The organism is Flavobacterium sp. HJJ, assembly GCF_015351475.1.
Lineage (GTDB): Bacteria > Bacteroidota > Bacteroidia > Flavobacteriales > Flavobacteriaceae > Flavobacterium > Flavobacterium marginilacus.
The window spans coordinates 1-114,198 of sequence record NZ_JADKPR010000018.1 but is presented as its reverse complement, the minus strand read 5'-3'; the positions used below and the strand labels follow the sequence as shown (position 1 = coordinate 114,198).

Annotated in this window: 102 protein-coding genes, 1 tRNA gene and 1 pseudogene; 49 read left to right on the top strand and 55 right to left on the bottom strand. The window is 33.3% G+C overall.

Annotated features, from left to right (window positions below; translation table 11 throughout):
• Positions 1 to 86 precede the first annotated feature (86 nt).
• The 3 genes from IRZ80_RS14755 to IRZ80_RS14745 all read right to left on the bottom strand — a co-directional run bounded on the left by IRZ80_RS14755 (position 87) and on the right by IRZ80_RS14745 (position 4,756).
• Positions 87 to 1,238 (bottom strand): endo-1,4-beta-xylanase, encoded by a 1,152-nt coding sequence (locus tag IRZ80_RS14755; RefSeq protein WP_194642342.1) that lies wholly within the window; start codon positions 1,236 to 1,238, stop codon positions 87 to 89.
• A gap of 71 nt (positions 1,239 to 1,309) precedes the next feature.
• On the bottom strand, positions 1,310 to 3,475 hold the full coding sequence (locus tag IRZ80_RS14750) for an alpha-glucuronidase family glycosyl hydrolase (protein WP_194642341.1): 2,166 nt from the start codon (positions 3,473 to 3,475) through the stop codon (positions 1,310 to 1,312).
• 246 nt (positions 3,476 to 3,721) lie between these two features.
• Positions 3,722 to 4,756, bottom strand: coding sequence for a LacI family DNA-binding transcriptional regulator (locus tag IRZ80_RS14745; RefSeq protein ID WP_194642340.1), 1,035 nt, complete (start codon positions 4,754 to 4,756; stop codon positions 3,722 to 3,724).
• 613 nt (positions 4,757 to 5,369) lie between these two features.
• Here IRZ80_RS14745 and IRZ80_RS14740 point away from each other — a divergent pair.
• On the top strand, positions 5,370 to 8,621 hold the full coding sequence (locus IRZ80_RS14740) for a glycoside hydrolase family 2 TIM barrel-domain containing protein (protein ID WP_194642339.1): 3,252 nt from the start codon (positions 5,370 to 5,372) through the stop codon (positions 8,619 to 8,621).
• Between the two features lie 384 nt (positions 8,622 to 9,005).
• Here the strand turns inward: IRZ80_RS14740 and IRZ80_RS14735 are convergent, their stop codons facing one another.
• The 9 genes from IRZ80_RS14735 to IRZ80_RS21150 form a co-directional block, all read right to left on the bottom strand.
• Positions 9,006 to 10,124: an ABC transporter permease gene (locus IRZ80_RS14735; protein WP_194642338.1), complete on the bottom strand. Its 1,119-nt coding sequence runs from the start codon at positions 10,122 to 10,124 to the stop codon at positions 9,006 to 9,008.
• A gap of 2 nt (positions 10,125 to 10,126) precedes the next feature.
• Positions 10,127 to 11,233, bottom strand: coding sequence for an ABC transporter permease (locus IRZ80_RS14730; protein ID WP_194642337.1), 1,107 nt, complete (start codon positions 11,231 to 11,233; stop codon positions 10,127 to 10,129).
• 65 nt (positions 11,234 to 11,298) lie between these two features.
• A complete protein-coding gene (locus IRZ80_RS14725) occupies positions 11,299 to 12,036 on the bottom strand; it encodes an ABC transporter ATP-binding protein (protein ID WP_194642336.1) in 738 nt (245 codons plus the stop codon).
• Positions 12,033 to 12,962, bottom strand: coding sequence for an ABC transporter ATP-binding protein (locus IRZ80_RS14720; protein WP_194642335.1), 930 nt, complete (start codon positions 12,960 to 12,962; stop codon positions 12,033 to 12,035). Before IRZ80_RS14720 ends, IRZ80_RS14725 begins: the two co-directional genes overlap by 4 nt.
• 54 nt (positions 12,963 to 13,016) lie before the next feature.
• Positions 13,017 to 13,913 (bottom strand): HlyD family secretion protein, encoded by an 897-nt coding sequence (locus IRZ80_RS14715; protein WP_194642334.1) that lies wholly within the window; start codon positions 13,911 to 13,913, stop codon positions 13,017 to 13,019.
• Between the two features lie 116 nt (positions 13,914 to 14,029).
• Complete coding sequence (locus tag IRZ80_RS14710; RefSeq protein ID WP_194642333.1) at positions 14,030 to 15,268, bottom strand: TolC family protein; 1,239 nt, start codon at positions 15,266 to 15,268, stop codon at positions 14,030 to 14,032.
• Between the two features lie 57 nt (positions 15,269 to 15,325).
• Complete coding sequence (locus IRZ80_RS14705; protein WP_194642332.1) at positions 15,326 to 15,937, bottom strand: TetR family transcriptional regulator; 612 nt, start codon at positions 15,935 to 15,937, stop codon at positions 15,326 to 15,328.
• Between the two features lie 163 nt (positions 15,938 to 16,100).
• Positions 16,101 to 16,454, bottom strand: coding sequence for a dihydrofolate reductase (locus IRZ80_RS14700; RefSeq protein WP_317174771.1), 354 nt, complete (start codon positions 16,452 to 16,454; stop codon positions 16,101 to 16,103).
• Between the two features lie 26 nt (positions 16,455 to 16,480).
• The gene (locus tag IRZ80_RS21150; protein ID WP_255549689.1) at positions 16,481 to 16,612 is read right to left on the bottom strand and encodes a hypothetical protein; all 132 of its coding nucleotides are present in this window, start codon (positions 16,610 to 16,612) and stop codon (positions 16,481 to 16,483) included.
• Between the two features lie 97 nt (positions 16,613 to 16,709).
• On the opposite strand from IRZ80_RS21150, the gene IRZ80_RS14695 reads away from it, so the two are divergent.
• Both IRZ80_RS14695 and IRZ80_RS14690 read left to right on the top strand, forming a co-directional pair.
• Complete coding sequence (locus IRZ80_RS14695; RefSeq protein WP_194642331.1) at positions 16,710 to 17,063, top strand: winged helix-turn-helix transcriptional regulator; 354 nt, start codon at positions 16,710 to 16,712, stop codon at positions 17,061 to 17,063.
• Positions 17,064 to 17,258: 195 nt separating this feature from the next.
• Positions 17,259 to 18,113 (top strand): DUF3943 domain-containing protein, encoded by an 855-nt coding sequence (locus IRZ80_RS14690; RefSeq protein ID WP_194642330.1) that lies wholly within the window; start codon positions 17,259 to 17,261, stop codon positions 18,111 to 18,113.
• Between the two features lie 703 nt (positions 18,114 to 18,816).
• On the opposite strand, the gene IRZ80_RS14685 is transcribed toward IRZ80_RS14690, so the two are convergent.
• The 5 genes from IRZ80_RS14685 to menD all read right to left on the bottom strand — a co-directional run bounded on the left by IRZ80_RS14685 (position 18,817) and on the right by menD (position 24,418).
• Positions 18,817 to 19,671, bottom strand: coding sequence for a S1 RNA-binding domain-containing protein (locus IRZ80_RS14685; protein WP_194642329.1), 855 nt, complete (start codon positions 19,669 to 19,671; stop codon positions 18,817 to 18,819).
• A gap of 115 nt (positions 19,672 to 19,786) precedes the next feature.
• Positions 19,787 to 21,394: a family 43 glycosylhydrolase gene (locus IRZ80_RS14680; RefSeq protein ID WP_194642328.1), complete on the bottom strand. Its 1,608-nt coding sequence runs from the start codon at positions 21,392 to 21,394 to the stop codon at positions 19,787 to 19,789.
• A 248-nt stretch (positions 21,395 to 21,642) separates the two neighbouring features.
• Positions 21,643 to 21,984, bottom strand: coding sequence for a DUF2853 family protein (locus IRZ80_RS14675; RefSeq protein WP_194642327.1), 342 nt, complete (start codon positions 21,982 to 21,984; stop codon positions 21,643 to 21,645).
• Positions 21,985 to 22,275: 291 nt separating this feature from the next.
• Complete coding sequence (locus IRZ80_RS14670; RefSeq protein ID WP_194642326.1) at positions 22,276 to 22,749, bottom strand: hypothetical protein; 474 nt, start codon at positions 22,747 to 22,749, stop codon at positions 22,276 to 22,278.
• Between the two features lie 7 nt (positions 22,750 to 22,756).
• Positions 22,757 to 24,418 carry a 2-succinyl-5-enolpyruvyl-6-hydroxy-3-cyclohexene-1-carboxylic-acid synthase gene (menD, locus tag IRZ80_RS14665; RefSeq protein ID WP_194642325.1) on the bottom strand — a complete coding sequence of 554 codons (1,662 nt, stop codon included), beginning with the start codon at positions 24,416 to 24,418 and terminating at the stop codon, positions 22,757 to 22,759.
• Between the two features lie 148 nt (positions 24,419 to 24,566).
• On the opposite strand from menD, the gene IRZ80_RS14660 reads away from it, so the two are divergent.
• The 9 genes and pseudogenes from IRZ80_RS14660 (at position 24,567) to IRZ80_RS14620 (ending at position 33,549) form a co-directional block, all read left to right on the top strand.
• Positions 24,567 to 25,073: a GNAT family N-acetyltransferase gene (locus tag IRZ80_RS14660; RefSeq protein WP_194642324.1), complete on the top strand. Its 507-nt coding sequence runs from the start codon at positions 24,567 to 24,569 to the stop codon at positions 25,071 to 25,073.
• A 161-nt stretch (positions 25,074 to 25,234) separates the two neighbouring features.
• Positions 25,235 to 25,552, top strand: a pseudogene (locus IRZ80_RS14655) (tRNA-dihydrouridine synthase); the annotation flags it as partial.
• Between the two features lie 45 nt (positions 25,553 to 25,597).
• A complete protein-coding gene (locus IRZ80_RS14650) occupies positions 25,598 to 27,517 on the top strand; it encodes a recombinase family protein (protein ID WP_194642323.1) in 1,920 nt (639 codons plus the stop codon).
• 82 nt (positions 27,518 to 27,599) lie between these two features.
• Positions 27,600 to 28,355, top strand: a complete 756-nt coding sequence (locus IRZ80_RS14645) for a LytR/AlgR family response regulator transcription factor (RefSeq protein ID WP_194642322.1) — start codon at positions 27,600 to 27,602, stop codon at positions 28,353 to 28,355.
• The gene (locus tag IRZ80_RS14640; protein WP_194642321.1) at positions 28,333 to 31,359 is read left to right on the top strand and encodes a histidine kinase; all 3,027 of its coding nucleotides are present in this window, start codon (positions 28,333 to 28,335) and stop codon (positions 31,357 to 31,359) included. The genes IRZ80_RS14645 and IRZ80_RS14640 overlap by 23 nt, the downstream gene beginning before the upstream one ends.
• A 102-nt stretch (positions 31,360 to 31,461) precedes the next feature.
• A complete protein-coding gene (locus tag IRZ80_RS14635) occupies positions 31,462 to 32,109 on the top strand; it encodes a hypothetical protein (RefSeq protein WP_194642320.1) in 648 nt (215 codons plus the stop codon).
• Between the two features lie 283 nt (positions 32,110 to 32,392).
• Complete coding sequence (locus tag IRZ80_RS14630; RefSeq protein WP_194642319.1) at positions 32,393 to 32,842, top strand: hypothetical protein; 450 nt, start codon at positions 32,393 to 32,395, stop codon at positions 32,840 to 32,842.
• A 52-nt stretch (positions 32,843 to 32,894) separates the two neighbouring features.
• Entirely contained in the window at positions 32,895 to 33,158 is a 264-nt protein-coding gene (locus IRZ80_RS14625) for a hypothetical protein (RefSeq protein ID WP_194642318.1), read from the top strand.
• A 49-nt stretch (positions 33,159 to 33,207) separates the two neighbouring features.
• On the top strand, positions 33,208 to 33,549 hold the full coding sequence (locus IRZ80_RS14620) for a hypothetical protein (protein WP_194642317.1): 342 nt from the start codon (positions 33,208 to 33,210) through the stop codon (positions 33,547 to 33,549).
• Positions 33,550 to 33,673: 124 nt separating this feature from the next.
• On the opposite strand, the gene IRZ80_RS14615 is transcribed toward IRZ80_RS14620, so the two are convergent.
• Both IRZ80_RS14615 and IRZ80_RS14610 read right to left on the bottom strand, forming a co-directional pair.
• The gene (locus tag IRZ80_RS14615; protein WP_194642316.1) at positions 33,674 to 33,829 is read right to left on the bottom strand and encodes a hypothetical protein; all 156 of its coding nucleotides are present in this window, start codon (positions 33,827 to 33,829) and stop codon (positions 33,674 to 33,676) included.
• Positions 33,830 to 34,011: 182 nt separating this feature from the next.
• Entirely contained in the window at positions 34,012 to 34,383 is a 372-nt protein-coding gene (locus tag IRZ80_RS14610) for a hypothetical protein (protein ID WP_194642315.1), read from the bottom strand.
• 105 nt (positions 34,384 to 34,488) lie between these two features.
• Here IRZ80_RS14610 and IRZ80_RS14605 point away from each other — a divergent pair, with 105 nt between their 5' ends.
• Entirely contained in the window at positions 34,489 to 34,710 is a 222-nt protein-coding gene (locus IRZ80_RS14605; RefSeq protein WP_194642314.1) for a helix-turn-helix domain-containing protein, read from the top strand.
• A gap of 11 nt (positions 34,711 to 34,721) precedes the next feature.
• Here IRZ80_RS14605 and IRZ80_RS14600 read toward each other — a convergent pair whose 3' ends face one another.
• The 8 genes from IRZ80_RS14600 to IRZ80_RS14565 all read right to left on the bottom strand — a co-directional run bounded on the left by IRZ80_RS14600 (position 34,722) and on the right by IRZ80_RS14565 (position 41,641).
• Positions 34,722 to 35,195 (bottom strand): hypothetical protein, encoded by a 474-nt coding sequence (locus IRZ80_RS14600; RefSeq protein WP_194642313.1) that lies wholly within the window; start codon positions 35,193 to 35,195, stop codon positions 34,722 to 34,724.
• Between the two features lie 411 nt (positions 35,196 to 35,606).
• Positions 35,607 to 36,344, bottom strand: coding sequence for a hypothetical protein (locus tag IRZ80_RS14595; protein WP_194642312.1), 738 nt, complete (start codon positions 36,342 to 36,344; stop codon positions 35,607 to 35,609).
• An 11-nt stretch (positions 36,345 to 36,355) separates the two neighbouring features.
• Positions 36,356 to 38,419 (bottom strand): AAA family ATPase, encoded by a 2,064-nt coding sequence (locus tag IRZ80_RS14590; RefSeq protein ID WP_194642311.1) that lies wholly within the window; start codon positions 38,417 to 38,419, stop codon positions 36,356 to 36,358.
• The gene (locus tag IRZ80_RS14585; RefSeq protein ID WP_194642310.1) at positions 38,403 to 38,915 is read right to left on the bottom strand and encodes an ABC-three component system middle component 4; all 513 of its coding nucleotides are present in this window, start codon (positions 38,913 to 38,915) and stop codon (positions 38,403 to 38,405) included. Before IRZ80_RS14585 ends, IRZ80_RS14590 begins: the two co-directional genes overlap by 17 nt.
• Positions 38,916 to 40,136: an ABC-three component system protein gene (locus IRZ80_RS14580; protein WP_194642309.1), complete on the bottom strand. Its 1,221-nt coding sequence runs from the start codon at positions 40,134 to 40,136 to the stop codon at positions 38,916 to 38,918.
• A 113-nt stretch (positions 40,137 to 40,249) separates the two neighbouring features.
• Positions 40,250 to 40,858, bottom strand: a complete 609-nt coding sequence (locus tag IRZ80_RS14575; protein WP_194642308.1) for a recombinase family protein — start codon at positions 40,856 to 40,858, stop codon at positions 40,250 to 40,252.
• A 131-nt stretch (positions 40,859 to 40,989) separates the two neighbouring features.
• A complete protein-coding gene (locus IRZ80_RS14570) occupies positions 40,990 to 41,301 on the bottom strand; it encodes a hypothetical protein (protein ID WP_194642307.1) in 312 nt (103 codons plus the stop codon).
• A gap of 16 nt (positions 41,302 to 41,317) precedes the next feature.
• Complete coding sequence (locus tag IRZ80_RS14565; RefSeq protein ID WP_194642306.1) at positions 41,318 to 41,641, bottom strand: hypothetical protein; 324 nt, start codon at positions 41,639 to 41,641, stop codon at positions 41,318 to 41,320.
• Positions 41,642 to 41,771: 130 nt separating this feature from the next.
• Between IRZ80_RS14565 and IRZ80_RS14560 the strand changes: the two genes are divergently transcribed.
• Positions 41,772 to 42,053 carry a helix-turn-helix domain-containing protein gene (locus IRZ80_RS14560; protein WP_194642305.1) on the top strand — a complete coding sequence of 94 codons (282 nt, stop codon included), beginning with the start codon at positions 41,772 to 41,774 and terminating at the stop codon, positions 42,051 to 42,053.
• Between the two features lie 250 nt (positions 42,054 to 42,303).
• On the opposite strand, the gene IRZ80_RS14555 is transcribed toward IRZ80_RS14560, so the two are convergent.
• From IRZ80_RS14555 to IRZ80_RS14525, 7 genes are read right to left on the bottom strand one after another with little or no spacing between them, the layout of a single operon-like run.
• Positions 42,304 to 43,563 (bottom strand): DUF6161 domain-containing protein, encoded by a 1,260-nt coding sequence (locus tag IRZ80_RS14555; protein ID WP_194642304.1) that lies wholly within the window; start codon positions 43,561 to 43,563, stop codon positions 42,304 to 42,306.
• An 11-nt stretch (positions 43,564 to 43,574) separates the two neighbouring features.
• Positions 43,575 to 46,607 (bottom strand): type I restriction endonuclease subunit R, encoded by a 3,033-nt coding sequence (locus IRZ80_RS14550; protein WP_194642303.1) that lies wholly within the window; start codon positions 46,605 to 46,607, stop codon positions 43,575 to 43,577.
• Positions 46,607 to 47,242 (bottom strand): hypothetical protein, encoded by a 636-nt coding sequence (locus tag IRZ80_RS14545; protein WP_194642302.1) that lies wholly within the window; start codon positions 47,240 to 47,242, stop codon positions 46,607 to 46,609. The genes IRZ80_RS14550 and IRZ80_RS14545 overlap by 1 nt, the downstream gene beginning before the upstream one ends.
• Positions 47,242 to 47,964 (bottom strand): hypothetical protein, encoded by a 723-nt coding sequence (locus IRZ80_RS14540; protein ID WP_194642301.1) that lies wholly within the window; start codon positions 47,962 to 47,964, stop codon positions 47,242 to 47,244. Before IRZ80_RS14540 ends, IRZ80_RS14545 begins: the two co-directional genes overlap by 1 nt.
• A 6-nt stretch (positions 47,965 to 47,970) precedes the next feature.
• Positions 47,971 to 49,308, bottom strand: a complete 1,338-nt coding sequence (locus tag IRZ80_RS14535; protein ID WP_194642300.1) for a restriction endonuclease subunit S — start codon at positions 49,306 to 49,308, stop codon at positions 47,971 to 47,973.
• An 8-nt stretch (positions 49,309 to 49,316) separates the two neighbouring features.
• Positions 49,317 to 50,498: a PD-(D/E)XK nuclease family protein gene (locus IRZ80_RS14530; protein ID WP_194642299.1), complete on the bottom strand. Its 1,182-nt coding sequence runs from the start codon at positions 50,496 to 50,498 to the stop codon at positions 49,317 to 49,319.
• The gene (locus tag IRZ80_RS14525; protein ID WP_194642298.1) at positions 50,498 to 52,225 is read right to left on the bottom strand and encodes a class I SAM-dependent DNA methyltransferase; all 1,728 of its coding nucleotides are present in this window, start codon (positions 52,223 to 52,225) and stop codon (positions 50,498 to 50,500) included. Before IRZ80_RS14525 ends, IRZ80_RS14530 begins: the two co-directional genes overlap by 1 nt.
• Positions 52,226 to 52,789: 564 nt before the next feature.
• Between IRZ80_RS14525 and IRZ80_RS14520 the strand changes: the two genes are divergently transcribed.
• From IRZ80_RS14520 to IRZ80_RS14505, 4 genes are all read left to right on the top strand, one after another.
• Entirely contained in the window at positions 52,790 to 54,361 is a 1,572-nt protein-coding gene (locus IRZ80_RS14520) for a hypothetical protein (protein WP_194642297.1), read from the top strand.
• Between the two features lie 20 nt (positions 54,362 to 54,381).
• A complete protein-coding gene (locus IRZ80_RS14515; protein WP_194642296.1) occupies positions 54,382 to 54,651 on the top strand; it encodes a hypothetical protein in 270 nt (89 codons plus the stop codon).
• Between the two features lie 251 nt (positions 54,652 to 54,902).
• Complete coding sequence (locus IRZ80_RS14510; RefSeq protein ID WP_194642295.1) at positions 54,903 to 55,676, top strand: hypothetical protein; 774 nt, start codon at positions 54,903 to 54,905, stop codon at positions 55,674 to 55,676.
• 847 nt (positions 55,677 to 56,523) lie between these two features.
• On the top strand, positions 56,524 to 57,534 hold the full coding sequence (locus tag IRZ80_RS14505; RefSeq protein WP_194642294.1) for a tRNA dihydrouridine synthase: 1,011 nt from the start codon (positions 56,524 to 56,526) through the stop codon (positions 57,532 to 57,534).
• A gap of 61 nt (positions 57,535 to 57,595) precedes the next feature.
• Here IRZ80_RS14505 and IRZ80_RS14500 read toward each other — a convergent pair whose 3' ends face one another.
• The 4 genes from IRZ80_RS14500 to IRZ80_RS21140 all read right to left on the bottom strand — a co-directional run bounded on the left by IRZ80_RS14500 (position 57,596) and on the right by IRZ80_RS21140 (position 62,424).
• Positions 57,596 to 59,812, bottom strand: a complete 2,217-nt coding sequence (locus IRZ80_RS14500) for a TonB-dependent receptor (protein WP_194642293.1) — start codon at positions 59,810 to 59,812, stop codon at positions 57,596 to 57,598.
• Positions 59,813 to 59,821: 9 nt separating this feature from the next.
• A complete protein-coding gene (locus IRZ80_RS14495) occupies positions 59,822 to 61,117 on the bottom strand; it encodes a tetratricopeptide repeat protein (RefSeq protein ID WP_194642292.1) in 1,296 nt (431 codons plus the stop codon).
• A 73-nt stretch (positions 61,118 to 61,190) separates the two neighbouring features.
• Positions 61,191 to 61,742, bottom strand: a complete 552-nt coding sequence (locus tag IRZ80_RS21145) for a DUF4331 family protein (RefSeq protein ID WP_194642291.1) — start codon at positions 61,740 to 61,742, stop codon at positions 61,191 to 61,193.
• 31 nt (positions 61,743 to 61,773) lie between these two features.
• Positions 61,774 to 62,424, bottom strand: a complete 651-nt coding sequence (locus IRZ80_RS21140; RefSeq protein ID WP_194642290.1) for a DUF4331 family protein — start codon at positions 62,422 to 62,424, stop codon at positions 61,774 to 61,776.
• Positions 62,425 to 62,652: 228 nt separating this feature from the next.
• On the opposite strand from IRZ80_RS21140, the gene IRZ80_RS14480 reads away from it, so the two are divergent.
• Together IRZ80_RS14480 and IRZ80_RS14475 are read left to right on the top strand one after the other, a co-directional pair.
• The gene (locus IRZ80_RS14480; protein ID WP_194642289.1) at positions 62,653 to 63,183 is read left to right on the top strand and encodes an RNA polymerase sigma factor; all 531 of its coding nucleotides are present in this window, start codon (positions 62,653 to 62,655) and stop codon (positions 63,181 to 63,183) included.
• Entirely contained in the window at positions 63,183 to 63,971 is a 789-nt protein-coding gene (locus tag IRZ80_RS14475) for an anti-sigma factor domain-containing protein (protein WP_194642288.1), read from the top strand. Before IRZ80_RS14480 ends, IRZ80_RS14475 begins: the two co-directional genes overlap by 1 nt.
• Positions 63,972 to 64,232: 261 nt before the next feature.
• Here the strand turns inward: IRZ80_RS14475 and IRZ80_RS14470 are convergent, their stop codons facing one another.
• The 6 genes from IRZ80_RS14470 to IRZ80_RS14445 all read right to left on the bottom strand — a co-directional run bounded on the left by IRZ80_RS14470 (position 64,233) and on the right by IRZ80_RS14445 (position 72,258).
• On the bottom strand, positions 64,233 to 64,778 hold the full coding sequence (locus IRZ80_RS14470; RefSeq protein ID WP_194642287.1) for a glutathione peroxidase: 546 nt from the start codon (positions 64,776 to 64,778) through the stop codon (positions 64,233 to 64,235).
• Positions 64,779 to 66,124: 1,346 nt separating this feature from the next.
• Entirely contained in the window at positions 66,125 to 69,337 is a 3,213-nt protein-coding gene (ccsA, locus tag IRZ80_RS14465; RefSeq protein WP_194642286.1) for a cytochrome c biogenesis protein CcsA, read from the bottom strand.
• Between the two features lie 212 nt (positions 69,338 to 69,549).
• A complete protein-coding gene (arsB, locus tag IRZ80_RS14460; protein WP_194642285.1) occupies positions 69,550 to 70,620 on the bottom strand; it encodes an ACR3 family arsenite efflux transporter in 1,071 nt (356 codons plus the stop codon).
• A gap of 2 nt (positions 70,621 to 70,622) precedes the next feature.
• Positions 70,623 to 71,255, bottom strand: a complete 633-nt coding sequence (locus IRZ80_RS14455; protein ID WP_194642284.1) for a low molecular weight phosphatase family protein — start codon at positions 71,253 to 71,255, stop codon at positions 70,623 to 70,625.
• 90 nt (positions 71,256 to 71,345) lie between these two features.
• Positions 71,346 to 71,813, bottom strand: coding sequence for a DUF6428 family protein (locus IRZ80_RS14450; RefSeq protein WP_194642283.1), 468 nt, complete (start codon positions 71,811 to 71,813; stop codon positions 71,346 to 71,348).
• Positions 71,814 to 71,925: 112 nt separating this feature from the next.
• Positions 71,926 to 72,258 carry an ArsR/SmtB family transcription factor gene (locus IRZ80_RS14445; protein ID WP_194642282.1) on the bottom strand — a complete coding sequence of 111 codons (333 nt, stop codon included), beginning with the start codon at positions 72,256 to 72,258 and terminating at the stop codon, positions 71,926 to 71,928.
• Between the two features lie 179 nt (positions 72,259 to 72,437).
• Here IRZ80_RS14445 and IRZ80_RS14440 point away from each other — a divergent pair, with 179 nt between their 5' ends.
• The 6 genes from IRZ80_RS14440 to IRZ80_RS14415 are packed head-to-tail and all read left to right on the top strand — an operon-like array spanning position 72,438 to position 76,374.
• Positions 72,438 to 73,199 carry a Rossmann-like and DUF2520 domain-containing protein gene (locus tag IRZ80_RS14440; RefSeq protein ID WP_194642281.1) on the top strand — a complete coding sequence of 254 codons (762 nt, stop codon included), beginning with the start codon at positions 72,438 to 72,440 and terminating at the stop codon, positions 73,197 to 73,199.
• Positions 73,183 to 73,710 carry a KdsC family phosphatase gene (locus tag IRZ80_RS14435; protein WP_194642280.1) on the top strand — a complete coding sequence of 176 codons (528 nt, stop codon included), beginning with the start codon at positions 73,183 to 73,185 and terminating at the stop codon, positions 73,708 to 73,710. Before IRZ80_RS14440 ends, IRZ80_RS14435 begins: the two co-directional genes overlap by 17 nt.
• Positions 73,711 to 73,769: 59 nt before the next feature.
• The gene (locus IRZ80_RS14430; RefSeq protein WP_194642279.1) at positions 73,770 to 74,702 is read left to right on the top strand and encodes a geranylgeranylglycerol-phosphate geranylgeranyltransferase; all 933 of its coding nucleotides are present in this window, start codon (positions 73,770 to 73,772) and stop codon (positions 74,700 to 74,702) included.
• Complete coding sequence (locus tag IRZ80_RS14425) at positions 74,695 to 75,276, top strand: Maf-like protein (protein WP_194642278.1); 582 nt, start codon at positions 74,695 to 74,697, stop codon at positions 75,274 to 75,276. The genes IRZ80_RS14430 and IRZ80_RS14425 overlap by 8 nt, the downstream gene beginning before the upstream one ends.
• A gap of 17 nt (positions 75,277 to 75,293) precedes the next feature.
• A complete protein-coding gene (locus tag IRZ80_RS14420) occupies positions 75,294 to 75,827 on the top strand; it encodes a mechanosensitive ion channel family protein (RefSeq protein WP_194642277.1) in 534 nt (177 codons plus the stop codon).
• 37 nt (positions 75,828 to 75,864) lie between these two features.
• Positions 75,865 to 76,374 carry a hypothetical protein gene (locus tag IRZ80_RS14415; RefSeq protein WP_194642276.1) on the top strand — a complete coding sequence of 170 codons (510 nt, stop codon included), beginning with the start codon at positions 75,865 to 75,867 and terminating at the stop codon, positions 76,372 to 76,374.
• A gap of 78 nt (positions 76,375 to 76,452) precedes the next feature.
• Here IRZ80_RS14415 and IRZ80_RS14410 read toward each other — a convergent pair whose 3' ends face one another.
• A complete protein-coding gene (locus IRZ80_RS14410; protein WP_194642275.1) occupies positions 76,453 to 77,454 on the bottom strand; it encodes an alpha/beta hydrolase in 1,002 nt (333 codons plus the stop codon).
• A gap of 286 nt (positions 77,455 to 77,740) precedes the next feature.
• Here IRZ80_RS14410 and IRZ80_RS14405 point away from each other — a divergent pair, with 286 nt between their 5' ends.
• Both IRZ80_RS14405 and IRZ80_RS14400 read left to right on the top strand, forming a co-directional pair.
• Positions 77,741 to 80,272: a PIG-L family deacetylase gene (locus tag IRZ80_RS14405; protein WP_194642274.1), complete on the top strand. Its 2,532-nt coding sequence runs from the start codon at positions 77,741 to 77,743 to the stop codon at positions 80,270 to 80,272.
• 112 nt (positions 80,273 to 80,384) lie between these two features.
• On the top strand, positions 80,385 to 82,127 hold the full coding sequence (locus IRZ80_RS14400; protein ID WP_194642273.1) for a sodium:solute symporter: 1,743 nt from the start codon (positions 80,385 to 80,387) through the stop codon (positions 82,125 to 82,127).
• Positions 82,128 to 82,230: 103 nt separating this feature from the next.
• Here IRZ80_RS14400 and IRZ80_RS14395 read toward each other — a convergent pair whose 3' ends face one another.
• Positions 82,231 to 83,076: a DUF2911 domain-containing protein gene (locus IRZ80_RS14395; RefSeq protein ID WP_194642272.1), complete on the bottom strand. Its 846-nt coding sequence runs from the start codon at positions 83,074 to 83,076 to the stop codon at positions 82,231 to 82,233.
• Positions 83,077 to 83,242: 166 nt separating this feature from the next.
• Between IRZ80_RS14395 and IRZ80_RS14390 the strand changes: the two genes are divergently transcribed.
• Complete coding sequence (locus tag IRZ80_RS14390; protein WP_228520917.1) at positions 83,243 to 83,569, top strand: low affinity iron permease family protein; 327 nt, start codon at positions 83,243 to 83,245, stop codon at positions 83,567 to 83,569.
• Here IRZ80_RS14390 and IRZ80_RS14385 read toward each other — a convergent pair.
• The 4 genes from IRZ80_RS14385 to IRZ80_RS14370 form a co-directional block, all read right to left on the bottom strand.
• The gene (locus IRZ80_RS14385; RefSeq protein ID WP_194642271.1) at positions 83,487 to 84,140 is read right to left on the bottom strand and encodes an HAD family hydrolase; all 654 of its coding nucleotides are present in this window, start codon (positions 84,138 to 84,140) and stop codon (positions 83,487 to 83,489) included. The genes IRZ80_RS14390 and IRZ80_RS14385 overlap by 83 nt on opposite strands.
• Before the next feature lie 10 nt (positions 84,141 to 84,150).
• A complete protein-coding gene (locus tag IRZ80_RS14380; RefSeq protein WP_194642270.1) occupies positions 84,151 to 84,870 on the bottom strand; it encodes a ThiF family adenylyltransferase in 720 nt (239 codons plus the stop codon).
• A 114-nt stretch (positions 84,871 to 84,984) separates the two neighbouring features.
• Positions 84,985 to 85,626 (bottom strand): TatD family hydrolase, encoded by a 642-nt coding sequence (locus IRZ80_RS14375; RefSeq protein ID WP_194642269.1) that lies wholly within the window; start codon positions 85,624 to 85,626, stop codon positions 84,985 to 84,987.
• Entirely contained in the window at positions 85,626 to 86,228 is a 603-nt protein-coding gene (locus IRZ80_RS14370; protein WP_194642268.1) for a DUF1684 domain-containing protein, read from the bottom strand. The genes IRZ80_RS14375 and IRZ80_RS14370 overlap by 1 nt, the downstream gene beginning before the upstream one ends.
• Positions 86,229 to 86,555: 327 nt before the next feature.
• Here IRZ80_RS14370 and IRZ80_RS14365 point away from each other — a divergent pair, with 327 nt between their 5' ends.
• The 4 genes from IRZ80_RS14365 to IRZ80_RS21035 all read left to right on the top strand — a co-directional run bounded on the left by IRZ80_RS14365 (position 86,556) and on the right by IRZ80_RS21035 (position 90,621).
• The gene (locus IRZ80_RS14365; protein WP_194642267.1) at positions 86,556 to 87,773 is read left to right on the top strand and encodes an MDR family MFS transporter; all 1,218 of its coding nucleotides are present in this window, start codon (positions 86,556 to 86,558) and stop codon (positions 87,771 to 87,773) included.
• 378 nt (positions 87,774 to 88,151) lie between these two features.
• Complete coding sequence (locus tag IRZ80_RS14360) at positions 88,152 to 88,511, top strand: BlaI/MecI/CopY family transcriptional regulator (RefSeq protein WP_194642266.1); 360 nt, start codon at positions 88,152 to 88,154, stop codon at positions 88,509 to 88,511.
• A gap of 4 nt (positions 88,512 to 88,515) precedes the next feature.
• Positions 88,516 to 90,399, top strand: coding sequence for a M56 family metallopeptidase (locus IRZ80_RS14355; RefSeq protein WP_194642265.1), 1,884 nt, complete (start codon positions 88,516 to 88,518; stop codon positions 90,397 to 90,399).
• A gap of 81 nt (positions 90,400 to 90,480) precedes the next feature.
• Positions 90,481 to 90,621, top strand: coding sequence for an SsrA-binding protein (locus IRZ80_RS21035; protein ID WP_228520916.1), 141 nt, complete (start codon positions 90,481 to 90,483; stop codon positions 90,619 to 90,621).
• A gap of 101 nt (positions 90,622 to 90,722) precedes the next feature.
• On the opposite strand, the gene IRZ80_RS14350 is transcribed toward IRZ80_RS21035, so the two are convergent.
• The gene (locus IRZ80_RS14350) at positions 90,723 to 91,235 is read right to left on the bottom strand and encodes an adenine phosphoribosyltransferase (RefSeq protein WP_194642264.1); all 513 of its coding nucleotides are present in this window, start codon (positions 91,233 to 91,235) and stop codon (positions 90,723 to 90,725) included.
• A gap of 94 nt (positions 91,236 to 91,329) precedes the next feature.
• Here IRZ80_RS14350 and IRZ80_RS14345 point away from each other — a divergent pair.
• Together IRZ80_RS14345 and IRZ80_RS14340 are read left to right on the top strand one after the other, a co-directional pair.
• Positions 91,330 to 91,403 (top strand) — tRNA-Arg (locus IRZ80_RS14345).
• 402 nt (positions 91,404 to 91,805) lie between these two features.
• Complete coding sequence (locus tag IRZ80_RS14340; RefSeq protein WP_194642263.1) at positions 91,806 to 92,555, top strand: DeoR/GlpR family DNA-binding transcription regulator; 750 nt, start codon at positions 91,806 to 91,808, stop codon at positions 92,553 to 92,555.
• Positions 92,556 to 92,662: 107 nt separating this feature from the next.
• Here the strand turns inward: IRZ80_RS14340 and IRZ80_RS14335 are convergent, their stop codons facing one another.
• From IRZ80_RS14335 to IRZ80_RS14325, 3 genes are all read right to left on the bottom strand, one after another.
• A complete protein-coding gene (locus IRZ80_RS14335; protein ID WP_194642262.1) occupies positions 92,663 to 93,055 on the bottom strand; it encodes a VOC family protein in 393 nt (130 codons plus the stop codon).
• 62 nt (positions 93,056 to 93,117) lie between these two features.
• Positions 93,118 to 94,314: an MFS transporter gene (locus IRZ80_RS14330; RefSeq protein ID WP_194642261.1), complete on the bottom strand. Its 1,197-nt coding sequence runs from the start codon at positions 94,312 to 94,314 to the stop codon at positions 93,118 to 93,120.
• Between the two features lie 133 nt (positions 94,315 to 94,447).
• On the bottom strand, positions 94,448 to 95,575 hold the full coding sequence (locus tag IRZ80_RS14325) for an acyltransferase family protein (RefSeq protein ID WP_194642260.1): 1,128 nt from the start codon (positions 95,573 to 95,575) through the stop codon (positions 94,448 to 94,450).
• Between the two features lie 1,036 nt (positions 95,576 to 96,611).
• Here IRZ80_RS14325 and IRZ80_RS14320 point away from each other — a divergent pair.
• The 8 genes from IRZ80_RS14320 (at position 96,612) to IRZ80_RS14285 (ending at position 105,826) form a co-directional block, all read left to right on the top strand.
• Positions 96,612 to 97,436, top strand: coding sequence for an MBL fold metallo-hydrolase (locus tag IRZ80_RS14320; RefSeq protein ID WP_194642259.1), 825 nt, complete (start codon positions 96,612 to 96,614; stop codon positions 97,434 to 97,436).
• 48 nt (positions 97,437 to 97,484) lie between these two features.
• Entirely contained in the window at positions 97,485 to 98,369 is an 885-nt protein-coding gene (locus tag IRZ80_RS14315; RefSeq protein ID WP_194642258.1) for a hypothetical protein, read from the top strand.
• A 251-nt stretch (positions 98,370 to 98,620) separates the two neighbouring features.
• Positions 98,621 to 98,845 carry a hypothetical protein gene (locus IRZ80_RS14310; RefSeq protein ID WP_194642257.1) on the top strand — a complete coding sequence of 75 codons (225 nt, stop codon included), beginning with the start codon at positions 98,621 to 98,623 and terminating at the stop codon, positions 98,843 to 98,845.
• A 661-nt stretch (positions 98,846 to 99,506) separates the two neighbouring features.
• A complete protein-coding gene (locus tag IRZ80_RS14305; RefSeq protein WP_194642256.1) occupies positions 99,507 to 100,370 on the top strand; it encodes a helix-turn-helix domain-containing protein in 864 nt (287 codons plus the stop codon).
• 1,026 nt (positions 100,371 to 101,396) lie between these two features.
• Entirely contained in the window at positions 101,397 to 101,765 is a 369-nt protein-coding gene (locus tag IRZ80_RS14300) for a hypothetical protein (RefSeq protein ID WP_194642255.1), read from the top strand.
• 39 nt (positions 101,766 to 101,804) lie between these two features.
• On the top strand, positions 101,805 to 102,521 hold the full coding sequence (locus IRZ80_RS14295; RefSeq protein ID WP_194642254.1) for a hypothetical protein: 717 nt from the start codon (positions 101,805 to 101,807) through the stop codon (positions 102,519 to 102,521).
• Between the two features lie 83 nt (positions 102,522 to 102,604).
• On the top strand, positions 102,605 to 102,949 hold the full coding sequence (locus IRZ80_RS14290) for a chitin binding peritrophin-A domain-containing protein (protein WP_194642253.1): 345 nt from the start codon (positions 102,605 to 102,607) through the stop codon (positions 102,947 to 102,949).
• Positions 102,950 to 103,030: 81 nt separating this feature from the next.
• Positions 103,031 to 105,826, top strand: coding sequence for a TonB-dependent receptor (locus IRZ80_RS14285; protein ID WP_194642252.1), 2,796 nt, complete (start codon positions 103,031 to 103,033; stop codon positions 105,824 to 105,826).
• A 92-nt stretch (positions 105,827 to 105,918) separates the two neighbouring features.
• Here IRZ80_RS14285 and IRZ80_RS14280 read toward each other — a convergent pair whose 3' ends face one another.
• Entirely contained in the window at positions 105,919 to 106,563 is a 645-nt protein-coding gene (locus tag IRZ80_RS14280; protein WP_194642251.1) for a response regulator transcription factor, read from the bottom strand.
• A 134-nt stretch (positions 106,564 to 106,697) separates the two neighbouring features.
• Between IRZ80_RS14280 and IRZ80_RS14275 the strand changes: the two genes are divergently transcribed.
• The 6 genes from IRZ80_RS14275 (at position 106,698) to IRZ80_RS14250 (ending at position 114,009) form a co-directional block, all read left to right on the top strand.
• The gene (locus tag IRZ80_RS14275; RefSeq protein ID WP_194642250.1) at positions 106,698 to 107,339 is read left to right on the top strand and encodes a Crp/Fnr family transcriptional regulator; all 642 of its coding nucleotides are present in this window, start codon (positions 106,698 to 106,700) and stop codon (positions 107,337 to 107,339) included.
• A gap of 151 nt (positions 107,340 to 107,490) precedes the next feature.
• Positions 107,491 to 108,804 (top strand): TolC family protein, encoded by a 1,314-nt coding sequence (locus tag IRZ80_RS14270; RefSeq protein ID WP_194642249.1) that lies wholly within the window; start codon positions 107,491 to 107,493, stop codon positions 108,802 to 108,804.
• Positions 108,805 to 108,859: 55 nt separating this feature from the next.
• A complete protein-coding gene (locus IRZ80_RS14265) occupies positions 108,860 to 109,951 on the top strand; it encodes an efflux RND transporter periplasmic adaptor subunit (protein ID WP_194642248.1) in 1,092 nt (363 codons plus the stop codon).
• Between the two features lie 79 nt (positions 109,952 to 110,030).
• A complete protein-coding gene (locus IRZ80_RS14260) occupies positions 110,031 to 113,309 on the top strand; it encodes an efflux RND transporter permease subunit (protein WP_194642247.1) in 3,279 nt (1,092 codons plus the stop codon).
• A 73-nt stretch (positions 113,310 to 113,382) separates the two neighbouring features.
• Positions 113,383 to 113,691, top strand: a complete 309-nt coding sequence (locus IRZ80_RS14255; protein ID WP_194642246.1) for a hypothetical protein — start codon at positions 113,383 to 113,385, stop codon at positions 113,689 to 113,691.
• 132 nt (positions 113,692 to 113,823) lie between these two features.
• A complete protein-coding gene (locus tag IRZ80_RS14250) occupies positions 113,824 to 114,009 on the top strand; it encodes a DUF2892 domain-containing protein (RefSeq protein WP_194642245.1) in 186 nt (61 codons plus the stop codon).
• Positions 114,010 to 114,198: the final 189 nt, after the last annotated feature.

Below are 114,198 nucleotides of genomic sequence, written 5' to 3'. Positions count from 1 at the left end.
CAAAAAAAACAATCGGTTGTGTAAAAGTATTAAAAAAATAATGCCAGCAAAAAATTTAAACGGTTTTTTCTGTAACTGATTTAGTCTTAATTTTTAAAAACCTTTTTCTTGCCAATTTTGTTATTTTCCAATTCTTTTAACTGCATAACACTATTGTAGGCCTTTTTGGGTTTTAAATTAGTATCAAACAATAATGGATAATTTGTTCTTCCTTTTATCGGCCAGTCATTTAACCAAGACTGCCCATCATGTACTCCCCAGAATGTCACGCGGCTGATTTTATCTTTATGCTTAAGAAATAATTTAAAAATTGAAGCATAACGTTCTGCCAATTTATTCTGGATAGAATCAGGCAGTGTTTTCGGATAAGGATTCATTTTTGCACTTCCCTCAAAACTCTGATTTACATCTGCTCCTTGTAAATCCCAAGGATTAGGCAGTACCGTAATATCCAGTTCAGTAAAGGCAACTTTAACACCCAATTCAGAATAAGCCAAAATACTTTTTTCAATTTCTTCTAAGGACGGGCTATCTAATCTCCAGTGTCCTTGAATACCAACACCATCAATTTTTCCGCCATTCGCTTTTATATATTTAACCAATTTGATTGCGCCTTCTCTCTTTTTTGGTTCACAGATATTATAATCATTATAATACAAATCAACTTTAGGGTCTGCTTGTGCCGCAAGTTTAAAAGCATCTGCTAAATAACTTTCACCAAGAGTATTAAGAAAAACTGATTTTCTATAAGTACCGTCTTCATTCAATGCTTCATTAACAACATCCCAAGAATTAATACGCCCTTTAAACTTGGAAACAATAGTTGTAATATGATCTTTCATAAATGCTTTCATTTCGGTACTGTCTTTAATTTCAGACATCCATCGGGCTAATTGGCTGTGCCAGATCAAAGTATGTCCATGAATAAACATTTTATTCTTTTCTCCGTAAGCTACAAACTTCTCGGTCATTGCAAAATCATACTTATCTTTTGAAGGATGAACAAACATCGACTTCATTATATTCTCGGCAGTAATTGCATTAAATTCTTTTCGGATTAAAGCGTCAGCCTTAGCATCTTTTTCTTCAATCTGGCTGACATTCAAAGCAGTTCCAATGTAAAAGTCACCTTTAAAACTGTTTTTTAAAGAAGCCTGAGCCGTTTTTGTGTTTTGAGAATTACAGATGCCTGATATGAAAAGAACCCCAAGCAGTATACTGTTATTTATTAATTTCATTATGTATATGTTTATTAGATAATATTAAAACTATATTTTTTTTAAACCTTCTCAGCACTTAAGCTGTTTCATTAATTTCCGGGTGCAAAAGGAAATTTCAATGATTGAAAATATTCTAAAGTCTGCACTGATTTTTCAACTCCTTTCGGCAGTTCTTTGCCAGAATACTGCTGAAAATATAACAGACAGGCATCACGCCACCATTTTGCTTCTTTATATTGAATATTCAATAACATCTGCACTTCCTTAAACCGTTCGCCGTCTACATATTTTTCGGCTGTATTCCAAGTCTCCTGCATTTCTTTCACTTGGTTTACACCCTGCTGATATTTTAAAGCCATTCCATCCCATAGACTGTTGCCGTCTTTTAGCTTATAATCCCAGGAAACGTGATGAAACCAAAGCAAATACTCTTCAGGACATGTCTTTACATTATCAAAAATTCCTGCTGCTTCTGGTGCATACTGTGAAACAGCATTGGTACCGTTTTGGGATCTGTCGAAACCTATACCGTTTTTATCTGCTTTGTGATAATAAACAGGATTCCATTCCGGTCTTGACAAATTACCAACCCACGGTCCTGGTCCATAGTGATGACCGGTATCCATAATATGATGAAGACCCAATGGTGTCATATAATTAACTACTGCTTCGCGGGATGTTATCATCATATTTTTTACTGGGCGAATAAATTTGTCTTCATTTGAAAAAGTACATCTCAGCCATTCATCAGCAATTGTTTCTGAATCTAAATAGGGATTCCAAGCCAATCTTCCGAAACCGTACCAATTTGCCTGCGCAAAAGGGTGTCCAGTCCAATTCAAATCATTTCCTATATTAGCAACGCCAGCAATACCTGTAATTTTATTTTGATACAAAGAACCATCAATTATTTTTGCAACTGTAGACCCTTTGCCTTTTTGATACGTATCCGATTCTAAAACTTCTTGAAATAGTTTAGGCAGAAAAACCAAATGCGTACTAAATCCTAAATATTCCTGTGTTATCTGGAATTCCATCATTAAAGGTGTTTTTGGCATAGCGCCAAATAATGGATGAAAAGGTTCTCTCGGCTGAAAATCGATTGCTCCATTTTTTACCTGAACAATAACATTTTCTCTAAATTTTCCGTCGTAAGGCTGAAATTCTGCATAAGCCTGCTTCGCTCGGTCATTCACATCATGCTCAGAATACACAAATGCTCTCCACATCACAACTCCTCCAAAAGGAGCTACAGCATCTGCAAGCATATTGGCTCCGTCAACGTGATCTCTGCCATAATTCTGCGGTCCAGGCTGACCTTCTGAATTTGCTTTTACAAGAAATCCTCCAAAATCTGGAATTCCAGCATATATTTCTTTGGCTTTTGCTTTCCACCAATTTATTACTTCAGCATCTTTTGGATCTGCAGTTTTTAAACCTCCAATTTCTATTGGTGCTGAAAAGCGGGCTGTTAAATATACTTTTATTCCATAAGGTCTGAAAACTTTGGCAAGAGCTTCAACCTTTTCTAAATATTGAGGTGTCAGAATTAAAGCATTTGCATTTACATTCGTCAGAACTGTTCCATTAATTCCTATCGAAGCATTGGCACGGGCATAATCAATATAGCGCTGATCTATAAAATCCGGTAATTTGTGCCAATTCCACAAAGAGAATCCTGCATAACCGCGTTCTACTGTCCGGTCTAAATTATCCCAGTGGTTTAATATACGGATATTCGTTGCAGGTGAATCTGCAATATTCAGTTTTTCAATGCTTTTATTAGTCTGAATCAATCTCAAAAAATTAAAAACACCATACAAAACACCTACGTCTTTTTTTGCGCTAATAACAATATGCTTTGCGTTATTAATATTGATGGATTTTACAATATAACCTTCGTCATTTATTCGGTTAAAATCAGATTCTATTATTTTCAGGATTTCAGGTTTTAAAGAAGCTTTTGAACCTATTATAATATTGTTATTCCCTTCTGATTTTTCACCAGCATTGATTTTTTTTCCAAGCATAGCATTCAATGCCGACTGCAGTTCCTTTGCAGCAATACTCATTGTTTCGGATTTTCCTAAGACAGTAATTCCCTGAACATTTGATAAATATTCCGTTTTTAAATTCAGATCAGTTACTGTATTATATTGAAGCCATAATTTGTAATCCTTTTGAGCAGATGCGCACCATGATATTCCAAATATTAGAACAATCATTCTCAAAAAGTTTCTTTTTTTATGTTTCATTATTTGTTGTTTTCTATATTTCTAATTTATGCATAAGTATTTTTCGATGCAGTCATTATTATTTTAATATTTTTTTATCAAAAAAAATACATTTTACAAAATAACCAGTCTTATGCAATCGGTTGTGTAAAAATATAAGTTTGTGTTATAAGAAAAAAATTTTTGTCTGTTTTTTTTCAAAAAAAAATCTGCTTGAAACCAATTTTGGTCAAGCAGATTAAATTCGCACTATTTTTATTAAATAATTTATAGATTTCTATTGGACGATTCGCGCACAAGAACCTCGGTATTAAGGAATGTAATCTCTTTGGCATCGTCCTTTTTTACAGAATTAAGACTGGTAATTATAATTTCGGCCGCACTTTTTCCCATCTTTTCAGCAGGATGCGTAATTGTAGATATATTTGGGTCGATTATCTGAGAAATAGGGTCATTATTAAACCCAATAACAGCAATGTCTTCAGGAACTTTTAAACCTCTTTTTTTGGCTGTCTGCACAGCACTTACAGCAATTATATCTCCAGGTGCAAAAAGGCCATCAGGAATTGGGTCTAAATCAAATAATTTATTGCTTGCCTTTACCCCTTCTTTATAAGTAACCGATTTTAAATTAATGATCAGATCTTCATCTACTGGAAGATTATGATCTCTTAAGGCTTCAACATAGCCTCTTTTTCTTTCACTGTATAGGTTACCTAATTCAGAACCGGCTGTTAAATGCGCAATACGCACACAGCCTTGCTCAATAAGATGCTTGGTGGCTTTATATCCCGCCGAATAATTATCGATGACTACTCTAAAAGTATTGTAATCCTTAGGAACCCTGTCAACAAAAACAAGTGGAATTTTATTATTAGTAAACTGCTGAAAGTGTGAAGTATCTTTAGTCTCCATTGCCAATGAACAAATTACACCGCTTACTCTATTGCTGTATAAAGACTTAGCCATATTTACCTCTTCATGATAAGAGTCATGTGACTGCATAATAATAACCGTATAATCCGATTTCTGAGCTGTAATTTCGATACCGCTGATTAAAGAGGATAAGAAGGGCTGTGTAACAGTAGGTATTAACACTCCTATTGTCTTAGTATTATTACCGCGAAGACCAGCAGCAAGGGTATTAGGTACAAATCCCATTTCCTCAGCGGTTTTTTTAACCTTTTTGATGGTTTTATCACTAATAGTATGATGATCTTTTAATGCTCTGGAAATAGTAGACGTAGCTAAATTTAGTCTTTCAGCTATATCATAGATTGTTACATGTTTATTTTCTTCCATTAACTCAATACAATTTAAATGTAAATATAAGTAATTTAGAAACATTCCTCAGAATCGTTAAATAAATTTTATTTGCTTTATAACTAAATCTTCGAATAATTTTATTCATTACTTACATTATAAACACTGCAATCAACAAATTTTATTTTAAAATAATTAACTAAAAAAAGGCTCATCTTGGAAAATAAATTATAATCATCCAAAATTTAATTTGAGATATTTTTCATTATTTTTTTTCTTCATTCTGCTCTATATTGTCTTTTAGCCCTTTAATCTATTATATATCAATATAATAAACCACACTATCTAATAATACCTTATTTCATCATTATTTTTAATAAATAATAATTTTATTTTTTAATGCTAAAACGTTTTAGTCTGTTTGCATCGGCACTTATATCATGGATTTATTCTCTTGTTGTTGATACTAGGTAAACAAAAATTATTTTATAACTATTCGAATAGGCAATAATAATTTTATCTATTGTTACAATAAACTATTAGTTTTAATAAAGCCCTTAAATTTAATCTGGTTCATACAATATGTACATAAATACCATAATAAATAAAGACAAACAATACCATTACCTATTAATAAGTTAACCAATTACAAATGAAAAAAAACAGATTACTTAATCCAATTTTAATATGCTTATTATTATTGCTTAATGCAGCAATAGCGCAGCAAAAAAATGATAAGAAAGCTACAGAATTTGATATCAGCTGGATATCTGATGAAAAAGTGTTCGCTGTAAATAAAGAAGAAGGACACGCTACGTTTTTTCCTTATGCCAATAAGGCAGCCATGAAGGCAGATAAAAATTACAATACTACATGGCTAACACCTACTCAGGCTATGACAATGAACCTTAACGGATCATGGAAGTTTAAGTGGGTAAAAGGTACAAAACAAGGTCCTGATTCCAGCGAATTTCAAGCTTCTGGCTATGATGACAGCGGCTGGGACGAAATCAGAGTACCGATGAGTTGGGAGATGGACGGCCGTTATAACAAACCTACCTATAACAATACAGGTTATCCTTTTAAAAACGAGCCTCCATTTGCAAGAGAGGGACATGAAGATCATGGTGTAGTCGATCATAATGCTACTGGCTTCTATCGCCGTAATTTTAAACTCCCAGTTGATTGGAACAACAAAAATGTATTTATTCATTTCGATGGTGTATATAGTGGCGCTGCGGTTTGGGTAAACGGCAAATTTGCAGGTTACTCACAGGGATCAAACAATGATGCAGAGTTTGACATTAGCAATTACGTAAAACAAGGTGAAAACCAAGTTTCTGTACGTGTTTATCGTTGGACCGACGGTTCTTATCTGGAAGGTCAGGATCAATGGCGTTTAAGTGGTATTCACCGTGATGTTTATCTTGTTGCTACACCGAAAACATTCGTTCGTGACCATTACATTACTGTATTGAATCAGAATGAGAACGCAACAAGCGGTAAATTAAACGTAGCGCTAGACATTGATAATCGCAATGGAGAGAAAAGCACTAAAAATTTCAAAGTTGAATTGGTTGATGCCAAAGGCAAAACTGTCGCTTCTAAGGAACAGGCTGTTACTGTTTCAGATGCCGCCCCACAGGTTAATCTTACAACAGAATTATTGAATGGACTTACGGCTTGGAATGCCGAAAACCCTTATCTCTATACTATAATTATCAGCCAAATGGCGAATGGTAAAGAAGAAATGGTATTCTCTACCAAATATGGCTTCCGCAACATTCAAGAGGTAAATAATGGCGATAATCATTATATTACCATTAACGGCAAACGCATCTTCTTCAAGGGTACAAACATACATGACACTCATCCACTATACGGTCGCTATGTAGATGTTGAAACTATGCTGAAAGACATCACTCTAATGAAGCAAGCCAACCTTAATATGGTCCGCACAAGTCATTATCCGCGTCAGGCAAAAATGAATGCGATGTTTGATGCTTTCGGTCTTTATATAATGGATGAAGCGGACCTTGAATGTCATGGTAACCAGAGCTTAACAAAAAATCCAAGCTGGCGAGATGCTTTTGTAGACCGAAACATACGAATGGTACGCAGAGACCGTAATCATTCAAGTATAATTTTCTGGTCTCTTGGAAATGAAAATGGAGATGGTAACAACCTGAACGAAGCCTATAAAGAGGTTAGAAAAATAGACAATCGTTACATACACTGTCACGGCAACGATAGCAGTTCGGATATGTATTCGGAAATGTATACGAGTGTAGATGCAGCAAAAAGATTAGTAAACGGTAAAAACGGAAAACCGTTTTTTATATGTGAATATGCGCATTCCATGGGACAAGCTGTGGGTAACCTTACTGACTACTGGAAAGTGATTGAAGGCAGTAATGGTATCCTTGGTGCTTGTATATGGGATTGGGTTGATCAGGCACTTTACGATCCTCTTAAAATTAAGCAAGGAGATCTGGTAAACAAAGATGGATTCCACGCATGGGCTACCGGTTATGATTTTGATAATTACGTTATCAATAACCCTGGACGCTTCAACGACCGTTCATTTCAAGGTAATTACCTTAACAACGGTATTATTACTCCAGACCGTTCCTGGACAGCTAAACTTACTGAAATTAAAAAAGTATATCAGTATGTAGAATTTTCTGGTTTAACATCCGATAACAAACAAGTAAACATTAAGAATAAGTATCCGTTTAATAATCTTGCAGATATGTTCTATCTGAGTTACGCTGTACGCAAAGATGGTGTTGTAATTGAAGAAGGTAAGGTTGCTGATATAAATATTCCATCCGGAGAATCACGATCGATTAACGTACCTTTTAAACTGGCAATTAATGACGATTCTGAATACACGATCACAGTTAGCCTCTGTTTAAAAAACGCCACTATTTGGGCTAAGCTTGGCTATCAGCTGGCTGATGAACAATTTATTCTAAAAAAACGTGGAAATTTACCATCCATTACCGCTAATGGTACACTAAATATAAATGGTAATAAGGTAACTGGCGAAAACTTTTCGGTAGAGTTTGACAGTAACGGTGCAATAGAAAGCTATATATTCAATGGTCAGCAACTTATTGCCAAAGCTCCAGAATACAATGATTACCGTCGTATAGACAATGATACCGAAAATAAACAATATGAAAAAGACAACGGTGATTCTGGGGATCGTAAGTACGACTATGCTGCAACAGGTATTAGCAATCATAATATTAACACTAATCTTACCCAGCAAGGAAATAATGTAATCCTTTCATCAGGAGCAACTGGATGGAAGACAAACTACTCTGTAAATTATACTATCTATCCTAACGGTATGGTAGATATGGAAGTGAAGTTCGACCCGCAACGCAGAGGCCTTCGCCGTCTTGGTTTGGGTATGCAGTTTGCACAAGGATTTGAAAATGTGGAATACTACGCAAAAGGACCATTCTCTAATTACAAAGACCGCCAAACAGGTTCATACTTAGGACGCTATACTACTACTGTAGATAAAATGGTAGAAGAATATATTCATCCGCAAACTTATGGTGATCACCAGGAATTGCGCGAACTTATTCTTACCAACAAAGCTAGCAAGGTGAATCTGAGAATTAAAACTCAAGGAATGGTATCTTTCTCACTTAGTCACTATGACGAACTAATGTGGAACCACAGTACTCATTACGAGCGTTTGCACTGGGCAGATTTAAAACGATACGATCAAGTATTCGCTCATTTTGACTACTGGCATCGTGGTATTGGTAACAACAGCTGTTTCTCTGACTCTTGCCTGCCACAGTATGAAGTTCCTTACCCAGGCAATGATCAAGGTGGTGACCTCTCTTATACTTTGCGTTTTATGCCAGAAAAAATAAAATAATTTAAATTGATAAAAAAATAAGGAATTGTTTTTGAGGAATTGCTTCTCTATACATAAAAAAACATTACCTAAATTTTATTGCATTATTAAAAAAAGAATCGAAGTCTCAAAACTTCGATTCTTTTTTTTTGTACCTATTTCAGTTTTTTACTATAGCCAACATCCAATATTTTATCAAGACGTGGCAGGGGTTTCCTGCAAACGCACGCCATATTCTCTAAAAGACACTTTTATCAATCGGATCAACAGTGTTTTTTGCATGAGGGATCGAAACGGCATCCTTTTCTTTTCCTTCTTTAGGAAAAGAAAAGATACAGTGGAGAGCCCGACCTCGTTGTCAAAAATGTTATTATGAAATCAAAAATTAATTAACGAGATCATGCCCTAATTACTCTTCTTATAACTCAAAATGGCCAGGGTATTAAAAATAATTGCAAAAATAATCAGAGCTGTCAGTTGTGAACCCAATTCGAAAATACCGCTTCCTTTCAGGTAAACCAGACGCATTACCTGCATAAAATATTTCAGCGGGTTTAATGAAGTGATGTGCTGCGCCCACTGAGGCATGCTTTCGACTGGGGTAAATAATCCGCTGAGCAATATCAGGATCAGCATAAAGAAAAACACCACAAACATAGCCTGCTGCATGGTATTGGAATAATTGGATATGACTAAACCAAAACCTGAAACACCAAAAATATAGATGGCTGCGAATAGGTAAATAGTAGTCAGATTTCCAGCAGGAATTAGTCCATAAGCCAGATAGGCAACACCAAAACAAATGGTCAGAATCACAAATCCGATAATCCAGTACGGTATCAGTTTGGAAATGATAAACATGGTTTTGGTTACGGGTGTTACATTAATTTGTTCCATAGTACCGCTTTCTTTTTCTCCTACGATGTTCAGTGCGGGCAGAAAACCGCATAACATGGTGAGCAGCATAACCATTAAGGCAGGAACCATATAGATGCTATATAAAAGATGCGGGTTGAATTTATTGTGTGGCACAATATCAATGATTTGAACAGCTGAAGCCGACATTTGCGAAGGGCTTATCCACTGGCTTCTGATCTGGTTCGAAAAATCGGCAATAACGCTTGATAAATAGGCACTTCCCAGACCTCCTTTGGTTCCGTTAACGGTATTGGCAGCAATCAATACTTTGGCATTTTGATTTCGTACAAGGTCTCTTTCGAAATTTGCCGGTATCTCCAAAACAATATCGGATTGATCGGTTTCGATACTTTTTAATGCCTGATTATAATTTGCGGACACATCGGTTAATTTAAAATAACCGCCCGATACCACCTTTTGGATCAGCTGTCTTGAATAACTGCTGTGGTCATTATCGACCACACAAAGGTTGATATTCTTGATTTCAAAATTGGCAGCCAAAGGCAGTACCAAAAGCATTATGAATGGATACCCTATTATTAATCTCGGCAGGAATGAGTTTCTGAGAATCTGTTTGAATTCCTTTTCTAATAAAAATTTCAGCATAATTACTCCAGTCTTATTTTAAATTTTTTCAAACTAACGATAACTAAAACCAATGCCATTGCGCAAAGCACCAATACTTCTTTCCAAACCGACTCAATCCCTACACCTTTTATCATAATATCTTTTACAATAACGATAAACCATTTGGCAGGAATAATATTCGAAATCCACTGCAATACAATAGGCATGTTTTCAGTAGGGAACATCATTCCAGAGAGCAACATTACAGGCATCATAAAAACCATTCCCGAAACCAGCATTGCTGCCAATTGTGTATCGGTAATCGTTGAAACCAACAGCCCCAAAGAAAGGGAAACAATAATAAAAATCAAGCAGACAATGATTAACCAAAACAAGCTTCCTGCAATAGGAACACCCAAAACATACACTGACAGCAACAGTACTGTTACCAGATTTACACAGGAAATAAAAAAGTAAGGTACGGCTTTCGCCAAAATGATAAAAATCGGTTTCATTGGCGAAACAAGTAATATTTCCATAGTTCCCAATTCTTTCTCCCGTACAATAGCGATAGAAGTCATCATTGCACAGATAAGCATTAATATCATCCCCAGCACGCCAGGCACAAAGTTATAAGCTCCTTTCATCTGTGGGTTGTAGAGTAATTTTGTTTCCGGCTGAATCTGGTAAGGCATATTGCTCTGCCCCATCAAATCACGCTGATAACTGCCAATAATAGCCGATGCATAATTGGTTAAAGTAGTGGCGTTATTTGGGTCGGTAGCATCGGCAAGCAGTTGTATCTGTGCTTTGCCTGTATGTATTAATGTTTCATTGAAACGCTCACCAAATACAATAACAAGCCCAATTTTCCCATCCTTAAAAGCGTCATTCAATTCAGATGCACTGTGTAAATATCGGGACACTTCAAAGTAATCACTGGCTTTTATACGCTCGATAATCCGTTGTGAAGAAATGTCTTTGGATGGGTCGTAGATTGCTATTTTGGCATTTTTAACTTCTGTGGTAATAGCAAATCCAAAAAGAACAATCTGAACAATCGGCATCAATATCAGAATCAGCATCGTTCGTACATCTCGAAAAATGTGATAAAATTCCTTTCTTACAAATGTGAAAAATTGTTTCATATCTATTTTTTTCTTTATTGAATGTAGAGACGTTGCAGTGCAACGTCTCTACATTTCAACATCTGTTAATCTCCTTTTCGTGTTGCCTTACGTGCCAATTTCTGAAAAACTTCATCCATGCTTACTGCTTCAAACTGTTTTTTGAGGTTTTTGGGTGTATCCAAAGCTTCAATTTTTCCATCTACCATAATAGAAACCCTGTCACAATATTCGGCCTCGTCCATATAATGAGTCGTAACAAAAACGGTAATACCATCGGCAGCAGCCTTATAAATAAGTTCCCAGAAATGTCGTCTTGTAAAAGGATCAACGCCTCCTGTTGGTTCATCCAGAAATACGATTTTAGGATTATGAAAAATTGATACCGAAAAGGCTAATTTCTGTTTCCAGCCCAATGGCAGATCTTTTACTAATGTATTGCGTTCGCTTTCAAAGTTTAAAGTTTGAAGTAATGTATCCGTTTTGTGTGCGATACTTTTTCCATCCATACCATAAATACCAGCAAACAGGCGGATGTTTTCCCAAACTTTCAGGTCATTGTACAAAGAAAACTTCTGGCTCATATAACCAATGTTTTTCTTAATCATTTCAGGCTGTTTTTTGACATCAAAACCTGCTACTACTCCACTGCCTTCAGTTGGTATGCTTAATCCACACAGCATTCGCATAGCGGTAGTTTTGCCTGCGCCATTGGCTCCGAGGAAACCGAATATTTCGCCCTGTTCAACTTCTAAGGAAATTTTATTGACAGCAGTAAATGCACCAAATCGTTTCACCAGATTATTTACTTCAATTACTTTCATACTTCAGCAGTTTTCATAATATCGTTTCCTAAGTCCATAAAGAAATCTTCTATGGTGGCTGTAATAGATTCGATATGAATTTCTTTATGCCCCTTTTCAGTTAAGAACTGTGCCAATTCATCCATAGTATAGTTTTCATTTGCAATGGTAACGTGAAGATTTTCTCCAAAGGCAAAACAGCTCAGGACATTTTTATTAGACCTTACATCATTCAAAAGGCTGTGCATATCAGTACTTTGAACCGCCCACAAAATGTTATCAAATTGCTTGATAATATTGGCAGGAGAATCAATTTTTAAAATTTTTCCATCCGTCATAAGTGCAATTCTGTCGCACAATGTGGCTTCATCCATATACGGTGTGGAAACCAAAATTGCGATGCCTTGCTTTTGCAGTCTTTTGAGCATGTCCCAAAATTCTTTTCGGGAAACGGGATCGACACCTGTCGTAGGTTCGTCCAGAAATAAAACCGATGGTTTGTGAATCAAAGCACAGCTCAATGCCAGTTTTTGCTTCATTCCACCTGACAAAGCACCGGCGCGTCTGTCTTTAAAAGGTTCTATCTGTTCGTAAATCTCTTTTATCAGATGGTAATTTTCTTCAATTGTGGTATTAAAAACCGTTGCAAAAAAAGTAAGATTCTCTTCAACGGTTAAATCCTGGTATAGAGAAAATCTTCCAGGCATATAACCAACGTGGTTACGGATTTCCCTGAAATCCTTTATAATATCTAAATCAACAACTGAAACTTCACCGCTATCGGGTAATAAAAGTGTGGTCAGAATACGGAACAAGGTTGTTTTTCCAGCTCCATCTGGTCCTATTATGCCAAATATTTCGCCCTCACCTACCTCAAATGAAATATCATCCAAGGCTTTGTGTTTGGCATAGCTTTTAGTAATATGTTTTACAGAAACAACGTTCATTTTTTAAAGGTTCTAAGGTTCTGAGCTACTAAGTTTTTAAGTTTAAAATTCGACTTACTTAATTTTAATTTCACCGTACATTCCAATTTTTAGATAACCATCATTAGGAACAGCAATTTTTACTGCATAAACCGAGTTAGCTCTTTCATCTTTTGTCTGAATGGTTTTGGGAGTGAATTCGGATTTGTCAGATATCCAGCTGATTGTTCCGGCATATTCCTTGCTTTCTTCTTTACCAAAATCAACGAATACTTTTACCTTTTGACCTATTTTAATTTGCGAAAGCTGACTAGAAGTGATATATGCTCGCAATATCATATTTTTTACATCGGCAATTTTATAAAGAGGTTTTCCTATCATTGTCATCTCAAAAGCGTTGGAATATTTAACCAATACCGTTCCGTTTATCGGATTAATGATGCTACATTTTTTTAATTGGTCATTAATCTGCGCCATTTGAGCATTAACCGTACTTCCTTGTTCATTAAGTGATGAAGTTGTGGTGTTCAGACTGCTTTTTTGTGCGTCAATTTTTGATTGTATAACAGCAATTCGGGTGTTGGCATCATCCAGTTGTTTTTTGGAAGCTACATCACCGGCTACTAAATTGGCAATACGTTTTTTATCGCTGACTGCGTTTTTGAGTTCTTCCTGCAAAGAAGCAATCTGGGCAGTAACATCGGGTCTTCCTGACAGAATTGCTTTTTTATTTTGTGACAGCTGTACTTTGTTCAAATGCAATTGAGTGCTGTCTATGGTTCCCACTTGCTGGTTTTCTTTTAATAAATCGCCCTCGTTTATATTGAGAGCCAGAATCTGACCGTTGGCTTCCGCAGAAACAATTACTTCTGTGGCTTCAAAAGTTCCTGAAGCATCATTTTCATTTTTTGTATCCTTGCACGAAAACAAGAAGAAAGTCAGGACTGCGAATGGTAGTGTTTTATAGTTCATCTCTATATATGTTTAATCGTTTAAAGGTTGAATTGTTTAAAAGTTTAATCGTTTAAAGGCAGAATTGATTAATCGTTTTAAATTCACAATTTATAATTTACAATTCACAATTATTATCAATTCCCTTTTATGGTTTTATAATTGTACAAGCTCATAAGCAATTGAACGTTATGTAAAGCTTTATTGCTTCGTGCCTCGCTTTCCTTGTTCATGGCGGTAATCAAATCATTCATTGGGGACATATCGTTATCCTTTTTCAGCTGATAGGCTTTTGTGATTTTTTCTTTCAGCAGCACTATTTCGTCATCTTTGGCAAGGATGGCTTTCTGTTTTTCAATTTCGGTTGAGGCCTGTTGTAATTGAAGATTGTTGGTAAACAAAAAGGTATTCTGCTGATTATTGATTCGATCCTTTTTGATTTTCTCCAATTCCCTGTTGTTCGATGATTTGTAAAGCCCGTGCGTGTCCCACGACATACTCAATCCGGCAACAGCCAGCGATGAAACATTAGAAGTCCCCAGATTCATTCCTGGAGTTATCAGGATGCCTGCGCCGAGCAAACCTACTTTAGGCATAAGCGAAACTTTGTCCATAGCAGATGAAGCTTCAGTCAGTTTTATTTGATTGGCATATAAACTCAGTTCAGATCTGTTATTGGTTAATGAAGCGTAATTCTCAACAGTTAAAGGTTTTTCGAGTTGAACATCTTCTTTGAGCGGTTCTCCAATCATATACGAAAGCATTTCGACATATCCTTTTCGGGTAAATGTGAATTCAATTTTCTTTTGCTCCAGCGATAAAATTTCAGCTTTGACTTCGTCCACATCCGACTGATATCCTAGTCCGTTGTCTTTGGAAAGTTTTGCATTTTTCAGTCCGCGATTTAGATTATCATTTAGGATATTCAGTTGATTTAATTGTTCGTCAACAACTAAAATTCCAAAGTACAATTGATTTACCCGTTCCCTGATGCTGTTAAAAGCTACTTCTGTAGTTGCTTTGTCCACTTCCGCACTTGCTTTGGCTATATTTTTTTGAGCTTTTGTAGCGCCACCGTCATAAATATTCTGAGTGATTTGGGCAATTCCTGCAACAATATAATCTTCTCTATTAGTTCCTGGTGCCTCAGGCAACCCTTTGATAAGATAACCTCCAATAGCTGTTACGCTAAATTGAGGAAGCCAGGCTTTATTAGCATTTGAAAGAGTATAATCAAGTGATTTTGAAATAAGGTCGTATTCCTTGATAAGTGGATAATTTGCCTTCGCTTTTTCCTGACACGATTCTATTTTTAATTGGGAATACAGGCACGAAATTGGAAAAAAAAGCAAAAGTGTGAGAACCGTTTTTTTCATTTTACATCCTTTGTTTGGTTTATTAATGTAACGGTACAAAATATCATTTTGCACCATTTATTTAGATTCTAAAATTGCTTTTACCCATATCGGAATTAATTCTTTCCGTTCTTTCATTAGCAAAGCAAATGATTCTTCATTCGTCAAACCCGAAAATAACATCATCGGCTTGGCAACAAATGGGAAAATTGTCATTCCTAAAATAGTTATCAGAAAATGAACGGGATTAATGTCGCTTCTTCTTTCCTTTAGCTGATTCATAAATGAAGATTTCGAAATGACATTATCAAACGGGATATCCTTAACCATACCTGTATTTTGCTTTCTGATTTCGTTCAGCACAAAAATGGGTAAATCAGGACTTTCGGAAAGTACTTCAATATAACCGCAAACAACCAATTCGATTTTTGTTTCAAGCGAAGTGGCAGTATTATTTAAAATTGGTACCACAACACCAAACAGTTTTTGAAATTTTTCCTTCATTATTTCGTCAAAAAGTTTCTGTTTGCTTCGAAAATAGTAATTCAGCAATGCCAGATTAATACCCGCTTCTTCGGCAATATCCCTAGTACGGGTTCCTGAAAATCCTTTCTGCATAAAGACCTTTCGAGCCGCTTCTTTTATTTTTTCTTCAGCAGATTGTGAATCTGTTTTAATTTTATGAGACATGAATTTCATCTTAAATTTCATTCTAAAATTAAGAAAAAAAATAATTTAAACAAAAATTTTAATCAAATGATTAAAAATAAAAAAACCTTGCTCAAATTTCTTTAAACAAGGTTAATATTTGTGCTGAGACATTACAGCATTACCAATAATAACTTAAAAAATCTTATGGTTTAGCTAAATGCAATTGAGCAATGGAATCCGTCAGCAATTTGTGTGCAACAATTTTAAATTTTGTGTTCAAATCAGCACCAACACCTATTATACCACCATCTCCAACAATTACAGGGATGTAATTGAAATAGATATCAGTCACTAAATCATTTTCTAAAAATTCATTATAGATATTGGTCCCGCCACCAACAATGATTTCTTCATATCCTTTATCTGAAAGAAATTTAACAGCCTTTTCAGAACTGCTTATCACAGTAACCCCTTCTATTGAAAGATCGGATTGAGATAAAATTACTACTTCCACATTAGGAAAGAAAGCCTTTAAACCTCCTGGAAATTGCTGTATAACATCGAATGTTTTTCTGCCAATAATTAGGTTTCTTTTGTATTTGCTTCCTGAACAAAAAAGCCCAATGCATCTTGTGGTGCCTCGTGAGCAGGGTTTCCTGCTAACAAAACTTGTCCATTAGCCGAAATATTTGCAATCAATATTACTTTCATCATTTTTGTTTTTTTTATTATTAAGTTACAAAATTATTAGATATTTACTTTACTTTTGATATCCGTTACCTTTAGGAAAGTATTAATTAAAATGCAAGGCATGGGCACAGAGAAAGATGATATGGAACAACACAAACAAAAATCTTTAGCGTTAAGAGATGCAATAGAGTTATTGAGTGGCAAATGGAAATTTTGCATTATACAAAATCTACTTTCCAACAAAACAATGAGATTTAAAGATTTGCAGGAAACTGTTGTGGGAATCACTCCAAAAGTATTATCAAAAGAATTGCAGCAACTGGAACAAAATAAGCTCGTGATCCGAACAGTAAATGATACCAAGCCAGTTACAGTTTCATACGCTGTAACTAAACATGCTCATGAAACGCAGCCAGTTATCAATGCCTTATTGGAATTCGGTACTAAACACAGAAAAAAAATCAAAGGAGAATAAGCTTTTTCTTGCAACACTATTTACAATTTGCGAATTGAGATTAAACTGTTAAAATTTCAATTAATTAATTATATTTGCGCCGTGTTAAAATTATCCTAATTTCAATCTGGAATAGTTCTGATTCAACATTTATAAAATATTTATTTTGAATCCCATCAAAATTGGTTTTCTTTCAATCAGCATTTAATTCAGAAAATGAATCCATTCAAAACCGCTTTATCCACCATTTTACTTTTACTTTCACAAAATATTATTTTTGCCCAGGGAGCTAAAGAACTACAGATAACTCAAAATCAGCTGCCTAAATTCATTACTCCAAATTCCATCGCCTATTCAGATGCTCAAATAGGAAAAACATACAATTATGATATGCTTACGCTGGGAGACAGTACTGCAATGCTAAAAAACGGAAGTACTTATCCGCCAGACCACAAAGATTATAAACGATTAGGGATAACAACTGGAATGTATGCAGGAACTGCTGTCATTGCTTTTGGAATACTATGGGCTATGCCGGAAAGCGCCAGTAATTGGGACAAAGAAGAAATTAAAGAAAAAGGGATTTTATGGAAATGGAAAGAAAATGTAAAAGCAGGACCAGTTTGGGATGAAGATGACTGGGTTCTTAACTACATAACTCATCCCTATTCCGGAGCTGTATACTATATGACTGCAAGAAGCAGCGGTTTTACTATTTGTGAATCCTTTCTGTATTCAGCATTTATGTCTACCTGCTTCTGGGAATACGGAATCGAAGCTTTTGCCGAAATCCCTTCCAAACAAGACCTTATCATAACTCCAGTACTAGGATCTATAGTAGGTGAAGGTTTCTTTTATGCAAAAAAAAGTATTCTGAAAAACGATCACCGAGTTTTAAAATCAAAATTTTTAGGATACACTTCTCTGGTTTTGATGGATCCGTTTAATACCATACTGGATGGTTTAGGTTATCAGGAAAAACTAAAAACACAGCTGAATGTAGCTCCGATAGGTTTTGATAGAGGAGGTAATAAAGCTATTTGGGGACTAAACTTCAGCATGCAGTTTTAATTAATTAAGAACTTTTAATACACTGAAAATATTTTTATTAAATCGTTTCTGTCATTAAAATCTAAAACAAAATTTAACCAGCAAACAGCAAAAAAAAAATCAGATTTTAACATTGGTGATAAAAAATAATTATTACTTTTATTCAGTGCTAATCAATACTTTAAACAAAACTACCGTTAGTTATTAATTCAGATTAGCATCGATTGTTCACTAATTTATTAACCATTAAAAATAATTTTTTTGAGTGAATTTAAAATTATTGCCGCTTTTATTTTTATGGTTTTAAATTATATAATTTTTCAAAAAACCATTTTAAAATATAAGCTGGTAAATAAAGCCTCTGTTAAAAAATTATAACTGATAAAAAAGTAACACCTAGGGGTTCAGTAAAAGATTTACAATTCTACTAATTTTCGGTATAGAAAAAAACACAGAATGTAACTTTAAATGTATAAATAAACCAATGGTTTTAATGTGAAATTTGGTCTTTGATGATTAAAACAGCACCCTTTAATTTACAGGCAATCCATTTAATAAAGTGATTTACGAACAGTAAATACTGGTACGCATATACCCATAGTATTAAACGCGGTTAAACATACTTTTGAAAATGTACAAAAGAGTTTTACTTTTAATTAAACCTATAAGGTATAAATAAAAGTAAAAAGAGAAAGACTAGCTAAAATAACTAGTCTTTCTTTTTTTATTCCTTTACCAGATAAATTCCGTCTTCCTTTATTTCGATAAGTTTTTCTTTGTATAAAGCCCCAATTGCCTTTTTAAAGGTCTTTTTACTCATTTTTAGCACCGTTTTAATATCTTCGGGATGCGAATTGTCAGTTAAGCGCAAAAAACCTCTGCTGGCTCTCAATTCATCCAGAATTTTTTCTGCATTAGGTTCTATGCTTTGATAGCCTTGAATCTGTAAAGCTACATCAATCTTATTATCAGGTCTGATATTTTTTATATACCCGCGCATACGGTCACCTGTAAGTATCGAATCATCATAAACCTCATCTTTATACAGCAGACCTTTGTGTTTTTCGTTGATAATAACATTGATTCCCAATTCTGTAATATGCGAAACAATTAGATCAACCTCTTCACCTTTTTCAACAGTCAGATGATCGTTCTTTAAAAACTGGTTTAACTTGCTTGAGGCTACCAAACGGTTTGTTTTTTCATCCAAAAACAAATACACCAGATAACGTTTTCCTTTTTCCATAGGACGGGCCTGCTCTTTGAACGGAACCAAAATATCTTTCTCCATTCCCCAATCCATAAAAGCCCCAATCTGGTTGATATAATTCACTCTTAAAAGAGCAAACTCATTCAGAAAAATATAAGGTTCCAAAGTGGTAGCGACTGGACGCTGTTCATGATCCAGATAGGCAAAAACAATAAGTTCTTCTCCTATTTCAAATTCATTGGGTACATATTTATTTGGCAAAAGTATATCGTGTTTTCCTTCCGGGTCTTTTTCTGGGTTCCCTAAAAACAGACCAACCTTGGTATCACGTAATATGGTAAGTGTATTGTATTTTCCTATTTCAATCATTATCTTGAGATTCTACGCCGTTTTTGACGGACTGTTTTATAAAATGCAAAGATACAAAGTTTAAACGAAGAAATGTAAGGAGATTTCCTGATGCAAAATCTCCTTTAGAAAAATTTTATTTGTTTTTAACCAATGTAATATCATCAATCATACAAAAGGAATCTGCTTTGGCAGAAGCCAAAAACCCGATTTCGATACTTCCATTTTTTATGGCAACATTTGAAATAGAGAAGGTTTCCCAAACGTTATTTTCTTTGGTAATTTTGACATTAAATGTTTTTTTATTACTTACTGCATACATCATCAATTCATCAAAACCATTTGAGTTTTTTACTCTAGCAGTCAAAGTATACAAACCATCTTTTAAAGCAACATAAGGAGACGAAGAAATAATCTGCTTAATTTTTCTGCTAAAATCTATATTATCACTTATCTGCAGACTTTTTTCACCTGTTACTTCTTTTCTGTCCTGTTCAGTATTAAAATAATTTAAAGTTGGTGAACTTGCCTCGGTTGTACTTATTTTGTTTCCTTTAATGATTTCTGTATTCCATCCTAAAAGCTGTTCTTGAACTGGTTTAAAATTACTTGGTATTTTATTCCGATCGGCTTCAAAACTGCCATTCATTACAAAATTATTATCTTTTGCTACTGTCCATTCACCCGTTTTTTCGTCAAGATTCCATGAGCTCAATGAATTGAAATACGGCACAGCACCATCAAACGATAATGGAAACCATTGATTATATCCAAGGCCATTTCCAGCAAAATCGGCCCAGCGGTCACCACAATACAAAACCGTTTCTTCTTTTTTCCCTTTTATAGTGTAAAAAAAGCCAGTTTGTGTAACATGAGCATAATCTGCTGCAGATCCTTTCATGATCTGCATATCATTTGCCGGTGTATAAGGCCCACGAATGTTATCTGAAACCAAATAATAAGCAAACGAAGAATCCCAGCCATAAATATTAGAAGCAGCCATATAATACTTATTTTTGTATTTGAACATACAATTTCCTTCTCGGCTTTCTCCTTCAAAAACTTTGCTGCAGTCTAAAAGATTAATTTTTCCGTCGACAACTCCAATTTCAGAAACATAAATTTTATTGCGTCCCTTTCCATACGAATAAATAAGATATGATTTACCGTCATCATCAGTAAATACGGTTTGGTCACCTGTATTTGTGGTTCCAATTAAAGGCTGCATATTGATTTTTTGATGCCAAGTAAAATTGCCCGTTGGAGAATCAGCCAAAGCAATAAGTACTTCTGAACCATGCTGTACAAACATAGCGTACTTATTCATTTCCTTAATAAATGTAACTCCAAGACGTCCTACCCAAGTTCCCTTTCCTTCAGGATTTGTTACTGCCTTTGTCAAAACATCTCCCTCAGCATTCCAATTCACAAGATCAGTAGAACTATAACAGGTAACCGACTCAAATGTGGCATTTTTTAATGTAACCGAAGGATTTTTTCGGTAAATATCGGCTTCTTGGTATTGAACTCCGTACCAATAATATTTTTTTTCGCCTGTTTTTGGGTCGGGAAAACGAAAGATTCCTCCTCCTTGACTGTAGATTGGCGTTCCTTTTTGAGTATCCCAAAACACATCATTTTTTATGTTTTTTAATTGTGCATCTGCCATTAAGGGTAAACCCAGAAAAAATATTATTAAAAATATATTCTTCATTTCCTGTTTCAATGTATCCGATTGATTCATAATGATTATTTTGATTTTCTTTTCAATGCTAAAATAAATCCAATGTTTTTACAAAATCATCCTGTACTGTCCCGAATAACTTTTTTAATCAATTTTAATCGGTTCAGCCGCTTAACAATTGACTAAATTTTATAAACTGAAATGACACTATCAGCTATTTGACATTTCGGTTTAGCCACAATTTCCCTTAATTTACTGCAAAAAAAAAAACGCCTCAATGAGACGCTTTTCAAATAATAATCAAAACTCTAACTGTAAGCACTTTCCCTTCCAAAATGAAGAGTTAACAAATAGTAAACAACTGCACGATATTTATTTTTATTAGACTCTCCATATTGCTTTAATACAGCATCAATTCCTGCTTTAAGGGCTGGAGTATCAGGTAAGCCTAGTTTTTTAATCAAAAAATTTTTCTTTACAGTGACTATTTCTGATTGCTGTGTTCCAGCAATAACAGATGAATCAGGATTATATATAGACGGACCGCAGCCTATTGTAACTTTAGTTAATAAATCCATATCTGGATTAATCCCGCATTTTTCTTTTAAGTCTGCTGCGTACTTAATAATTAATACATCTTTTGCGCTCATAACAATAAAATTAAGTTGGTTAACCTTTTTTATAACTAACTCAAATTTAGTGATTTATTATTTATGTGTGCGATTTTTATTCATTATTTTTTCATAAAATTATTATTTATTGAATTTGAAAACAATTTTATCCATAAGATTGTTCCTGCGTAATATTTAAATCTAATTACTACAAATTGTATTAACTCTAAAAAAAGGATATCAAAAAAATATCATTCTTAAATATTGAAACTAAAAATTTCTAAACTCACAAAAAATCATAAAAAATTACAGAAAATACTTTTAAAAAAATTATTTCTTAATTGTATAATAAATCTTTTTTACAACTGGAATTCCAGTACCTGTAATTCCCTCTAAAGCGACTTTTACTTTCGTTTCGACACCGCTGTTAAAATAATTTAAAACAGCATTGCCTGTTTTATCAGGATGCACATACGGATTCCAATAAATTGTGTTTCTTACAGCCGCTTTATCATCCAGTTCTAAATTCGGTTTTTCCGGATTGGGTACATAAAAAATACGTGCTGTATAAAATCCTTCCAATTCTTTCTTAATAGAATGAAAAGTTTCTTTTTTAGGCTTATTACCAGCATTCCCATTTGTAGTAATTGCGATAACACCATTTGCCGCCGCATTTCCATAATACGCTGTCGCCTGGGTGCTTCTGACTGCGTCTATCTTTACAATATCATTATTTTGAAATAATAATGGATAAAATTTGTCTTTTGATAAATATACGCCAACTAGAATAAAGAAAAACACCATTTTTTTTTTATGTTAACTCCTTAAAATACTGCAACAATACAGCATCATTTTCCAATGTTGGTGTAAAAACTTCCAAAATTATGGGATTATTATTTTGCAGATACAATGATTCCAATCCGTTTTTCAAACTAGTTTCATCTACAGCTGTCATATAATCCAGACCATACATCTTTGCCAAATGCTCTGCAGTCAGATTATGGAATGTTTCAAAAAAAGTATTAAAAACAGGAGTTTCCGAATGACCCGGCAAAATCCTAAAAATCCCTCCTCCACCATTATTAATCAGAATAATTTTGAAGTCTTTCGGAATATAATTGTTCCAAAGTGCATTGCTGTCATATAAAAAACCAATATCGCCAGTTATAAAAACAGTTAGTTTACCATTTCCAACCGCAGCTCCAATCGCTGTTGAAGTACTGCCGTCGATACCGCTAGTTCCTCTATTGCAGAATACTTCAATCGATGAATCTATCGGAATCAACTGTGCATAGCGGATAGCGGAGCTGTTACTTATCTGCAGCTGGCTGTTTTTAGGAAGACTCTCAATTACTTTCTCAAAAACCTTGAAATCTGTAAAAGGGATTTTGGACAAATAATTATCATGTTTTTCTTTACGGAATTTTCTAAGCGTATCCAATCGGGAAAAATAATCACTCTCCACTTTTGATGTCAATGGCAAAAAGGCATTAAAAAAAGTATTGGGATCCAATTTGAAATGTTTTGTCAGACAGCCAAAAGTATCGTACGCTCTTAATGTATCAATGTGCCAATGGTGTTTTGGCTGGTATTTTCGCAGGAAAGCCTTAATACGTTTGGAGACAACCATCCCGCCAAAAGTGATTAAAATTTCTGGACGAAATGCCTCAAAATCTTCAGCTGTAAAAGGTGTAATGATTGTATCTATGCTAGTAATAAAACTTTCGTGGTGCACATTCGAAGTATTCTCGGTCATCACCGCCACCGATTCCTTTTGAGCCAAAGCTTCAATCGTTGTTTCAGAAATTGAATTAGGTTCGTTAACACCTATCAAAACCAATTTGCGGGAAGTTTTGTTCCAAATGTCAGCGTATTGTTTTAAATCTTGCAAATCAACAGTCTGCGGTTCATTTGCGGAAGCGAAAACTTTACTATTAACACTTAACTCGGAAACAGTTTCGTACAAAGGTTCTTCGAATGGAGCGTTAATATGAACCGGTCCTTTTTTGTCAATTGCAGTATTAATCGCTTCATTTATTTTTATGTCGTTTTCTTCTGAAGCGTCTTCCAGTAAATTAGCATTGTACAGCGAATGGTTTGCAAATACGTTTTCCTGACGAATGGTTTGCCCGTCGCCAATATCGATCTTGCTCTGCGGTCTGTCTGCCGAAATCACAATAAGCGGAATTTCGCTGTAGAACGCTTCCGCAAAAGCTGGATAATAGTTCAGCAATGCCGAACCCGATGTACAAACCACAACTGTAGGCTTGCGCGTCTGCTGGGCAATTCCCAGAGCAAAAAAGGCGGCAGCACGCTCATCGGCGATGCTGTAACACTGAAACGCGGGATTACTGGCAAAACCTATCGTGAGAGGTGCGTTTCTGGAACCTGGAGATATGATAATGTTGGTGATTTCTTTGGATAAAAAAATTTGAAGTAGGCTTTGTGCTAATTGTATTTTGGGATAAATCATTTAAAAGGTTTAAATAGTTTTGAAAAGATTTGGCGAATTTTGTGCCAAACGAACTCCTAAAAGCTGTTTTGCAAAGTTACAAAGTTGCCAAAGCATTTCTGCTGATTTTAGTTATATTTTCATAATTTTGGACTACAAATAATTAAAAATGGAAATCAGATTAAGACCTTACCAAATCCAAGACACAGAAGCAATATTAGATATAATCAATTATAATATTCTAAATTCAACTGCCTTATACGATTATAGCATTCGGACTTACGAACAGCAAAAGTCTATATTGGAAGATAAAATCAATAAACATTTTCCCGTAATTGTAGCAGAAATAGACGGTAAAGTGGCTGGTTTCGGAATGTATGGCGAATTTAGATTTCGGGAAGCCTATAAATTTACGGTAGAGCATTCCGTGTATGTTGACAATGATTATCAAGGAAAAGGAATTGGAAAAATTTTATTGGCTGAGTTAATCCAGCTGGCCAAAAATCAAAAACTCCATACAATGATTGCCGTAATTGATGCCGAAAACCAAAGCAGTGTTGATTTCCACGGAAAATTTGGCTTCAAAACGGTTGGAATTATCAAAGAATCAGGTTATAAATTCGATCGTTGGCTTGATTCTGTATTTATGCAGCTGATATTGGAAAATAAGTCATAAAGTTTAATGTCATAAAGTCAAAAGTCTCGTAACTACTAAAAAAATGAAATCATTTTGATTTACGACACATAGATTAATTATAGACAATCTTTTTAAAACTTTATGACTTTATGACTTTCGTCTTTATGACTTTAAAGTACCTTTGCACTTTTATAAATACTATGAGTTTTACACTGCTTTCTTCACCTTTACAAGGATTTACCGATTTTCGTTTTAGAAATGCTCAAAATAAATATTTCGGAGGAATAGACACTTTCTATTCTCCTTACATCCGATTGAACGGAAAACTAGTTATAAAATCATCTTACGAACGTGATTTACTGATCGAAAACAACAATACTCTAGAAGTGATTCCACAGGTTATTACCAATGATGCTGAGGAATTTGTATTTGTAGCAAAATATGTTCGAGAATTAGGGTACAAAGAGTTAAATTGGAATTTAGGCTGTCCTTATCCAATGGTTACTAAATTTGGAATTGCAATAAATACGGACTAATTTTACTCTATCGAATTATCAAATAATATGGAAAGAGTTTGTATATATGCACGTGTTTCAAGCAATCAAGGTGAAAACCAAGATTATCAATCACAAATTACCGAGCTTACAAAAATAATCAAACAACACGGCTATGATGAAGACAATATTGATACATACGCTGAAAAGATTAGCGGGTACAAAGAAACAAATGACCGCCCCGAACTAGACCGCCTGCTAAAACAACTAGAAAAAGACCCAACTTACTATAGATGTTGTTACATTTCTGAAATCTCTAGGCTTTCACGCAAACCTGCAATTGCAAAAGAACTACTACTCAAGTTTAGTAGAATCAAACTAAACTTATACATAAACTCACAACAAATGTTTACATTCCATCCCGATGGAACTGAAAACAATCTTGTATCAATTATGTTATCAATAGCAATTGAGTTTGCTGATATTGAAGCAAAGCAGATGAAACTACGTATGACACGTGGTAAAATGCAAAAAGTAACACAAGAAGGTAAAGTATCTGGAAACAATCAAGCCTACGGTTACACAAGTGATATAAATAAAAAGTTTGTAATTGATTCAACTGAATCACTCATTGTCAAACAAATCTTTGAACTATACAAGAATAATCAAGGTACACAAGTTATTGCAAAGATGCTGAATCAACAAGGCACACCAACCCGAAGCAATACAGCAGAACTAAACAACCTAATTAAAAAAGCAAAGAAGGAACATTCAAAATTGAATGATAATACCTTATTTGATGAAGTTAATGCAAGCGAACAAATCATTCAACGTGGTTACAAAAATCAAAACACACAATGGGATGAACAAGTTGTTAGACAAATACTAATGAACGAAACCTACAAAGGTAAGCGTACATTTAAAGGTATCACATTTACTTGTCCAGCAATAATCGATGAAGATTTATTTGATGAATGTACAGATATAAGACTCAATAAAAACACAAAGAACATCATCACAACTTATGAATTTTTGCTTAAAGATTTAATGTATTGCGGTTGTTGTGGTCGCAAGTATGTTGCAACATACGGGACGAAAATTAAGGACATGAAAGCGTATAAATGTTATAGTACAAAAGCAAATTTAACTAGTTGTGGAAATAAGAGTCTGAACATTTCATTAGTTGAAAGTATTATCTATAATCAATTAATTAACAGCACTGAAATGCTTAAGTATCTTGATTCACCAAATAACATACTAAATCAAGCAAATCAGGATTTAGAATTATTAGAGCAACAATTAATTCTTGAAAAAGCATCACTATCAAACAATGAAAATGAAATCAAAAACCTTATAAACATAACTACGGCATCAACAAATAATTTTATACTTCAACAATTCCAAATAAAAGAACAAACGCTATCATCAGCACGTGAATTGATTGAAGCAAGAATTGAAACACTAAAGAAAAACATACTGGATAAAAAGAAACTGATTAATAATTTTAATGTAGTTGAATTTAGTTCTAATATGATTGAACAAGCAAAAACAAACAGACACGAACTAACAGCCATATTTAAACAGTATATTGATAAGATAATAGTTAACACAATCAATAAGAAACAAACTCTTATAACCATTTATTATAGATTAAATGGCAGTATATTAATACGAACTATTAAAACAATTATCAATGTATCGGCATACCGTGACCCAAAAATACTATCAAATCGTAAAATGGAATATGGCTTAATTGTTAATATGAGCAACGACCCAGTTTATAAAGATAATATTCTATTAATACCAACGGAAGATATATTAAACGAGTACAACAGTATTGTCGAAAAGTATGATGAACAAATTGAAATGTATCATGGCACACTCGAAAATGGTATATCAATGTTTGACAAACCTAAACAGATAATTCATCAAGTACCAGCAAAGAATCAAGTACTAATTGAAGATACTTATCCAGTGACCGACAAATAAGCACATCTACGATTACCTATGATTTTAATACCTTTACTAATTCAATCTTTTGAGTTAACTAAAATATTTCTACATTTATCAAATGATTAAAACTATTATTGTTGATGATGAATACAATGCTAGAGAGTTTTTAGAAAAACTTTTGACTCGTTATTTTCCTGATAAATTTCTAATTCTTGACAAATGCGAAAGTGTCGATGAAGCAATTGTGTCTATAGAAAAATTCAATCCAGAATTAGTTTTTCTTGATGTTCAGATGCCTAACAAAAATGGCTTTCAACTTTTTAAAGAGTTGAATAAAGTTCAGTTTGAAGTGATTTTCACTACAGCACATTCAGAGTTTGCTATTGATGCAATAAAATGTAGTGCATTGGATTATTTGCTAAAACCAATCAATTATATTGATTTGTTGGAGACGATAAAAAAATATGATAAAAAACAAAATAGAGCATCCCAAGAAGAAAAATTAAGATTGCTTTTAGAGAATATTGATACTGGTGGCTCGGAGTTTAATAGGATAGCATTACCAACGGAAAACGGATTTGAGTTGCTTAAAACGAATGCAATCTTGTATTGTGAAGCTGATAGTAACTACTGTAAAATTGTTTGCTTAGACGGCAGAAATATTATCTTGTCTAAAACTTTAAAATATATTGAAGAACTACTGCCGAGTTCCATTTTTCAAAGAATTCATAAATCGTATTTAGTAAATCTAAACTATGTTAATCGTTTCAGTAAAGCCAATGAATTACAGGTAGAATTGGCAAATGGAGAAACACTTCCCGTTTCCGTTAGACAAAAAGAAAACTTTATCAATGCTATCATCCAGAAGAAATAAGCTTTTATTTACACTACTTTTTTTTATAGAGATAGTATTTTCACAACAATTTCCGTCAACCAATTTTTCTACAATTGATGGACTGCCAAATAATAGCGTATATTCAATATTCAAAGACAGTCGAGGTATTCTTTGGGTCGGAACAGCAAATGGATTATCGGCTATCCAAAACGGAGAAGTAAAGAATTATTATACTTCAGACGGACTAGCTCATAATAATTGTTGGGCGATTGTAGAAGATAGTAATCATAATATGTGGTTTGGTAGTCATGGAGGAGGTATTACCTTTTATAATGGTAAAAAGTTTGAAGTCATAAATCAAAAGAGCGGACTGATTCATGATAAAATAAGACGGTTATTTATTTATAAAAATCTTCTTTACATAGGAACTGAATTTGGGATTTCTGTTCTGGATATTAAAACCCATAAAATCATTCTGAGCAAGAAAATTATAGGTTGCAGAAAGCTGTTTCAAGTCATGGATTTTGTTGAGATAAATTCTAAAATTTATTTTGGGACTTTTAATGATGGTTTTTGGCGAGTAGATTTAGCAACAAAAAGCATAACGTTGATAAATCATAAACAACCCGACATATTTTCAATTCATAAGACCAATGACAGCCTATTTATTTGTCATAGTGATAATATTAATCAAGCTATAAGTAGAATTAGTACAAAAGATTATTTAGCGAATATAGATACTAATATCCATTTCGGGAGTAGTGTTTTCTGGAACTTTGCTACTGATAAGCGAGGTGTAACTTATGTTGCAGGTAATGGAATTAATTTTGCTACAGGTGGAATCTGTAAAATAAACAACAATAAAATTATCAATCTCAATGATGTTTTTGGAGTTGACAGCACGGAAGTTTGGAGTTTGTACTACGATTACCAGACAGATATTCTTTACGTAGGTACTATGAATAAAGGGTTGTTTAAAATCGATTTAAAACAGCAAATTAAATATTATCCTGCATCGTTTTATAATAAGGACAAATTAGATATTGTATCTATCACAAACTTTCAAAATCAAAATTTAATTTTGCATAAAGCAGGACTGCTTTTCCTGAAAGAAAATAAAATCAAGAGTGAAGTATCAAATGAAAAATTCTATGATTTTGCTCGTTACAGTTTTAGAACAAATCCAAAATTGGAACAGTATGGATACTTTGATGTCTTTTCTAAAACGAAATTAGATGCTTTTGAATTAAGAGGTTTTAAGGTTGTTAATTCGATTGCTTGGGTAAACTCAACTATTGGTTTATTTGGAGTGAATAGTGACGGGATAATTAAAGAATATTATCCATATTCTGTTAGTGCTTTCGGCTTCCCAAATCCAAATAAAATAATTTTTCAAGTTGCCTACGGTAAGTTTTCTACAGTAGATAATTTTAGAAATAATATCAAAGCCAAAGAATATAATTTAATTAACGAAAATATACCAAGAGATGCATTTGATATTTTGCCCATATACAGTAGAAATTATATTGTATCCTCTTCAAACGGACTCTATACTTACCAGAATGGTAAATTTTACTCTTATAGTTTAAGTAAAATTTGGAATGAGAAAGAACTGGCACGGGTTACAGTTAATGATAAAAAAGAATTAGTTATTGCAAATTCTTTTGGTGACATTTTTATTATTGATGTTTCAAAAGGATTTAAAATAATTAAGAAAATTGACCGAAAATTATTAAATGGAAATTCAATTTCATTCTTGGAATGTTACAAAGACTATCTGTTTATCGGAACAGAAATGGGATTGAACATTTATAAAAATGATAAAGTTCGTTTGATTGATGATGAACAAGGATTAACTACGAAGGCTTTTACTTCTTCTTATATCAAAGGAACTATTTTAACAATGGGAACGCAAAACGGTTATTTTGAGTTTGATTTTAAAAACTATATTTCTACACGAAGCACAGTCCGAAACATTAAAATTACTGGAATGGAAGTCGATTTTGAAGCCATTAACGAGAATCGTTTTAAATGGTTGGGTTATGATTCAGACGATATAGTACTTCCATATAATAAAAATACAATATCAATAGGTTTCGAACCTCAAAATGCTCAATATCCCAACAAATTGGAATATCGCTACAGAGTAATAGGATTGTCAAATTCAAATTGGAGTAAATGGACAAAAGACAAAAGCATTAACCTTACCTACTTGCCCAATGGAAGGTATGAAATAAGATTGGAGACGAAAGATTTGTTTTCTGGAGTAGTATCATCAAATGACATTTTAAACATTATAATAACTCCTCCTTTCTGGAAAACTTGGTGGTTTTTGTTAGGTAATTTTATTTTTATGTTAATTTGTGCTTATCTCATTTATGTTAATCGAATTCGTTTTGTTAAAAAACAAGAAAGAGCAAAATATGAGGTTCAAAAACGTTTAGCTGAAACCAAAATGGAAGCATTGCAAAGCCAAATGAACCCTCATTTTATCTTTAATGCAATGAATTCCATCCAGAACTATATTATTGATAATAACATCGATGATGCACTAATGTACATGGGAGAATTTTCTAAACTTATTAGACAAACATTGGACAATTCCTCAAAACTACGAATTAATTTGGCTGATGAAATTCAATATTTGCAAACGTATGTTAGACTTGAAAATATGCGTTTTCAAAACCAAATTGCTTTTGAGCTAATCATTGATGAAGAACTGGATTTATTTGAAACCGAAATTCCTCCAATGCTGATTCAACCATTTATTGAAAATGTATTTGTTCATGCTTTTGATTCACATTCCACAAATCCAAAATTAGTACTATCTTTTAGACAGCGTGATAATTATCTTTTTTGTGAGATTATCGATAACGGAAAAGGTATGGTTTCGGTAAATATAAATAAGCTACATACTTCAAAAGGAATAGCTTTAGCTAAAGAACGTATTGCCTTGTTTCAAGTGGATAATGAGAATCCAATAACTATTTTCTCAAATCCAAATAAAGGGACTACAGTAGTTTTGAAACTTCAAATTGGCTAATTTTTAGCGGTTAATTATTAAATCTTTACGGAAACTAATTCACTGTTTTTAAAGAATTCATTTACTATATTTTTGATTGGTATTAATTAAAAACAGTAATAAATGAAAAATTTTAGATTTTTGAGAGGCTTTTGTCTTGTAGTCTTAGTAGTCGCATCCTTTACTAATTGTAGTAATGATAATCCAGATGATTCAATTCCAGACGATTCAAATCCAGATTTAAAAGTAAAATTTACTTTAGATGGATTTAATGATTATCAAGGTGAATATGACATACTAAATTATTGGGAAAGTAGTTTGCAAAAGAATGGAACAACAGAATACTCTATGACAGCAGTTGTAGATAGAAAAGGGGTTGATTCTGATGAAAAAGCTCATGTTTCAGCTCGATTTTATTTGTCATTTATTGCAACTGAGTCATTGAAAGTAGGTCAAGTTTATAATCTTTCTCAAATTAATACTTCAGGAGTTTTTTCTTTAAAAAATGATGTGCCAAATACCTTTACAGGCATTTGTGGTTATCTAAGTATTGAGAAAGATAACAGTACAACTGGTCAAATTAAGATTACATCTGTTTCTGAAAAAAGAATAAGCGGAGAGTTTTATCTCACTAATTTACACAACGCTTACTATAATTTAGTAGCAAATTCAAGCAAAAATACTTATGAGTATTTTGGTTGTTTTGATTCATCAATTCCTAAATATGTAAATATTTCCAAAGGAGAATTTGTTAATGTTGAAATACAATAAGTAATTTATTTTAGACATGAATCGGTTTGTATGGCTTTTTTATTTCTTATATAATTGCGATAAATTGCCAAATTTACACGGGTAGATATAATAAAAGAGTGTTACTTAAATAAGTAATGCTCTTTTTTGTTTTGCTATTTTTTATAAAAATTTAAAAACAACAAATTTGCGAGCCTTTAGAGATTTGAACGTTAAATCAAGGAAACAGTACGATAACTAATTCTTATTTTTTTCATAATTACATTGCTTTATTTTTGATTTAAATAACATTAAAATTATTAATATGACAATGAATTATTACCATTATACGCCTGAATTTAGACTTTCTGAAATTATTGATAGTGGTTTAATTAAACTTGCAACTGAAAGTGTTTATGCTCCTAAAGAAAAGGCTTGTGTTTGGGTTTCAACACATCCACAATGGGAAGCTACAGCTACAAAAATGGTGTCTGACCAATTTGGAAATCTAAGATTAATGACATTCAAAGAACAATTAGAAAGATTTGGCTGTGCTAGAATTCAAGTAAAACCAGTCGGTTTTATACATTGGGGAAAAATTAAGCATTTAGCCAAAATGAATTTGGAGCAAGCAAAACGAATGGAACTGACTGGAATTGAGATTGGTGGTAATCCAAAAGAATGGTTTGGAAGTTTTGACCCCATTAAAAAGGAAAATTGGATTAGAGCCGAGGTTTTTAAGAATGGAGAATGGATTGAATATCAATCATTTTAACGTTACAGTAAAAAAAAAGATTAAGTGAATATTATAAAAGCTATTAAATATTATGACCGAAAAAGAACAAAAAATTGCAATTGAAAAAGGGATAGAAAGCTTAACTTATTTTGTAAAAAATGCAGACCATTCAAATGAATCTTCTATTGATTTAATTTTTGGAAGTGATTTAAGTGAAGAAGAATTAGATTATATTTTAGATAAAACACAGAGTTTTGAGAGTTTTTCCCCAGTTCAAGGTACCAATACACCTAAATTATCAATTGAGCAATTACACGAAATGTTATCTGATTTAAAAAGTTTACTAGCAAATTAATTTTTAACACGATTACAAACTAAACTATAACAATTAAACAAAATAACAAATGTCCAAATTATCAAATCAGGAATTTATCGAAGCAACAATAAAATTGCAAACAGAGAATACACAATATCTAGTTAATATATACAACAATTCAAAAAAAGAAAATACTGGTGCAATTGCAACAATATATAAAACAAAGGCACAATCAACACAATCAACCGATTTTGATGTTGAAGTGTATTATACAAGTGAAACAGTTAATACACCAATTTATGAACTATTACCTAATGATTTAAAGGAACGTATCAAAAATAATTTACCAAACTTATACGTTGCACACTTATACCCAGAAAATGAATTTGTAACAGGTCACGTTATAAAAGGTGAATTTAAACGCAATTGATATTACAAAGCAATTCTAAAATTTAGGGTTCAAATTCATATAAAAAGCTACTTAGAAATAAGTAGCTTTTTTTTGCAACCTCTAATTTTTCCCTTCAAATTCAAAGAATAAAATATGATATATACTAGTATTCCCAACCTCTGTCGGGTTTACCTGAATGGAAATCACCTTGTACAGCAGTAATGTTATTAAAAATTAGCGCATTCCCGAACTTTTCATTATGCTCAAACATATATGTTCCGTAACTGCAATTTCCTAATGTTCTGTTTTTTTTTATCATAAGAACTTGAACTTCCTACTTGCATTTGAATACTTCCAATTGATAAAGGAACTGTTAGCTGTTCAGTCGAATCTCTAGTTATGTTATCTGATGAACGTCCATTATCAGACAGAAGAAGATTTGATTTCCTTTTAAAAAATAAAGGAGCCTATAGTCAGACTCCTTTATTTGCAATGATTAGATTATTGGCATTTGTCTATTTCATTGTCAACGTAGTGAAATAATTCGTCAGCGTAACTGTCAGGTAAATCGTTATCCTCAATGACATTTCGAACCAATTGCGGTACATATAAATATCTGCTGTTATTGACACGACTTAGTTCTCGTTGTTGGCTTGTTTCATTATTAATGGTTTTTACATAAGAATATCTTTCGCAATAGTCTTGAACGATTGCTGTCTGCGCCCATGCTTTCAGTTCCTCTAGGCTTTTTGTTTTTGGATGGTCTTTCCTGTATTCATTGTCAATATGAAGACTATACATGTAACCCCCAAAGCAAAGAAGTGCAAATACAAGAACGGAACCTCTTACGATAATTTTTAATGGATTATTCATTTTTTGTGTTTTTAGTATGGTTGAAATTTAGACAAATTTAATATTAAATATTTAATTCGGCAAATATGCCGATGATTTAAAAAGGCATTATTCGACTTTTGGATAATGTCAGAAGAATTTTTAATAAAGCTAGGTCAGAAGATAAACGTAAGAGCCAAAGCAAAGTTCAAAACTAATTTGGAGTTTGCCGATGCATGTGATATCGATGAAACAAGTATTAGACGGATTTTAAAAGGAAAACAGAATTTTTCAATTAAAATCTTTTTAAAAATCTGTAATGCACTAGATATTAAAATGTCGGAATTACTTTCAGAGTTGAATCTGTAATATTCAATATTTTAATTTATTTTTTTCATAATATCAATAATTCGATAACATTCACTTATCAGAGCAGAATCATTAATCTGTGCTGTTGTATATGGCTTTACTGATGAAAGACTTGGAGAAAGCCTGTCAACTTCTCTTCCAGATTGTTTTTTCGTGGATGCTCCAGATGGATGGTCTGTATTTGCTCTTATTTTATTAGAAAACTCCTTTTTTGTATTTTCATGTTTTGTCCAATTCTTTGCAAACACTATCATTTTATCCAATATCTCAATTTTCTCTTTGTCTTCATCATTAGATAAAGAATGATTATTTGAAAATGAATTAAGCTTTGCTAATTGTGATTTTGTGGCTTTTTCAAGGGCTATATACCTCAACGCTTCTTCAAAGCCTTCTGGCTTTTTGTCTTTTAAAATATACTTGTTTACGTTTTTTTTAAGTTGGTCTATTACACTTGGGGGTATCGTAATTAAATCATTTTGTTCCATATTTCTTTTTAATTATAAATATCTTAAGAGAACATAATAAGTCGATTTTTTTTGCTCAAAAAAATCCAAAAAAAAATTTTGGCGATTTTGGATTCTATGCCGTGATTTTGGAAAATTCGGAAAAACAATAATATTTAAAAATAGGGATTTAAAAAGTAATGTATGTTTAAACACCTCATCGTATGTGTACATTTTTGAAATTCAAATTCAAAAGTGGAGTCATGGATTCTCTGGAGAAAAAAGGGATTCTTCTCTAAATCGTTTCAAGCCAATTAAACCCATGGATTGGTGACTAACTGTATTTTGAAGATTTCTTTGTAGAGAATTTAAAGTTTTTTTTCATAGATTAAATTCTTTTTCTTTTCCGAGTTTATAATCCATTGTAATTTTGTTATGAAAATTGTTAATTATCTATAATTGCAATTTCTTTCTTATCTTATGAATAGTTTTTATAAAATAAACTCCTGTATTCTTTTCAAAATAAAATATGAATTTTAGATTGTAATTATCATTAAGATTTGATAACACAGTGTATATAGTTCCTCCAGCATCAAAATTCCCTGCATCTTGAAAAAAAGCTTTAATAATTAAATAAATTACGTGTTCAATATTTGGAACATCATTTAAATCGGTGCCTGTAGAAAGTGCTTCACCGTCAATGCTAAAATGCTTTAATGCATGAAAAAGACCACCTGTAAAATCCCACTTTCTTTTTTTATGAGGTATTTTATCTAATTTTCTAAATAAATCAAGTCTTAAAATCTTATTTTCTTCGTCATTATTGATATTATCGTATATCCAAATGAAATTCTCATTGCCGTATATTCGAATGGCATCTTTTAATCTTGTATGTAAAAATCTATTTTTATTAAGAGCATGTAAAACACTGACTGCATTTCCATTTCCGAAATTCTTTGGGAACATTTTCCTTGTATCCAACAAAACTTCTTCAACAATCCCAAGAAATATATTTGTTCCAGCATAATAAAAATCGTGATTATTAATTCCTATCTTTCTATAATTAGTTATTGGAAATGTAACCTTTACAAGGTTTTTACTTTCATGTCTGCCTAAGGCAGTTGAAATTATCTTTGCTCTTTCTTGGAGCATTCTATATTCATTGTATTCAAGAGGTTTACGCTGTATCACTAACAAAAATATTAAAAAAGAGGCGTTTCCTCATCATCCCAATTTACATCTTTCCATCGGTCATCTTCATTTTCAAATAAATCAAATTGCTGTCCCATGTTTTCTGAAATAGAAGCTCGTGCATCATCAATAAAACCGATTTCGGTACCTGGTATATTAGTACTAAAATGTTTTCTTATATATCCTTTTAAATCATCAAAAAGCGCATCAGGAATATCATTATCTACAATAATAAGTTGAAAACTGTCTTTGTATTTGTCTAAGGTCAGAAGATATTTATAAATGTTTTCATTTTTTTCAGAATCCGTCATTCCTTCGCTTTCATCCTCAGCTCTATTCGTTGATTCTAAATCTCGTTCTTTAACCTTTCCAAGATATTTAGTTATTGTGTCAATCATTAGAAATGAAGGATAGTTTACAGGATTTTCCATGGCATAAATCATAAGACTGATGAAATACGCAACTGAACTAACGGTTCGAACACCTCCAGAGGTTATTTTTTCATAATCACGCCCTCTAATAATTGGTAAATATGTTTTTGGAGAAATTGATATATTTGTTGGGTTTTTAACACCTACGAAAATTAAAATTTCTTTTACTTTGTCTCCCAATTCCTTTAAAATCTTTTCTGGAGATGGAGCATCTTTTTTTAGAGATGATAACGTTGCTTTTAATTCATCAACATTTCTATCTAATTCAACAATTTCAGCATCATTAATAGATTGTTGGAATCTAATTTTATAAAAGTGTTGAATATTCTTAATATTACTCTGAACACTTCCTGCTTGGTACGAAAGCGTATCTCTTTGATTAAGATATGGAGAAACAATATCAATAGACTGTTTATCAAGTAAAATACGCATTTCCTCTAATTGAGAAGTACTATCTTTTATTTCATCGGATTTTTGTTTTTCACTTTCTTTAAGGCTCTTGTAAATGGAGTCCAAATCTCGCATTCTACGTTTTAAAGAATTCAGTTCTCCCTTTATCCCTTTAGTATCTGTATTATTAAAATGTTCTTTTAATTTACTGACATTTACTACAGTATCACAAAGTGGACAATCTAATTCTTTATCTGCTATTTTTGGAAACTTCTCAAGAGCTTCAATTGTTGCGTCCATTTTTCTGATATCGTTACGATATTCATTACGAAGGGCAATATTTTGCTTAATTTCCAATTCAAGCGAATTTTGGTCTTGATAAGCCTGACGAATTTCAAGTTCAAGGTCATTTACTTCTTTTCGGAGATGGTTTAATTCTTCACTACCACTAATGATTTTTGTATCAATCTCTTTTATAGCATGTCGTAGTGAATCCAATTGATTTTCTAATTGCTCTTTTTGTAGAGTCAGTTCGGCTAAGGAATCAACTTGCGTTTCTTTAAGAAAAGATGCAACTGAATTGTTTTTAGTTACAAGAGTCTTTTTGTCTGTTTGAAGAACACTTATACGCCCTTCTAGCTCTGTAATCTGTCCATCGAGAACATTATACATGAGTTTGAAAGTTTCTTTAAGTTTAGTAATTAAAACAAAATTATCGCCAAAAATTTTTTTGCTTCCAATTTTATCTTGGTCAAGATAATTGTACTTAAAAATGTCTCTGAAACTCAGTTTTACCATTTTAGTAACTTCTTTAGAAGGAGCTTCTTTAATTTTTATCAATGGAATACGCATTGCTTGCAATAAGAATTCCGAAAAATTACCATCTTCCGCATTTTGATTGTAATTTGGAGCATAGAATTTAGGAAAACTATTATCAATCATGTCGTAACCACCATGATAAACTTCAATATCAGCCTTCACATTAAAGATATCTCTCTTTATAGTGTATCTATTTCCTAGTAAATCTAAGTCAAGAAGGCAATATTGACCTTTTGATTCTATTTCTTCATAAGTATCGAGTCGAGAAGCCCCAAGACAATAATTAATTAGATTTAAAATACTTGACTTTCCTGTATCAGAGTCACCATAAATAATGTTAAGCCCACTATTAAAAGGTACCACATAATTTTTATTAGTTCCGACTAAGATTAAATAATTTATCTTAAGCTTTAATGTTTTAATTCTTTTTGCCATGTACTAAGTGTGATTCTATTAATTTACCAATTGTACTACTCGGAAGACTTACTAGTGGCTTTAACTCGTGATTTAAATCTCTTGTTCTTTGGAAATATTGGGACTGCAAAGTTTCTGCTTGTTTAACTCCTTCGTCTGTTATGCTATAATATATTTGATTGTCGCTAAGTACTTTGGCTTCAATGTATTTGTTTGAAAGCAATATTTTTAATAATGCTTTTATCTTTTTCAAATCAAAAATTTCCGCACGATTCAAAAATAAAGCTTCAATAGAATACATTTCAGAACTGTGCAGTGCTATGACTTTCTTTTCTTTATCATTCAAAATTTTATTAAGAACGATAGGATGCTTAGTTAAAAATTCAAATTGCCCAATTTTTGGTAAATCAAGATTTATAGTTTTTTTCGCACCTATTGATAATATTTGAAACAGACAAAGTAATTTGCCAATTCTTAGAGTAAGCTCACTGTCGGGAATATAAAAAGGTAGCTTCATCTATTTTTGAGCTTTTAGCTTTTCAGTAAATTCTTCAAGCGTTGTTATGTTGTCTTCTTTATTCCACCATACATCATCGTCAACTGAAGCTAATTGATGAAGCATCCCGAATTTTTGTAACGCCTGTAAAGGTTGATAAAGAGTGTGCAAATAAGTTTTGTCTTCTGCTAAAATTTTTTCATGAACTGCGTTTAAAAGTTCATCTGAGGACTTATATTTACCTGTTATGTAATGTCCAAACTCAATAATATATAACTGTTTAATTTGTTCATAGAGAGGGTTTAACTCTTCAATATTTACCCCCTGTGCATTTAATTTCCTTATTGCAAATTCTGCATTAAAAAATGCTTGCTTAGAACCATTCATAAGTGTCTTATGTATGTCTGCCATTAACATTTTCAAAACAAATGTTTCTTCATCATATTGACCTGTATCAACAAAGCGTTGGTCATTTTTAATAGATTGAATTGCCTGCTCTTTTAAAAGTTTGTGTAGTTCTGAAACAACTGCGTCAACAATTACACTTTTTTCTTTGGGAGTAATTATACTAAAATGGTCATCATCAGAATAAATGACTTCTTGTACATCTCGGTCAAATGAAACAGAGCTAACTTGTGGAACAACCTCATCATAAAGTCCTTGCCCATATAATCTTCTAGGAAGCTGTTTAGATTTAACCCATTCATCATTCATAGCTGATATACTTTCACTTAAAGGTTGCAAATCTTTTATTTGGAAATTGTTTATAATTTTATTTCCAAATGTAGCAAGTGTAGAACCTGAATGCGGAGTTGCCAACGACACATATAATTTAACTCGGGTACTTGAATTTTTACATAAGTCATTTAAAATAAACCTCTTACCTACCAATCCTCCCATACTATGTCCAATAATAATGATATTTTCATAATTTGGATGTGAATATCGTAATTGTGATTCTAATAAGAGACTTATCTTTTCAATGGGTAAATTTGTTGGATTCTTTTTACCACTAATAATCTTAAAAATAGCTTTAACTTTAGGAAAAAGCGAGAGTAGTTCCGTATGATATTCAAAAATTCCAATATCAAAATTACTTTTAATTTCAATATCATTAATGAATAAGTCAATAAATGGTTTTGTTCCGTCCTCTTTTATCCATGTTTTTTCGCCTCCAATGAAACCATGTATAAAAACTATTAAATTTTTATTATTAGCTGTTCCATGAGTTAATATTCTCATATATATAAAAATTTCCTTTGTTCATTAATAATTTATTAATTTCAAATATAAATTATTTAAAAGGAAAAATCTCAAAAAAATTGATATAATTTAGAAAATAATAGTTTCCACAATCACATCTGTTTTTGAAGAATTTTAAGTACTTTTTTTACTGTATTTGGAGAAACATTAGTAAGGGTTCCAATTTTCCTTAATGATAGACTTGGATTTGCTTTCAGCTCTTTTACAACTTTTTTATACTTTCCTAAAATTATCTCGTCAGACTCAAAGGTATCTTTTTGTCGTCCTTTATATGCACCTCGAATTTTAGCTTGAAGAATCCCCTCAGTTTGTCTTTCAAGGAGGGAAATTTTCTCTAAAGAGCTTAATTCACTTAAGGTCGTTGTGATTAGATTGAATACAGGGTTAGCTTTACCATTAATCATAGATTCTAAACCCAGATTTTCTATTTTGACTATTACGCCTTTACTATAGAAGTATTGAAGGGTCTGAAGAACATTAATTGTATTTCTTCCAGCTCTATCTATTGCGTGAAATGAAATGTAATTTATTTCTCCAGCTTCGACAGCTTCAATAAGTTTTTTCCCAGCTGGTCTTTCATTAAATGGTATCGAACCGCTAACAATATCAATAAATAATAATTCGTCTGGGTGTGCGATTGCCAATTGGCGATAATTTTTTTGCCCATTTGTACTTTGTCTGATATATCTACCTTTTTTCATAATTTGTTATTTTTATGTGCAATATTAGGATGGTGTATTTTGCACTGTTTTTTTTTATGTATTTATTGACCTTAAGTTTTACATTGCCATTCAAGGATAAAGTATAACCTAACTTTGCACAAGATTGAAGATTACCTACCTTCAATCCAATCTATAACTTCTACCAACATGTCACAATATGCACCTTCAAAAGTTTTAACCACCTCACGATTTTTGTTGATGAATATTATTGTATAATCATCCACCCAACGCAAACAAACTTTAACCCAGCCTTTATGATGTAGCCCGTTAACTTGAAAAGCTAACCCTCCTTCAAATTCTTTACATTCACTGATTGCTGAAAAGTTTTTAGCTCCCCAAGCCATCAAGGCACTCCTGTCAGCATATTTAATTTGTTCTAAAATTGTTTGAGCTATTTCCATTGTTCTTGTTGTAGTTTCCATGTTGATTTTTTTAAGTTTAGTCTAAGGCTCCAAAGCTTCTTATGAAATCTTCTGTGGTTTCACAATTAAAAAAGCTTTCAAATTGTATGGCGGTTACTGATTCTGTTTTGATTAATTCAGCAAGTGCTTTAATTGATTTCGCTCCAACAATACCAGCTCTAGTCCACACTTGATTTATACGGAAATCATTTCCTTTTTTTTCTTCTTCTAAGATTGCATTACCAAAATCTTTTAAATTGAAGTATGGTCGGTAACCTTTTGCATTAACCAGCTGAAGTGTTAAACCTCTCAAGTTTTCTTTGATTCCTTTAATTTCAGTTTTAAATTCAGTTGCTTTCATAAATTAAGTATTACTTCATTATTACCCTACAAAGTAAAGCATTGTTTTATTAAAAAACAAACATTACTTAATTTATTTTGTAAAAAATTAAGTATTACTTTATTTTTATTATATTTGTAAAAAAATAAATATGGAAATTCTACGATTGAAAGCGATAATGAATCAAAAAGGTGTTAGCAGAGAAGAGCTTGCTAATAAGGTTGGGGTTAGCATGACCACAATAAGTAATATAAATTCAGAAAAAAATTTACCAACAATAAATCTACTATTACAAATTGCTGAAGCTTTGGATGTTGATATTAGAGAGATGTTTGTACCAACTAAAGGAAGCTCAGTCACTCAAAATGAAGTTGACCAAGCTAAAAGTTTGTTTGAAAAAGGATTAAAAGTTCTTAATGGTGTGGCTAATTAAAAAAGTACATCTAATATTACTTCTTTTCTTGATAAATAAAAATATGCCGTTGCGCCTTTCATATTTAACGATTTGCAACATGGAGGTATTCCAACTTTGTCGAGAAGCATTCGCATCTGGGACTGTTTAAGTAAAATCTTTTGTTCATAATCGCTTTTTATAATAAATATCAGCTTCAGTAAATATTATCAAGAAAAATGAAGAATTTTAAAGACAATTTGAAGTCTAAAGATAAAATACTATTCAGTAATTAATTTTTAGTAAATATTTTACTTATTGTTTCACTTGGCATGGTAGGGGATGAATCATCTTTTAGCAACCCTGTTTCTACTCTACTAAATAAAGATTGCAATATTAGATTTCGGTCTTCATCCTTTACTTCAGTATCTTTTAATAATGATAAATAGAAGAAGGTTAAAGTATGTCTTTCTTCAGCATCCCTAGCCAAATGATACGAACTAAACATATACTTAGTTAATGCCTTTACTGAAAAAGCTATTAATGAAATTAAAGTGATAAAAACAATAGACCATCTAACAATAGTGATTGAATTTCCTTTGAAAACGCTTTCAAATATCCAACTTGGTGAAACAACTAGAATAATTCCCAAAAAAATTACTGAGGCTCCAATTACCCAAAATAATATTGTTTTTGCAGTATTTCCTTGTTCATAATATTTTGTGGACTTAATTTGCCAATACTTTGCTGGCTTTTCTAATTTTAGATTTGCCTCATAAGTATCTTCTAACCGCTTTAATGCTTGAATTTTTTCGTTATACCACTTTTCCCATTCCTCCGTTTTTGTATTTGTAAACCATTCTGAAAATTCTGTTTCTTTTTCAACTTTTAGGTCATCGATTTTTTTGACATACTCATTATATGAATTATGTGTCTTTTCAATATAATTAACTACTTCATTTTCTGATTTTTCAATATATTTTTTAAAATCATTTTTTAATCTTGAAATTGATAACTGTTCTTGTTTTTTTCTACCAGTTATTTCTGTTTTATCTTTTAATGTAAATTCATAGGCTAATACTGCTCCAAAAAATAAATCCTTGCTATTAACATCATATCTGATTCCAAAAATAAAATTGTAAGCTCCTTGAAAATAATCTCTATTGCTTGTATATAAATCAAGTAAATAACTTGTAATTGGAGAATCGTAAGTAATTGGGTAGGTATGTACTTGAGTTATAGCATTTTTCACTGTTGACCATTGTGCATTAAGCTGGTTAACATCCAGTTCTGAATAATTTTGGACAACTTGTACAATGCTTGACTGAATACTTTTAAAATATTGTTTAGATTGAATAAATTCATTAGGCAAATCCTGCTCGATTCCTTCCCAACCATTAACCTGCTGATTGACAAATTCATAAATAGCAGATACTCCTGTATAAGTCAGAGTGTTGTTCACATAATGAAAATTAAAAATTTCTTGTGGAGTTTTAAACCATTCAAAATTAATTGATTCAGCAATTTTACTATTTAATTCAGCTTTTGTCATTTATAAATGTTTTATTTATTCAACGTGTTATATACCTTCTTCAACATATAATCTCTCACAATATTTCCAAACTCTTTATCATTCATCATTTTGGCAAAAATATCCTGATTCTGTTCCATACGACTTATGGTTGTATCCATGAATTTATCTTCAAAACCGTATTTGAAATTTTCTATTGTATTCGATTTAGCTTGAAGTCCTAAACTATCATCTGCAATCAATTCTTCATAAATCTGGTCAAAATACAGTTTATCAGCAGTACTGAATTCAGTGCCAAATTTTTTATTTAAAACGTTTATGATTTCTGACAAAGCCGTTTCTTCCTCCATACTCATTCGGATTCCTGCTGAACCACCTCCTTCTAATTCATAGACACTTTGGGGTTCAAGAAGAATATCTTGCTCAGCAATTTTCTGAAGACGATAGTATTCTAGTGATACTTCATCACCCAACTTGAATTTGTCATCTTGACTGGTTCTTGGTAATTTCTTGATTAAGTATCTTGTGTAGGTAAACAACTTTTCCAAATCAATATCTGAAAAAGGCATGATTTGAGTCAAAAATGAATAGGTTCTGTTGAAAACTTGTAAAGTATTTTTTAAGTCCTCTTGTGTTATTTCTGTACCAATTGTATTCTCTTTTGACTGTTCTTTTGGTAGTTTTTTAAATCGGTCAACGGCTGGGTCAACAAAAGAATATAATTTCTTTTGGTCTGAAACAGTAAGGCTTTTCGCAGACTTAAAATAGACATTACAAAAATTGTCAACTTCAGAATGCCAAATGATTTGCGAAGCATCTATTTGTGCTTTCAGGTCATATAAATGGTTTGGGTCTGAATTTTCAATGATTGAAGTTGATTCATAATACGGTTGAAACGAATTTAAAATATCTTCAGTTTCATTCGCAAAATCCAATACAAAAGTATCTTCTTTACCAGCACACATTCTGTTTAATCTCGATAAGGTTTGCACCGCTTTTACTCCAGATAATTTTTTATCTACGTACATAGTATGTAGCAAAGGTTGGTCAAAACCTGTTTGGTATTTGTCTGCTACCAATAATAATTGGTATTCATCGGATGCAAATTTTTTGGGTAGCATTTTTTCAGAAAAACCATTTAATTCTACTTCTGTTACTCCTTCAGGTGAAGCATCATAGATTACTTTTCCTGAAAAAGCGACAATAGTTTTTACATCTGTATATCCTTTTTCTGCAATGTATTTATCAAATTCTACTTTGTAGCGTACAGCGTGCAGTCTGGAACTACTCACTACCATCGCTTTTGCCTTTCCTCCAATCTTTTTTGAAACTACCTGTCTAAAGTGTTCTATCATCACTTCTGTTTTTTGGGCTAGATTGTGTGGATGCAATGACATAAAACGTCCAATAGCTCTGGATGCTTTTTTCTTGTTTACTTTAGGGTCATCTTCTATTTCTTTGGATAGCTTGAAATAGGTTTTGTATGTGGTATAGTTTTTAAGAACATCCAGAATAAACCCTTCTTCAATGGCTTGCTTCATCGAATATAAGTGGAATGGTTCTGGTTTTCCGTTGCTTCCTTTTGTTCCAAATACTTCAATCGTTTTTGGTTTTGGGGTAGCAGTAAATCCAAAGAAGCTCAAATTATCTTGTTTGCCACGTGCCAACATTGATTTTCTTATTTCATCTTCGGCATCTTCTTCTAATCCTGTGTAGGCTTCGTCTTTTTCAGCTTGTTCTAGCGATTTTGATGATAATACTTCTTTCATCTTTTTGGTGGCTTCACCTCCTTGAGAAGAGTGGGCTTCATCAATAATCACGGCATATTTTCTAGCTGGAATTTCTCCAATTTTTTCTAATATAAAAGGGAATTTCTGTAAAGTGGTAATGATGATATTGGAACCAGCAGTCAAAGAATCTGCCAATTGTTGAGAGTCTTTGTCTATCTTTTGAACCACACCCTCTTTATGCTCAAATTGATAAATGGTATTTTGTAACTGTGAGTCCAAAACTTTTCTATCGGTGATTACAATTACAGAATCAAATATGCGGTTGTTGTCATTATCATGCAAACTAGACAAACGATAACTTAACCAAGCAATAGAATTTGATTTTCCTGAACCAGCCGAATGTTGAATCAAGTAATTTTTACCCGCTCCTTGCGTCCGTGCATCTTCAGTGGCTTTACGAACCACTTGCATCTGGTGAAATCTTGGAAAAATGATGCTTTCCTTTTTCTTAAAAATACCATTAAGTTCAAATTCTTCAACACTTAGGTGAAGGAATTTACCAATGATATCCATGAAGCTGTCTTTTGTCCAAACGCCACCGTTTCCATCAGGGAGTTTATCCCATAAGTAAGAGGTACGATATCCTTGTTTGTTCAAAGGGTTTCCAGCACCATTATTGTTCCCTAAGTTGAAAGGCAGATAACGAGTGCGCTTCCCATCTAGTTTGGTGGTCATGTAACACTCATCAGCATCTACAGCAAAATGAACTAAAGCTCTTTTCTTGAATAGAAAAATTGGTTCGGTCGGTTCACGGTCATAGACATATTGCTTTTTGGCATTTTCTACAGATTGTCCAGAAAACTGATTTTTAAGCTCTACAGTGGCTATTGGCAAACCGTTTAATGCAAATACCATATCCAACGAATTTTTGCCCACACGCTCATAATACACCTGCCTTATGACTGATAAGTTATTCTTGTTGTACAGTAATTCTGCATCAGGGTTTAAGGTGCTTTCAGGTTTGAAAAATGCCATCTGAAACTTTACTCCATAATCGGTAAAGCCTTTTCTAATAACATCCAGAACACCACGCAAATCTATTTCTTTGATTAAGCGTTGAATGACTTTTTTATCTACTTCGTCTTTGTGGATGTTAGCAATTTTTGCCCACAAAATTGGTTGCGATTCTTTTAAGAAATTTATAATGTACTTAGGGAACAATCCTGTTTGTGCATCAAAATCTTCTGAAAAACCTTTGGTGTAACCTCCATTTTCCAATAAAGATTCCTCTATTGCTCTTTCAAAGGTGAGTTCTGTATGTATTCCTTTTGCCATTATAGATTAGTTTCTAATTTTAAAAAATAAAAATTATTGTATTCCTTCCAGTTGAAACTGTAATTACCATCGATTTTAATGTTTACCGCATAACCACCAATTGCTGTATTCTTTATAGCTGTTCCAATTATCTCACTTCCATGTGAGATATCATAGTCCCAAAATTTACCATTCTTTTTTTCTGGAAATATAGCTCTTCTAAAATCTGTCATTACCAACATTATTCCCGTTAAGAAATTTTCTTTTTTTGAATAGGATTCTAGTAGCTCAATATCAGCATGAACATCTTTAAAAAATATATCTAAAGCTCCACGCTTTCCACCACTTGAAGCAAATTGCTTATAACATTTCATTTCGATTGGTAGATAACAAATAGTATCTGCTTTTTCAATTTTAATTACAATATCACATTCTTTAGTTCTGCCATTAATTGGTATGGTTGTTTCTAGTTCGATTGTGATTTTTTCATCTTCATGATGGATGACTAAATCAATAGTGTTTTTAAGAAGATAAGCAAAATTCAATTGCATTGATGCTTCCTTGTTGATATCGATTAAACCGCAACCAATTTTTGCAGAAAAACTTTCCCAGCAAACTTCAATAATGGCATTTACCCTTTTTACTAAATTATCCATTATTTTATTTCTAATGATGAATGAATAAATAAAAAATCCGATTCCTTTTTATTAATAAAATTTCTAGGCACAACACCATCAATGTATTTATTAAATTCTTCTTCCCAATGAGAATCACCTTCAAAATAATCAGTGAAATATGAATCACCAGTAAATCCAAGATATAACAAAACTACTGGAACATTAAGTTGTTTTAATTGCCAAGCAAATGCAACTCTATTACTCAATTGGTAATGTTTTTCTATTGAAATATCAAAACCAGCGTAAGTGCAATTTAAATTACCACAGGCTTTTTTGATTCTAGCTTCAATATTATTGTGATTTGTAATTGCCCCATCAGAAGGTTTATCTTTAAATCGTTTTCCTTTAACGTCAAATTCTTTGACATGAGCTTTGGCTTCAACTAATAAAATGGCATCTTTTCCATCCAATTGACATAATGAAATCAAATCCCAAGTAGGTGCTTTTCCTCCACAGGGTTTCCACCATTTATTAAAGTTACAATTGACATCTTTTAACGAAGGAAATTGTTCAGCTAGACTATGCTTATTAAGGTAAGATTGTAAACCACACTCGGATGCATCATTTTTCCCCTTTGGCTGAACTGTTTTTTTGTCAGTGACACTAGAGTTATATGGTAGTAGAATTGCATTCAATGTATCGATAAAATCGTTACTATCAATTAAATCTAAAACGTGTTTCTTACTACCCTTAAGTCTCATGTTTTCCTAATTTAAAATCACATCTCTAACATCCGCCTTGCCCGTAACCACTTCACTTATCAAAGCCGTTTTGTATTCTTTTAATAGCTCGATTTCTTGTTTGGATTTTGAAATTAAACTATCTATTCGAATTGTTTCTAGGTCTAGGAAATCAGCTATTTGAATTTGTTCTTCAATTGAAGGAATGGCAATAAAAATTTGTTTTAAGTCAGTAGTATTGAATCTAAAAACTTTTAAGCCCTTAGCATACTTTTTTAATTCGAAACGAAATTGTCGTGCGTATTGATACAGATACTTTTCATATAAAACCTTTCGATTAGGTTTTAATAAAATTTGCTCTCCCCCCAACAATCCTATATTCCCATTATTATAGAAACATGTATGCCCCAAATCTTCAACTGTCTCAGATGTTGAAATTAGAATAGTATCACCTTTTGAAACAACCTGACTTTCTTTAAAAAACTCACTGTTTACAAAGAAGTTAAAACTATCATCAACAATATCAACTTTATATGTTTTTCCATATTGTAGAGCTACATATTCTCCATTTTTAAGTAATTCATCTTTTTTAAAACCTGTATTACCTCTGACAATATTTGTCACCCAATCAATTCTATAGCTTGTCCAATGCTCAGGAATTTCTCCTAGCCATTCAATACCAGAATCTTTCATCTTTACTTTTGGGTCTAAACCTTTGGTGACCGCTTGGTTGATGACTGCTATTCTTTCTTCTTGTAATAAGGTAATGAACTGCTGTTTTTTGGAAATTAAAGTGTCTATTTGAGCGGTTTTGTGGTCTAGGTATTTAGATATAATATTTTGCTCTTCTATTGAAGGCAAAGTGAGTCTTAACTCTTTTATTTTTTCAAGATGTAAATTTGAAACTGATGTTTTCTGACTACTTTCAAATAATTGTCGGTCAACAATATTGCTTTCAAAAAAATAATAAAAAAATTTATTCAATAATGAATTTTCGAACTTCAATAAGCATAAACTAACAAAAACACTAAATTCCCAATCCCAATCAATAATCTTCATTAAACCAATTGTTCCGTTTTTTGACAGTAATAAATCCCCAATTTCTGGATTACAACGTTTAATCAATTCCTGATGTTCAGATAATGGTATATACTTTACTTCATCAAGTAAAATTTCTTTTGAATGTAAATCCGTTACTCTTAAAAAAGGGATAGAGTCATTTGATTTCTCAATGTAAGTTGGTGTAAAATGTGCACCGTCAATTATTTTTTTTGTATGAAATTTTAATTTAGTACATGACCAACCAGATGGAATATTCCCAATCCAATCAATACCAGAATCTTTATAATTATCGTATTTCTTCATAATTTTCTTTATAAAAGATTGTGAGATTGTATAAAATTTTCAGTTTCTTTTACCAAACCTTTTTCCCCCATGAAACAATTACCTAATATTTCTATTAAAACAGTTTTGAAATCGTTATTTTCTTTGATTGCATTTTCAATAGTTGCTATGGTTATATGTGTATGGTTTTTTCCACTTTGATTTCCTACACACACATTTTTATACGTAGCAGTTATAGGCTGAAAATAGGGTTCTATTGCTTTTTGGCTATTGTTTTCTCTTAGCTTTTTATTTATTTCATTACGAACTTCTAAAGTAAACCAAAGTTTGTTTTGCATTAAAATTTCTGTTGCATTGGTTACATAAAAATATACTGGATATATTGCATCTATATTTGTGTACCAATTACCTTTTTTTTCATAACCAAATATTGCAAAAGCTTCATTTATTTGTTGGTCGATAAACTTAGTGGTTTGTGCAATTTTATTTTGAATATCTTCAATTTCTTTTCGATGCTTGGTTATGGAAAATGCAAGTGCATTGTAGGTTGATTCTTCCATTTTTGAATTGTAATGCGATTGAATTGTTTTGATGTATTCTTTTAAATAAAGAAGCCCTTCTAAGTTTTGAACTTCTCCTATATTAAGTTGTTTTTGTATTTCTTCTACCCATTCTTTGTGCGTAATGTTTAGATAGGTAACTTTTCTACCTTTAACGTCTATTTCCAGTTTGTCGTCTTGTAAATCAAGATTAAAAAGGGTTAAAAGCACACCAATAATGCTATCACCACACGTTTTTTGAGTATGTTCCCAATAAGCTTTTAATGGATTTACAACATCATGGTAAAGTTTATTTTCGATAATAATTCCCCATTTATCATTCCCCATTAATGAAATATCAATTCGTTTTTTTGTTTCATTTTCGGCAAAATTGGTAGTTTCCTCATTGATAACTTTAAATTCACCATTAAAACATTCAAGAAATTCGGTACTTGAATACGATTTTTCCTCAATGATTGTCTTTAAACTATCAAAAAACAAGGATTGTAGTCCATGAGTTTCATTCACATCTAAGAAATAGCCTAATATCTTTGAATTGATAGTTTCTTTATTGCGAACACCTAAAATATCAAACAGATTTTTAGGTTTTTGTTCAGGCAAAGTACCTAATCTCAAAGCAACGTCTTCAATAGCTTTTTCAAAATCAATCATTATCCAATAACTTTTTTAAGTAAACCATCCGTTTCTTTCTCAATTGCCATAATGTCCTTTCGAATTTCATCCAAAGAACGTAATGGCTTGTATTGATAAAAATATTTAGTGAAGTTAACCTCGTAACCAATATTTGTTTTACTGTCGTCTATCCAAGCATCGGGAACATGTGGTAAAACTTCTTTTTGCATATACTCTTGAAAATCCATTGTCAACGGAATATTCTCAGTATCACGTAAAGAGGAATCTGCTTTTGGATTTCCTTTTTTATCGGTTATGACCTCGCCTTTTGAATTGCGTTCTGGTCGTTCTACGGTTACTTTAGCATACCCAAATGCTTTATTGTCGAATATTTTAGAGTATTCGTTGGCTTTGAACTCACCATAGATTTCGGTAATTTCAGTAATTTGTTTTTTGGTTATTTCATTTCGTTTATTACCTAAGGATTTACTCATTTTTTTAGAGAAATCAACCGCATTAATCAGTTGAACTTTTCCTTTTCGTTCCTTAGGCTTGTGATTGGATATCACCCAAACGTAAGTTGAAATTCCAGTATTATAGAACAATTGGTTAGGCAATGCAATTACAGCTTCCAATAGGTCATTTTCTATAATCCATTGACGAATACTGCTTTCATTTTTAGTTTTACTAGGAGAACCAGAAAAGAGAGGTGAACCGTTGAATACTAATGCCAAACGAGAACCACCATCTTCAGGACGTTTCATTTTGCTCATTAGGTGCATTAAGAATAAAAAAGAACCATCACCTACAGAAGGTAATCCAGCACCAAAACGTCCGCCATGTCCTAATTGTTCGTGTTCTGTTTTTACAGGTTTTGCAAATTTTTCCCATTTTACCCCAAATGGAGGGTTGGTAATTAAATAATCAAACTTTTCGTTGGATAATTTATCTTCAGAGATGCTATTCCCTTTTTTAATGTTGGACGCATTTTGGCCTTTAATCAATAAATCTGATTTACAGATTGCGTATGATTCTGGATTAAGTTCTTGTCCAAATACTTCTAATCGAGCATCTGGATTCAGTTCGTTCAAATACTCCTCGGCAACAGATAACATTCCACCTGTTCCAGCACAGCAATCGTAAATGGTTTTGGTTATTCCTTTTTTGGTCAAAATATCTCTATCGTTCAAGAACAAGATATTAACCATCAGTTTGATAACCTCACGAGGTGTAAAATGTTCTCCAGCGGTTTCATTAGAAATCTCCGCAAATTTCCTGATTAATTCTTCAAACATGTACCCCATTTCCATACTAGAGATACGGTCTGGATGTAGGTCTATTTCTTGAAATCGTTTGATGACCATGAATAACAAGTTGTTGTCATCCATTTTATTTATTTGGTTTTCAAACTCAAATTGTTCAATAATTTCTCTAGCATCTTCAGAAAAACCGTTGATGTAGTTTCTTAGATTTAAAGCAATATTATTTGGGTCAGCAACTAATTTATCAAAAGTAAAATTGCTTCGGTTGTGAAATTTATATCCAGAAGCTTTGTTGAGTAGTAAATCAAAGTCTTCAATTCCTGTGCTTTTTAGTTGTTCGTGTTTTTTTAAAACTACTTCTTTTGAGGATTCTAAAACACAATCCAATCTTCTTAATACGGTTAATGGTAATATTACTTTTCCGTAGTCACTCTGTTTATAATCACCTCTTAATAGGTCAGCAATAGACCAAATAAAATTGGCTGATTCTTTAACGTTTTTCATTTATTAATTTGGGTTAATAATAATATTTAATGTTCAATTTATACATTGATTCATGTATTTCATTGACAAAAAGTACATTGATTAATGTGACTTTTGGCTAAAAGTAAGTAAAATAATGAATTGAAAATAGGATTTTTTTCTGAAAAATGGAGTGAGTCTGAACGCAGTATTGAATGTAATTGGATAAAACGGCTTAAAACTGCTCAAAATCAGCTTTATTTTCATTCTATGGCAGAACAAATACAGGTATGTCTGAATCCTTTATAGTACCATAAAACCGCATAAAAATTCTGTTTTATTACAAAAAAGTAATAATTTTTATTTTTTAAGTATTGACAATGTCAGAATGATTGTTTATAATTGAGTGTATTTGATATTCATCTAATTCTGTACTCAATTGAATTTAATAATTGGCAAAATGGATTTTTAGATAAACATTCAGATATTTATAAATGTAATCAGAAATGATTGCCTTGGGTGCTGGGATAAAAGATAGGCATATCTCCCAGCTTCTCTTACCAAGAGAGACCAAAAACAATAACAAGAGAATAATATTACCCTTTAATGCTAACTATTAACCAGTTTAAAAATGTAAAAAATTCATTTATAGACAAAAACGTAACGATTGATGAAGTCTTTTCAACAATCAAAAATGGTGACTCAAATTTAGAAACAATTTTAGCCATCAGAAAACTTGGTAAATCATCTTCAACTTACCAAAAGACTAAAACCAATAACATTCCAACTTTCCGATTTAACTTTAAATTTGAAGGTAAAGCAACAAACGAAACAATAATTGAACCAACTGGTTTAATATATATTGATGTCGATGACAGCACTACTATTGATTTGACCAATCCACACATTTATGCTTGTTGGAAATCACTTTCTGAAACGGGATTAGGAATACTAGTTAAAGTTGATGGTTTATCTCTTAATAACTTCAAAGATACTTATCATGGAATTGGTAATATGTTAGGTATTCCAATGGATTTAGGAGCATGTAAAGCTACACAACAGAATGTATTAACCTACGACGCTAATTTGTATCATAACAATGAATCTCTTACTTTTCAAGCAATTAATAAAAAGGTGTCTTTTACTCCTATACAGGAGGGAGAGAAGAGAGAAAGACTTATAACAGTAGATGACACCTTTTTACAGTCAGATAAAATAAGATTCAATAATATTGATGATTACTTTAAAGGTACTCATGGTGATTATGTTGTCTTTGATGTAAAGAAAAATCTATGTATTCCATTTATACCAAAAAGAATTGAAGTTGGTCAAAGAAACAGAACCATGTTTGGTGTGTTATCTCAATACGCATTATTGAACCCAACTAAGGAAAATGGATTTCTAACGGCATGTGCCAACGAAATCAATAAGCATTTTACTCAAAAATATGACCCAGAAAAAATTCAATCAATTGTTGCTAGTGTTATCAAAAAACGCAATGAAGGAACACTAGAGACATACTTGAACAAGGAAAGAAGAATTCTCTTTAACCCAAATAAAAAAATATCTAAAGAAGAAAAGCAAAAAATGACCGCTGTATTAATGGGTAAAATAAAAACTGATAAGACCCAAAAATCTATCTATGATACTATTGAGGACTGGAATTTCCAAAGTGATGGTAAAATAACCCAAGAAAAAATCACTAAAAAACTTAACAAAAGTCTAGCAACAATCAAACGTAACTGGTCACCCTTTAAAGAACTAGTTTCCGAACTAAATAATAGTTCTAAAGAAGACTTGGTGATTAAGGATAAACTGATAGTGTCAACAAAAGAAGAATCTCCAGAGGTGCTTAAAATCGATTCTAAAATAGTAATAGACAACCAAATTCAAAATATTCAGTCATTGACCCCTAATCAAACAGAACCAATAAAAGAAGATGTACCAACAGTAGTAAACTCAACAATAAGTGTTGAAAGATTCATATACAATTGTAAGTGCAAATTTGGTAGCTATGTTGCAGATAAAAGATTTGATACACTAAAAAAAGACCTAGAAGAAATTTGGAACCTGAAATTCATGAGTGATGTTACTGAAGAAATCAGAAATTATATCAATATGCAAATTGACTATCTACATGAAGATGGTTACTATGTCAAATTGCAACTATTAAAATAACGATATCAAAAAACAAAAAAATGAAAGCAAAATTATTAAAACTTAAAACTATTGGAAGCACAGAAAAATTAGTCCTAATGCTTATGCTGGACTACCCTACTATTGGTTTATTCAATCTAAGAGCTGGAGAAATAGCAAAAGAACTTGGCACAACCAGAAAAATTATACTTGAAGCAATATCTAATCTTGTAGAAGTTGGATATGTTAAAACCAAGGTTGTTTCTTCATGCTATTCGAGAATAACTACTTTGACGCCCAAATTTATGCTGTTGATTAATGATGAAGAATAAGCATCGAAAAAAGATGCAAATCAAATCCAATGTAACCTTTGACCATTTGAGCAAAGACTTCTAGATTGGACAAAAGATTTAGATTAAAGTTAATTCAATAAGAATTATAATTTTATATTTGAAAAAATGCAAATTTTGGCTGAATCAAATATAGAATGGATTAACTTACTATTTATTATCTTATAGTATAAGGTATTTTGGTTAGATTAACCCATTTGTGTAAATTCACAAATTTACTTTAAGACAAACCGATGGACACTAAAAAGATTTATGATGAAGATGGCAAGGGATTCACAAGAGTTTTTTTTCAAGACAAGATAGAAAAAGTTAATCCAATAGAGCATTACAAAGCCTATGAACTAAAAAAAAGGGCAACCGTATTTCGTGATTTGTTATATTCAAAAAATCCAATTCTTACATCTGGCTTAGATGATGATTTTTTTATAAAAAAAGCTGAAGAAGATTTAGTAGGTTTTTTTGAAGAAAAGGAAAAAATAATACCTCACGATAATTTTTTAAAATTACTTTCAACTACACGGAAAAAAGACCAAGAAAAGTTATTAAGAGGAATGACTTTAAATCCTGATGAACTTTTTTCATTAATAATTAAGTCTTATAAGGATTTCGGTTTTTTGTATAGTACATATCATTTTGAGAATTTACCTAAAGGTTTAGAAGGTAAAAAATTACCAAAGTTGATACATATAAAAGGCGATGAAACAATAGAAAAAGTTGGTGATACCGATTTAAGCGATGGACAACTTAAGAATATTATTATTCAAAGAAATGTAATTGTGTCACATTTCTTTGAACTAGGTGATGTTTGGCATTGCTTTTTTGTAACATATAACAGTATTGCAGGTAGAGAAAATCACAAAAATGGGCAAGCACACTTACATTACATATCGAGCGGATTTGCTATTTCAAAAGATGATTTTATAGAAAGCATGCGAACTGGTAATTATAAAGCAACTAATATTCATATTGACTTATTAGATTATGGAAATCAAGCAAATGAATCTTGATTAAATGATAATTTGTAAATAATATTAATTAAACATTAAAATTATAGATAGTTTTAAAGAACTATTTATAATTTTATTTATTATACATTTATATTATACATTTATATTATATATTTGTATTATATAAAAGAACCACCTGAATCAGCTATGTATTCAAGTGGTATTTATTTCAACAGATTAGCGTTTAACTTTAATCTCGAAGATTAATTTTCTAATCTGCTTTACTAAGTATCCAATTATATAGATACCTAGCATAAACAGTAAATACTCTATGTTCAGCATAGTATTTTAATTTAGGGTTTAATAACTCTACATAAAAACCAAAGGTGCAACTTTGGTTTTTTTATGTGCTAGACTTTCCAGCGAGTTATGACAAAGACAAATATACTTCAATTTTCAGTAAGTAAAAACCCAAGTTATTAACCAATATTTTCCATAAGTCAAGTTGTAATAACCGCATTTTTTTTATACTTTTGCACGCTTTTTTACAAATTATAAAAGCTAATTTTAAATAAGCAAACAGTAGTTTTAAAAAACATTATTGTTTATATAATGATTGATTGTCTAGTTATATCTTTATAGATTTTTTTATTTTCTACAATTGTTAATAACTCTAGTTTTCACAACTTCATTTTACAACCTGATATAACCGAATTTGTATAAATTCTATTTATCAAGCCAAGTTCTCCATTCAATTGTGGGCTAAAAACTCGCTCATAACTAACTTAAAAGTTATTACAATCTACAAAACAATACATATACCTGAAGATAATTATCTTTGCATTATACATTGGTCTTATTATTAAGACCAAATTAATCACTTACCTTTGCACCTTTAGAAATAATTATGAGTTTTACCCTGCTTTCCTCACCTTTACAAGGATTTACCGATTTTCGTTTTAGAAATGCTCAAAATAAATTTTTCGGTGGAATCGATACTTTTTATTCTCCATATATCCGTTTGAACGGAAAACTGGAAATAAAAAATTCTTATCACCGTGATTTGCTTCCTGAAAATAATGAAGGATTAGAAGTAATACCACAAGTACTAACCAACGATGCTGATGAATTTATATTTGTTGCTAAATACGTGCAGTCATTGGGCTACAAAGAGCTAAACTGGAACTTAGGTTGCCCTTACCCAATGGTTGCCCGACCTAAAAACCCACCCAATGTTGCTGGAGTAAAGCAGTCCGCATTGTCTCAAATTGCAAACAAATCAGGAATGGGTTCTGGATTGATTAAAAATACTGAACAAATCAACAACATTCTGGACAGAGCACATTCTGAAACGGATATTATTGTGTCGATGAAAATGCGTCTGGGATACGATACTACTGAAGAAATTCTAGACGTTTTACCAATTTTAGATACTTATCCAATAAAAAATATTGCAATTCACGCCCGTATAGGCAAACAATTGTACAAAGGCGGTGTTCATCTGGATGCGTTTCAGCAATGCATCGACAATACAAAGCACAAACTGTATTACAACGGCGATATTACTTCGGTAGCAAAATTTCATGAAATGCAGGAGCGTTTTCCTTCGATAGACCACTGGATGATCGGCCGAGGATTAATTGCTGATCCGTTTTTGCCTAGCATGATAAAAAACAACACTACTGAATATCCTAAAAACAAGATGGAACTATTCAGTGCTTTTCATGATACTTTATACGAAGGTTACAGCGAATCTTTATCGGGGCAGACCCATATTTTATTGAAAATGCACCATCTTTGGGAGTACTTTTCGGTTATCTTTTCGAATCCTCACAAAGTCCATAAAAACATCAAAAAAGCAAAAAGCATCCGAAATTACGAAGCCACAGTCAAGGAAATTATTGCAAAAGAAAAATAAAAAAAAGGAGTCTGCCGCTAGCAACAACAGACTCCACAACAAACAAATTAAATTCTAAGATTTAAAAGTTATAAGTAATCATTCCTTTGAGGTAAAAAGGGGGGCCTGGCGTAAAATGAATTTCTTCGACAGGTGCAGGTTCATTTTGTAATCGTGATTCGGTGGCAAATTGGGTTTCATTCCATTTGGTATTGAATAAATTTTGAATCGAAATACCAAATAGTATCCTTTTATTATAGGTATAATTTAGATTGCAATCGGCGACAAAATAGCCTTTGGCAATTATCGAATTGTCTTCATTTGCAGGTCTGTCATCCATATAGCGATAACGGATTCCTCCCGAAAAGTTTTTCCAATTCTGTAAACTGATTCCGCCTGTAGTTGTAAATGCTGGTGCCAGCGGAATATAATCCTCACCTTTTGGATCATCTATACTTCTAGCGTGAGTATAATTTCCATCAAAATCAAAAAACAAAAAATCATTCAATTGATAACGCAAACCTAGATCAAGCCCCATTCTTTTGGTTTTTCCGCTAGGCTCTACAATTCCTGCATCACCAACATACACAAACTCTTGCTGTAAATACAAATACCACAAAGCCGAATTGACGATTAGCTTTGGAAAAGGCTTCCAAATCGTACCAACATCAGTGCCTATAGCAGTTGGCAAAATTTCCTCTCCACTATTCGCAACCACAACTCTGGTATCATTGGAGTGAAATCCCATCCCCGATTTTACAAAAAACTGTAAGTCATTATTTTCAGAATAAATAAAATTTAACTTGGGAGAAACTTTCACCTTATCCTGAGTTTGTGTTTTATAATTAGTTTGCAGTTTGTCCAAATAATTGAATTTAAAATAATCCAATCGAACTGCAGGATTTATAATCAGCTTGCCCAAAGTAATTTCGGTATTCAAATAAGTAAACATATTCGATTGATCGATATCGCCCAATTTTATTTGTTCCAAAGTTGTATTTCGGTTTACTGTGTGTGATAATTCGGTGTCTTTTGTCTGATCGTTGCGGATACCAACACCAATCTGGTATAAAACTTCGGTTTCACCATAAAGATACTTTTTATTCAATTCTGCATTTATTCCATAAATATTCCTGTTTTCTTTTTGACGAATTTGGTCGCCATTTATTGGATCTTCCAAGAAAAATGTAAAATTCGAATACAATTCAAATTGATAATTACTGTAAAAAGTATTCGCTTTCAAAAAAGTATTTGCATCTATTGATTTATTTATCGCTACATTAAAATTAGTTCTGGAAGTATTTCCTCCTTCGGTATCATCAACAGAACCAAATCTTGAGATAGTTCCTGCATCAACCAACCGCTGTGGAATTTGACCGGAAGCATCCCATTTGCTTGAAAAGCGCGAACCTAAAATAGAAACCGTGCTATTGTCCTCCAAAACCGCCGAATATTTACCCAAAATATTGATTCGGTTAAAATTTTGAGGCGAGTCAAACGGACCGTCAGTCATAATATATTCGGTTGCCAAATAAGCACTCTGCTTTTTTTGTTTACCCAATAGATCAAATAATCCAACAGTTCTAAAAGTATTGAACTGACCAATTTCGACTCCAATACTACTGTTTTCTAGTTTATCCTTGGTTTTAAAATCAACATAACCAGCCGTGTTAAAATCACCTTTATTGGCGTAATACGTTCCTTTTCCGAAATCTATTTTGTCAACCGTTTCCGGAATTACAAAATGCAAATCCGAATAGCCTTGTCCATGCGCATGAGAAACCATGTTTACTGGCATTCCATCAACAGAAAGGGCTACATCAGTACCATGATCCACATCAAATCCTCTCAAAAACATCTGCTCTGCTTTACCTCCCCCCGCATGCTGACCTATAAACAATCCAGGTACTTTGCGTAATATTTCTTGGGTAGAATTAACAGGCGAAGTTTCTAAATCAATTTTGGTAATCACATTCATAGCCGACAATTTTGGCTGAATAATAACTTCTGATAATTGAAAACTATCCGCTTCAAGAGTGATCAAAACCGTATCATTGGTTATTGTATAAGTTGTCTTTTTATAACCCAAAGCACTAATTTTCAAAATATTTTCGGCAGTTGTTTTTTCGATGCTAAAGACACCCAACTCATTAGTATGCGCATGACTTTCAGTAGTGGTATTTAGTACATACGCATTTTCTATTGGGTGCCCGAAAGCATCAATAATTTTTCCATTTACAGTTTGAGCATGAGAATACAAGCCAATAAAAGCGATTAAAATCAACAGCGTTTTTTTCATTGGAGAATTTTATAATTGGGAAATTTTACTTTCGAGATTCGGACCTAATTCATAAGTACTTTTTAATAATTCTTCTTTAATAGGCGGAATCCTTTCGGCAAAATCATTCGATTTGTAAATAGCTGCCAAGTGGTATTGCACTCTAGGCTCAAATGATTTCCCTGCTACATGCCTTTGAGCAATTTCCAGCGCTTTTTTAACATTGCCAACATTATAATACGACCAGGCCAATAAATCATACGAATCTGGTGTTGGTCTGTGATCTACTTCTATTTTAGCAATTTCTAATGCTTTCGGAGCTGTTTCTTTTTTATCTGCAAATAATAAAACATTGTATTTATTGTACATAGCGCCGTAATTATTAGTTTTCAGCATTGCAAAATATGCTGCCGTATTTGTATTTTCTTCGGCAGAGTTTCCTTCATACTGCGCAATCTGGGCTTTCAGCAGATAAAAATCGGGAGTGTTATGAGTTTTTGAAATCGTTCCAATTATTCTTTTCGCTTCAGCAGTATTTCTTTCGTGGGAAAAAACAATCCATGCAATTCCTTTTAAAGCATAGGAATAATTTGGATCTAATTCCAATGTCTGCAGATAACTTTTGTACGATTCCTGAATGCGTCCTGCATGGCCGTAAAAATCACCCAAATTAGAGTAGGACCAAATTCGCAGTGTTTTATTGTCTTCTTTCTCGGCAATCGTTCTGGCTTTCTCCATAAATTGTATCGCTGTTGATAAATCTCCTTTATGATCGTTCCATTTTGCAATCCGAATTAAATAATCATAGTCGTTAAAGTCTTTAATGGCTTCAAGATTTTTGACTGCTTCATCGTAATTTCCAAGCTCCATCTGCACATCAAAAAGTAATTTTTGAGTTTCTTTTTTTCCTTCACCAATTGCAAAAGCCTTATTGGCTAAAACTAAAGCTTCTTTAAAACGATGCTGTGAAATATAATTTCTGGCCAAAGAACGCAATGTTCCTACTCTGCCGTAATTATTGGCTTTATTGGCCTCTTCAAGAAGTGATTCTGTTTTATACAAATTTCCAATGGCACCGGTATATTCAAAAATTACAGCATAATTGGATGCTAATTGTCCCAAATAAGTACTTTGATTTGGAGCTCTGTCTAGTTTGTCTTCCCAAAAAATAATTTCCTTATGAGCCATATCAAGTGATTTATTATCGCTTATATGCAAATATTTTTCATAATCTTCTGCATTTGTAATTTGATTACTTGGATTGTTACTACAACTTGCTAGCAGTATAAGGCATAACAATACCAAAATGTTTTTAACTGTTTTCATAATAACTTATTTGTTTGTTGTTGAAAATAAAAACAGAACAAGCAGTAGGAACTTGCTCTGTTTTTAAAATAAATTACCAAGCTGCAGCTAAGTATGGGAATGAAGTTCCGAAGGCTGCGTCATTTGCGTTTACATGGTCTGAAGTCAATTGAGGATTTGAAGTTCCGGCTGAACCGCCAAAAATCAGTAACAATTCCACATCAATCACATCATCAGCCAAAGCTCTTCCTGTGAGAACATTTGTACCATCAAAAAAAGTGGTCTTTTTAGTCGTGGATACATTCAGTACATCGGTAGCCAAAAGTCCTGTAAATGCAGCAGCCGATTGTCCCAAAGCATTCATGTTATAAGCTGGATTCAAAGCCATCAGTCTCGATTGAAAAATCGGCTGATATTTGCTCCCCATATCCGATGGAATAGCAGCATTAAAATCATCTTTTGGCTGTCCGGATGCTATAAAAACGGTGTTTATTGCTGGTCTGGCCATTTGATCCTGCTGTACATACGTTCCTGAAAAATCCTTCATTTCGGTACCGCCATTGTTATTATCGTTATTATCACAATTTGCAGAAACCAATGCCGCAGCAAGTGCGATTGTCATCATTTTTAATTTATTCGTTTTCATACTATTATCTTTAAGTTTTAAATACTATTTCTTATTGTTTTTTCTTAGTTTCAGCCCAAACGTTTAAAGTTCCTGAACCTCCCAGCATCACTTTTGGCACTTCAACAACAACCGACAAAACATTTGTCCCTGCAAAAGTGTCTACACCCGGGTTATTAAATCCAGCTGCAGTTCCTCCGAGAATTTTTTGAAATTGACCTAAATCAAAGAAAAACGGATCGTCTCTTGGTCCTGCAAAAAACTTCATTCCGTTTTTAGACGCTGTTACCGGAGTCATTTTATAAGCAGAAATTGCAACGTCTCCAGAAGCTTTACTTACATCTATCGAACTGTTTTTTCCAGTCATGGAAGGTTTATAAGGTCCGAAGAAATACATTTTATCACCCCTTTTTACAGCCTGAATTACTAAATCTTCAACATTATCGCCTGTGTTGTCAATATTTACTTCGATCATCACATTTTCATTAAATACTGCTTCAGCAGTTTTATTAGGAGATAACAATCCTTGGGTATTAACAGCAAAAACTAAATTATTGGTGTCCTGTCCCTGAAAAGTGAACATGTCTGTAATGTCTGCCGCATTACCGGTTACTGAAGGCGCATCAATGTGATCTGCCGCAATTAGAACTAATCCTGAAACAGCCAAGAATGAAAGTCCTAATACTAATTTTGATTTTTTCATTTTATTATAATTTTTATAGTTATAAGAGCATTTACGCAATTGATTTGCTTTTGGTTTTAAAAAAATCAAAAAAAGTTAAAATAAATTTTAACAAACTAACTTTCAACACTTTGAAACTTAAAAAAACTATCGAATTTTAAAATCAGATTTATTTATTTTCGATAATTATTAAAAATGTCAGGAATTAAAATGATTTGTATATGTTTGTAAATCACAAATCAAAACACCATGACGCAAGAAGAATTATTAGTTTTAATTTATAGTAAGGATGAAAAAGCTTTTACGCATTTATACGATATGTACTCTAAAAGTCTGTTTGCTGTCATCAATACTTTAGTCAAAAACCGGGAAGAAGCCGAAGATGTTCTACAGGAAGTATTTGTAAAAATTTGGAAAAATATCGATTCATATCATGAAAGCAAAGGGCGCTTTTACACATGGATAATCAACATTGCACGCAATACTTCTATCGATAAACTGCGTTCCAAAAATTTTAATAACAGTCAAAAAAACCTTTCTTCGGATAATTTCGTAAATCTATTAGACGACAGCAGCAAACTGTCACATAAAATTGATGCTATCGGAATTCAGGAATTTGTAAAAAAACTAAAACCCAAGTGTATCCAGATTATCGATCTGTTATTTTTTAAAGGATACACGCAGCAGGAAGCTTCGGAAGAATTAGCAATACCATTGGGGACTGTTAAAACACAAAACAGAAATTGTATTAACGATTTACGACTTTATTTAAAATTATAATGGATACAAAACAATATATAGACTCCGGAATTTTAGAGCTTTATGTTTATGGTTTACTTAGCGAAACAGAAAACATAGAGATTGCCGCTTTGGCAAAAGAGTACAGTGAAATAAACGATGAAATTATTTCGATTGAGAAAGCTATTGTGGCCTTATCTTCGACTTTTTCTCCATTTCATTCGGTTGCTAATTATGAAAAAATTAAAGCCAAATTAGAGCTGAAACACGGAAAAGTTGTTGAAATGACTCCGTCAAAATCAAAATATACTTATATCGGCTGGGCTGCAGCTGTAGTTTTATTATTAGGCATTGGCTATCAATACCTGCAGCTCAATGAGACCAAAAATCAAGTAGCTGAAATAAATTCTGAAAAAGAAAATCTGATTAAAACAGTAGATTCATTAGGTATAAAAAACAAAACCATCGAAACGGGTCTGGCTGTGATTCGTGATCCAAAAAATACTGTAGTAAGCTTGGGCGGGCAGACGGTCTCGCCTGCTTCATTTGCAAAAATATATTGGAACAAAGAAACCAAAGCCGTGTATGTAGATGCATCGGGTCTGCCGAAACCGCCAAAAGGAATGGTTTACCAAGTTTGGGCTTTAAAATTAGCACCCGTCTTAACACCGACAAGTATTGGATTACTTGCAAATTTCACTGCTAATGACCAAAAAATATTCGAAGTCAGCGACGCTGGTTTTGCCGAAGCTTTTGGAATAACATTAGAACCAGAAGGCGGAAGCACTTCGCCAACAATGGAGCAATTATATACTTTAGGAAAAGTTTAGATTAAGCCTTTATTTTAATAATTTTTATATGACTTTGCGCAAATAATATCATGTATTTTTTGCCGCTGATTACACAGATTATCACAGATTTCATTACTCTTTTTATAAAAAATCTGTGTAAATCTTTTTAATCTGTTCTGTGGCTGATTCAATCAGTTTGATATTAGCTAAGAATAGTAATAAATTTTTATATCTCACAAAAAAGAGTTTGCGATGCAAACTCTTTTTTATAACTGAATACTGAATACTGCTAACTGAATACTATCCCTTAATCCAATTTACCACTTCCGGATCTGTTGGCAGGGTTTTTGGAGAAATTACTTTTACTAATTCCCCTTTTTCATTGATAAGGTATTTTTGGAAATTCCATTTTACTTCAGAATCTTCCAATCCATTTTTAGACTTTTTAGTCAAAAACTGATAAACGGCACACATATCATCCCCTTTTACCGAAACTTTATCCATCATAGGAAAGGTAACTCCGTAGTTTAACTGACAAAAACTAGCAATTTCCTCATTAGTACCCGGTTCTTGTGAAGCAAAGTTATTGGCTGGAAAACCAACAATTACAAAACCTTTGGAAGCATACTCTTTATATAATGCCTCCAGATCTTTATACTGAGGTGTCAATCCGCATTTTGAAGCAGTATTGACAATCATAATTTTTTTGCCTTTTAGCGAAGCAAAATCAAACGTCTTTCCGTACAAATCTTCAACTTTGAATTGATAAATATTTTGTTTCACTTGTGCCTGAATTTGGATATTAAAAAGAAACATTGCGCAGAACGCTGCTATTATATTTTTCATAGTTTATTTTTTGATATAAAATTAAACAAATATCCCTGTTATTTAATGTTACAAATGTTAATAAAAACAGAAAGTATTTCTGGCTAAAATTCAGAATTAATTTTACTCTTCCCCATCTTCAGCTGATTGAATTTTGGTTCAGTATGGCACAAAAAAAAAGAGGTTCTAAAAAAACCTCTTTAATTGATAATTTTAATCAGATTCCCCCATGTAATTAATTTCCCTAAACCTAACCTACTAAATTAAAAAAAAATTACAAATCCTTAAAAATCATCATTTTGAATAGATACTCAAATATACAAATTCAAAACACTTACACCATAAAAAGATATATTTTATCGATAAAATACATGTTTTTTTAAAAAACATAAGTTTTTTACTACATAAATAAAACAAAAAACAACTTTATTAACCAAAAACAACAGTCTCATAAACAGGTGATTATAAAAAAGTCAAATTCATATTTTAAAATAGAATTCGAAAAACAATGTGATTTATATAAAAAAAGATGTTTCTAAAAGAAACATCTTTTAATGAAATAACAGACTGTTTTATAAGATGCCCCCATGTAATTTTATTATCCTAAACCTAACCTACTAAATTTAAAAATAAACCTTAAAACTACAAATCTTAAAAAATGTCTTTCTCTCTTAGTAAAAACAAATTTAATTCAAAAAAAGTATAAATAATCTACAAAATACCATTTTTAACGATTAAACACATAAAATTAAATATTAAATAAGATTTTACTTAACTAAGAAGCTACAGACTAAAAGTCCATAGATTTGGTTAGGCAGACTGAAAGTGCAAGGTTGGATTGCAAAAATTGATAAAATTTTGCCACAGATTCACAGATAAAAGATGATTTTAAATCTGTAAATCTGTGGCAAAAACTTTTTTAGAAGCTAAAGCGAGATGCACTGAAAGTACATAGTTTTAAACTCTGTTTGAGACCAATAAATAATTTAAGTTTTTAGTACTAATGTGAATAGCTAAACTTCAGGCTTTTAAAAAAATTGAGATTGCCCATAAAAAAAGATGCTCTTCTACGAGCATCTTTTAACCAAATAAAAACCAATAATATATAAGAGATAACCGTCTTTTAACTAACTATTGTAAACAAACCATGAAAAATAACCTTCTAACTTTACAAAGAGATCCATACCTCAAAACATCATCAGTAATGTATTTTCAAAGACCGTGCCAAAATCTTTAAACAACATTTTTTTACCGACAAAACATAATTATTTTTTCAAAATTGTAAGTTTTAACTTTTTTAATGCAGTTCAAAAAAAAATAAGGGCTACTCTTTCGAATAACCCTTATTTTCTATTTATGATAGAATCCTACTTCTTATAATACTTTTTATATTTCGGATAAGTAACTGCTCCAATCACAGAAATTGTCCCTAATGAATACCAAATCCAGCTTAGTGAATGTGCTTCTCCGCTTGCGTAGGAATGCAGTCCAACTAAGTGGAAATTCACACCATAATATGTGAATAGAATAGAGACAAAGGCAAACATACTCATCAGGTTAAAAATCCATTTTCCTCTTAATAACGGAACAAACCTAGCATGAATTACAAAAGCATAAACCATAATACTGATTAATGCCCAAGTTTCTTTTGGATCCCATCCCCAATAACGTCCCCAGCTTTCATTTGCCCACTGCCCTCCAAGAAAGTTACCTATAGTCAGCATAATTAAACCGATTGTTAATGACATTTCGTTGATATAGGTAATCTCTTTTATGTTCAGTTCCATCTTAGTTTTATTCTTTTCATTGGTGAAAAATATAAGAAGAAGCGACACAAAACCTAAAATCATTCCTAACGCAGTTGGTCCATAACTCGCTACAATAACAGCCACGTGAATCATTAACCAATATGAGTTAAGAACTGGCTGCAAATTGGCAATTTCTGGATCAATCCAATTCATATAAGCTGCTGAAAGTATCATTGACGTAACAAACGTAGCCGAAGCTACAGTTAATTTTGATTTTATATCGAAAGCTAAGCCAAAAAACATTGTCGACCAAGCCACGTAAACGATTGCTTCATAAGCATTACTCCAGGGTGCATGTTCCGAAATATACCAGCGTGCTCCTAATGTAATTGTATGCAAAACAAAAAGAATAGCAACAATTACATGCATCGAATTGACTAAAATGCGCATCAATTTTGAATCTTTAAAGATTTGAAGAATTGTAAATGTAAACATCAAAATCGATGCAAACATATACCAATAAGGCAATTTTTGAAGCAGGTCATATTTATTATAAGCAATCTCTAATTCTATTTTTTCTTCACTCGGTCTTACTTTACTGCCAAATTTTTTCTGAAAACCGCTGATGCTTTCCAAAAGATCATCAGCTGTTTTGTAGTTCTTTGTTTGAACAGCATGTCCCAATGTTCCAAAATAAAGAGGCAGAATACTTTTGGTATAAGTAGAATCCATTCCTTTCAAACCGGCATGCTCAAGTTCTAAATAAGAAATCCATTTATTATTTGGTTCATTAGGAATTGGAAAAATTCGTAAAATACTGCCACTCAATGCGGATTCCATTAAATTTACTTTCTTATCTGTTTCCACAAAATCTTTTTCAAACTGATTTGGATTTCCTGCTTTGTAAGCCGCATCAAGATAAGGCGATAATTTATAATTTCCTTTTGCATCAAAGAAAGCAATAAAGGGTGCATATGTATCTTTGACATCAACCCCAATTATATGGCGAATACTATCGTTACCCGGTTTTATATAAATCAGCGGAATTTCGATCCACAGCTGGGCACTTTGTGTCATCGATAAAAATACCTGATCCGAATTCATTCCGTTATACGTATCCGAATGACTTACTTTTCGCAGCAATTCTGATGAAAAAGTATTGATTGGTTTCATTCTTCCGCCAGCATCCTGAATAATCAGACGGCCAAACTTTGCTGCATGTTCTTTGGTTACTGTAAAAGCAGTCAATACTGAATCCAATTGCTTCTGAGTTGGTTTTACCCTTACATGAGCAGGACTTTCCATTTGCGAATCGGCTTTTTCCGCAGTATGATCGTGGTTATGTTCATGATCGTGCTCGTGATTATGCTCCTGGGCAAAACCTGTCAAACTAAAAAGCAATACCAAAACCGTAAGCAGTTTTGCTTTTTTGTTTTTAACTACTTCTAATTTTCTTTTCAGATCAGCAAAACGGGAATGTTTGACAAACAAAATTGCAATCATACTAAAAAACAATAAAAAATATCCAATGTAAGTGATTGTTGTTCCCCAATAATCATGATTTACAGACAACACAGTTCCCTTCTCATCAGGGTCAAATGATGATTGAAAAAAACGATAACCCTCGTGGTCCAAAACATGATTCATATAAATTCTGGCATCAAATGGTTTTACAGAATCCTGAACTGTTACCTGACTTTCAAAAGAAGAATAACTTTTTTCTGTACCAGGATATTTCTGTGCAATAAAATCATTTAGTTTTATCTTAAACGGTAATACATATGCTTTGCTTCCAAAGAAAAAGCTATACTCCTTTCCTCCTATTTTGACCGTTTTGGAATCCCCTACTTTGCCTTTTGATCCCAATAAAGAAACTGATTCTTCTTTACCATCAGCAATAAGCTTAACAACTAAAATATCTTCGTGGTTTTTCTCTTTGTAATCATTTTTTGTTTCGTAATCAATTACTCCTTTAACAGCCGGTTCTGGAAAAACAAAGCGGATATCGCCAATACTGTACAAAGAACGCATCATCAAAGGCTGTACAATATCTTTAACTACTTTACCCTGTAATTTATCTGCCATTCTCATAAAATTCCCTTCAAAAGGCATTTGAATCGTATAACTACTTCCAGTTGTATTTATATTAATAGCTCCTTCGGTAAATTTATTCAAGGCAAAAAGAACATTATGAATATTCTGCACCTCACCTGATTTCAGAAAATGCTCCTCACGGCCGCCATCACCTGCCTCAACCAATTTAAAATACAAAGTCCCTTTTGGATCCGGTTTTACATATTCTTTGGCTCCCATAATATACTTTTCATACCGAACTTCAAAAGGATTTCCTGCAAAATCACCTTTCAATGAAAAATCATTATCAGTTGCAGGAGATAACAAAACTGGTTTTTCAAAAACCCTGCGTTTCATTTCTCCTTTATATTCACCATCTACAAAAAGAGTTAAAAATGTTTTATCCGAGTAAAACTGATTCTCTGCAGCACCTTCGCGAATAGGCATCATTCCTTCATAACTAATGTAGCGTGTTATAAAAGCCCCGGCAATAATAAATATAAAAGCCAAATGCAGCAGTAAAGTTGCCCATTTTTCTTTTTTCAGCAATTGATAACGCTTGATGTTTCCTATAAAATTAATCATGAAGAACCCCATAATTGCTTCAAACCACCAAGTATTATAAATCAAAATTCGGGCAGTATCAGTATTGTATTTGCTTTCTATAAAAGTTCCTGTTCCCATTGCAATTGCAAAAGTCAGAAATAATATAGCCATTAATCGGGTAGAAAATAGGACAGAGAATAATTTTTTATCCATTTGGATGTGAATTTCGTTTAAATAAAGTGTCGCAAAAGTACTCAAAATTACACACTTTTTTAAAGGCCTAATTGTTAATTTAATCCAAAATTAAGGAGGTCTATTTTTGAAAAGAAAAACATAAATCTATCTGTCGAAGAGATAATTCTAAAAGTAAAAAGGACAAATGAGACTGCCTGAAAAAAAGGAAAGTCTCATCTGTAATTTCTTCTTTATATTTCTGTTCCAAAATATTTCTTTCGAAACCAAAAAGCTGCGTTTACTAATGCAATTAATGCCGGCACTTCGACCAAAGGACCAATTACGCCAGCAAATGCCTGTCCGCTGTTAATGCCAAAAACACCTATGGCGACTGCTATTGCCAATTCAAAATTATTGCCTGTTGCCGTAAATGCGATTGCGGCAGATTTAGAATAATCGGCACCAAAATGTTTTCCGACAAAAAAACTAAGAACAAACATCACCACAAAATAAACGACTAACGGAATCGCAATACGAATGACATCCATTGGAATCTGTACAATGAGTTCGCCTTTTAGACTAAACATTATCAGAATTGTAAATAATAATGCAGCTAATGTTATTGGCGAAATTACAGGAACATATTTTGTCTGAAACCATTCTTCGCCTTTCAGTTTGATTAATGTGTATCGGCTAATGATGCCGAACGCAAAAGGAATTCCCAAATAAATACCCACGCTTTCCGCAATTTGCCCAATGCTGATATTCACTTCAAAACCAGTATAGCCAAAATAAGGCGGTAAGATTGTGATAAAAACATAGGCATAAACACTATAAAGCAGCACTTGAAAAATACTGTTTAAGGCAATTAATCCTGCTCCATATTCCCGGTTTCCTTCGGCCAGATCATTCCAGACAACAACCATGGCAATACAGCGTGCTAAACCAATTAGAATTAAACCAATCATGTATTCGGGATAATCTTTTAGAAATAATAATGCTAATAAAAACATCAGTATCGGACCAACAATCCAATTCAGGAATAATGAAGCGCCAAGAACTTTGGTGTTTTTGAACACTTCACCCATTTGTTCGTACTTTACTTTTGCCAAAGGCGGATACATCATCAGTATTAATCCTACTGCCAAGGGAATATTGGTTGTTCCGCTCGAAAATGAGTTGATAAAACCGCTGCTTGATGGTATAAAATAACCTATTGAAACCCCTATTGCCATTGCAAGGAATATCCAAAGTGTTAAAAACCTGTCCAGAAATCCTAATTTCTTTCTTTTCAATACTGGTAAACAATTATTTGCTGCCATAATTATTGTTTAATTTGTGAAAAAACATAAATCATTTCGGCTGCAATCTGCAGGCTTCTTTCTTCGTATTTTTCTGCTTGCTGCGGTGTGTTATCAAATGCTTTTGGGTCTTCAAAAGTAATTGGTACACGCACTTCTGCTCCGGCAATAAAAGGACAGCCCTGATCGGCAGAAGAACAAGTCATAATAGCTGCAAAATCATTTTCAGGGTTAAAATCATCATCATAGGCTTTTGAAAAACCAATAATCGGGTGTTCATTTTTGGTATATTTTATACTATATATTGGATTGTTTCCGCCAGAAATGGTTTTAATTTTGAAACCCTGGTTTTCCAAAGTTTTTGCCACCATCGGAAACATTGCGGTCGCTTCTGTCCCACCCGAATAGCAAAATACATTTTTTATATTGAAATAAGCCGAGGCAGTCTGTGCCCAAACTTGTGACAAATGGCTCCTTCTCGAATTATGCGTACAGATAAGGTTTAATCTTATTTCCTGCTGGTTTGCAGCTTTGTTTTGGACAAAATTGACCAAAGGCTGCAAAATTTCTCTGCGTTCTGCCGAAATGTTCTCAATGTTTAAATTCTTAATTACTTTTTCTATTTCTGGAAATAGAATTGATTGGTTTGTGGTCATTTATTTTTTTAAATAGATTTATGATTAATACGAATCAAGACCTAACTGGTTTTAAAAAAACTGTTAGATCTCTTAAATTCCATAACTAGTTTAGCAGCATTTTGCTTCTGGAGCGCAGCAAGCTTTGGCATTAATATCTGACAATCTCACTTTCTGTTTTTCGGATGGAATTCCGCATTGATCTTGTGCTAAACAAGCAGTATGTTTGTTCAGTAATTCAAAATTTTCACCATTGAAGCCTAAATCATATTTACCAATTGTTGTGTTTTGATATTCAACTTCAATTTCAAAATCTTCTATACCCAGCACTTTTTCTGATAACTGAATAACATTTAAAAGTTTTTCGGGTTTCAGTCTGTGTTCAAAATCATTGGCATCCCAAAGCTGAAAATTCGCAACTGTTTCACTACGGACAGTTCCGCCGCAATCGATAAACCTTTTATTTATCAAACCCACTTCTGTAACGTGAAAATGTTCAGGAACAAATGTTCCGTTTGGCAATTGAAAATTTACAGTTTCAACTGTACCTAACAGCTTTTTAATTTGTGAAAGTTTCATATATGTAAATTTATTTGTTTAAGGTCAAATATGTTATCGCCTTTTATTTATTGGTGTTTGCTTGCAGTAAACTTGTAATTAATGGCGATTCCATAATAATTATATTTAAAATTTAACAACAATCTGTTTTCTTTCTTTCAATATGCTCGTTTACATTTTGAAAAAAACTTTTTATTTTTTCAAATCCTTTTTCGTCAATGCAATAGCAGATTGCATTTCCCTCAATACTTCCTTTTATTAATCCTGCATTCTTAAGTTCTTTCAAATGCTGCGAAATTGTTGGCTGTGCCAAAGACAATTCATTTACAATATCACCGCAAATGCAAGAGTTAACTTTTAAAAGATATTCGATAATAGCAATTCGGGCAGGATGTCCCAATGCTTTTATCAAAATTGCCAGTTCGTTTTGATTTTCAGTGTAAAAATCTGTTTTAGTCGCCCCCATAGTTATATTTCTATATTGCAATATTACGATATTGCATTTGAACAAAAAAATTAAAGCCCATTTTTATCAGATTATTTTTAAAATAAAGACTGAATATGCATAATAACTTACAAGTTTTACCGTTAAACCAGATTAAAAAATTGAAATCAAAACTTCACTTTTTTTGTTAATTTTGCCGAATGATTAAAATAACAATTATAGGTTCTGGGAATGTTGCACAACACCTCATTGATGCTTTCGCAAAAAATAAAGCGATAGATATCATACAGGTATTTTCAAGAAACCAAAGGCAGATTATTCCAAATCTTGATTCAAGCAAAATCATCAATGACTGGAATGCTTTGGCAGAAGCCGATTTATATATAATAGCGGTTTCGGATGATGCCATTTCAGAAGTTTCTTCACAGTTACCGTTTGAAAACCGTCTGGTTGTTCATACATCCGGGAGCGCACCATTGACATCATTGAACAGGAAAAACAGGAAAGGGGTATTTTATCCGTTACAGACATTTACCAAAGGAAAAACAATTGATTTTAAAACCGTTCCATTCTGCTTGGAAACGGAATTTGAAAATGATTATACATTACTGGAAAAAACTGCAGCTTCTATTTCGGACAATGTGCAGGCCATTGATTCCCATCAGCGAAAAGCATTGCATGTAGCAGCCGTTTTTGTGAATAATTTCACGAATTATCTGTACCAGTTAGGAAATGATATCTGCCAGGAAAATCATGTATCTTTTGATATTTTAAAACCACTGATTCTTGAAACTGCCGAAAAACTACTGACGCTTTCCCCAAAAGATGCCCAGACAGGTCCGGCAAAACGCAATGACATTTCGACAATTGCGGCTCATGAATCTTTTTTATCCAATGAAAATCAATCAACAATTTATAAAATACTAACACAATCTATACAAAATCATGGCAAAAAGCTATAAAGAAATAATGAATGATATAACTGCGTTTATTTTTGACGTAGATGGCGTGCTTACTGACGGTTCCGTATTTGTTTCCAATGAAGGAGAAATGCTGAGAACAATGAATATACGTGATGGCTATGCCTTAAAAGCGGCTGTCGAAAGCGGTTATCATGTATGCATTATTTCTGGCGGAAGCAATGAGGGCGTTAGAATAAGACTGCGGAATTTAGGAATTACTAATATTCATTTGGGCACACCAGACAAAGTAAAAACTTTCAAAGAATATACTGATCTTTACGGCATCAACCCTGAGCAGGTTTTGTATATGGGAGATGATATTCCAGATTATCACGTTATGAAATTAGTTGGACTGCCTGCCTGCCCACAAGATGCAAGTCCCGAAATCAAAACAATTTCGGCTTACATATCACATAAAAACGGCGGTAAAGGAGCAGTACGCGACGTGATTGAACAAGTAATGAAAGTACAGGGAAAATGGACAACTCATTTTGATGGAAAACTTGACTAAAACATCCATAAGTAAACAGCTATTAACAAATAACCACCAATAACCCTTCGCAATTCACAATGAAGTATCTCAAATTAATACGTTTCCAAAATTTACTAATGCTTGCTCTGATGCAGCTGCTTTTTAGATACGGATTTTTAAATTTCCAAAATATCACTTTGGCACTAACTGATTGGCAGTATCTATTATTAGTATTGGCAACAGTCATGATTGCTGCTGGAGGCTATGTGATAAATAACATCATGGATCAGGCAACGGACAACTACAACAAGCCAAAAAAAGTTGTTGTCGGCAAAAGCATATCCGAAGCCAGTGCCTATAATATTTATTTTTTTGTCACTGTACTGGGTGTTGGTATTGGTTTTTATCTATCAAATGTAATTGCAAAACCTGGATTTGCATCTATCTTTATTATTATTTCGGCTACCTTATATCTGTATGCCACAAGCTTAAAACAAATGCTGCTCATCGGCAACTTTGTTGTAGCTTTTTTATTGGCATTTAGTGTAATAATCATTGGTGTTTTTGATCTTCTGCCAGTTATCAATCCAGAAAATAAAATCGAAATGGCCGAACTGTTTTCGATACTTATGGATTATGCAGTATTTGCATTTGTAATTAATTTTATCAGGGAAATTGTCAAAGACATGGAAGATATCAGCGGAGATCACAAACAAGGAATGAATACATTACCTGTCATTTTGGGCTTAAAACGTACATCAAAGATTGTCTTTGTATTAAGTCTGATTCCTTTGATCATGATTACTTACTACATCAAAAATTACTTTTTACCCAATGATCTGCATTTGGCTACATTATATTCCTTGACATGTATAGTCTCTCCTTTAATTTATTTTACTATAAAAATAGATCATGCAAAAAAGAAAAAAGATTATCATCAGCTGAGCACTATTTTGAAACTAATCATTTTATTTGGCTGTTTTTCGATTGCCGTTGTCACTTATAATATTCTTCACCATCATCATGCTTAAAGAAAAACTAAAAAACTATAAACTTATTTTAGCTTCGGGTTCACCGAGGAGACAGCAGTTTTTTAAAGATCTGGATTTAGATTTTGAAATTAGGCTAAAAGAAATCGAAGAAATTTTCCCGCCAGAATTAAAAGCTGAAGAAATAACTAATTATCTTTCTTTGCTGAAAGCCAACGCTTTTGAAGGAGAATTACAGCAAAATGACATATTGATTACCAGTGACACTATTGTCTGGCACAATAATTGTGCTTTAGGAAAACCGAAGGATCATCAGAATGCATTTGAAATATTGAAGTCATTATCAAATAGCACTCACGAAGTCATCACTTCGGTATGTTTTAAGACAAATTTATCTTTTAATTTAATCACCGAAACAACAAAAGTGACCTTTAATGCGTTAAGTGACCAAGCAATACTTTATTATTTGGAAAATTACAAACCTTATGATAAAGCTGGAGCTTATGGAATTCAGGAATGGATTGGTTTTATTGGAGTTTCAAAAATAGAAGGTTCCTATGCAAATGTTATGGGAATGCCGACAGATAAAGTATATGAATATTTAAATAATTTATAAATAACTGAAAAAAATAAATGATTTTTTTTGATCAATATCTGAAAGAGCAGATCAGCACAGGAGTATTGCTGATAATAGTTATTTTATCTCGAACACTAGTATCAAAATTAGTGAGAAGATATGCCAAGACAAGCCAGATTATTGAAAGAAGAACAAATTTAGTCATCAAATATATCAACATCCTTATTACTATCATGGCATTAATTACCCTGATATTAATTTGGGGAGTTCAGGCCAAAGATATTTTCATTACGCTTTCGTCTATTGCCACGGTGATTGGGGTCGCAATGTTTGCACAATGGTCAATTTTGAGCAATATTACATCGGGAATAATTTTGTTTTTTTCATTTCCCTTCAAAATAGGAGATGTTATATTAATCCATGACAAAGATTATCTGGTGGAAGGTGAGATTGAAGATATTGGAGCTTTTCATGTAACAATACGTTCTAAAGAAGGAGAAATTGTTATTTACCCAAATAATTTATTTTTTCAAAAAGGAATTTCGATAATTAAAAAACCGCTGCATTCTAATGATGAATACACCGATTAATCAGCTAAATTTATTTACTAATCTAAATTTAAACACAATGAAAACAATTAAATTATTTATTATAGGTCTCCTGTTTTTTAGCGTGCACAAAACGCAGGCTCAGGTTTCAGTCGATGTAAACATAGGAACTCCAAACGTAAATGTACATATAGGAACACCTCCTGTTTGGGGACCTGTAGGTTACGATGAAGCTGAATATTACTACCTGCCCGATATTCAGGTTTATTATGACATTCGTGCGACTCAGTATATTTATTATGGAAACGGAAAATGGATCCGCTCCAGATATTTACCTTCCTATTGCAGAGGATATGATTTATACCATGGTTACAAAGTAGTTTTGACCGATTATCATGGCCGTACTCCTTATGCCTATTATGACACTCACAAAGTGAGATATTACAAAGGGTACAAAGGAAAGCCTCAAAAAATGAGAGGTCCTTATCAAGTGCATTATGAAGATCATGACCGCCATGAACATCATGATAATGGTAATCATAATGGCAACCACGGAGGAAATGGTAAAGGAAAAGGACACAAACATTAAACCTGTTTCTACACTTTCTAAAGCCGCAACAGTTTATCAGTTGCGGCTTTTTTTATTCAAAATTCTATCTAACAGTCTTTAACTAAAGCTTGTAGATTTAGACTTTGGGTTTACATTTTGACTGCTGGATTCTTCATCACTCAGCCACACGAAAACAGCATTAAAGACAATATCTCTTACAGGCTTTCTGGACAGTACCAAATCGTGCATGGCACCTGAAAAACCAATAACTTCTTTATGCGGAGAGTCAATTAATTTGGCTTTTTTAATAATATCATTTACGTTCAAAATTGCATCACCCTCAAATATAGCTTTATTCCATTTTGAAAGATAAACCGAATGTGATGAATGCAATATCAAAATTGGTTTTGATACCGAAATTCCTTTTGCAATCTTCAGATGCCCCTGATGTATCGCATTTACCCATCCTGCATTAATAGACGGAGCGGCATGAGGTTTCCACTGCAGACTATAATCCCATTCACCATAATCGTTTTTATGCAGGCTTTTGCCATAAAACTTTGAAAAACTAATTGGCAAAGCCAAATTGGGACATAATCTTCCTAATAATGAAAGTAATGGAACAACAAGTATCTTCTGAATCCAAGGGACATTAAAATCATAAAAAGGGCTGTTACAGATCAGTACATCAAAAAGAGCGTCATTCTTTCGGTCTGACGCATATAAAGTAATAATGAGACCTCCCGCAGAATGTCCATAAAGCACTGTTTCATTATTACCTTCCTCCCTTATTATACTTAAGGCCTGGTCAATATCTTCATAATACTCTGACAACTGTCTAACATTATTAGATTTTTGATGCCGCAGTATAGACCGGCCGTATTTTCTTAAATCCAAAGCGTAAAAATTATAGCCTTTCTTTAAAAATTCATCAGCGATAACTTCCTGAAAAAAGTAATCATTGAAACCATGAATACATAAAACAGCTTTAACTGAACCCGTTAAGCACAGCTTTCTGATTAATGTGGTAACAACCTCTCCCTCATAATCATCATGCTGTTTAATGACAGCCTTTTCGAAACTGTTCTTCAAAATATCCTCCGTGTATTGTATATCCATTTGGAACTGCAGATTAATTATAAATAAAGAAACTGTCTGGAATAAAATCTAAAAAATCATTTCACAATATTCTCAAATTTAGCATTCTAATTTTAATTAATTAACATAAATCAATATTATTTTTTAAGTATTTAATGAAAAATTTAGTAATTATTCCTGAAAAACAATTCACAAAATATTAAACATTAACATAACTTTTGGAGTAATATCCAAATATTCCCATTTTTAAATTAGTATTTTTGAAGTTGAACTAATCCATTTTATTTAAAAACAATAAACCTGTTATATGCGAAAGCTTTTTTTTAAATCATTTTTGCTTTTTTTCCTTTCAATACAATTAACAAACGCACAAAAACCTCAAAAACCAAGTTCTGCAGAGATATACAATGAAATTCAGAAACTTAATTTTCTGGGAACTGTACTTTATATTGCAGCTCATCCCGATGATGAAAACACACATTTAATATCTTATATGGCAAATAATATTCATGCCAGAACTGGTTACTTATCCTTGACCAGAGGAGATGGAGGACAAAATTTAATTGGTCCTCAACTGCGTGAATTATTAGGAGTTATTAGAACACAGGAACTTCTTGAGGCCAGAAAAATTGATAACGGAGAACAGTTTTTTTCAAGAGCCAATGATTTTGGCTATTCTAAAAATCCAGATGAAACACTTCAGATTTGGGATAAAGAAAAAGTATTAGCCGATTTGGTCTGGGTTATCAGAAAATTTCAGCCCGATGTAATCATCAATCGATTTGATCACAGATCGCCAGGTACTACACACGGGCATCACACTTCATCAGCGATGCTGAGCGTTGAAGGATTTGATCTTGCCAATAATCCTGCCGCTTTTCCAGAACAGCTGCAGCTCGAAAAACCTTGGCGGCCTAAAAGAGTTTTTTTTAACACTAACTGGTGGTTTTATGGCAGTAAAGAAAAATTTGATTCGGCTGATAAAACCAATTTGATGGCGATACAAACAGGTTCGTATTATCCAACCTTAGGGAAATCGAACCAGGAAATAGCCGCTTTGAGCCGCAGCAGTCATAAATCCCAAGGATTTGGATCTACTGGATCTCGAGGTGAAAGCACCGAATATCTGGAATACCTAAAAGGAGAACCTTTACAAAACAAAACCTCCATTTTCGAAGGCATAGATACAAGCTGGAATCGTGTAAAAGACGGTAAACCTATTGGCGAACTAATTAACATTATTGCCAATCAGTATGATTTTAAAAACCCGTCTGCCAGTATTCCGAATTTATTAAAAGCCTATGCCATGATTCAGGCATTAGATGAAAACCACTGGAAAACAGTTAAATCTGAAGAAATAAAAAAAATAATTGCAGACTGCTCCGGCTTGTTTCTGGAAGCTGTTTCAAACACTCAGGAAGCAACACCCGGAAGTATCGTAACACTTAAGCTTGAAGCCATTAACCGAAGCCCTTCCGACATACAGCTGATAAGTGTTACCACGCTGCCTGAACAAAAAACCACTATTTTGAATACTCCATTGAAAAACAATATACTTCAAAACACCTCGGTGGATTTACAATTACCTCAATCAATAAATTACACACAGCCTTATTGGCTGAAAGAAAAAGGAACAGTTGGTCTTTACACTGTAGAAGATCAAAAGAACATTGGAATTCCGGATATCATCAGAGAAGTCAAAGTTGTTTTTAATGTAAAAATTAATGGTGTAGAAATCCCTTTTGAGAGAACAGCTGTTTATAAATACAATGATAATGTTAAGGGTGAAATCTATAACTTCTTAGATATTGTTCCAGAAATAACAACTACTATTCAGGATAAAGTGCTGCTTTTTCCTAACACAAAACCAAAGTATATAGGCATAACTTTAAAATCAGGTAAAGATGCAGTAAAGGGAACTTTAAAATTGGATTTACCAAAAGAATGGATAATTTCTCCTGAGTCTATTCCGTTTCAATTAGACAAAAAAGGAACAGAACAAACGGTATATTTTGAAGTCACTCCTCCTGCACAAGTGGGCGAAGTTACAGCCAAAAGTATTGCAGTTATTGACGGAAAACCTTACGACAAAGAGCAGATTATAATTAATTATGACCATATTACCAAGCAGCAGGTTTTAAAAACATCTGAGGTAAAATGCATCCGAATGGATTTGAAAACCAATCAGGAGAGAATTGCCTACATCATGGGGGCTGGAGATGAAGTTCCTCAGAGTTTGTCACAAATGGGATACAAAGTAACAATAGTAAAACCCGAAGAAATAACTCCCGAAAAACTGGAATCATTTGATGTTGTCATGACTGGGGTACGCGCATACAATACCGTTAAAGCATTAGCAAATAAACAAGATATTTTGTTCGATTTTGTAAAAAGCGGTAAGACAATGGTCGTTCAATATAATACCACTGGAGCTTTGGTTACTCCAAACATTGCGCCTTATCCATTAAAAGTTTCAAATGACAGAGTTACTGAAGAGAATGCTGAAGTTCGATTTTTGAAACCGAATCATCCTGCTTTGAATTATCCGAATACGATTACTCAAAATGACTTCAAAGGCTGGACGCAGGAACAAGGTTTGTATTATCCGAAAGAATTTGATAAAAATTTCACACCGATACTTTCGTCAAATGATAAGGGAGAAAGTGCATTGAATGGGGCATTGTTAATTGCGCCTTACGGAAAAGGAAATTATATTTACACAGGCCTAAGCTTTTTTAGAGAATTACCCGAAGGTGTTCCCGGAGCTTATAAATTACTGTCTAATTTAATTTCGACAAAACCTTCAGTAAATATTCCAAACCAAAAAATAAAACAATAACATGGACTCAAAAGATCCCAAAATCTGGTCAAAAAGCTACACATTGGTTCTGATTGCCAACGCTTTGTTTATTATTATTTTCTATCTAATTATGAAATTATACTCTTAACCTATGCAATTATTTGACTGGATTGTACTGATAGTAACACTTTTATTTATAGTAATTTATGGTGCCTGGAAAACCCGAGGAAGCAAAAATGTAGAGGAATATATTCTTGGCAACAACGAAACGCCTTGGTTTACCGTTGGTCTTTCTGTGATGGCAACCCAAGCGAGTGCCATTACATTTCTTTCAACTCCCGGACAAGCGTATCATGACGGTATGGGATTTGTGCAGTTCTACTTCGGATTACCAATCGCAATGATTGTAATCTGCGTTACTTTTATACCTATTTATCACAAATATAAAGTCTATACTGCTTATGAATATTTAGAGAAAAGGTTTGACCTGAAAACTCGTTCATTGGCAGCTATTTTGTTTTTGGTGCAGAGAGGTTTAGGAACCGGTATTACTATTTATGCCCCTTCTATCATTTTATCAGCTTTATTAGGATGGGATCTTACGTATATGAATATCGTTATTGGTATTCTGGTTATTATTTATACTTTTTCAGGAGGAACAAAAGCGGTAAATGTTACTCAAAAGCAGCAAATGTTTGTTATTTTGGCTGGGATGGTGATTACATTTTTTCTAATTCTGGATTATTTGCCTAATGATATGACTTTTGACAATGCCCTGCATATTGCCGGTGCCAATCAAAAAATGAATATTGTAAACTTCTCCTTTGACTTGGATGAAAAGTATACATTTTGGAGCGGAATCACTGGCGGATTCTTTTTGGCATTAGCCTATTTTGGGACAGATCAGTCACAGGTAGGACGCTACTTATCAGGGAAGTCAGTACGTGAAAGCCAAATGGGATTAATAATGAACGGGCTTTTAAAAGTACCAATGCAGTTTTTGATTCTGCTTACCGGCGTTATGGTTTTTATCTTTTTCCAGTTTAACGGAACTCCTTTAAACTTTAATCCAAACAATAAAATTACCGTTGAAAATTCAAAATACAAAGAAGAATATCAAAACCTCCAAAAAGATTTGGATAAGCTGTGCGAAGATGAAAAAGTAGTCAATCTGCTGTACATTGACCAGCTTAATCAGGATTATGACAATCCTGCTCTTCGAAAAGAATTAGTCGATCTGGCACTCAAAGAAAAGGAATTAAGAACACAAGCCCGGGAAATTATTTCCAAAGCTGATGACAAAGCCGAAACCAACGATAAGGATTATGTTTTTTTCTATTTTATCCTTCACTATTTACCAAAAGGACTTATTGGCTTACTGCTGGCTGTGATTATTTCGGCAGCTATGTCTTCTACAGCTTCTGGACTTAATGCATTAGCTTCTACTACGGCCATAGATATTTACAAACGCAATGTTAAAACAGAAAAAAGTGAAAAGCATTATCTGAATGTCTCAAAACTCTTCACTCTTATGTGGGGAATTATCGCAATAGGATTTGCCTGTATTGCTACGCTTTTTGAAAACTTAATTCAGCTGGTAAATATTATTGGTTCAATTTTTTACGGAACTGTTCTGGGGATTTTCCTTGTTGGTTTTTACCTTCAAAAAATACGCGGAAAATCTATCTTTTATAGTGCAGTAATCAGTCAGGCAGCTATTTTTATCATATACTATTTTACCAACTTTATTTACCCTAGCGGAGCCGAAAAACTAGGCTATCTGTGGCTGAATTTTATTGGAGCTTTACTCACTATCATATTGTCTTATTTATTCCAAGTGACGATATTTAAAGATGAAGAGCAAAATGAATTAACACAAAATATAGATTCATAAAAATCATATATACTGTAATGATTAAAAAAAATCCTGATTCACATTTATTTATGAATCAGGATTTTTTTGTTTAAAAAGACAATCCGGTTTTACTAATCCGCATTTACTTTTTACTCCACTCAGCAATACTTTCTCTGTTCATTTTTACATAATCCTGATTCTTGGCCGTTTCTGCAGCTGTAAGTGAAAGATTTGCAGTTTCAATTGCTCCCTTTTTATCACCAGCTCTAGCTTGAATTAATGATTTTAGACGAGTGTACCAATAAGGTTTCTCCGTACTCATTTCCATCGCCTTGTCCATGTAAGCTGATGCTTTTGCATTATCACCATTAGATTGATAAAGATACTGAGCCGCCGAAAAATAATCAGCAGATGTTGGGCCTGCTAATACTTTTTCGATATTTGCCAACACTTCCTTTTGCGTAGGAACAATAAATTTCATTGAAACTGACGAATTTTCCCAAGCCATGTCTAAATCAGCTGCATCAGCAGTTATATTTCCAATGCCTATTGTGAAAGATTCAACTGGTTTTGATAATGCTTCTTCCTTTACAGTTGTTCTCAATACAACATTCGCTTCATTCCATACTTCAGGATTTCCCCAATTGTTTGTGGTTGAATAGAAAATCACTTCCCAGCTTTCAATTTTTGGAATAGTATACAAAGCATATTTCCCTTTTGGTAATGTTTTACCATCAATTACAACATCTTCACTAAAAGAGATTGTAGTATTTTCATTAGCTCCAGTTCTCCAGACTTTTCCAAAAGGAACCAGATTACCAAAAACAGCTCTGCCTCTGGCTGCAGGTCTGCAATACACAATTTCTACATCTGTCAGCCCAACAGTTTGAAAAACCGTAGCTTTTGGACTGGCTTGAGGCGTTTTTAACTGAGCCCCAGCTATTAATGGCGCTGCTATAAAAGCGAAAGCAATAAGAATCTTTTTCATATGTGTTTTTTTTGTTTTTTTTCAAATTTACAAATTCGAGAAATCAATGATGTTAATATTTCCTTAATTCAAAAACCATTTCATTGCAGTTTTATCAAAAATTAAACTTAATCCAAGCCAAAAATAATGCAGGTAAAATTTCAAAATATAAGAATTTTATAAGCTTTTGAAAAAACATAAAACAAATCCGGTTATCAGTAAATTTGATTCATTTGCCACTGAAGCATCAAAAGCAATGGGAAGCACAGCAGTATTTTTTGACTGTATTGATTTGGGGCTTACCGGTCCTGTTTTTGATTATAGTGAAACTTGGCAGCTCATCATCAATACAGGAACAACTATTGTTACTTTTTTAATTCAAAAAGCACAGAATAAAAACTCGCTTGCTCTTCAGATTAAACGAAATGGAATCAATAGTTTGAAACTATCTCAAAATTCAGCTCATCAAAATGGTTTACTACTACGTCTGCCAAAGTTAAATCCTGGTCTTTAGAATGAAAGCTATTGTAACCAACGCAAAAAATATCGGCAGCTTTTGCCGCTTTTACTCCATTAGTACTGTCTTCAATAACTATGCAGTTTTCTTTTGGAGCAGTTGACAAAGAAGCTGCGTGCAGGAAAATTGCAGGATGCGGTTTGGAATTTGGAAAATCTTCTCCGCTTACAATATGCGTAAAATACTGGTGCAGATTAAAACGTTTAAAAACCCTGTCTATAGTTACCTTTGATGCCGATGAAGCCACAATAAGCTGCATTCCGTTTTGATAAAAATCTTTAATTAAATCTTCTACACCATCCAGCAAAGCTAAATCTTCTTTACTGTCGAAAGCATCATTAAAAATAGATCTCTTTCTCAAAATCAAATCTTCAACTTCCTGTTCTAACTGATAATGATCTTTTAATTTCTGAAAAGTATTGCGGGTTGACAGCCCTGTAAATGAAGTGTACATCTCCTCTGGAACTTCAATCCCAAGTTCTCCAAATTGTTTGTAATAAGCATAACGGTGCACCAGTTCGGTATCTACAATTACGCCATCCATATCAAAAATTACTGTTTGTATCATAAAAAACTGTTTATTCTTTTTTAAGCAAATGTCTGATCACAGTTTCGGCTGCGTGCAGGCCAAATAATCCCGGCATATAGCTGTTGGTTCCGTAAAAAGATTTTTTAAAATTGGTTCCATCTGTTCTTTTTACACTGCTTTCATCTGGCTTTTCAAGAGAAAAAACGGCTTTTACTCCTTTGCTCACACCCATTTTTTTGAGACGCTTACGAACCACTTTTGCCAGCGGACATACATCCGTTTTGCCAATGTCTTTCACAACTACTTTATTTGCGATCATTTTCCCTCCGGCACCCATGTTTGAAACAATTTTCACGCCTTTTTTCTTTGCCCCCACAATCAGATTGAGTTTTGGAGTGATACTATCAATACAGTCCAAAGCATAATCATACTCTTTGGTCACAATCTCGTAAGCACGCTCAGGAGAAAGAAATTCTTTCACTCGAATTAAATTCAACTCTGGATTTATATCCATTAATCGGTCGCCTACAACATCTACTTTTGGCTGTCCCACAGTAGAATGCAAAGCTGGTAATTGTCTGTTTATATTGGTAATATCCACCACATCTCCGTCTACAATAGTCATCGTCCCTACTCCTGCCCTTGCCAAAAATTCAGCAGCAAAAGATCCCACTCCGCCAAGTCCTACGACTAAAACGTGTGCATTTTTTAAATTGTGTAATCCTTCTTTTTTAAATAATAGTTCGGCTCTTTCTGTCCACTCTGCCATATTTTTTTGTTTAATTATTCTTAGTTTATTCTTTGTGGTTTATTGATTTCTGCACTTTGTTTATTTAATTGTTTAAAATAATATTCAACAACTATAAACCAAAAACTATAATATCTAAAAAACCGCTGCAAAAGTACTGTTTATTTGTTGTTTAAGCTCATCCAAAGTCCAATTTTTATATCGGGAGGCCAAAGAATATACTTCTTCGATTCCTTGCTCCACTGTATCAGTTTCCAGAAAAAAACGGTCATTGGGAATACTTTGAAAAACAGTTTCGAGTTTTGGATTTTGCAATAAAAACTTTCCAAACGAAAGATAAAATCCGTTATCGATAAGTTCCTTGGCAACTTGTTCATTTTTTGAGAAACCGTGAATTATCATTGGAACGGTAATTCTCATTTTTTTCTTTATGGCAATTATTTCCTGAAAAGCGGCCACACAATGAATCACAACCGGCTTATTAATTTTTTGTGCCAAGAGCAGCTGCTTTTCAAAAACCATTTGCTGTAAATCCAAAGGTTTATCGATTCGTTTGTCTAATCCGCATTCGCCAACTGCGAGACAATTTAAATCTCCCAATTTACTTTCAACCAGCTCCAAATCAGTCTTTAATCTTTCCTGACTGATATACCAAGGATGAATTCCAATGGAATAACATGGAATCGAAGCATCAAATTCCTGCGGATATTGGTTCACGAGTTCCAGAACCGAATTTTGGTTTGTGAATTTGTGTGTATGGAGATTAAAAAACTCCATTAATTGTGAAACTTTTTTACACCAGCTTTTATTTCGATAGCCAAATCGTTTTCAAGCGGGACTTTTGGACAGGAATAATTGTGACTGTAAGCACAATACGGGTTGTACGAAAGATTAAAATCGATCACTATTGTATTTCCTGCCGGAATTTTCAAATCAATGTATTTCCCGCCTATGTAACTCTCTTTACCTGAAGTCAAATCGGAAAAAGGTAAAAACAGGTGGTCTTTGTATTCTTCTCTTTTAGAAAGTTCAATATTGCGGTAAATATTCAGTTTCAGTTCTTTTCCGTCCATTACAAAATGAGCTTCGCCGTATTTCACATAAATCTGTTTTATTGAACCGGAAGCAGGCATTTTAAAAGGTTTTTCGTCTTTGGTACGGATAAATTTAGCGACTACAAAAGCTTTTTCATTTATTGGATAAAAATCCAAGGACTTGAATTTTGCCAAATCCTCAGTATTCAATGGACTTGTCTTTGCATCAGCATATTCGGTATTTAGTTCTTTCTGAAATTTCTGGACAGCCATCATGTCAAATTTTTCTTGGCCAAAACCAAAAGTACACATTGCCAATAACACCAAAGTCAATACTGCTCTCATAATTTAAAATTTTAGACAAAAATAGTTTAAAATAATATACCTAAAAAAATTAAGCACAAACGAACCACGACAGTTGCACTTAAAAAAAGATAAACACTAATTCTTCTCAAAATTGAAACCAAATTTTACAAATTTATACAGTTTCGAATATTTTGTGTATTTAAATAGTAATCTTAATTCGTGCAAATTAGTGTAATTCATGTCAGAAACTTTTAAAAGCGAATGCCGTGCGAATGAACCGGAATAAATACAAAGTCAGATGATCTACATTGTGCTCTTTGCGGTTAATTATATAAGGTTTATCTTTGAAAAAACTCAAATTTTAAGATGCTAAAAACTGCTTTAGGCCGATATGTCAATAATTTCAAAGGCTTCTCGCGCGAAGTCTGGATACTGACGTTAATCACTTTTATCAATAGAGCCGGTACTATGGTGCTGCCTTTTTTATCCAAATATTTGAAAGAAGATTTGAATTTCACTTATGGTGAAGTGGGCTGGATAATGGTCGCATTTGGTTTGGGTTCTATGCTGGGTTCTTGGATCGGGGGTAAATTGAGTGATAAAATTGGTTTTTATAAAATAATGATTTTCAGCCTTTTTACTAGTGGAATTTTATTTATTCTGCTGCAATACATCACAACGTTCTGGGGATTATGCTTTGGGATGTTTATTATTATGGCAATTTCTGATATGTTTCGCCCTGCAATGTTTGTATCACTAAGCGTATATGCAAAACCCGAAAACCGGGTTCGTGCACTTTCTTTAGTACGTTTGGCGGTGAATCTCGGATTTACGGCCGGTCCTGCTTTAGGAGGATTGATTATCATCGGAATGGGTTATCAAGGGCTGTTTTGGGTTGACGGAAGTACGTGTATAATTGCTATATTGATATTTGCTTTCTGTATCAAAGAGAAAAAGAAAATCCCAGCAATTGCTGAAGATAATGTAGTAACAAGCACACCAAAATCAATTTTTAAAGACAAGCCTTTTTGGTTACTGCTCTTTATCAGCTTTGTAACCTTTATGGTTTTCCTTCAAATATTCTCGACTTTGCCATTGTATCACAATGAAAAATTCGGACTGACCGAATTTCAGACCGGAATACTGCTTTCCATCAACGGATTATTAGTTTTTCTATTAGAAATGCCCATCGTAAGTACCCTGGAAAGAAGAAAAACTAATAAAATCAAAAGCATTGCAATAGGTTCTTTATTCATTACTCTTGGCTATTACATTTTGCTGCTCGATTCTTGGGTTAGCATTTTGATAATCAGCATCATCCTGCTCACGTTTGGAGAAATATTTTCGTTTCCATTTGTCAATGCAGTTGCCCTCAACCGCGCGCCAAAAGGCCAGGAAGGAAAATATATGGGTTATTATACCATGAGTTTCAGTCTGGCACATATTGTCAGTTCCAAAACGGGTCTGGAAATCATTGCGCATTACGACTACCAAGTCAATTGGTTTGTAATGGGAACCTTGGGAGCGCTATCGTTACTTTGCTGTTTTTGGCTCAATAAAATGATACGCAGCGAAAAAAAATAATTATCAGAGCATGAACTCATTAAGTTAAGGATTAAACGATGATTTGATTGAAGATTTCTGATTAACGATTTTTGATTTTAGATGTATGAGTTCTTGAAAAATAGCAGCCTTTCTATTTCATCAGCATAAAAATCTGAAATCAAAAACCTTTTAATATACTGGCATTGACTTCTATCCCCTCACGCAAAAAAACAGCAGTTCTACTTCTAAAGATATTTTTTGAAACACAGTTCGGTAATTTAAATTATTCTAATTTTCTGTCGATAATCAACGTGATTCCTGTAAAAACAACAAAAAACTAAAATTTTAGTTAAATAACTATATTTATAGTTTGTTAACTACAAATATAGTTGTATGTTTGCTTCAAATTAAATCATCATGCAAAAATTAACGAACAAAGAAGAAGAAATCATGCATATTTTATGGAAGCTCAAAAAAGCTTTTGTAAAAGAAGTAATGGCCGAAATCACCGAAGATCAGCCTCATTACAATACGCTGTCTACGATAATCCGTAATCTGGAAGAAAAAGGATATGTCAATCACAATGCCTTTGGAAATACCCATCAATATTTCCCAATTGTAAGCCTTGAGGATTACCGCAAAGGCTTTATGAGTACGGCAATCGATAATTATTTTAACAGCTCTTACAAAAACATGGTCTCCTTTTTTGCTAAAGAAGAGAAAATCTCGGCAGCCGAATTACGAGAAATCCTATCTATGATCGAGCAAAAACAATAACCCTATGGAAACACTATTCCTATATATTGTAAAATCAAGCGGGCTGATAGCATTATTTTATATCGCTTATTATCTGTTGCTGCGAAAAGAGACTTTTTTTACAGCAAACCGCTGGTATCTTTTGGCAGGATTGTTCACGTCGTTAATTTTGCCGTGGATAGTTTTCACCACTATTGTCTGGGTTGAGCCAACGCCTGCCAATTTTGATTGGACCAGACTTCCAATAAGACCGGCTCAGAAAGAAAGTTTTGAAATCAACTGGTATCTCGTTCTCGCAATTGCTTATATAATTGGAATAGCATTGTTTCTAGTTCAGTTTGCATTGGACTTTTATAACCTAAATCGTGTTTTAAAAGGTAAAACTCCCCATAAGCAGGCAGACCATAAATTCATTGACCTAAAAGAAAATATTGCTCCATTTTCCTACTTCAATACCATTGTTTACAACTCATCACTGTACAGCAAAGCCGAAATGGAAAGTATTCTGGAACACGAAAAAGTACATAGTGAGCAGTACCACACGATAGACGTTTTAATCACGCGTTTCTTCTGCATTCTGTTTTGGTTCAATCCTTTTATGTGGCTGTACAAAAAAGCCATTCTGCAAAACTTGGAATTCATCGCTGACTGCGAAGCTTCTAAAAATATTTCCGACAAAAAAGCGTATCAATTGACGCTTTTAAAAATAACAGCCCATGAAAATGGTGTTGTGCTTACCAATCATTTTTATCAATCATTAATCAAAAAACGAATCGTTATGTTAAACAAAAATCAATCAAAAAAATCGAATTCCTGGAAGTACGTACTTATACTTCCGGCTTTAATTGCCTTTGTGTTTTTATTCCAAATGGAAGTTATTGCAAAGGAGAAAAATGTGAACCCAAAAGCAGCGCAAGCAGCCTCCGAGGATGTTGATGTTTATAAAATCACCAAAAACACAACTGAAGCCGAATTAAAAGAAAAAGCCGCAACAATCTCCAAAAATTACGGTGTAAGCGTTCTTTTTTCGAACACAAAAAGAAATGCTGACAATGAACTGACAGCAATAACTGTTGAATTAAAAAAAGGTAATGAAATTTCAAATAACAGAAATGTAAACAGTTCCGAAGCTATCAAACCATTTGGAATAGTTATAACCAAAGATTCAAACGGAAAATTAAATATCAATTTTATTGAAGAAGACGATAAATCAATAGACAAAGTAGTTTCAACAAGTAAAATTGTGGCTCCTAATGCACCAATTCCAGCCGACACTCAAATTTATATTAATGAGAAAAAATCAGAAAAAACTGCAATGGATGAGTTAGATCCAAATGAAATAGCTACCGTAAATGTCATCAAAAACGATGAAAAAAAAGAGATCCGAATAATTACAAAAGACTATCACAAAATTGGTGACATGGATGAGATTTACATCAATGGAAAAAAAGTCTCTCAAAATGAATTAGATCAATTAGATCAAGGTTCTATTGACAGAATAGATGTCACTAATAATTTTGGAAAAAAAGGAATGAGGATTACCACAAAAAACGGAACGTATTATCAAGAAAAAAATATGCCAGTTCCCCCTGCCCCTCCTACTCCCCCAGTCATGAAATTTAAACATCCTGTTCCTCCGGTAATGCCAAAAGCACCAAGAGCTCCAAAAGGTGATCCTATTCATGGTGACAAAAAAGCATGGAAAGAATTTGAAAAACAAATGGATGAATTTGACGCCAAAATGAAAAAAATCGAACCGCAAATGGAAGCCTTCGATAAACAAATGGCAGAATTTGACAAACAAATGGAACCTTTCAATAAAGAAATGGAAGTTTTCAATGAGAAAATGAAAGTTTTTGACAAACAAATGGAAGAATACACATCAAAAATAGAGAAAGAGAAAAAATAATGGTTTTCTAAAATAGAAAACAGCAAAAAGACGGTCACTCATCAAGACCGTCTTTTTTTATATCTTTGAAAAAAATAAATCATGTTTAAAATTCTAGCCCAAATCAATAAACTCATTTTACCAAGCTTCACCAAGCAGAGACTCGATATATCCAAAGCCAAAAAATGGCAGTTGGCGATTATTGGGTATCGCTATTATGTAACCACGAGAGCTCTTCACTGAAGATTTTGGTTAGTTTAAAATGGTTTAAAAGTTTAAGGCTTAGAGTTATTAAAAAATACTGCTAAAATAACCTTAAACACAAATTGAACAACTTTAAACAATCAATACTTCATAGCAGCAAAAATCTCGTTTCCGGCTATCTTTTCCCTTCCGTTCAAGAAAGTGAGTTCCATCAGGAAATTACACTGCACAATAATGCCTCCAAGCTGTTCTACCAGTTCACAAACTGCTTTTGCTGTTCCGCCTGTTGCCAAAACATCATCATGAATAAGCACTCTATCTCCTTTTTGAATAGCATCAGTATGAATTTCAAGTGTGTCGGTGCCATACTCTAAATCATAAGAAGCAGAAATAGTATCAAAAGGCAATTTATTAGGCTTCCTTACCGGAACAAAACCAGCATTCAGTTCCTCTGCTAAAAGCATCCCGAAGAAAAAACCACGGCTTTCAACACCAATTACCTTATCAATTTTTTTATCTTTTACTGATGAAACCAGTAATTCTAGGCATTCTTTCCGCGCTTTTGGATCAATTAACAGCGGAGTTATATCTTTAAACACAATTCCTTCTTTTGGAAAGTCCTGAATATCACGTATATATTTTTTCAAGCTCATTTTTTTTATTTTTTATGCAGATTCATACTTGCAAGATACATATTTATTCCTATATTTGCACCCGCAAACAAGTTGAATAAACAAGTAAGCAAATGGCCTCGTGGCGCAACTGAATAGCGCATCTGATTACGGCTCAGAAGGTTACTGGTTTGAATCCAGTCGAGGTCACAAGCCAAATGGCGCTAATTGAAGACAATTGGCGCCATTTTTTTTATTTATGCTAGTAAATAAAGTAACTTCGGTTCATTTTGGATTTTTTTCTTTTTTTATCAAACTCAAAAATCTAGATAGGTTAAAATCAATAGGGATTATAAGATATTTTTTAAGTTGATAACTTAAAAGGATTCCAGCACCTCGAACGAGCTAAAATTGAGATTAATATTTTCCTAAATTCTACTAAACTAATTTTCAATGGCTAATTATAAAATATAAATTACAAACTGGCTTATAATCTTATTAACAGCTCTACTATCTTTACGTGTAGCAAAAATTGATTTCTATCCTGTACAAATCTTCTTAAAAATTACCGATTTATTTAAAAAATGTATCTTTGTCTAATATATAAGACTTATGCTCAAAGAAGAACGTTTCGGCAAAATTCTAGACATTCTGCAGAAAAACGGAAGAATACAGTACGATAGTGCGGCGTCTGCATTGAAAGTATCCGAAGATACCATCCGAAGAGATATCGAGGCTCTTCATAACAACGGACTACTTTCTAAAGTACGTGGAGGTGCAATCCCTATCACTAAGAATCCGCTCACATTTACAGACCGTGCAGCCTTTAAGACTGATAAAAAGGAGCTTATTGCACTCAAAGCCCAACAATTCATTTCTGACGGAGATTCTATCTTTATGGACGCAGGAACTACTAACTGCAGTATAGCTTCCAAACTCCCTGTTGATATAAATCTTACCATCATTACAAACAATATTGCCCTTGCACCGGTTCTCCATAACCATAAAAATGTAAAACTGGTAGTGCTTGGAGGTTATTATAATCCGCAAACGCAGGCAACCGAAGGAGCAAAAGCATGTGAGGAAATATCACGCTATGCAGCAGACACATACTTTTTGGGTACATGTGCTATTGACAACGAAATTGGAGTAACGGCAACTTTTATAGGAGATGCTGACGTAAAGACAGCAATGCATAAATATGCCCGAAAAACTGTTGCCCTGGCTATTGAAGGAAAACTAAATATGGCTGAAACCTATCGTATCTGCCCTATGAAAGAAGTTGCTGTTTTAATTACAGAACTGGCAAGTAGTGACCATAAACTTAATAATTATAGAAATAAAGAAACTAAAATAGTTTAGTCTCTATAAAAAAATTACCGCAACCTTTTGTGGCTGCGGTAATCAGGATTACTAACTTAACCTGCATTAACTCAAACTTCCAGCAAATTAAACCTTTACACGTATGCTTATCTGCATACGAGTTCTACAATATTCCCATCAGGATCAAGCACTACGCTTTCATAATATCCATCACCTGTTACTCTGGGTTCGCCTATTATTTCATATCCATCTTTGAACAGTTTATCTGTAAGATTATCAACATTTTCTCGACTTTCCAGATCAAATGCAAAATGTGTAAAACCGATTGATCGTTTCGTATAATCCTGCTTTAAGGATAAAACTTCTGGTCTTGTCATAATTTCTAGCCTCGCGCCGGATTCAAAACTTAGAAAGTAGGTTTCAAGCCCCGTTTTTGGGTTTATATATTTATCATTCGATGAAGCATCAAAATATCTGACATAGAATTCTCTTGTTTTCTCAAGATCCAATGTCCACAGTGCCAAATGGTCAATTCTCATAACTTTTTATCTATATAATTAGCAACATTTAAAAATTAAATTTTCACAAGTACAGATTAACTTTAAACCGTACCTTGTATATTCTGTTTGATATCTGTCAAATATTTTACTGCAAAGAGAACAGCGACCACAAAAAGAAGTCCTGCACAGATTCCAAGAGCTGTCACAAGAGAAGATGCGTGGGCAATAAATCCCACAGCAACAGGTCCCATCATCTGACCAGAATATCCCATTGTAGTGATTGCAGCAACCGCTGTAGCTGTTTTTATATTTTTTAGCCGTCCTGCTTCATTAAAAAATACAGGCACAATATTGGCAGCACCACAGCCTAGCATAAAAAAACCGGCAAGCGACAAAGAAAGAACTGGTGAAAAAAGCCCCAGCATAAGTCCTGCTCCGGCTACGGCTGCACCGATAGTGACTACTTTAACTGAATTATATTTCTCCACTATGCGATCTCCAAATAAACGCATACCAGCCATTGCTGTTGAAAAAAAGGCATAACCCAGTCCAGACCAGCTTTCATCTATACTCTTGTTTTCAAAAAGGAAAAGAGCGCTCCAATCCAGCATGGCACCTTCTACCATAAAAACAATAAAACAAAGCATTCCTAAAAAAAGCACCCCTCTCTGCAGCCAAGACCATTTCACTGACGCCCCGCTATTTGAAATTTTCACAGGGACTTCTGCCTGTTTTTCCATCTCTGCACTGAAAAGGTTTTTATACTGTAAAACTACTGTCAATACAACAAGCGACGAAAGGCATATTGCAGCATAAAGCGGTTGCAGCCCTGCTTTAATAAGAAGACCTAAACCAAGTGACCCAAAAAGTCCGCCCACGCTGAAAAGACCGTGCAGCGATGACATTATGGATCTGCCTGATAAGTTTTGAAGCTGAACACCGCAGGCATTCATTGCCACATCTATAGTTCCGATTCCTGCACCAAAGAGCAGCAAGACACCCCCCATAAAAAAAACTCCATCCAAAACTGCAAGCAGCGTCAGTGTTATCGCGATTATCGCAGCTGAAAAACCGATAATTACACGGTTCCCATATTTATGGCTCAGCATTCCGCATATCGGCATCATTGTAATTGCACCCGTTCCCAGCAATAATAGCAGCAGTCCAAGTCCTGCATCATCCAATCCCAGACGGATTTTTGCAAAAGGAACCATCGGAGCCCACCCCGATAAAGCTAGTCCGCACACAAAAAAAATGCTTCTTATAGCAGTTACTGCTTTTAATACTTTAATATCCATTTTTAACTATCTAAATTGCAAATATGTGCAATTTTGTAATATATCGCAAAAATACATATATTTTTAACATAAAATAAATTACATCTGGATTATAAAAAAAATGACTGTTTAAATAAACAGTCATTTTTTTATCTCACAAAAACCTTTTCGAGAGCCATTTTCGTACCGGGACATCGTAAAACTTCAGAGATAAGTACGAAATAATCAGACATAAGGCAAATACTAATGAAGCAGTACCAACCGAATCCTCCATAGTGATTTTATTTTTGTCAACCCATGCATAAAAAACATATAGTATTGGGAAATGAGTGATATATATTGGATAGGAAATATCTCCAAGTAATTTGCACAATCGTTGCGCAACGTCTCCTTTTACCCTACCATTTGCACCAATATAAACTATTACAGGAAATACAACTATGATTATCAATGAATCGTAAATACCATTCATCCACAAGGTTTCATGGTCGCCAACCCTTGGAAATGCCAATACCGCTACAAGCAATATACTGCTCATTAAAAAAGCTTTTGAACATTTGCCGCCGACAAAAGTTCTTCTTAACAATATTCCCCCTAAAAATGGAAAGGCAAGTCTGGTAAAACCAATTTTGAGCTGCGCAGGTTCCAGCGACCAGCCGCCTATAACATCACCGATAGGAGACATCACAGCAAGATGGATTAAAGCCGCTCCAGAGATAATGACCAAAATCCACATGATTGCATTGGAAAGTCTTCGAAGCACCAATGCATAGACAAGATTTGCAATATATTCGAAAAACAGCGACCAGGCAGGCCCATTTAAAGGATACATCTCTCCCCATCCTCTGATATCCAGCGAACCAGGAACAGGCATTAGAAACCATCCCAAAACCATTACCAGCAGCATTTTCCAAAACGGTGTTCCAGAAATTACGGGAAACATCTCAGAAATCCCGTAATAAAAACACACAGCCCCGATAGTCATACCCACCACTATCATTGGATGAAGCCTTATAAGCCTTCTTTTAAAAAAACCACTCAAGGTCATTCGGCCCCATCTGTCGTCGTAAGCGTACGCTATGACAAATCCGCTTAACAAGAAAAAGAAATCAACTGCAAGATATCCATGGTTTATAAGCTGTTTGGTATGGTCGCCTCCGGAAAAAACTTCCAGAATACGAAATAATACTACCAAGATAGCAGCTACTCCCCTCAGTCCATCAAGAATTTCAAAATGTTTTTTTGAATCTGAAAAAACAGATCCGTCTGCAATCTTAGTCATTAGTAAAGTTTTATGGTTAAATGCGTTTTAATTACTCTGTGTTTAAAATTTAGCGATAAAGTGTAAAAATGATATTACTCTAATAAAGAAAGTAAATTTGCTTCTCATTGATATCGTATTTTGCGAATATATGCAAATTAGCAAAATAAAGCAATTTTATGTTTTTAGAGTTTTTTATTCTGATTACGGATGACGCAGCAAATTTTAAGTGAGTAATTTTTTGTCACAGAAATTTACAGCATTTTGTCCCGCAGATTTTTCCACAGCCAAATAGAGACAATCGAAGATAATTGACGCCACTTTTTTTCTATACCAAACAATACTTGATACCTTTTTCCATAAAATTTAATGTTGACTATTTTAATTAATAAATATGTGAGAACATTTTATTAGAAATTATTCGGGAAATCAAGTAGATTTTTACTTCAATCCCCAACAGGATATCTAAACCAAATTTATAAAGTCAATTAAACACAAATACTACGCATGGTAAGCCAATTTCTTCAAATCATCCAAAAAAGATGTTGAAATTTGTCCAGTCGAGGTCACTCTACGGGACAAAAGATAAAAATGATCTTTTGTCCCGTTTTTTTTTACCCCGTAACTCATTATTAATCAAACAGATTAATTGATCTCATTTTATTCACTCTAGCGGTTTGTATTTTATTTTTACGAATTGTGAAATTTTCGGAGTAAACCAAACCAATTAGGCTTCTCACATCAGACAAATTTCTATTGATGTACATTTCATTTAGCTTTATTAGATTGTCACCCCCTTTTTTATCAATAAGCTTTCAATACTATACTTGTCTTTAAAAATCGATTATAATTCCCTCTCTAGGTTTGTAATTCGTAAGCTATAGCCTTCCCTGATGAGTTTATAATCAACGGCTTCGATCTTAGATGTTAAAAGCATTTTTTTTATTCTTCTAAAAAAGACAAAAGTGCAAATTGATAATCACTAATGCAACGTGATAATACCCAGCAGATACTTTAAAATAACTTTGCAGTATAATTGATAACAAAATTAAATACAATGAAAAATCAACTTCCTACGGCTAAAGTTTATTTAGTCAAAGATACAGGACTGGTAAAAGTGCATTCTTTGGTTTCTCCTGGTCCTCTGTTTGCCAACGCAACTCATATTATTGAACTTCCTAATGAATTAATTCTGGTTGATGGACAATTCTTTGCTCAATACGGGCAGGAATTCAGAAATCTGGCAGACAGTTTGAAAAAACCAATTACGAGATTCTACGTTACACATGATCATCCGGATCATTATTTAGGAATGGGTGATGCTTTTGCAGATGCTGCAGTCTATGCATTACCGGAAATCATAGATTCACTGGCAGAACATGGGCCAAAAGAGTTAGCTGAAAAACAGCATCATATGAACGATTTAATTGCCCGCAGACTTTCTCTCCCTACTCAAATTGTACAGCCAGGCGAAGAAATCATCGATGGTGTGAAATTTATTTTTGAACGTGTACTTAATACCGAAAGCCCGACAACTTTGGTTATCAAACTTCCTGAACTACAAATTGCTATTGTACAGGATATCCTTTACCATAATACACATGCTTTTATTACGGGTTCTCTTGACGGATGGAAAACAGCTATAACAGCGCTTCGTGAAGATGTCGCGTATGATATTTATCTGCCTGGACACGGAAAACCAGCTGATAAATCGGATCTGGACAATGCACTGGCTTATCTTGAAAAAATTGAAGCGATACTAATTAATACAAACAATAGCGAGCTGTACAAAAATGAAGTTCTTGCCACTTATCCTAACTATGCAGGAGCTAAACTAATTGATATTTATATCCCAATTTTATTCAAAATAAATTCAAAATAAATTCAAAATAAATTCAAAATAAATTCTATAAATTTAAAATTAATGAAAATGAAATATTTCAAAATAACAGCATTGGTATTTTTAACCGGGCTAACTGCTGTAACAGCACAGAATTTACCAAAAGCAAGCGTTATTCAATCGGTCAAAACAAAAAAAATATCGATCTATACTGTTGTAGCACCGCCCGAGATGTTTACTAACACGACACATGTAATAGAATTGCCTCATGAATTAATCGTAGTTGACGGTCAGTTTTTTGCTCCGTATGCACAAGAGGTTAAAAAATTAACAGACAGTCTTCACAAACCCATTACACGATTTTATATCTCACATGATCATCCGGATCATTACCTTGGTTTTGGAGATGCTTTTCCAAATGTTCCTGTGTATGCTTTGGAAGAAACAAAAGAGGGTATTGAAAAATCCGGACAGCAGGTATTAGAGCAGCGACAAAAACAGTTCGGTCCTATCATTGCAAAATCACTAAACAGACCAACTCATGTACAAAAAACAGGAAAAGAAGTTATTGATGGTGTAACTTTTATATTTGAAGAATCATTGAACAATGAAGATGCAGCATCGCTTGTAATTAAAATTCCTGAGATAAAAGCAAACATTCTACAAGACATTGTTTACAATAAAACGCATTTATTTATTTCTGGAAATACCGAAGGCTGGCGCAAAGCAATTAAAAAAGAAGAAAGCGAAAAGAAATATACTTTAATTCTGCCCGGACATGGTAAACCAACAGATCCGAGTATATTTCAGACTGATTTAAAATATCTTGATTTTGTAGATAAAACACTTGAATCATCTAAATCTAAAGAAGAATACAAAGCAAAACTATTGGCTGAATATCCCGATTATGGCGGAGATCACCTGATTGACATCTACCTTACTTATTATTTAAAATGGGACTGGAATAAAAAATAATATGACTATCAGTGACTAATACCAAGCAAATCGAATTAGCCACAGTTTAAAAATATTTACACAGATTTTTAAAAAAAACAGTAATGAAATCTATGAGAATCTGTGTAATCAGCGGCAAAAAAAATGCATGGTATTATTTGCGGACAGTCATATAAAATAATACTAAAAAAACGGTCTGCAGCAGACCGTTTTTTATAACTTCGTATAGTCGCAAGCTATACATTAAATATCATCTTAACCAAGGAAAAAATATGAATAAATTTCTTTTAATAGCAGCGTGTACACTATTTTCTATGTATTCAAAAGCACAGGATTCTAAGCCTTTTGCACAGCCGGAAAGCGTCAATTCTGATGAAAAATATTTGTATGTAACCAATATAGGAGTCAATCCTGATCCGGGTGCCGCCGACGGCGATGGTTTTATCAGTAAAGCAGATCGTAACGGAAAAGTTATTCTGAAAAGTATAACAAATTAAAAGCTAAATTCCCCTAAAGGAACTGCTGTTATTAATAACATTTTATATATCGCAGATTTAGAGCGAATTGTTGGGATTGATTTAGCAACCGGAAAAAAAGTAAAGGAAATCAGCCTTGCCAGCCACCATACTGCTTTTACTAATGATCTTACGATAAAAAACAACAATACTTTATTTGTTTCAGCAACCGATACAGGCGACATTTTAGAAGTAAATTTAAAAACAGGAAAAACTGTAAAAGCTGCTAATTTTAAAGGTGTTAACGGAATTTTTTATGATAAAAAATCAAATCGTTTATATGTCTGCAGTTTCATATTTGAAGACCCAAAAGCAGGACAGATTTCTGAAATAAAATGGATTAAAGACAAAGCCGTTTACACCAGAATCGGTAATTTTGGCGGTTCTTTTGATGGTTTATGGCTGCTTGATAAAAACACGCTTTTAGTTTCTAACTGGGCAGCATTAGATCACCCGGCAGGTTATCTTGAAACAATCAATTTAAAAACCAAAACTTCAAAAAAACTCGATTTACCACTTATGCACGGACCAGCTGATTTTTATGTTGATACAACTCATAAACAAATTTTCATTCCAGTTGTGATGGAAGGAAAATTGGTAATCAAAAGCTATTAATAAATAGTAAAAACCAAGAAAATAAACCATGCTGAAAGTTCAATTTGAAAAAAATAAATACGGTTCAGAATTATTACTGGACTGTGTTGATTTGTCTGATATTCTGGATCAGGGCATTGCTGTAAAAGAGATGCATGTTACGACCTTTTATGAAATTTTCTTTTTTATGGAAGGCAGCAGTTCGATAAACTTAGAAGGGAAACATATTGATATTGAGGCTCCATGCATACTTTTTCTGCGTCCAGCACAGCCACGCCAATGGGAATTATCTGATGTAAAAAAATGCATGGTGATTTTTTTTGAAGGCGCTTTTATGGAAACATTTTTAAAAGATCATCTTTTTCTTCATAGATTGTATTATTTTCTTGGTGGTACATTTCCTGTAATACTTCCTCAAGACCAAAAGGTATTATCAATTTTTGAAAATTTACTGCATTCGGTAAAACAGGAAATTGACAATCTTAAAAACGACAGCCATCAGCTTCTTCGGGCATATTTATATCAAATCCTGATTCTTCTAAACCGATATTATACAGCGCATTATGACTTAAAAGGTAACTTATATGAAAATCTAAACATGCTGCAATTTAGAGAAATGCTCAAACAAAATATTAAAGAAAAACAAACTGTAAAAGAATATGCCGCGCTCCTGAATATGAATCGAAATCGTCTTAATCATCTTTGCAATGAAATATTTGCCAAGGATGCCAGCGATATTATTAAAAATGAGCTTGTAGAATCCTGCAAATACTATCTGCTTACGACAGATAAAACAATTACCGAAATTAGTTACGATCACAATTTTTCGGCTCCTTCTAATTTTGTCCGGTTTTTTAAATCTATGACGACGATTTCTCCGGCTGCTTATCGAACAGAATTTATCAAGGATTAAATAATAAAAAAAAATTAGAACATATTTATTCTTTGCTACAAAAGCTGAGACAGTTTAAAAGATTATGAATCTGAATGAGCTGAAAATGTGTCCTAAGTCGAGAGATTTCGAATAGCTGTTATCTTAATTAATAAAATTCTTTCAGTAATTGTTTTACTTAAGAAAGTATCAATTCTGGTAACTTCGGCAAACTTTCCATTTGGTAACCCAAAAAAACCTCCTTCAATGCATACAAATATTTTTTCTCGCTTTATTTTTTTCTGATTAACATTTAGAGCCTTTTTAAGTTTTATTTATTGGCTCTCTTATGACGATTTTTGGCTACAACTTCGTTAATTTTTTATACAATAGCTCTGCTATTTTATAAAAATTTGGCTAGTTTCACTCAAAAATAAAATTTAAACAGGCTCTTAAAAAAACATAATGTTTTTAATCTGAATCTGTTTTTTTTCAAGATTAAGGTCAACTCTTTATACTATACAAACTGAAGCTCAAACTTTCTTTCGCAAGTGAAACTGTGTTCGTTTTAAAGTTCATACTTTGTATTTTCCATTAAAAGGGAAACTGTTTTTGTACTGCTTGGAAGCTGGATTTCTTAAAGCATATCATAATTAATTTACTTCTTTAAATTTCTTTAACTATAGAGACAAAGCTCAAGAAGAAGCCTAAATATATTCAAAAAAGAGAATTGTGCGTTCAAAATTAATGAGTTAATATTTCGAACCATAACTTATAAATACTTTATCTTCAATTAATTAAACATATTGTACTAAATGAAATATTTTAATATTATGCAGAAAAAGGAAGCCGTTTAATTGTTAAATAATTACGGTTTTACCACAATAGAGATTTTGTGAGAACTGATACATTTGTAAAAAAACAATTACTGTTTTTAAGATTTGCAGTAAACATTTTACATTTATTTGAAACATGAAAAAACTCCAGTTTATAATTTTTATATCCTTTATTTTTATTACTTTTTTTTCATGCACAGAAAGAAAAACGATTAAGAAATTACCTGAAAAAATGTCTATCAGTACGCTGATTCATCAAAATGCTGGAAATAATCCTATTTTATTATTTATTAAAAATGATGAATGTGATGCTTGCAAAATTTTTTACGATTACATCAATTCAAATTTTGAAGCGTTGGTTCTCCCTAAATTACCAGAAGATACGCAGGTTTATCAAATTAACATAAATGATTTTAATAGTGAAAACATGTGGCTGTTTCATGTACTCGAAGGTTATTCTTTTCCTACGGTTCTCTATTTAGATAAAAACAATAAAATATATCCTGAAAGAATTTTATACATAAAAAAAATGCTTCAAGGAAGTTTGAACAGTTCCAATCAATATTTCAAGATGCAGCAAAACCTTGTTAACAAATTATAAATTATTAGCGACTTTATTTACTCATTAAAAGATAAAAAAATGAAACAATACAATTATTTGATCTTATTTTTCATCGGCATTTTTCTGTTATTTTCTGTTACATTAAAAGCGCAAGTCGTTGTTGATGGCGATGTCAGTGAGTGGGGTGGTAAAGAAAAAATGCAATACGATAACGAAAATAATTTGTTTTATGCTTTTAAAAAAGACAATCAGTTTCTTTATGTATCGATATTAAAAAACAAAAATGCTTCCAAATTTGATGGAGGCGGTGTACAGGTTTTTTTCTCCCAGAAAAAAGCCGACACTACAGGTTTGCAAGTAGTATTTGCCAATAAAATTAAGAATCCAGATACTAATAAATCTCAAAAATATACTCATGATTTTTTTTCGGTAAGAAATCTAAATGGTGTAGTAAGCCAGCAATTACCAACCAACAATGAAACAGGTATTTTGGTAGAATGGAAAGTTACAGATATTGAATATTTCGTAGTAAGAAATTCAGTGCTGGATGAGAAAGCTACGCCAGCCAATCCAAATATTTTTACAGCCGAAATACAAATTCCTTTAGAGTATTTACAAAAATACAATTTAGATAAAACCATTCATTTCGGAATTGCATTACGCGGTCTTTCTTACGCTTTTAATATTGGACCTGTCGCTATGAATAACGGTCCAAAAACCGTCAGCCAAACTGAGTTTTGGGATCAAATGACACCAACATCCTTTTTTGGATCTATTGATTTAAAAACATTATAAGTGTTGATTCTTCATACATAATCAATTGCATAAGTCCGAATTATCTAATAATATCTTAATACGTAACCTTAAAAAATGTTAATATGAAAAAAACCGTGTTTTCTCTTTTATTATTTATTGGTGTAACAGCTTCTTCAGTAGCACAGTACACACCTCATAGCTGGACATTAAGAATACATACTTCATTAATCCCAGGAGGATATTATTCTGCGGATGCTTGCAATGGATATGAATCTGATGGCGGTATATTGCCAAATCAGTCAGATCCATTTTCATTCTATATCTGTAACAATATTGATTACACAACGAATGTGATGGGATGTCCTCTATCCCTAATTTTTAATCCTAAAGAACTAGCTTGTGATTATCCAATGAACGTTGATAAGTCTTACTTCCCTAATTTTCCCTGGGAAGATTATAATATGTAAGTTCATTAAAAAAAACTATTATGAAACATATTGTAGCAGGTTTTTTTATCTATTAATATATATTCCAAATAAAATTAAATTTTGATAAAGCAATTTTTCAAGTCTTTTACTAAAATAACTTCGCATTTAAGTCTGCTTTTTACAGCAATTAGTTTTCTACTTATTAGTGGAAATTTAATTGCTCAAACAACACCATCCGCTGTACGAAATGTAACAGGCATACTCCGTGATTCTTTAAGCAAGCCTATAAGTGGTGCCGATATTCGATTGGTTTCGGCAAAAGACACATTAAAAGTGACCACTAATGTTTACGGTTTTTTTGGCTTTAATAATGTTCATTCTGCTGATTTCCTTATAAGTGTAAAAGCATTAGGTCATCAGTCGTTTAATCGAAAGTACTTTAATAACGATACCAAAAAACTCATTAATCTGCCTCCTATTCGATTGGGAATAAAAGAAGAGCAGCTGGAAAATGTTATCATTACCCGAATGAAAGGCCCAACGATTAAAGGAGATACAACAGAGTTTTGGGCTAAAGATTATATTGTTAGGGATTTTGCAAGGCTTGAAGATTTATTAAAACGAATGGAAGGCATACGAATTGATCCTAACGGAACGGTATTTTATAATGATGAAGTGGTTGTAAAAGCACTTTTTAACGGTGTGAACTATTTTAGCGGATCGGTTAAAGAAGCGATGAAAGAACTGCCGGCAGATATTATAGAACGTATTCAAATTATTGATATGGACGAATCTGGTAATATCGCCAAAATGCAGAAAACAGACAAATCGTCCAAAGTATTAAACATTGTAACCAAAGCCGATAAATCTGCAGGTAGAATGCTGAATTTTACGGGAGAATCAGGTTCTGAGTCTCGAACGCGTATAGCTTCAGGAGTAAAGAATATTGATCAATCCAATCAATTTTCGGCAAATGGAAACTATCAGGAAGAACCTTTAGGTATACGGAGTACGAGAGTTCCTGGTTCACTGGCGAAACAAAATTTAAATTTAAATCAGACTAATGATTCTAATGTATCTGACGGGCAGTTAAAAAATATGAATGCTGGAATTGCTAAAAATTTTAATTTAAAAAAAATTAACTTTTTTAGCGACTTAAGTTTTTCTCGTTCTATAAATAATAATTCAACAAGATCAATCGGTGAAAATTATTATAAAGAGGGCAGCTTGTATAAAGAAACAGTTAGAACTGCTGTTTCTGAAAATAATAGTTTAAATTTTAATAACAATTTCAACTCTAATTTTAAAGATGGAAGCGGTTTTATGGGTTCCCTAAATGTAAATGTTGCTGCAAATGACGCCAATTTGTCCAATCAAAGTATTCAATCTGGATTAATTGACAATTTTGAGGAGACAAATTCTGCCTCCAATTTCAAAAAATTAAACTACAATTTCAATACGCAATATAATAATAACATTGGCCAAAATTTAGTCTTAAATTTTTCGGTAAGGAGCAGCTATACTACTAATAAAACAAAACACAATTCTATTACAAACATTTACAAAGACACCATAAATACAGTTGCTGCAGATAGTACATTGAATCAGTTTAAAGATATTAAAAGCAGGAACTTTGTAAATTCGGTTAGAAATGAATTAAACTGGAAATACAATAAACAGTTAAGATTTAAAGCAAGCCTTGAATTTCAAAGTAATGCTAATTTAAATGATACCGACACTTCAATTGCTGAAGAAGGATCTATTAGTTATGATCCAAAATTGAGTTATTTTCAAAAAGAGGTAACGTATCATATCCCTATTTCCTTTAAAACAGAATATAAACTACAAAATGGTCTGACGATAGCTCCAACTTTTGGAGTGAGAAATAATTGGATAAAAGGAGAAATTGGTCTCGAAAAAAATAAAGTAAACCGCCATGATTTGCTGCCCGAAACTGGATTTAATATTTCATATAATACTCCTAAGTTTGGTTTACTAAATATTACTGTTTCTCAAAATTTTAAACAGCCTTCTTTAAATGCATTAAACCCCATACCAAATAATGCAATTGCATACCAGACCACTATAGGAAATCTGGATTTAAAAAATGCAGAAATACTTAATTATAACATTACGTACACCAAATTTTTTAAAAAGCTTCAGTTTAATACCTCAATAATGTTTTTATCTACCGCTTCTAAAAACGGTATCGGGGCTGTAACCAGTACTGTTGTAGACCAAGAGAAAAACACACTTACGACGATCAATACTTTTGCTAATATTGACGGCCAGAAATCTACTATGCTGAATTTCAACTTGGGTAAAAGTTTAGCTGTATTTGACTCAAACTTTCAGCTGAATGGTTCAATTAGACAGTCTAATAATCCCTATTTTTTAAATGAAGCACTCGAAATGCGAAAATCAATATCGCAAAACTGGAAAGCTAATTTTTTATTTAATCCTAAAAAATGGCTGGAAATCAATACAGAATTGGAATATATTTCTCAAGTAGATCATAATTCAGCATCTCCAGTTAAAACATTCAATCAATTGTTTAATGCTAATGCGAATATAAGTCTGTATTTTCTTAAAACCTGGAGCATGAATTTTTATTTACAGCAAAATCTAAATCAGACTTCAAATAGTGATAAAAAAATGACGCCATTTGTTTTTAATATGAATATTGAAAAACGCATTTTTAAGCAGCAAAACGGAATTATCAGTTTTGTTATAATGGATTTGATAAAACAAAATTATTTAATCAATTACAATAGTACCGATAACGGATATCAACAAAACTTTACCAATAAAAACAGTAATTATTTCATGCTTCAATTTTCCTGGCAGCCACAAAAATGGGGAAAAAGCCAGTTTGATAACGGAAAAGGAAGAAAAGGCAATGGCAGCTTTAAATAAAAAAAGGAGTGAAATATTAATCTGCTAATTTAAAACTAACTTAGGCTGTCGATTTTTAATCTGTTAAATAATATTTCTAAAAGGCTTTAATCTTATACTAAACCTTCTTCTCTAATTTTATCTAGTAATAATTCATCGGTTTTAACATTAAAAAACTCTTTTATTCTGCTTTTCCGTTTTTCTATAGCGCTTAATGACAAAGGAATAAATTTCACCATGTTTTTTGTCCTCACACCCTGAGAAAGACTCTGCAGAATTTTGAGATCTAGTTCATCTACGAAATAAGCTTGCTTATCTGCTGTACTTTTTAAAGCTGCTGCAGTAAGACTATAAAACGAAATTCCGGTAAGAACAATATCTAATGCCTGCAGAATGATCTCGGGCGTGACATCTTTTTTAATTAATAGACCATTAAAGGAAATACTCTTTAAAATAGAAAACAGCTTTGGTTTATTTTCGGATATTTCCAATATAATTTTGGTCTTTGGGAACTTGCTTCTTATTAAAACAGTTAGTCTCTCTGCTGAAATATGCAGATTATCATTTGAAGAAGATAATTCAAAATCAATAAAAACGACATCAAAATTACTGCTGTTTAAAATTATCAGAGCTTCACCATAAGATGTGACAATGTGCGAGTTTATTTCATAATAAATATTCTCGAAAAAAATTCTTTTGTAAGCCTCTGTAATGATTGGATGATCATCAATTATTAAAACGTTTAACGCCTTTTTCAAAAATTTTGTTAAATTAGAATGAATGTATAGTATCTTGATAATTATATATTAAGTATCAAAAAAGCTATTTATCCCCTACTTAAATAAGTGATTTTTTATTTATCTTTATATAATTTCCCTAAATCTAACAAACATTGACACAGCAAGAATTAAAATCAGTAATACAAAAACATTACAGTTATATTTTCGAAGAAGCTCTCATTGATGAAATTGCATCGGTGGCAGTAACAAAAAAATTTAAAGAAGGGGATATTTTAATAGAAATAGGAAATACTATTTTTAAAATGCCATTGTTACTGGAAGGTGCCATTAAAATTTTGAGGGAAGCTCCAGATCAGGGAGAGTTATTTCTATATTTTTTAGAAAAAGGAGATACCTGTGCCATGTCTATGGCCTGCTGCATGGGAAAAACCAAAAGCGAAATCAGGGCTGTTGCCGAAACAGACGGCATCGTACTTATGTTACCTGTAGAAAAAATGGAAGAATGGCTGGGTAAATACAAAAGCTGGCGAAGCTTTGTTTTTGACAGCTATACTAACCGTATGAAAGAGATGCTTAATGCGATTGATACTCTTGCTTTTATGAATATGAACGAGCGTTTGATCAAACATCTGAATGAAAAAGCAAAAGTAAACCAAACAAACATCATGCAAATTACTCATCAGGAAATTGCTGATGAACTCAATACTTCACGCGTGGTTATTTCAAGATTGCTGAAGGTGCTTGAAGACGAAGGAAAAATAAAACTCAACCGAAATATTATAGAATTATTGTAAAATTTTAATTCACAAACAAATTATCTATTTTGTAGTAAAAGTCCCTTTTTGGGACTTTTTAAATTTTATGGGTTCCCTATGTAACTATTGTTACAAACTACCTTTTCCTGCTCTCTTACTTTTGCTTCAAATTAATGAAACAACAGTAACGATGAAAAATAAAAATATATTTACTCTCTTCGGGCTCTTAGCCTTATCATGGACCGCTTTTGGTCAGGATACTTTGCGTATTTCAAAAAAAGACCTGATTCAGAGAATGTCCGAAAAAAATCTTCAAATCAAAATTGCTGAAAAAAATTATGAGTCGGCTATGGCCGATTATCATCAGTCAAACTCCTTGTTTCTTCCCAATGTAAATGTGTCGCATACCGCTATGCTGACTACAAATCCGCTGATGGCTTTTGGTTCAAAATTAAATCAGGCCATTGTCAGTACTGAAGATTTTAATCCGGCAGTCTTAAATCATCCTTCACGGACTAAAAATTTTGCCACCAAAATCGAAGTGCAGCAGCCATTAATCAATCTTGACGGTTTATACGGGCGTCAGGCAGCAAAATCAAAAATGGATGCTTTTGCTTTGCAAACCGAACGTACCAAAGAATATCTGGAACTCGAAGTAAACAAAGCGTTTATGCAGTTGCAACTGGCTTACAAAGCGGTTAGAGTTTTGCAAAAGGCCGAAAGCACAGGCAAAGCCAATCTTAAATTGGTTGAAAACTATTTTAAGCAGGGAATGTTGCAGAAAACTGATTTATTGAACGTGCAGGTTCGTGTAAACGAAATCAGTAATCAGCTGCAGTATGCCAAATCAAATGTTCAAAATGCTTCGGATTATTTGGGTTTTCTTTTAAATGATGAACAATCCAAAAAAGTTTACAAACCGACAGAAGAATTTGAAAGTGAATTTTCGGTTATCAGTGTAAATACAGTTTTACCAACAAACAGAAAAGATATTCAGGCTATGGATAAATCCTCTGAAGCTTATCAAAAAATGGTAACATCCGGTAAAATGAATTTACTTCCAAGACTGAATGCTTTTGGAAGTTATGAAATGTACGATGACAATTTATTTGGGACTAGTGCCAAAGGATATTTGGTTGGAGCACAATTATCATGGAATGTTTTTGACGGTTACAAATCCATAGGAAAATTAGAAAAAGCAAAGGCAGACTACAACAAAGCTCAAACAGAAACCGAGCAGTATAAAGCCAAAAATCAGATGGAGCTAAACCAAGCAGTCCGTCAGCTTTCGGATGCAGAAAACAATGTAAAACTCACTCAACTGGCTTTTGAACAAGCGCAGGAAGCCTACAAAATCAGAAGCAATCGTTTTGCTCAGGGATTAGAAAAAACAACCGATTTACTGCAATCCGAAACCTTGCAGTCTCAAAAGGAATTAGAAAACCTACAAGCCATTTTTGAATATCGATTCACACAAGAATATATTCAATTTTTAACCAAATAAAAAGCCAATATCAATGACAATTACAAAAATTAATATCAATTTTAAAAATAGTATAATGAAGAACTTCTTTTTAAAATCAACACTAACGATTTCGCTTTTGGTTTTGCTGTCTTCCTGCAACGGAGAGAAAAAAGACGTTATTGCTAACGAACCTGCAATTGCAGTAAAAGTAAGCGGCACGGACACAAAAAACAACAGCCCATTTATAACGGCAAGCGGAAAAATTGAAGCCCAAAACAGTGCTAACCTAAGCACCCGTATGATGGGATATGTGACCAAGCTTCATGTAAAAGTTGGTCAAAAAGTAACTGTTGGACAGCTTTTGGTGAGCATCAACAATACCGATTTACAAGCCAAAAAAGCCCAAGTAGATGCCAACATCCTCCAGGCAACTGCGGGGTACAACAATGCCAAGAAAGACTACGACCGCTTTACGGTTCTATATAAACAACAAAGCGCTTCGCAAAAAGAATTGGATGATATGACTGCCCGTTATGAAATGGCAAAAGCCGGATTAGAAGGTGCCAAACAAATGCGTAACGAAGTAATGGCACAGTTTGCTTACTCCAATATCACGGCACCATTTTCGGGAGTTGTGACGAATACTTTTGTAAAAGAAGGAGATATGGCAAATCCGGGAATGCCTTTAGTAAGTGTTGAAGGAGATTCAAAACTACAAGTAACCGCGATGGTAGCCGAAAGCGACATTGCATCGATAACAAGCGGAATGCTGGTGAAAGTTTTGGTAAAATCTACAAACAAAACACTGAACGGAAAAGTGAGTGAAGTGAGTTTGTCAGCCAAAAATACCGGAGGTCAATATTTGGTAAAAATTAATTTGGAAGGAGCTGATAAAACAGTTTTATCAGGAATGTTCGCAAACATCCAATTTCCGGTAACCAATAAAAATAGCACGACACAAACATCCGATAAAGTCTTGATACCTCAATCAGCCTTGATTCATCAAGGACAATTGACAGGGGTTTATACTGTGGGTGCAGGAAATGTTGCGATTTTGAGATGGCTTCGAATCGGGAAGATTTTTGGTAATGAAGCAGAAGTATTATCAGGGCTTTCGGCAGGAGAGCAATACATCGTTTCGGCCGATGGAAAATTGTATAACGGAGCTAAAATCAGTATTCAGTAAACAGTAATTAGTAGCAGTTTTAAGTTTAGTTGAACAGCAATTTTAAACTTTTAAACCATAAACTTTAAACAAAAAAAATATGCAAGAAGGAATTTCAGGCAGAATAGCCCATTTTTTTATCAACTCAAAATTAACTGTCTTATTGATGGCAGCGTTGATGATTATTGGGGTTTACAGTTCGTTTCTGATCCCAAGGGAGGAAGAACCGCAAATTAACGTTCCTATGGCCGACATCATGGTAGGCTATCCGGGAGCAAGTCCGGCAGAAGTAGAAAGCCGAGTAGTGAAACCATTGGAAAAAATAATCTCGAACATCAAAGGGGTTGAACACGTCCACAGTATGGCCATGAACGGTCAGGCCATGATGATTGTCCAATTTTATGTGGGACAGGATGTTGAGCGTTCGTATGTGAAATTATACGACGAATTGGCAAAACATGAAAATATGTTCCCAATCGGCGTTTATAAACCAATGGTAAAAACCCGTTCTATTGACGATGTACCCATGTTGGCACTGACCTTATGGAGCGAAAAACAGGATGAATTTCAGTTACGCCAAATTGCCGAAGAATTGACCTCGGAAATAGAGAAAGTTAAGGACGTGGCGATTACCAAAGAAATCGGAGGACAAAACCGCGAAGTAAAAGTGATTTTGGATAAAGATAAAATGGCTGAAAACGGTGTGGATCCTTTGAGCATTATGCAAATGATCCAAGCCAATAACGGGAGTTCGCAATCCGGAAGTTTTGTGCAAAACGATCAGGAGTATTTGTTAACGACAGGCCAATTTTTGTCAAATACAGAAGATGTAGAAAATCTTGTGGTGGGGGTAAACAAAAACATGCCGGTTTATCTGAAACAAGTAGCAACTGTTCAGGACGGACCATCAACACCTAAAAGTTATGTGTCTTTCGGATATGGAAAAACCAATGAAAAATTCAAAACTGCAAAATCCGAATATCCAGCTGTCACGATTTCTATTGGTAAAGTAAAAGGTGCCGATGCAATGAAGATTTCAGCCAAAATTTTGGACAAAGTAGAACAGCTTAAAAAATCATTAGTTCCGAATGATGTTCATGTAGAAGTAACCCGAAATTACGGAGAAACCGCATCTGATAAAGTAGGCGAACTGTTGATGCACCTTGGAATTGCGATTATTGCCGTGACCGTTTTGGTTATGCTGGCCATGGGATGGCGAGGCGGTTTGGTTGTTTTTCTTTCAGTGCCTCTGACTTTTGCATTGACCTTATTTGCCTACTATCTGCTTGGATATACCCTAAACCGAATCACCCTTTTTGCCCTGGTGTTTGTAGTGGGAATTGTTGTTGACGACAGCATTATTATTGCTGAGAACATGCACCGTCATTTCAAAATGAAGCGGCTGCCGTTTAAGCAAGCGGCCATTTATGCCATCAATGAGGTAGGTAACCCAACTATCTTGGCAACATTTACTGTAATTGCTGCAATTTTGCCAATGGCATTCGTGTCTGGAATGATGGGGCCTTACATGAGTCCAATGCCAATCGGGGCTTCCATAGCGATGATACTTTCTTTGTTCGTTGCATTGACTGTGACGCCATATTTAGGATATCATTTTCTTCAAGAAACCCATAACAATCACAATTTTTCTTCAAATAAAATTAAAAAGTGGGTTCCTGACGACCAAAATTTAAATAACATTTCGGAAGAAAAAGAAGAACAGGAGCACAAAGAAACTCACGGTCTTGAAACGAGCTGGATATACCGTTTTTACAACAAATTCGAGCGTCCGTTTCTTGAAAACTCAGGAAAAAGAAAGATATTGATGGTTGTAACGGTGATTTTATTATTGGGTTCCATACTAATGTTCTTTACCAAATCGGTATTGGTAAAAATGCTGCCATTTGACAACAAAAATGAATTTCAGGTGGTTATCGATATGCCGGAGGGAACTACGTTGGAACGTACTTCGGCGGTAACAAGGGAAATTGCACACTATTTGTCAACACGTCCCGAAGTGGTAAATTACCAAAACTACATCGGAACTTCTGCTCCAATTACCTTCAACGGATTGGTTCGCCATTATGATATGCGTGGTGGAAGCAATATGGCCGATATTCAGGTGAATTTATTGCACAAAGAAGAAAGAGAAGCACAGAGCCACGAAATTGCCAAAGGAATGCGTCCTGAAATTCAGAAGATTGCCAAAAAATATGGCGCAAATGTAAAACTGATTGAAGTGCCTCCGGGGCCACCGGTATTGTCAACTTTGGTAGCCGAGATTTATGGGCCTGATTACAAAGAGCAGATTAAAGTGGCGGATCAGGTGAAAACTATTTTGAAAAACACTCCCGATATCGTGGATGTTGACTGGATGACCGAAGACAACCAAACCGAATACAAATTGGAAGTTGACAAGGAAAAAGCAATGTTAAACGGTATTGCTCCTCAGCAAGTAGTTGGTAACCTTACTTATTTGCTAAAAGAATATCCGGTTTCGAATCTGTATGACGAAAAATCAAATGATAATGTAGCAATCGTCCTTTCGCTTGACGATAAAGACAAAACCAACCTTCAGGAAATTGAAAACCTGAAAATCAAAGGAAATCAAGGAAATATGGTTCCGGTCAGTGATTTGGTAAAAGTAAAAAATGACACTTTACAGAAAACCATCTATCGTAAAGACCAAAAACGTGTAGTTTACGTAACGGCCGATATGGCAGGAACATTGGAAAGCCCTGTTTATGCAATTTTGGGAATGAACGAAAGACTTGCCAAAATAACTTTGCCAAAAGGCTATAAAATGAATGAATTATATATGGAACAACCCACCGATGAAAGTGATTTTACGGTAAAATGGGATGGTGAATGGCAAATTACACTCGAAGTATTCCGCGATTTGGGCGTTGCATTCATGGTGGTTATCGTCATCATATACATGTTGATTGTGGGATGGTTTCAAAACTTTAAAACGCCAATAGTGATGATGCTTGCCATTCCGCTGTCACTTATCGGAATCGTCTTGGGACATTGGTTATTGGGAGCTTACTTTACGGCAACATCTTTCATCGGGATGATTGCTTTGGCTGGAGTTATGGTTCGAAATTCGGTGTTGCTCATTGACTTCATTGAAATTAGGCTCAACGAGGGTATTAATCTCAAACAAGCCATTATCGAGGCGGGTGCGGTGCGTACCACTCCTATCCTATTGACTACCGGAGCAGTTGTAATTGGTGCATCGATTATACTTTTTGATCCTATTTTTCAAGGATTGGCAATTTCACTAGTGTTTGGAGCTATTATTTCAACTATACTAACGCTAATTGTAGTGCCAATAATTTATTACATCACAGAACGCAAAAAGTGGGAGAAAGAATAAATATTTTTCGGGGCTTGAAAGTCTAAACTTGAAATTCAAGTCCTGATTTTTTTAAAATTTAAAATGATTAAAAATGAAATTAGTACTAATAACCGCCATAACTGCTTTTGATTCTGAGGTTAAAGCAATACTTAAGAAAATAAAAGTAAACACATTTACTTATAAAGAAGTAAAAGGACATAAGAATTTGACCGAATCAGAAGAAATCGAAAACAACTGGTTTGCAGGTGAGGCTGTAGAAACCGACTCAACCCTGTTCTATGCTTTTGTACCAAGCCAACAAATGGAAACTGTTTTTGAAGAAGTAGAAAAACTGAATTCCAAGCAGGATATTGCTTCAAAAATCCACATAGCTGTATTAAACATCGAAAAAATAAATTAAATATGAAATGAGCATGACTTGGAATTGGTTTAAAACACCAATGAAGATATGCGGCTCGAGTCCCGATGATTATCGGGACGAACAGGCGAAGCAATTACACATTACCAATAAAAAAACAAATATTATTTACATATGAAAAATAGAATTATCAGAGCCGTTGCGGGGAGTTTTATCTTGTTGAGTTTACTTCTGGCTATTTATGTCAACCAAAATTTTCTTTGGTTTACCGCATTTGTAGGAGCTAATTTATTGCAATCATCAATAACCAAATGGTGTTTACTCGAAGATATCCTTAGCAAACTTGGCATCAAAGACTAATCCATTTTAGATTTTTGTTTCCTAAATTTTCAACAGAAATTAGCTCTCTTATTTTTTTAAATAGCTTTTTATTTGAAAAAAAATTAAAATATATAATGATAAACTAAACCACTCTACACTGAAAGTTTAGAGGTCTAGTTCTACGAGAAACTGGAAGTCTGCAAGGTTGAATTCCGAAAATTTATGAAA

Coding starts and splice junctions, on each gene's coding strand:
- IRZ80_RS14755 (WP_194642342.1), bottom strand. CDS start 1,238: ATGAAATTAATAAATAACAGTATACTGCTTGGGGTTCTTTTCATATCA.
- IRZ80_RS14750 (WP_194642341.1), bottom strand. CDS start 3,475: ATGAAACATAAAAAAAGAAACTTTTTGAGAATGATTGTTCTAATATTT.
- IRZ80_RS14745 (WP_194642340.1), bottom strand. CDS start 4,756: ATGGAAGAAAATAAACATGTAACAATCTATGATATAGCTGAAAGACTA.
- IRZ80_RS14740 (WP_194642339.1), top strand. CDS start 5,370: ATGAAAAAAAACAGATTACTTAATCCAATTTTAATATGCTTATTATTA.
- IRZ80_RS14735 (WP_194642338.1), bottom strand. CDS start 10,124: ATGCTGAAATTTTTATTAGAAAAGGAATTCAAACAGATTCTCAGAAAC.
- IRZ80_RS14730 (WP_194642337.1), bottom strand. CDS start 11,233: ATGAAACAATTTTTCACATTTGTAAGAAAGGAATTTTATCACATTTTT.
- IRZ80_RS14725 (WP_194642336.1), bottom strand. CDS start 12,036: ATGAAAGTAATTGAAGTAAATAATCTGGTGAAACGATTTGGTGCATTT.
- IRZ80_RS14720 (WP_194642335.1), bottom strand. CDS start 12,962: ATGAACGTTGTTTCTGTAAAACATATTACTAAAAGCTATGCCAAACAC.
- IRZ80_RS14715 (WP_194642334.1), bottom strand. CDS start 13,913: ATGAACTATAAAACACTACCATTCGCAGTCCTGACTTTCTTCTTGTTT.
- IRZ80_RS14710 (WP_194642333.1), bottom strand. CDS start 15,268: ATGAAAAAAACGGTTCTCACACTTTTGCTTTTTTTTCCAATTTCGTGC.
- IRZ80_RS14705 (WP_194642332.1), bottom strand. CDS start 15,937: ATGTCTCATAAAATTAAAACAGATTCACAATCTGCTGAAGAAAAAATA.
- IRZ80_RS21150 (WP_255549689.1), bottom strand. CDS start 16,612: ATGATGAAAGTAATATTGATTGCAAATATTTCGGCTAATGGACAAGTT.
- IRZ80_RS14695 (WP_194642331.1), top strand. CDS start 16,710: ATGGGCACAGAGAAAGATGATATGGAACAACACAAACAAAAATCTTTA.
- IRZ80_RS14690 (WP_194642330.1), top strand. CDS start 17,259: ATGAATCCATTCAAAACCGCTTTATCCACCATTTTACTTTTACTTTCA.
- IRZ80_RS14685 (WP_194642329.1), bottom strand. CDS start 19,671: ATGATTGAAATAGGAAAATACAATACACTTACCATATTACGTGATACC.
- IRZ80_RS14680 (WP_194642328.1), bottom strand. CDS start 21,394: ATGAATCAATCGGATACATTGAAACAGGAAATGAAGAATATATTTTTA.
- IRZ80_RS14675 (WP_194642327.1), bottom strand. CDS start 21,984: ATGAGCGCAAAAGATGTATTAATTATTAAGTACGCAGCAGACTTAAAA.
- IRZ80_RS14670 (WP_194642326.1), bottom strand. CDS start 22,749: ATGGTGTTTTTCTTTATTCTAGTTGGCGTATATTTATCAAAAGACAAA.
- menD (WP_194642325.1), bottom strand. CDS start 24,418: ATGATTTATCCCAAAATACAATTAGCACAAAGCCTACTTCAAATTTTT.
- IRZ80_RS14660 (WP_194642324.1), top strand. CDS start 24,567: ATGGAAATCAGATTAAGACCTTACCAAATCCAAGACACAGAAGCAATA.
- IRZ80_RS14650 (WP_194642323.1), top strand. CDS start 25,598: ATGGAAAGAGTTTGTATATATGCACGTGTTTCAAGCAATCAAGGTGAA.
- IRZ80_RS14645 (WP_194642322.1), top strand. CDS start 27,600: ATGATTAAAACTATTATTGTTGATGATGAATACAATGCTAGAGAGTTT.
- IRZ80_RS14640 (WP_194642321.1), top strand. CDS start 28,333: ATGCTATCATCCAGAAGAAATAAGCTTTTATTTACACTACTTTTTTTT.
- IRZ80_RS14635 (WP_194642320.1), top strand. CDS start 31,462: ATGAAAAATTTTAGATTTTTGAGAGGCTTTTGTCTTGTAGTCTTAGTA.
- IRZ80_RS14630 (WP_194642319.1), top strand. CDS start 32,393: ATGACAATGAATTATTACCATTATACGCCTGAATTTAGACTTTCTGAA.
- IRZ80_RS14625 (WP_194642318.1), top strand. CDS start 32,895: ATGACCGAAAAAGAACAAAAAATTGCAATTGAAAAAGGGATAGAAAGC.
- IRZ80_RS14620 (WP_194642317.1), top strand. CDS start 33,208: ATGTCCAAATTATCAAATCAGGAATTTATCGAAGCAACAATAAAATTG.
- IRZ80_RS14615 (WP_194642316.1), bottom strand. CDS start 33,829: ATGATAAAAAAAAACAGAACATTAGGAAATTGCAGTTACGGAACATAT.
- IRZ80_RS14610 (WP_194642315.1), bottom strand. CDS start 34,383: ATGAATAATCCATTAAAAATTATCGTAAGAGGTTCCGTTCTTGTATTT.
- IRZ80_RS14605 (WP_194642314.1), top strand. CDS start 34,489: ATGTCAGAAGAATTTTTAATAAAGCTAGGTCAGAAGATAAACGTAAGA.
- IRZ80_RS14600 (WP_194642313.1), bottom strand. CDS start 35,195: ATGGAACAAAATGATTTAATTACGATACCCCCAAGTGTAATAGACCAA.
- IRZ80_RS14590 (WP_194642311.1), bottom strand. CDS start 38,419: ATGGCAAAAAGAATTAAAACATTAAAGCTTAAGATAAATTATTTAATC.
- IRZ80_RS14585 (WP_194642310.1), bottom strand. CDS start 38,915: ATGAAGCTACCTTTTTATATTCCCGACAGTGAGCTTACTCTAAGAATT.
- IRZ80_RS14580 (WP_194642309.1), bottom strand. CDS start 40,136: ATGAGAATATTAACTCATGGAACAGCTAATAATAAAAATTTAATAGTT.
- IRZ80_RS14575 (WP_194642308.1), bottom strand. CDS start 40,858: ATGAAAAAAGGTAGATATATCAGACAAAGTACAAATGGGCAAAAAAAT.
- IRZ80_RS14570 (WP_194642307.1), bottom strand. CDS start 41,301: ATGGAAACTACAACAAGAACAATGGAAATAGCTCAAACAATTTTAGAA.
- IRZ80_RS14565 (WP_194642306.1), bottom strand. CDS start 41,641: ATGAAAGCAACTGAATTTAAAACTGAAATTAAAGGAATCAAAGAAAAC.
- IRZ80_RS14560 (WP_194642305.1), top strand. CDS start 41,772: ATGGAAATTCTACGATTGAAAGCGATAATGAATCAAAAAGGTGTTAGC.
- IRZ80_RS14555 (WP_194642304.1), bottom strand. CDS start 43,563: ATGACAAAAGCTGAATTAAATAGTAAAATTGCTGAATCAATTAATTTT.
- IRZ80_RS14550 (WP_194642303.1), bottom strand. CDS start 46,607: ATGGCAAAAGGAATACATACAGAACTCACCTTTGAAAGAGCAATAGAG.
- IRZ80_RS14545 (WP_194642302.1), bottom strand. CDS start 47,242: ATGGATAATTTAGTAAAAAGGGTAAATGCCATTATTGAAGTTTGCTGG.
- IRZ80_RS14540 (WP_194642301.1), bottom strand. CDS start 47,964: ATGAGACTTAAGGGTAGTAAGAAACACGTTTTAGATTTAATTGATAGT.
- IRZ80_RS14535 (WP_194642300.1), bottom strand. CDS start 49,308: ATGAAGAAATACGATAATTATAAAGATTCTGGTATTGATTGGATTGGG.
- IRZ80_RS14530 (WP_194642299.1), bottom strand. CDS start 50,498: ATGATTGATTTTGAAAAAGCTATTGAAGACGTTGCTTTGAGATTAGGT.
- IRZ80_RS14525 (WP_194642298.1), bottom strand. CDS start 52,225: ATGAAAAACGTTAAAGAATCAGCCAATTTTATTTGGTCTATTGCTGAC.
- IRZ80_RS14520 (WP_194642297.1), top strand. CDS start 52,790: ATGCTAACTATTAACCAGTTTAAAAATGTAAAAAATTCATTTATAGAC.
- IRZ80_RS14515 (WP_194642296.1), top strand. CDS start 54,382: ATGAAAGCAAAATTATTAAAACTTAAAACTATTGGAAGCACAGAAAAA.
- IRZ80_RS14510 (WP_194642295.1), top strand. CDS start 54,903: ATGGACACTAAAAAGATTTATGATGAAGATGGCAAGGGATTCACAAGA.
- IRZ80_RS14505 (WP_194642294.1), top strand. CDS start 56,524: ATGAGTTTTACCCTGCTTTCCTCACCTTTACAAGGATTTACCGATTTT.
- IRZ80_RS14500 (WP_194642293.1), bottom strand. CDS start 59,812: ATGAAAAAAACGCTGTTGATTTTAATCGCTTTTATTGGCTTGTATTCT.
- IRZ80_RS14495 (WP_194642292.1), bottom strand. CDS start 61,117: ATGAAAACAGTTAAAAACATTTTGGTATTGTTATGCCTTATACTGCTA.
- IRZ80_RS21145 (WP_194642291.1), bottom strand. CDS start 61,742: ATGAAAACGAATAAATTAAAAATGATGACAATCGCACTTGCTGCGGCA.
- IRZ80_RS21140 (WP_194642290.1), bottom strand. CDS start 62,424: ATGAAAAAATCAAAATTAGTATTAGGACTTTCATTCTTGGCTGTTTCA.
- IRZ80_RS14480 (WP_194642289.1), top strand. CDS start 62,653: ATGACGCAAGAAGAATTATTAGTTTTAATTTATAGTAAGGATGAAAAA.
- IRZ80_RS14475 (WP_194642288.1), top strand. CDS start 63,183: ATGGATACAAAACAATATATAGACTCCGGAATTTTAGAGCTTTATGTT.
- IRZ80_RS14470 (WP_194642287.1), bottom strand. CDS start 64,778: ATGAAAAATATAATAGCAGCGTTCTGCGCAATGTTTCTTTTTAATATC.
- ccsA (WP_194642286.1), bottom strand. CDS start 69,337: ATGGATAAAAAATTATTCTCTGTCCTATTTTCTACCCGATTAATGGCT.
- arsB (WP_194642285.1), bottom strand. CDS start 70,620: ATGGCAGCAAATAATTGTTTACCAGTATTGAAAAGAAAGAAATTAGGA.
- IRZ80_RS14455 (WP_194642284.1), bottom strand. CDS start 71,255: ATGACCACAAACCAATCAATTCTATTTCCAGAAATAGAAAAAGTAATT.
- IRZ80_RS14450 (WP_194642283.1), bottom strand. CDS start 71,813: ATGAAACTTTCACAAATTAAAAAGCTGTTAGGTACAGTTGAAACTGTA.
- IRZ80_RS14445 (WP_194642282.1), bottom strand. CDS start 72,258: ATGGGGGCGACTAAAACAGATTTTTACACTGAAAATCAAAACGAACTG.
- IRZ80_RS14440 (WP_194642281.1), top strand. CDS start 72,438: ATGATTAAAATAACAATTATAGGTTCTGGGAATGTTGCACAACACCTC.
- IRZ80_RS14435 (WP_194642280.1), top strand. CDS start 73,183: ATGGCAAAAAGCTATAAAGAAATAATGAATGATATAACTGCGTTTATT.
- IRZ80_RS14430 (WP_194642279.1), top strand. CDS start 73,770: ATGAAGTATCTCAAATTAATACGTTTCCAAAATTTACTAATGCTTGCT.
- IRZ80_RS14425 (WP_194642278.1), top strand. CDS start 74,695: ATGCTTAAAGAAAAACTAAAAAACTATAAACTTATTTTAGCTTCGGGT.
- IRZ80_RS14420 (WP_194642277.1), top strand. CDS start 75,294: ATGATTTTTTTTGATCAATATCTGAAAGAGCAGATCAGCACAGGAGTA.
- IRZ80_RS14415 (WP_194642276.1), top strand. CDS start 75,865: ATGAAAACAATTAAATTATTTATTATAGGTCTCCTGTTTTTTAGCGTG.
- IRZ80_RS14410 (WP_194642275.1), bottom strand. CDS start 77,454: ATGGATATACAATACACGGAGGATATTTTGAAGAACAGTTTCGAAAAG.
- IRZ80_RS14405 (WP_194642274.1), top strand. CDS start 77,741: ATGCGAAAGCTTTTTTTTAAATCATTTTTGCTTTTTTTCCTTTCAATA.
- IRZ80_RS14400 (WP_194642273.1), top strand. CDS start 80,385: ATGCAATTATTTGACTGGATTGTACTGATAGTAACACTTTTATTTATA.
- IRZ80_RS14395 (WP_194642272.1), bottom strand. CDS start 83,076: ATGAAAAAGATTCTTATTGCTTTCGCTTTTATAGCAGCGCCATTAATA.
- IRZ80_RS14385 (WP_194642271.1), bottom strand. CDS start 84,140: ATGATACAAACAGTAATTTTTGATATGGATGGCGTAATTGTAGATACC.
- IRZ80_RS14380 (WP_194642270.1), bottom strand. CDS start 84,870: ATGGCAGAGTGGACAGAAAGAGCCGAACTATTATTTAAAAAAGAAGGA.
- IRZ80_RS14375 (WP_194642269.1), bottom strand. CDS start 85,626: ATGGAGTTTTTTAATCTCCATACACACAAATTCACAAACCAAAATTCG.
- IRZ80_RS14370 (WP_194642268.1), bottom strand. CDS start 86,228: ATGAGAGCAGTATTGACTTTGGTGTTATTGGCAATGTGTACTTTTGGT.
- IRZ80_RS14365 (WP_194642267.1), top strand. CDS start 86,556: ATGCTAAAAACTGCTTTAGGCCGATATGTCAATAATTTCAAAGGCTTC.
- IRZ80_RS14360 (WP_194642266.1), top strand. CDS start 88,152: ATGCAAAAATTAACGAACAAAGAAGAAGAAATCATGCATATTTTATGG.
- IRZ80_RS14355 (WP_194642265.1), top strand. CDS start 88,516: ATGGAAACACTATTCCTATATATTGTAAAATCAAGCGGGCTGATAGCA.
- IRZ80_RS21035 (WP_228520916.1), top strand. CDS start 90,481: ATGTTTAAAATTCTAGCCCAAATCAATAAACTCATTTTACCAAGCTTC.
- IRZ80_RS14350 (WP_194642264.1), bottom strand. CDS start 91,235: ATGAGCTTGAAAAAATATATACGTGATATTCAGGACTTTCCAAAAGAA.
- IRZ80_RS14340 (WP_194642263.1), top strand. CDS start 91,806: ATGCTCAAAGAAGAACGTTTCGGCAAAATTCTAGACATTCTGCAGAAA.
- IRZ80_RS14335 (WP_194642262.1), bottom strand. CDS start 93,055: ATGAGAATTGACCATTTGGCACTGTGGACATTGGATCTTGAGAAAACA.
- IRZ80_RS14330 (WP_194642261.1), bottom strand. CDS start 94,314: ATGGATATTAAAGTATTAAAAGCAGTAACTGCTATAAGAAGCATTTTT.
- IRZ80_RS14325 (WP_194642260.1), bottom strand. CDS start 95,575: ATGACTAAGATTGCAGACGGATCTGTTTTTTCAGATTCAAAAAAACAT.
- IRZ80_RS14320 (WP_194642259.1), top strand. CDS start 96,612: ATGAAAAATCAACTTCCTACGGCTAAAGTTTATTTAGTCAAAGATACA.
- IRZ80_RS14315 (WP_194642258.1), top strand. CDS start 97,485: ATGAAATATTTCAAAATAACAGCATTGGTATTTTTAACCGGGCTAACT.
- IRZ80_RS14310 (WP_194642257.1), top strand. CDS start 98,621: ATGAATAAATTTCTTTTAATAGCAGCGTGTACACTATTTTCTATGTAT.
- IRZ80_RS14305 (WP_194642256.1), top strand. CDS start 99,507: ATGCTGAAAGTTCAATTTGAAAAAAATAAATACGGTTCAGAATTATTA.
- IRZ80_RS14300 (WP_194642255.1), top strand. CDS start 101,397: ATGTCTATCAGTACGCTGATTCATCAAAATGCTGGAAATAATCCTATT.
- IRZ80_RS14295 (WP_194642254.1), top strand. CDS start 101,805: ATGAAACAATACAATTATTTGATCTTATTTTTCATCGGCATTTTTCTG.
- IRZ80_RS14290 (WP_194642253.1), top strand. CDS start 102,605: ATGAAAAAAACCGTGTTTTCTCTTTTATTATTTATTGGTGTAACAGCT.
- IRZ80_RS14270 (WP_194642249.1), top strand. CDS start 107,491: ATGAAAAATAAAAATATATTTACTCTCTTCGGGCTCTTAGCCTTATCA.
- IRZ80_RS14265 (WP_194642248.1), top strand. CDS start 108,860: ATGAAGAACTTCTTTTTAAAATCAACACTAACGATTTCGCTTTTGGTT.
- IRZ80_RS14260 (WP_194642247.1), top strand. CDS start 110,031: ATGCAAGAAGGAATTTCAGGCAGAATAGCCCATTTTTTTATCAACTCA.
- IRZ80_RS14255 (WP_194642246.1), top strand. CDS start 113,383: ATGAAATTAGTACTAATAACCGCCATAACTGCTTTTGATTCTGAGGTT.
- IRZ80_RS14250 (WP_194642245.1), top strand. CDS start 113,824: ATGAAAAATAGAATTATCAGAGCCGTTGCGGGGAGTTTTATCTTGTTG.